Here is a 115,343-nt window from a genome sequence, read left to right on the forward strand (position 1 = left end):
CCTTGTCTTCGCTTACCATTTGGGCAGTGCTGATTAGCGTGGTCGGTTTCGGTGTCATGATGGCCGGTGGTGTCATGGCACTTCGTGCACCCGCATCCCCGTCTCGTGGCCAGCGCCCAGCGGCAGGTGGGCAGCGTCCCCGCTCTGCGCGCAGTGTGAACATGGAAGAGAATTTCCGCCGTCGCTTCCAAAACCCTGACGCATAGTCAGTAGCAGTCTTATGCGCCCTTCCGTTTTTGGGAGGGCGTTTTTTCATTCCCGGCTGTATGTCAAAAGGTGTCGCGTATTGACCGATTGGCCGCGCCGACTTCCTATGTGGCCATCTCTGGACAAATATGCAGGGGAAGATATGCAGGTCTGCAGGTCAAAGGGATTTTTCAATAAGAGGCCCGTTAATGAAAATGGGGCGCTACCTGCAGACCTGCATATCTTCCCCTGCATATCTGTTGAAGTTGGGCGCGGCGTGTTGGGCGAGGCGTGTTGGACTAGCCGGGGGTTGTTATGTCCGCACGCCCCCACCAGGGCCCCCACTTCGCCCCACTAGAAGCCCCCACTTCGCCCCACTGGAGTCTTGTTTGGGGTCGATATGCGCCCATGGTGGGGATTCAACGTGGGTTTTGTCCGGTTTGAGGGGTGGGGGAGCTGTGGGCGTCGTGAAGCAAAGTGTCCTAAATGTACGAAAGTGACACATGTGGCGGTAGGATCTCCATATATCCCCCACCGCAGTAACCTGCAGTAATAGAGATTTTTCCGTTTATTTTGCCGCGCGGTGTGGCGTTTGTGGGGCAAAGTGGGTTAAAGTGGGGCACAGCGGAGAATCGTGGTGGTCGCCTTGACTACGTGTCCACCGGGAATCGAAGCCACAGAAAACTGCATAAGCCAATGTCAGAAGGTGAAGGAAAGGTAGGTCGCCGGATGTTTCTGGGAACCTACACTCCCAAGCTCGACGACAAGGGGCGCCTGACGCTGCCCGCCAAGTTCCGTGAGGAGCTGGCGGACGGGTTGATGGTGACCAAGGGGCAGGACCACTCGCTAGCGGTCTTTCCCCGCGAGGAGTTCGCGCAACGTGCCCGCAAGGCCGCGGCGGCTTCTCGTACGAACCCGAAGGCACGCGCGTTCATCCGAAATCTGGCTGCCAGTGCGGATGAGCAAACGCTTGATGGTTCTGGTCGCATCACGTTGTCACCGGCGCACCGTGAGTACGCAGGCCTGACTAAGGAGTGCGTGGTCATTGGCTCGGTTGATTTTCTGGAGATCTGGGACGCAGAGTCCTGGGCCGCATACCAACAAGAAACTGAAGCCGCTTTCTCGGCGGCGGATGATGACGACATTCTCTCCGGTCTGCTCTAGGGACTGACTACCCCTAACACGGCAGGCACTGACTACTGACGGAGAGCGTGTACGGACTCTGTCCGGGGCGTGAGCTCCTCTGGTGTACTTCCCCGACATCAGAGCAGCCGCCCCGGACAGGGCTCTACTCGCTCCCCGCAAGGGCAACTCTTCAACACATCTACACACGCGCAGCAGGGCAAAGGGGTGGCACCCATGGATTACGCAATTGAGGCGAATCACGGTCATGTCCCTGTTATGCGTGATCGCATGGCGGAGCTTCTCGCGCCGGCGGTGGAGAAGTTCGGTTCCCAAGCGGTGATTGTGGACGGCACGTTGGGCGCCGGCGGCCACACCGAGCACTTCCTGACTGTGTTCCCGCAGGCTCGCGTTATTGGCGTTGACCGTGATCCGTTGGCGCTTGCGCAGGCCACGAAGCGCCTAGCGCCATTTGGTGATCGGTTTACCCCACTGCAGGCGCGCTTTGACCAGATCGCTGGGCCGATTGACGACGGTGAGGGCGACGCCTTCGATCTCGTACGCGAAGTCGGCGTGGCCGGTGCGCTCTATGACCTGGGTGTGTCGTCGATGCAGCTGGATCAGGAAGAGCGCGGCTTTGCCTACAAGGTGGACGCTCCGCTGGACATGCGTATGGATCCCACGCAGGGAATCACGGCGGCGGAGGTGCTCAACACCTACTCGCATGGTGACATTGCACGCATTTTGAAGACGTATGGTGATGAGCGCTTTGCGGGCAAGATCGCGTCTGCAATTGTCAAGGAGCGCGAGCGTGAGCCGTTTAGCCGCAGCGGGCGCTTAGTGGAGTTGCTGTATGCGACGATCCCGGCCGCGTCCAGGCGCACCGGCGGCCACCCGGCGAAGCGCACATTCCAGGCGCTGCGCGTTGAGGTCAACCGTGAGCTTGAAGCGGTGGAGAACGTCGTGCCGGTGATTACGGATCTGCTTGGCGTTGGCGGTCGTGTGGTGTTCATGAGCTACCAGAGCTTGGAAGACAAGATCATCAAATCCGCGTTTGCGGATCTGACCACGTCGAAGACCCCGCCGGGGTTGCCGATGGATCTTCCGGGTACCGCGCCGAAGTTCAAGCTTGTCACCCACGGAGCCGAGAAGGCGTCGCAGGCCGAGATTGATGAAAACCCACGTGCCGCCCCGGTGCGAGTGCGTGGCATTGAGAAGCTCCCGACCGATACCCCGAACGAAGGACAGTGAGACCATGGCAGTGAAAACCCGCGCAGCTGCAACTGTGTACGCGCCGGCGCCGACGCGCACGCCGCGTACCTCGCCTGACACCCGTCCGGGGTTGCGCCCGAATGTGCGCCCGCATGTGCCGCATCAGAAGTCGCGCGGTGGGCGTCTTGGCTCCCAGCAGGTGGTGTCGGTCCGTGGCCGTAGGGTGGCCACGACGGCGAAGCAGAAGACCGCATTAGGCAAGGTGGGCGGCTTGACGGTCGTGCTACTTGTCATCGGCGTGACCATTGCGATGCTGCTGTCTGGTCTGTCCACGGCGCAGACGTTTACCATCCAGCAGCTGCAGTCCCAGGAGCGCCAGCTGACCAATGAGGTTGAATCCCTCAACCGCAATCTGGAGGATCTGCGTTCTTCTGCGGAGGTCACTCAGCGCGCGGCAGAGAAGGGCATGTTGGTTGCTGGTCAGCCGGGCATTGTCGCCATGCTTGACGACGGCCGCATTGAGCACCGCCGCGACTTCAACCCAGAGTCTGTAGCCAAGTTGGTTGACGTTAATGGCGCACCGACCCGCGCCGACCGCGCAAGCAGTGATGAGAAGGCAACCGCTGAGCTTGGCGATAACTTGGCTCAGGTCCCGGGCGGCAACGTGGTGGGTGAAGCTCCCGCCGTTGAGGGCTTGGCCAACCTGGCGCCGTACCAGCCGAACGTTCCCGCCGCGTTCTAGCGCGTGGTGCGCCAACTTGCACTCGCCAGGGTGCAAGATGGATGGGAACTAGCAGCAGATAGAGGTAGGTGAGGTTTCGGCGTGGGCAAACATCCGCAGCCGGTACGGCAATCCCACATTACAAACCGCCGCGCCTCTGGGCTTGCGGTGGCGTTTCTCCTTGTAGCTGCGCTTCTAGTTGGCCGCCTGTTTTGGGTGCAGGTGGTGTGGGGCCCGGAACTTCGCGTCCAGGCTGCTGACCAGCGCACCCGCAAATACGACGATGTTGCGCGCCGCGGCGAGATCACTGACCGTGAGGGCAAGCGTTTGGCCTACACCATGCAGGCACGATCGCTAACCGTTTCGCCGATCATGCTGCGCAAGGAGATCCAGGAGCAGCAGGAGCTGAAGCTGCGTGTAGAGGGCTTGTCTAAAAAAGACATCGACGCCCAGATCGATGCTCGTGTTGAAGACGTGCTGCGCACCATGGCCAATGAGATTCCGGTCATGATTGCGGAAGGCAAGCCGGAGACGGATCAAAGCGTGGACGACGGCGGTAACCGCACCGTGGGCAACGTTTCCGCCCGCGAGATTCTGGACAAGCTGAAGGCAGATACCCACTACGAGGTGTTGGTGCGCAACGTGGACCCGGATGTGGCCGCAAAGGTTGCGAAGAGTTTCCACGGCGTGGCGGCAGACCACCAGGACATCCGCCAGTACCCGAATGGTGCGATTGGTGAAAACATTTTGGGCAAGGTTGGCATGGACGGCCACGGCCAGTTCGGCTTGGAGGCCTCCAGTGACGCGATCCTGACCGGCATTAACGGCAGTTCTACCGAGGATGTCTCCGCCGACGGCCTTGCTATTCCGGGCAGTCTTCGCGACGTTGTGCCGGCGGTTGACGGCGCGGATATCCAGCTGACCATTGACTTGGATCTGCAGACCTTTGTCCAGCAGACGCTTGAGCAGGCGAAAGCGAACTCGCTGGCCAAGAGCGGCCAGGCAGTAGTGCTGGACGCGCACACAGGTGAAGTGCTGGCAATGGCTAACACGGACACCATTGACCCGAACGGCAACTTGGAAAAGCAGCTGAAGGAGGGCCGGGACTTTGACAACACGTCTATTTCGCACCCCTTTGAGCCGGGTTCTGTGGCGAAGGTGATCACCGCCGCCGCAGCAATTGAAGAGGGCCTGACTGACCCGTATGAGGTCCACCAGGTGCCGGGCTTTATTGAGATGGCTGGTGTTCGGGTCAACGACGCCTGGTCTCACGACGTTGCGCCGTACACCACGGCAGGCATCTTTGGTAAGTCCTCCAACGTGGGCACGCTGCAGCTTGCACAGCGCCTGGGTGAGGACCGTTACTGGGATTATGTGCGCCGCTTCGGCATTGGCCAGACCACCGGCATTGAGCTGCCAAATGAGTCCGATGGTCTGTTGCCGGTGCGTGAGCAGTGGTCGGGCGGCACCTTTGCCAATCTGCCAATTGGGCAGGGCATGAGCTGGTCGGCGCTGCAGATGGCTGGCGTGTATCAGGCGTTGGCGAACGGCGGTGAGCGTATTGAGCCACGCATTATTGCCAAGGTCACTGGCCCGGATGGGGAGGAGATCCCGCAGCCGGAGCCGGAACGTGTACGTGTGGTCAGCGAGGAAACGGCACGGACCACGGTGGATATGTTCCGCTCTGTGTTCCAGTCGGACCCAACCGGGATGCAGTCCGGTACCGCTCAGAACGCAGGGCTGGAGGGTTACCAGCTTTCTGGTAAGACCGGCACGGCGCAGAAGGTGAACCCTGACACGGGCGCATATTCCAATAGCGCGTTTTGGATTACGTTTGCTGGTATCGCTCCGGCAAATGACCCGCGTTTTGTGGTTGCCGTCATGTTGGATGAACCGCAGCGTGGTCCGCTTGAAGGTGGCGCCGGCGGCCAGTCGGTTGCGCCGGTATTTACGCAGATTGCCAGCTGGCTGCTCAACCGCGAGAACATTCCGCCAAGCCCACACGCAGAGCCATTCCTGCTGCAAGCACAGTAAGAGAGGAAGGACACCATGAACGCAGTAAACGGGGCAACCATCCGCAATCTTGCCCAGCTGGCTCACGCTGAACTTGTCAACGCGCCGAGCGAAGACATGACGGTGACCTCTATCAGCCTGGACTCTTCCGCAGTAGAACCCGGGGGCATCTTCGCGGCACTTCCCGGCACCCGGGCACACGGCGCGAGCTACGCCAAAGATTCCAAGGCAAGTGCTTTGCTTACGGACGCCGACGGGCTCGCCATCATCCGCTCCACCAAGGACCCACGCCCGGTGCTTGTCGTTGACAATGTTCGCGCTGTGTTGGGGCAGGTGGCTGCTGAGGTGTACGGGTGGCCGTCGACAAGCATGAAGCTCATCGGGGTGACTGGAACTTCGGGTAAAACCACCACCACCTACATGTTGGAGCGCGGGCTGGCTGCGGCCGGCTGCAAGGTGGGGCTGATTGGTACGACCGGCACGCGTATTGCAGGCGACGATGTGCCAACGAAGCTCACCACCCCTGAGGCGCCGAAGCTGCAGGAGCTGTTTGCGCGGATGCGCGACGCTGGGGTGACCCACGTGGTGATGGAGGTCTCCTCGCACGCGCTGATGCTGGGGCGCGTTGGCGGCACGCAGTTTGATGTGGCGGGCTTTACCAACCTGTCCCAGGACCACCTGGATTTCCACTCCACCATGGAGGAGTATTTCGAGGCCAAGGCCCTGTTCTTCGATCCCGAATCGCCCTACGCGGCCGAGAAGTCCGTGATCTGTGTTGATGACCAGTGGGGCGTGAAGATGGCTGGCATTGCCAAGGATCCTGTGCTGGTGGGTACCCGCGGCCAGGACGGTGTGGACGTGTCCGCGCACCAGGAAAGCGTGGATGCCACCGGCGTGCAGCACATTTCGCTTGAGGTACGCGGTGCGCCGCACACGCTGATGCTGCCCATGCCGGGCAAGTTCAACGTGGCTAACGCGGCGCTGGCTGTGGCACTGGCAACGGAAGTTGGGGTGGACGCAGAAGCGTTCATCCAGGGCCTGTCCGGCGCGAGCGTGCCTGGGCGTATGGAGCCAATTGACTGCGGCCAGGAGTTTGTAGCCGTGGTGGACTACGCACATAAGCCTGCCGCGATTGCCGCAGTGCTTGAGACCCTGCGCGGCCAGGTTAGCGGGCGCGTAGGAATTGTGGTGGGTGCTGGTGGTGACCGTGATGCGTCGAAACGCGCGGTGATGGGCGCGGAGTCTGCCAAGGGGGCGGACTTGGTGATTGTTACTGATGACAACCCGCGCACCGAGGACCCCGCCGCGATTCGCGCTGCCGTGCTGGCGGGCGCGCGCGAGGCAGGCGGACGCGCCCAGGAGATCCGCGAGGTTGCCGGTCGTGCCGCGGCGATTGACCAGCTTGTCGCGTGGGCTAAGCCGGGCGATGCCATCATTGCCGTTGGTAAAGGCCACGAGGTGGGCCAGATCATCGGAGAGACCACCCACCATTTTGATGACCGTGAGGAAATGCGCCGCGCACTGCATGCGCGCATGGGCGCCAGTGAGGAGATGGACTAAGTGATACCGCTTACCCTGGAGCGCATCGCCGAAATCACCGGCGGTCGCTTAAGCCCCGAGGCCGATCCGAAAACCCAGGTCACAAGCTTTGTGGAGTTTGACTCCCGCAAGATCACCCCGGGTGGGTTGTTCATTGCGTTGCCGGGCTCGCGTGTAGACGGCCACGATTTCGTCCCCAAAGCCATCGAGCAGGGAGCGGCCGCAGCGCTTGTCACGCGTGAGGTGTCATCACCTGCGATCATTGTGGACAAGGCGCCGCCGAAAAAAGGCGACAACTCTGACTTGGCCGTGAACGATCCGGATGGTTCCGCCGCAGGTGTTGTGGCCGGCATGACAAAGCTTGCTGCGTATGTGGCGCGTGAGCTGAGCACGAACCACGGGCTGACCATTGTGGGCATTACGGGCTCTGCTGGCAAGACTTCTACCAAGGACCTGATTGCCGCGGTACTGTCGCGTGCGGGCGAAACGGTCGCCCCGCCGGGATCCTTTAACAACGAGATTGGCCACCCGTACACGGTGCTGCGCTGCAGTGAAGACACAGACTTTTTGGTAGCTGAGATGTCCGCACGCGGCATTGGCCACATTGCGCACCTGGCAAAGATCGCTCCGCCGAAGATTGGCGTGGTGCTCAACGTCGGCTCCGCCCACTTAGGTGAGTTCGGCTCGCGGGAAAACATCGCGCTGGCCAAAGGTGAGCTGGTGGAGGCACTGCCAAAAGCCGCAGATGGGGGAGTGGCGGTGCTCAACGCGGACGATGATCTGGTTTCCGCGATGCACACGCGAACCCAGGCTCGCGTGGTCACGTTTTCTGCCGAAGGCAAGAACAACGCGCAGTACTACGCCACAGGCGTCACGCTGGATGAGCTGGCGCGCGCAACGTTCACGCTGCATACTCCTGCAGGTGAGCCGCAGCAGGTGCGCTTGAACGTGTTCGGCGCACACCAGGTGTCCAACGCCCTTGCCGCCGCCGCAGTCGGCGTGGAGTCCGGCATGGATCCAGCCGTGGTGGCCGAGGCGTTGAGCCAGGCGCACTCTGTTTCCGTTGCGCGTATGGATGTAGGCACGCGCCCAGACGGCGTGACCGTGATCAATGACGCGTACAACGCCAACCCGGAATCCATGCGCGCGGCCATCGCTGCGCTTGGGTTTACCGCCGCGGCACGTCCCGGTGTGCGCTCCATCGCGGTGCTGGGCGAAATGGCGGAGTTGGGCGGTTCTTCCACAGAAGAACACGCTGAGCTTGCAGATGAGCTTGCCCGATACCGGGTCACGCACCTGGTCACCGTGGGGTTCAACGATGCTACGGAAGCGCTGGCAACGCGCGCAGTGGAACACGGCATTGATACCCACCAGGTGGCGGATGCGGATGGGGCGGCGGAGGTCGTCGAAAAGCTGATAGCTCAACCACCCGCCGGTGTGGAGGGCTGGGCGGAGATGCGCCACCGCGATGTTGTGCTGGTCAAGGCCTCGAATGCGCTTCGGCTATGGGCAGTGGCCGAGCGGCTGATGCCGGGCAATACCCTTATAAGTGACAAAAGTTAGGCACTGAGGAGAGTCATGATCCAACTCATCATCGCCGGGATTGTTAGCTTCCTGGTGGCGATTTTCACCACCCCAGTGCTCATCCGGTATTTCCACCGCCGTGAGATGGGCCAGGAGATTCGTGAGGACGGCCCACAGTGGCACGCCAAGAAGCGTGGCACACCAACCATGGGCGGCCTGGCCATCCTGCTGGGCATCACCGTGGGTTACGTGGTGAGCGCCCTGTATGCAATTGCTGGTGGGCATGCCGGTTTCACGGCTTCCGGTTTGATTGTGTTGGGGCTGACACTCTCGCTAGGCCTGGTGGGCTTTGCTGATGACGGCATCAAGATCTTCTTCAAACGCAACCTGGGCCTGAACAAGACCGCGAAGCTGGTGGCGCAGCTGGTCATCGCGGTCGGTTTCGGCTTGCTCATTACGCGCTTCCCTAACGACGCAGGTCTGACGCCTGGTTCCACCTTCCTGTCCCTGACCCGAGATGTTGAGACCATCGATATTGCCGTGGGCGGGGGAGTACTGGGCATCATCCTGTTTTTGGTGTTCATCTACTTGCTGCTGGCGGCCTGGTCGAACGCAGTGAACCTGACGGACGGTCTGGATGGTTTGGCCGCAGGTACCACCGCGCTGGTGATGGCGGCCTACACGTTTATTACGTTCTGGCAGTTCCGCAACTCCTGCGAGGCTGCCGCAACCGCCGGCTGCTACTCGGTGCGTGACCCGCTGGAGCTGGCTGTGCTGGCCGTGTCCGGGTTTGGCGCCTGCATGGGCTTTTTGTGGTGGAACGCGGCGCCGGCCAAGATTTTTATGGGCGATACCGGCTCGCTGGCGCTCGGTGGCCTGGTTGCCGGGCTTTCGGTGACGTCGCGCACGGAGCTGCTCATGGTGATTATCGGCGCGCTGTTTGTTATTGAGGCTGCGTCTGTTGTTATCCAGGTGGCGTCCTTTAAGACCACAGGCAAGCGCGTGTTCCGTATGAGCCCGTTCCACCACCACTTTGAGCAGGGCGGCTGGCCGGAGACCACAGTGGTGATTCGGTTCTGGCTGATCTCCGGCATGGCCGTGGCTACTGGCTTGGCGGTGTTTTACTCAGAGTGGCTGTTCCAGATTGGTGTGTCGCTGTGAGTGGCGTGAGCGTGCCGGCGCCGTTTGATCGCGGCGTGATTGTCGCTGGTGCTGGCGTGTCTGGCACAGGAATTGCCACGCTGTTTCGTGGCATTGGCGTGGATGTGCTGATTGCGGATGACCGCGCAACGGGTGAGGGCATCATCACCACTGAGGCGGCGCGCGCTCACTTCGGCGAGGTCGGTGCGGTTGTCACGTCTCCAGGTTGGCGGCCCGATTCGCCCTTGCTTGTCGACGCCGCGTTTGCGTCCCTCCCCGTCATCGGCGATGTAGAAGCCTGCTACAGGCTTGACCGCGCCGGTGTATTCGGCCCGCCTAGGGATTGGCTGGTGGTCACTGGTACAAACGGCAAGACCACCACGACCGGCATGTTGGCGGCGATGATGCAAGAAGCCGGCAAGGACACCGGCAAGCGCGCGGTGGCGTGCGGCAACATTGGCGTGGCCGTGGCTGATGCGTTGGATGCGCCGCAGCGTGTCGACGTGTTGGTGGCGGAGCTGTCCAGCTTCCAGCTTTTCTGGTCCGATCAGCTTGTGCCGGATGCAGCCGTGTTGCTGAACCTAGCGGATGACCACATTGATTGGCACGGTTCGTTTGCCCACTACGCGGAGGCGAAAGCGCGCGTTTTGCGCGCCACGCATGCGGTAGCTGGCATTGATGACCAGCATGTGCGCGAGCTCGTAGCTCGCACGGGACGCGATGACATCATTGGCTTTACGCTTGGAAAACCGCAGGCTGGCCAAGTTGGCGTTGCAGGTGGCCGGATCGTGGCCAACCTGCACGGCGAAACGGTGGATGTCGCCTCGGCGGAGGGCATTGAGCCCGCCGGCGCGGCCGGCGTGCTCGACGCCCTCGCCGCCTCAGCTGTCGCGCTGACCCAAGGTGCGCGCCCCGAACACATTCAGCGCGCTCTTGCGCAGTATCACGTGGAGGGCCACCGCGGCGCGGTTGTGCATAGCGCCAACGGCGTGAACTGGGTGGATAACTCCAAAGCGACCAACCCGCACGCCGCGGATTCTGCGCTGACTGGCGCGGGCACCGTCGTGTGGGTGGCAGGCGGCCAGCTCAAAGGTGCTGCGGTTGATGAGCTCATTGCCGCGCACGCGCACCAGTTGCGCGCGGTGGCGCTGATGGGCGTGGACCGTGAGATCGTGCGTGATGCGCTTTCTCGCCTCGCCCCGGACGTGCCCGTCTTTGTCACGGACTCCACGGACCCGGATGTTGCCATGGAACAGGTCGCAGATTTTGCGGCCGCCCAAGCCCAACCGGGCGACACGGTGCTTTTGGCGCCGGCTGCGGCAAGTTTGGATATGTATTCCGGAATGTCGGCGCGTGGTAACGCGTTTGCCGCCGCGGCAATGAGACACTGCTAGGCACTACATAACTATCCGAGCGAAAGGGCACTATTTTCCGATGACGGCCACTGGAACCCGCCAACGCTCGATGAAGCGCCCGCCGGAATCGGGGTTTGCCCGTGCACTTCGCCGGATGCGTCAATCCATGGATTCGTATCCGCAGTTGGATTACACGGTGATCCGCACTGTGGTGCTGGTGCTGACTGGCCTTGGCGTGGTCATGGTCATGAGCTCTTCAATGGCCACGTCCTTTGCCTTGTCTGAAAGCCCGTGGGCGATTGCCGTGCGCCAGGGGGCGATGGTGTGCGCGGGTTTGTTTGTGTTTTGGCTGGCGCTGAGGACGCACCCGGAGCGGCTGAGAACGTTTTCCTCGTGGTTCATGCTGGCCTCTGTCCTGCTGTTGATCGCGGTTTTGATTCCTGGCATTGGTACTGGCCGTGAAGAGGTTGGTTCCCAGTCGTGGATTGTGCTTGGTCCGTTGCGTCTCCAGCCTTCTGAGGTTGCCCGTATCGCCATTGCTATCTGGGGTGCTCAGGTGCTTGCGGGCCGTGATCCGCGCGACTGGAAGCGTGCTGGTAGCGGCTTCCCATTGTTTGTGTTGGTTGCGGGACTGTGTGCTGGTTTGATTGCCGCACAGGGCGATATTGGCATGGCCTTGTCCTTTTCCATCGTGGTTGCGTTGATTCTCTTCTTCGCTGGGGTGAGCTGGGGAATCATCGGCGTGCTTGGTGGGGTTGTTGGTTTTGTGGCTGCTGTCGCATTTTTCTCTGGTGGTTTCCGTTCTCAGCGTTTCCACGTGTACTTCGACGCGCTGTTCGGCCACTTCGAGGACACCCGCGGTGTGGCCTTCCAGTCGCACCAGGGCTTTTTGTCGCTTGCAGACGGCTCGTTGTTCGGCGTCGGACTCGGCCAATCCCGCGCCAAGTGGTTCTACCTGCCAGAGGCACGCAATGACTTCATTTTCGCGGTTATCGGTGAGGAGCTCGGCCTGTGGGGCGGCGCACTGGTTATCGGGCTGTTCGCTGCGCTTGCGTGCTTTGGCTTGCGCTGCGCGCGTCGTGCCCAGAGCCAGTTCCAGTCCTTGATGGCTGCGGCGCTGACTGCGGGTGTTGTTTCCCAGGCGTTTATCAATATCGGTTACGTGGTGGGCTTGCTGCCGGTGACCGGTATCCAGCTGCCGATGCTGTCTGCTGGTGGTACGTCCGCGATTATCACCTTGGCGGGTATGGGCGTGTTGGCGTCTATTGCACGCCATGAACCGGATGCGATTTCGTCGATGCAGAACCATGGGCGCCCAACCTTCGACCGCGTACTGGGGATCCCGGAGCCGCGCACGTTGGCGCAGCTGCGTGAGGAGTCGAAGCCGGCGCGTGGTGCGGCTGGGCGTGTGCGTCGTGAAGCAGACAAGCGCGAGGCACGCTTCGGTGCCCCGATCGCTGGTGGCCGTACCGTGCGTCCTACCGCGTCGCGTGCGCCGCGCCGTGACCAACCGCGCCGCGAAGCCACGCGCTCTCGTGGAGCCTACGGTAATCATGGCGCCCTCAATTCAGACCGCCGCGCCGGTTAGTGCAAGCAAAGGGAAGTTTCGTTGTCTTTCTCATCTTTGAGTGTTGTTGTTGCTGGTGGTGGCACTGCAGGCCATATTGAGCCGGCTTTGGCTGTGGCGGAGGTGCTGCGTGACACCTATGGTGCCGAGGTTCGCGCTTTGGGCACGGAAAAGGGTTTGGAGACCACGATCGTGCCGGCTCGTGGCTTTGAGCTGTGCTTGATTGACCCGGTGCCCATTCCGCGCGGCAAGCCGTGGAAGCTGTTCGGGGTGCCCGCGAAGCTTGCAAAGAGTGTGAACCAGACGCGCCGCGCTTTGAAAGATGCTGGCGCGCAGGTGGTGTTCGGCACTGGCGGATACGTCGCGGCCTCGGCGTACTTGGCGGCGAAGTCGCTCGGCCTGCCGTTCTTCGTGCTGGAAACCAATGCGCTTGCGGGCATGGCCAACAAGCTTGGCGTGCGCCTTGGCGGCGTAGGTCTGAATGCCGTTGCCAATTCCGGCATGCCCGGTGACGTGGTTGGCATCCCGGTCCGCCCCGGCGTGGGCGTGGACCCGGATGGCGCGAAGGCTGAGCGCGGCTACCGCATGTGGGACCTTGATCCTACTCGCCCAACCTTGCTGGTTACGGGTGGTTCCCAGGGCGCGGTGAGCATCAACACGGCGCTTGCCGGTGCGATTGAGCGTCTCACCAATGAAGGCTTCCAGGTGCTGCATGCTTATGGACGCAAAAACGACGCCCCCGCACCCCACCCCGGCTACACAGCTGTGCCATATATCGATGACATGGAAGCCGCCTACGCGGTGGCCGATGCGGTGCTATGCCGCTCTGGCGCGATGACGGTGGCAGAGAACTCCGCCGCTGGCCTGCCCGCCATTTACGTGCCGCTGCCGCACGGCAACGGTGAGCAGGGGCTCAACTCCGCCCATTTGGTTTCCGCCGGTGCCGCGCTGCGTATCGACGATTCCGCGCTCACCCCCGACACCCTCTACGAGGCAGTCAAGGATGTCCTTGGTAGCCCTGAGCGTGTGGAGGAGATGCGTCGCGCACTAGCCGAAACGGGTGCGGGTGAGGTGGCGGAAGACATTGCGCGTCGCATAGCTGGAGCCGCTGAGTCGGCCGCTGAGTCGGCCAAGTAGAAGTTACGTAGATTAAGGAACCATGATGCAACCCGCAGTTGATCTTTCTCGCGTCCACCTTATTGGCATTGGCGGCGCCGGCATGTCGGGCGTGGCCCACATCCTGCTTGACCGCGGTGCGGTTGTTACCGGCTCTGATGTGAAGGATTCGCGCCCGGTGCGCGCTCTTCGCTCCCAGGGGGCGAAGGTTGCCGTGGGCCATGCGCCGGAAAACCTTGAGCTTTCCGGCCAGCTGCCCACCGTGGTGGTGACCAGCTTTGCCGCGATCCCGAAGGACAACCCGGAGCTGGTGCGCGCGCACGAGGAGAACATTCCGGTGATTCGCCGCTCGGATCTGCTTGGTGAGCTTATGGAGGGCTACACCCAAGTCCTGCTCGCCGGCACCCACGGCAAGACGTCGACGACCTCGATGACGGTCGTTGCATTGCAGGCAGCTGGCATGGATCCGTCTTTTGCCATCGGCGGCCAGCTCAACCGTGCGGGCACGAACGCGCATCACGGCGGGGGAGAGGTTTTCGTCGCTGAGGCTGATGAGTCTGATGCGTCACTGCTGCGCTATAAGCCGGACGTTGCCGTGATCACCAACATTGAGCCGGATCACCTGGATTACTTCGGTACCCGCGAGGCCTACTTTGAGGTATTTGATGCCTTTGCGGACCGCGTCACCGACGGCGGCCACCTCGTGGTGTGCCTTGATGATGACAACGCTGCCGCCTGCGGCAAGCGCGCCGCCGCCCGCGGCATCAGCGTGTTGGGCTACGGCACTGCTGAGGCAGCCGCGCGCCATGCGGACCTGCAGCCAGGTGCGGTGATTGTTGAGGAGACGCTGGTTGACGGCGGCGTTGCCGTGACCATCGAGTTGTCTGATTCTTCGCGCGTGTCCTACCAGCTGGCCATCCCGGGTCGCCACATGGTGCTGAACTCAGCGGCAGCCCTGCTCGCCGGGGTGTTTGTTGGCGGTGAGCCCGCCCAGGTTGCCCAGGGTTTGAGTGATTTCACGGGCGTGCGTCGCCGTTTTGAGCTCAAGGGCGAGATCACCGACGGTGCGTTTAATGGCACCCGGGTTTACGACGACTACGCGCACCACCCAACCGAAGTCGCCGCCGTGCTTACCGCCGCGCGCGAAAAGGTCGCCGCGGAAGGCAGCGGCGCCCGGGTAGTTGTGTGCTTCCAGCCCCACCTGTACTCCCGCACCCAGGAGTTCGCAGCAGAGTTCGCCGAGGCACTCTCGCTTGCCGACGCCTGCGTGCTCCTCGACATCTTCGGCGCCCGCGAAGCCCCCGTCGAAGGTGTGTCTTCGCGCTTGATTGCGGACAAGATCGCCGAATCCACCACGGTTCTACTGGAGCCGGACTTCTCCGCGGCGCCCGCCACGGTGGCTTCGGTGACCAAGCCGGGCGACCTAGTATTCACCATGGGCGCCGGCAGCGTCACCCTTCTTGGCGACGAAATCCTGACCACCCTCACCCAACCCGCAGGCACCCATGTCGACGAAAATTAACTTCCCGCCACCGGAAGACGAACCCAACGACCCGGCCGAACAGCCTGAGCCTGAGGTTGAAGCGCCTGAGGTTGAGCAGCCCGAGGCTGAGGAGTTCGAGGCTGAACAGGTTGAGGTTGAAGCGCCTGAGCCCGAGGAACCTGAAGCCGAGCCCGAGCCTGCAGTTGAACAGCCCGAGGCCGAGCCTGCGGAGCTCGAAGAACCCGAGCATGATCCTGAGCCTGAGCCTGTAAAGCAACCGGCGTGGCCGGAGAATGAGAAACCGAAGATTGATCCGGTGCAACAGCGGATTCGCCGCCGTCGCGCGGCGTTGTCCATTGGTGGCTGTCTTGGCATTGTGGCAGTGCTGGCTGCGGTAGCTCCATTCACGCCAGTGGTCCCTATGCGAGGAATCAATGTCCACGGCAATCACGTGTTGACGGAAGAGTACGTCCAGCAGCTTGCGGATATTGCGCCAGATACGCCGATGGGGCGTGTGGATGTGCGTCGAGCTGCGCAGAACATAGCCGCTGATCCTTGGGTAGAGACCGTAACCGTGTCGCGTGATTGGCCGAGCAGCGTTGACGTTGAGGTCACGGAGCATGTGGCGGTGGCGTTTATTGCACAAGATGACGGAACGCATCTCATCGACAGCAATGGCGTCGACTTCCTGGTTGCCGAACCACCACCGCAAGCTATTGAACTCGTTGGGGCACCGATAGAGGATGCTGAGGCGATGGCGGCTGTGGTGGATATTGCGGCGTCGATTAGCGAGCGAGCCCGAAACGAAATTGCCGCCATCGACGTCGCACCGCTCAACCACGTGCTGCGCACCAACGACGGCCGCACCATTGTGTGGGGTGCGTCGGAGGACAACGAGAACAAGTCGTATGCCCTGGAGGCGGTGCTGCAGATGGAAGGCCGCGAGTTCAACATCACGAACCCGCAGCTTGTCACCAGCAGGTAGGGCAGACTTGGCTCGCCCTCGTGTCGGTCGCCCCTGTCTTGCGGTGTCTTCTAGGCGGTGTTTTCAGGCGGTGTTTTCCGCGAGGCGGAAAATCTGTACCCAGCAGGAGGGTTTTCCGCGAGGCGGAAAGCCTTAACTGAACCGGGCAGGAAACAACTACCTCGCGATCGAGGTGGCGGATTCGTCCGTTGATTATCCCGGACAAGCCAGTCCCTCTCATCAGATATGCAGGTCAAGATATGCAGGTGTAATGGTCAGGGCGTTTTTTCAATAAGCAAACCTTAATGAAAAAATCCGTCTACCTGCAGACCTGCATATCTACACCTGCATATTTGTGTTCAGACGGCTCTTCGTCGCATTCCGAGAGCTGCCTGAACAACGACGCCAGGCGGGAACGGGTTGGGCTCAAATGGCTGTTCCTGGTCTTGCAGTGAAATTCCAGAAGGACGTTTCCGCGCCGCGGAATACCCTCAACCTCTACGAGGCCGTTTTCCGCGCCGCGGAAAATCTGTACCGAGCCGGGCAGGACACAACCACTTTTCGATCCACGTGGCGCATTCGCCCATTGATTATCCCGGGCGAGCCAGTCCCTTTCTCAACAGATATGCAGGTCAAGATATGCAGGTGTAATGGTCAGGGCGTTTTTTCAATAAGCAAACCTTAATGAAAAAATCCGTCTACCTGCAGACCTGCATATCTACACCTGCATATTTGTGTTCAGACGGCTCTTCGTCGCATTCCGAGAGCTGCCTGAACAACGACGCCAGGCGGGAACGGTTTGGGTTTAAGTGACTGTTTCTGGTCTTGCAGTGAAATTCCAGGAGGACGTTTTCCGCGCCGCGGAAAATCTGTACCCAGCCGGAGGGTTTTCCGCGCCGCGGAAAATCTGAGCCCAATCCCAATCGGACGGGCGCTAGTCGCGCACGTTGTGTCCGATAACGCTTGGGAGGACGAGTGGGGCCTCGCCAAGCAGGGCTTTCAGATTGCCGTCGCGTTCAACAGCACTGGTGACAGCCTGCACCTTTGCGGCCTTGCGCTGCTTGCCTTGGCCTCCAGCTCCGCCGCCGGCGCCCATGGCCATAGGGCCGCCAGCGACCGTTGTCGAACGTGCCTGTGCACCAGAGTTTGCGCCGCTTGCACCGTAAGCGTTTGCACTTGGAGCAGCTCCTGTGCCGGGCGCACCCGCGCCGTTAAGTGGGGCACCGCCAGAACCCATGCCCATGCCAGCTCCCATGCCGGTACCCATACCCATGCCACTTGCGCCGATACCTGCGGCAAGGCCACCAGCCATGCCGCCCATACCGATACCGCCGGCAAGACCTTGCGCATGAGCAGCGCCACGGCCCGCGTTGCTACGGGACGAAGGCGAGCCGAGACCGTTACGACCGCCGCGATTGCCGTTTGCACCACCGAATGCACCCATGCCGCCACCGGCAAGACCACCGCCGGTGCTCGCACCTGTACCGGAGCTGACACCAGCCGCGTTGCTGCCAATCGCGCCTGGGGAAATCGAATTCATACCTGCTGCAGAACCGAGGCTGCCCGGTGCGCCGCCTGGCATACCGGCACCCGGGTTGAGCGTCGGCGGCATGGAAGGTGCCGACAGGGAAGCAGCTTGGGTTTGGGTTGCACCTGCCTTAATCGCCTCGACAACATCCGGGTTGACCTTGCCGTAAGCATTAATAACGTCATCAGGCGTAGTCGCACGAGCTAGATCACCGTGGCCGAGTGCCATGAAAGAATCGCGGATGATCTTTGGCAATGGCGAGCGATCAAACGACGGGGCAGTGGGTTGTTTCGCCTCGCGGATATCGAAAGGATTGCCCGGGACCTGGTCTAGGTCTGGCAGGAGTTTCGCAAACGTCGGGATCGTTGCCACCAGCTGAGAGCTGGCGCGTGGACCGAAGGCGGCGAGGTAGGTCGCTTCGTAAGCGGGACGGATCGTAGGCGGTAGGCCAACCGCCACGGCAGCAGCAGCTGCAGCCATCGCTGTCTCTGCCGCCGCTGACTTGGCGAGTGCGCTGGTGTGCATAGACATGGCGTCGGCACGCCGTGCGTACGCGTTGCCAGCATGCTGGATCTTGTTAATGCGCTCATCGCCGCGCTGCACCCACCTTGTTTCGAGTGAGGTGGCGAACGAGTTCTTCACACCGAAGAGTGCCGCGACGGATTCATCAATGGCCCGTGCCATAAGCGTCCAGTTCGCTGCTTCGGCTTCCGCGGCAGCGATGTTGGTAGCCATTAGGAGCTGCTCAAGCATGCGCAACGTCATCGGCGGGGCTGCTACTGGCGCTTGCGGGTGGAATGCGGTTGCCTTCGCGTTGACAACGTTCAGCGACGCTTCCATCTGCCCGAATTCCGCCATGAGCGGATTCAATGTAGCTAGGTCAATACCTTTGAACATCCCCGAAAGCGAATCATCGGAGCGCTTCATATTCTTCAGGTTGATCTCTGATACGTTCGCGGCGTCCATCAGGTGTGAGGCCAGGACTCGGTACGATTCAGGTGCATTCATCGATGAGATAAGTCCTAACGCCTGCCCCGCTTCGCGATAGCCGGTGACATTAGAAAATGATGTGAGAGCGGATTTGGTAGTACGGCTAGCAGACTTCTTAATTGAGACCGACTCATCCTTGAGCAGTCTGATACCCGCTAATAGAGATTCGGTGTCAAGGCGCACTTGCTGCGACAAAATAACCCCCCCATTTGCTTTTGAATTACGTGTTTGGGGGAGAGCTTAAAGGCTGATGGCGAAGATTGGAACCTTTTGCGTGCACACTTTAGTGGACATTGCCTGTGCCGAACTCTAGGAACAGCTGCTCGGTGGTTTCAATCGCAAGCTCGCACATCTCGCCTTGTGTCACATCTGGTGCGAGACCATCGGCAAAAGCACCGAAGCCGCCCCGCAGCGTATCGATCTGTGTGTAGCAAACGCTTGGGTTGTGATCCGTGGCAGCAAAAGCGAATAACTCGGGAACGAGCTCAGAGGTGTACTGAGGGAGCAGCAACCCCTGCATCTCGATCATTTCTCGGTTGGGTCTTCCATTGCTAAAGGATGCTGAAACATATCGAGCGAACTGTTCCTCGGTGGGCGGAATGTCGCACGCGTTGTGGTCGTGAAACGTTGCTCCATCCCCCTCAACCTCAATCCCCGGAAACCCCGCCGCCGCGTATTCTTCCAAAGTGATTTCGGTGCAGGGGTTAAAAATATCGTCGCCAAGCGCGTAGGGGTCGAAGTCCCCGAATTCGAGGAAGCCGGATTCGAAGGCGAAGCCGCGAGGTCCCACAAGATCCTCAGTAGCATCCTCAGTCTCAGCAACCGAAGAAGCACCAGCCTCAGCATCAACACCAAGCGATTCAATCTTCGCGCTCGGCACACAGGCGCTCAACGTCAGCGCAGACCCCAACAGCGCAAGCGCAGCCCCTGAAAGCGCAACAAAAGACTTCTTCAACACGATGTTTCCCCCTTCGGTTAGTTCTTTGTATGCAAAGTATTCCTGAAGTCGGACGCAACCAAGACCGGTTCTGAAGAATCCGCCACCCCCGTTGTCTACCCGCCTCTCCAGAACAGTAGTCACAGCAGTAACATCCGCAACAAAACCCCAGGTCAGAACCTTAAAGTTGAGGTTTAGGGTTGTGACACGCCGACTGAGAACACAAAAACTTCATCGTTTTCGCCGATTATGGGAACCACTGAATTGCTTCCCATCTTCAACTTTGGAAAGGCGAGATCCCCATATGACCTCTCCCGCGAACTACCTCGCCATGATCCGCGTCGTCGGTGTCGGCGGCGGCGGTGTTAACGCTGTGAACCGCATGATCGAGGAAGGCTTGAAGGGCGTCGAATTCGTCGCCATCAACACTGACTCCCAGGCGCTGCTGTTTACTGATGCGGACACCAAGCTGGACATTGGCCGTGAGGCAACCCGTGGCCTTGGTGCTGGCGCTAACCCGGAGGTGGGTCGCACTTCCGCTGAGGACCACAAGCAGGAGATTGAGGAGTCTCTGAAGGGCTCCGACATGGTCTTCGTTACCGCAGGTGAGGGCGGTGGCACCGGTACTGGTGCTGCGCCGGTTGTGGCGGGCATTGCTAAGAAGATGGGTGCGCTGACCATTGGTGTTGTGACTCGCCCGTTCTCGTTTGAGGGGAAGCGTCGTACTCGCCAGGCTCTTGAGGGCATTGAGAACCTCAAGGAGGTCTGCGACACCGTCATTGTGATCCCGAACGATCGCTTGCTGCAGCTTGGCGACGCTGAGCTGTCCATGATGGACGCCTTCCGCGCAGCGGACGAGGTGCTCTACAACGGTGTGCAGGGTATTACGAACCTGATCACCATCCCGGGCATGATCAACGTGGACTTCGCGGACGTGCGCTCCGTTATGGCTGACGCTGGTTCCGCACTCATGGGCGTTGGCTCCGCACGTGGTGACAACCGCGTGATGACCGCTACGGAGCAGGCCATTAACTCGCCGCTGCTGGAGACCACGATGGAGGGCGCGAAGGGCGTGCTTATCTCCATCGCTGGCGGCTCTGACCTGGGGCTGCAGGAGGTGCACGCCGCCGCCACCATCGTGGAGGAGAAGGCGGACGATGATGCGAACATCATCTTCGGCACCATCATTGATGACAACTTGGGTGATGAGGTCCGCGTGACCATCATCGCTACCGGTTTCGATGAGGTTGCGAACAAGCTGCAGCACGCTGAGCAGAACCCGGAGCTGCACCAGCCGGTTATCCCGGGCGAGACGCAGGAGGCGCAGGCTGAGGTTCAGCCGTCTGAGCCGGTTGAGCCGGCGCCTGCGCGCGGTTCGCTTTTCGACGATCGCGCGGCCACCACCGACGACTACCAGGCCCGTCACCGCTACGAGTCCCCGCGCTCTGGCCTGTTCACGAACTCGGATCAGGATCGTCGTGGCGGCTTTGATGATGACTTCGACGTCGACGTTCCGGACTTCATGCGCTAGTTTGTGCGCATGACTGATCTTGCTTCACGCCCCGTCCGCATGGTGTTTACTGCCAAAGCGGGCGGGGTGTCTTCGTCGCCGTATGACTCTTTTAACCTGGGCGATCACGTAGGTGACGCCCCGGAGGATGTGGCGAGCAACCGCCAGCGCCTCGCCGACGTCTTGGGGCTTGCACCCGAGCACTTTGTGTGGATGGAGCAGCTGCACACCAACACCGTGACCGTGGTTGACGGCCCACAATCCGAACCGGTGGAGGCGACCGACGCGGTGGTTACTACCCAGCCTGGCCTGGCATTGTGCGTGCTGGTTGCAGACTGCGTGCCGGTGCTGCTTTCAGACCACAATGCGGGCGTCATTGCCGCAGCACACGCGGGTCGTCTCGGTGCACGTAACGGCATTGTGAAAAAGACCGTGGAAAAAATGGTGGAGCTCGGCGCAAACCCCGCGAATATTCAGGTACTTCTGGGCCCTGCTGCGGCGGGTGCTTCCTACGAGGTGCCGCTTGAGATGGCGCGGGATGTTGAGTTGCGGCTGCCGGGGTCGATGACGAAGACGTCCAAGGGAACCACCGGCTTGGACATCCGGGCAGGTCTGGTGCGTCAGCTGCTCTCCCTTGGCGTAACCCATGTGGATGCGGATCCGCGCGATACGGTGACTGATACTGACTTTTTCTCGTACCGCCGCGAGGGCACGACGGGCCGGCAGGCGGGCGTGATTTGGCTGACGGGAGCGTAAACCATGACTATTGCAGAAAATATCAAGGCTGTACAGGAACGTATTCGCGCCGCTGAGCAGGCCGCTGGCCGTGAGTCTGGCAGTGTGCAGTTGCTTCCGGTGAGCAAGTTCCACCCGGCGTCCGCAATCCGCGAGGTCGCAGCCTGCGGTATCACGCTTGTCGGGGAGAACCGCGAGCAGGAGGCGCGCGATAAGGCCGCTGAGCTGGGAGACGAATGCGGCATCGCCATGATCGGTCAGATCCAGACAAAGAAAGCCAACGCGGTGGCGCGCTGGGCTGCGGAAGTGCATTCGCTGGACTCGGTCAGGCTGGCTGACGGTTTGAACCGCGGGATGGCGCTTGCACTTGAGCGTGGTGATCGCACAAGCGAGATCCTGCCGTGCATGATCCAGGTGTCCTTCGATGGCGACACTGCGCGTGGCGGGGTTGCCTTGGATGGGGTGGGGGAGTTGGCGGAGGTCGTCGAAAAGCATGAGCACCTGGAGCTCAAGGGGTTTATGGTTGTGCCGCCGCTTGACGCCGAGCCGGCCAAGGTGTTTGAGGAGCTTCGTTTGCTTACCGACGCCTACGCGAGCCAACTTGACCGCCCCCTCCAGCTTTCTGCCGGGATGAGTGGGGATTTTGAGGAGGCAATTGCCTGTGGTTCGGACATCGTGCGTGTCGGAACCGCAGTGTTTGGCCCGCGACCCGTAGGCTAATTTCCATATCTTCCCACCACCCGCAAACATGCGAGGAGCAGCACTAATGTCCTTTATCGGCACCGCCAAAGAATTCTTCGGTTTCGGCCCGTACGACGACGCCGAGGACGCCTACTACGACGATCAGCAGTACCGCGAAACGCGTGAAGCGCGCGAGCATGCCGCACCGCAGCGTGCTCAGCACGTTGAGCGCGCTCCGCGTGAGCCGATCGCCCGCTCGTTCACCCCGGAGATCATCTCCACCGCCCCGCGTTCCTACAACGACGCGAAGGAGATTGGCGAGCCGTTCCGTGACGGTGACGCCGTGATTATGGACCTGACCGATCTGGACGCAGCGGACGCAAAGCGTGTTGTGGATTTTGCCGCTGGCCTGTGCTTTGCCCTTCGTGGCAGCATGCTGAACCTGGCTCGCAACACGGGCTCTCGTCGTCGCGTGTTTGCCATCGTTCCGGAAAACGCGCGCATCTCCACCGATGAGCTCAAGCGCGTCGCCCGCCTGTAGCGGGGGATTGCTTCGTGGTTTATTTCGGCGCAATTCTTTACGCCCTCGTTGGGCTGTATATGCTTGCGGTGATCATCCGCATCATCATTGAGATGGTGCAGGCGTTCTCCAAGCACTTCGATCCGCCAACGTGGTTCACCCTTGCGGCGGAGCCGGTGTTCGTGGTTACGGATCCGCCGGTCAAAGCCCTGCGCAAGCTGATTCCGCCGCTGCGCATGGGCGGTGGCGTGGGCCTTGATGTGAGCGTTTTGGTCCTGTTTTTTGCGCTGGCAATTGTGCAGTCGCTGATTCAGGGAGTGCTCATTCGACCGGCTTTGCATGTCTAACGTTTAACGTTGGGTTAAACTATCCGTGTTTAACTCTTTCCAACATCGAAGGGACCGCTCATGCCGCTGACACCAGCAGACGTGCACAACGTAGCCTTTAGCAAGCCACCGATTGGCAAGCGGGGCTACAACGAGGACGAGGTTGATCAGTTCCTTGACCTCGTCGAGGACACACTCGCCCAGCTGCAGGATGAAAACGATGACCTGCGTGCACGCGTTGAGGAGCTTTCCAGTGGCCAGAGTGCCCCGGCAGCTCCTGTTGCGAAGGGCGGTGACGTTGATGAGGCGGCGGTGCGTCGTCAAGTAGAGGCGAAGCTGCGTGATGAGTATGAGGAGCGCCTGAACAAGGCAACCGAGGCTCAGGAGAAGGCGCAGGCTGAGCTGGCCGCTGCTCGCGAGGAAGCGAAGAAGGCGCGCGAGGACGCTGAGAAGGCTGCGAAGAACGCATCCGCTCCGGCGGCTGCGGCGGCATCGGCCCGCCCGGCAGAGCAGAAGGCGCCGGCTGGTGTGGCAACCGCTGACACCCACGTGCAGGCAGCCAAGGTGCTTGGCCTGGCGCAGGAGATGGCAGAGCGTCTGACCTCGGACGCACAGAACGAGGCACAGACCATGCTCCAGGAGGCAAAGACCGCTGCACAGCGCCAGCTGGCAGACGCAGATGCTTCCTCCAAGAAGCAGGTGCAGGAAGCGCAGGCAAAGGCTGAGCGTACGACCCGTGACGCTGAGCAGCAGGCAACGCAGCTTGTCGCTGAGGCTGAGAAGAAGGCCAAGGAGACCACCGCTGACGCAACCTCGCGTGCAGAGGCACAGGTTCGCCAGGCTGAGGAGAAGGCGAAGCAGCTGCAGGCTGACGCTGAGCGTAAGCACACCGAGATTATGAACACGGTGAAGCAGCAGCAGTCCGCTCTGGAGGCTCGCATTGCTGAGCTGCGCACCTTCGAGCGTGAGTACCGCACTCGCCTGAAGACGCTGCTGACGTCCCAGCTGGAAGAGCTGGAGTCTCGCGGCAGCTTCGCGCCGAACGGCGACAAGTAACTCAACGTGGGCTAGTATGTAGCCCACATACGCATTGATCCGGCAATCACCGGGGAGCGTTCCGGAAGAACGGCCCGTTTAGGCTCAGTAGAACCGGACGTACATGGAAGGCGTCACTTCCTCCACAACGAAGCGGGGTCCCAGGAAACTGGGGCTCAAGCAGGGTGGTACCGCGTGGCCTTTGTGGCTGCGTCCCTGCGGTGAATGAAACGTAGTGGAGGAGAACAACTCATGACAGTTGGCGGCGTTTACCCCAAGGCCGACATGACGGCTGGCAGCACCAAGTTCCCTGATATGGAACGCGAGGTGCTGGATTATTGGAAGAAGGATGACACCTTCCAGGCCTCGCTGAAGAACCGCGAAGGCTGCGAAGAATACGTGTTCAATGACGGCCCGCCGTTTGCTAACGGCCTGCCGCACTATGGCCACCTGCTTACTGGCTATGTCAAGGACATCGTGCCGCGTTACCGCACGCAGGCTGGCTTCCACGTCCCGCGCGTGTTCGGCTGGGACTGCCATGGCCTGCCCGCGGAGCTTGAAGCGGAGAAGCAGCTTGGCATCACTGATAAGGCTCAGATCGAGGACATGGGCCTTGAGGCTTTCAATGAGTACTGCGCGAAGTCTGTGATGCACTACGCGGGTGAGTGGGAGGACTACGTCACCCGCCAGGCGCGTTGGGTGGACTTTGAGAACGGCTACAAAACGATGGACCCGGAGTACATGGAGTCCGTCATGTGGGCGTTTAAAGAGCTCTATGACAAGGGCTTGATCTACCAGGGCTTCCGCGTTTTGCCGTACTCCTGGGCGGAGCACACCCCGCTGTCTAACCAGGAGACTCGTCTGGATGACTCCTACCGTGAGCGTCAGGACCCGACGGTGACGGTGACTATGCCGTTTACCGGTGCGCGCGCTGGCTTTGCCGCGGAGAAGACCTGGGCGGAGCACCCGGAGCTGCATGACGCAGCTGCGATCGCCTGGACCACGACGCCGTGGACCCTGCCGTCCAACCTGGCGCTTGCCGTACACCCGGAGGTGGAGTACAGCCTGGTTGAGGTTGGCCAGGATGGGGTTGAGGGCTTTGCTGGCAGCAAGCTGTTGTTGGCCTCTGGCCTGACCGGTGCGTACGCGAAGGAGCTGGGCGAGTTCACCACCGTTGCCACCTTCACCGGCGCACAGCTGGAAGGCTTGGAGTACGAGCCGGTCTTTGACTACTTCCGTGACCAGGAAAACGCCTTCATGGTGCTTAACGCTGACTACGTCACCACTGAGGACGGCACCGGCGTTGTCCACCAGGCTCCTGCCTTTGGTGAGGACGATATGTTCACCTGTGAGGACTACGGCATCGGTCTGGTCATCCCGGTGGATGCGGACGGCAAGTTCACCTCGCTGGTTCCGGACTACCAGGGCCAGCTGGTCTTTGACGCGAACCGTGACATCATCCGTGACCTGCGCGCCAAGGGCCGTGTTGTGCGTGATCAGACGATCATGCACTCCTACCCGCACTCCTGGCGCTCGGGTGAGCCGCTGATCTACATGGCGCTGCCGGCATGGTTTGTGAAGGTGACGGACATCCGTGATCGCATGGTGGAGCTCAACCAGCAGATTGACTGGATCCCGTCGCACATGCGTGATGGCCAGTTTGGCAAGTGGCTGGAGGGCGCGCGTGATTGGAACATCTCGCGTACTCGCTACTGGGGTTCGCCGGTGCCGGTATGGGTTTCGGATAATCCGGAGTACCCGCGTGTAGACGTCTACGGGTCCCTGGACGAGTTGGAGCGTGACTTTGGTACGCGTCCGAAGTCGCTGCACCGGCCGCACATTGATGAGCTGGTGCGTCCGAACCCGGATGACCCGACTGGTAAGTCCATGATGCGCCGCGTGCCGGACGTCCTGGACTGCTGGTTCGAGTCGGGCTCTATGCCGTTTGCGCAGTACCACTACCCGTTCGAGAACGTTGAAGAACACGATGTTCGCCAGCCGGCAGACTTCATTGTGGAGTACTCGGGTCAGTCCCGTGGCTGGTTCTATGTGCAGCACGTGCTTTCCACGGCACTGTTTGATCGCCCGGCGTTTAAGAAGGTTGTCGCCCACGGCATTGTGCTGGGCAATGACGGGCTGAAGATGTCCAAGTCGAAGGGCAACTACCCGGACGTCAACGAGGTGTTTGACCGTGATGGTTCTGACGCAATGCGTTGGTTCCTCATGTCGAGCCCGATTCTGCGTGGCGGAAACCTGATCGTCACCGAGCAGGGCATTCGCGAGGGTGTGCGCCAAGCCATCCTGCCCATCTGGAATGCCTACACGTTCTTGCAGCTGTACTCCTCGGAAGACGCCAAGTGGTCGGTGGATTCCACGGATGTGCTGGATCGCTACATCTTGGCTAAGACGCATGACATGGTTGCGGCCGTTGGCGCCGCGTTGGAAGACACCCGGATTGCGGACGCGTGTGATGAGCTGCGTCGCTTCGCGGACACGTTGACCAACTGGTACGTGCGTCGTTCTCGTGATCGTTTCTGGGCTGGCCAGGAGGAGCATCCGGAGGCGTTTAACACGCTGTACACGGTGCTGGAGGCTACGTGCCGTGCGGCTGCACCGCTGTTGCCGTACATCACTGAGGTGATCTGGCGTGGTCTGACCGGTGAGCGTTCGGTGCACCTGACGGATTACCCGAAGGCTGAGCAATTCCCGGCGGATGCTGACCTGGTGGCTTCGATGGATGCAACGCGTGCGGTGTGCTCCGCGGCGTCGTCGGTACGCAAGGCCCGTAAGCTGCGCAACCGTCTGCCGCTGCCGAAGCTGACTGTAGCGATGACGAATGCGCAGGTGCTTGAGCCGTTTGCGGGTGTCATCCGCGATGAGGTCAATGTCAAGGAGCTTCTGCTTAGCGACGATGTGGATGCCGCCGGCACCTTCGAAGTCGTGGTCAACGCCAAGGTCGCTGGCCCGACGTTGGGCAAGGACGTGCAGCGCGCGATCAAGAACGTCAAGGCGGGCAACTACGTGCGCGAGGGCGACAACGTGGTGGTTGACGGTGACATTGTGCTGACCCCGGAGCTCTACACGGAGCGCCTGGTTGCTGAGGATCCGGATTCCACCACCCGCGTTGAGTCCACCGACGGCACTGTTGGCCTGGTCGTGCTTGACACCGAGGTCACTGAGGAGCTTGAGGCTGAGGGCTGGGCTGCGGACGTGATCCGTGGCCTGCAGGACGCGCGTAAGCACGCTGGCCTGGCGGTCTCTGACCGCATTGCGGTTGTGCTGTCTGTGCCTGCGGAACGTGAAGAGTGGGCGCAGCGCCACGCTGAGCACATCGCCGCCGAGACCCTGGCCACCAGCTTTGAGGTGACTACCGAGGCGCTTGAGTCGGGTGTTGAGGTGGTTGATGGGGTGCGTGCGAGCGTCGTGAAGCAATAGCTCACACGTTCGAGCGCTGAGGCTGGTGTGTGGGGTGTGTGTTATAGGGTTGTTGCATGACGATGACCTTAGAAAACACCCTCGCTACCAGCCTAAATACCGGTGAAGATGCGGCGTATGAGCACGCGTTACGTATCTATCTGGTTAGCCACCATTCCAACACCTCGCGCGCGCGGCTGATTTATGAAATCGCGCAGTTCGACTCATTTGGCCGCGCTCAAGAGCTCGGCGCGGCCAGCACCGGCGCGTGGCTTGTGCGCAACCTTGGCATGAAAACGTCAACGGCGTATGAGTACGTTGCGGTTGGCCGGAAACTCTTGCTTTTCGACGCTTTAATGCTCTCCTTCCTCAACGGCGAAGTGGACTACACCGTAGTCAGATTGTTGCTGCGGTACATGACGTTAGAAAATGAGCTTGAGCTGCTCGAATTGGCGCGAGGCATGTGCTATTCCGAGCTGGAAAAAGCACTTGCTGGCGGCGAGCAGGACCAGGAGAAGCCCGAGGCGCCGTTTTTCAAAACGTGGGTGCGCGAAGATGGGATGGTGGTGGGGGAGTTCCTGCTGCCTCCGGTAGAAGGCCAGGAGCTGATGGCGGCGCTGAAGATCGCGCAGCTTGCCGCTGCTGGCGACGGTGGTGAGGACGCCGCGGAAGCGTGCCCCGCTGAGCAGGTGGAGGACGCAAAACCGGAACGCCGCATGACTGCGGACAGCATTCTCGGTGTGCCCTCGCGCTACGGCCCGCCGGTGAAAGCGGATTTGTACGCCGCGCTGGTGACCATGGTGCAGATGGTGCGAAGCAACCCGCAGGCCCCGGTGCGCGCACCGGGCGCCCAGGTCACGATCATGTTGACTGAGGACGGCAAGGCGTGGATGCCCACAAACCCGCAGGCGCCGTCGAGCACGCTGCGTCATTACGTGAAGGACGCGGTGACACGGGTGCATATGTTGGATTCGAAGGGGTTGACCATGCATTTCGGCAAGAAGCGCAGGCTAGCAAGCGACGGCCAAGTGGAAGCTTTGCTTGACGTGTGGGGCCACCAGTGCGCCATGCCGGGGTGTACCCACTCGCGGTTTATTGAAATCCACCACATCACGGATTGGTCCGATGGTGGCACGACTGACATTGGCAATCTGATCCCGCTGTGTTCGAGCTGCCACTCGCTAGTCAGCCACGGTGTTGCCGAAGTAGTGACGCACGGTCCGAATGTGGAGTTCCGTTTTAGGGACGGCTCCAAGTTCATCTCGAGGAGCCGTGGTTTGCCGGTGCGTGCGGGAGGTGTCGAGGAGGTGCGAACCGATACGAGTTTCGCCTGATATTCCGCGGCGCGGAAAATTGCGGGCGGTACGGTAAGGGCTATGCCTCGCCTAGATCGAAGGCATCTACGCCGGAGAGACTTCCTGGATCGAGGCGGGTGGTGATGCCGATTCGGTTCCAAGCGTTGATGGTGACAATTGCCATGAGCAAGTTGCGTGCATCTTTTTCACCGTGCAGAGTCTCAACGCGGTTCCAAAGCTGGTCCGGCACGGATTCTTCGCCGTTGATGCGGGTTACTGCGTCGGTGAGTTCAAGTGCCGCAATTTCAGTGTCACTAAATGCTTCACGGTGTTCTGTCCAATCTTCAACATGGGCAATGCGCTCTTTAGACCATCCATCCTTGCGAGCGTCGCGACGATGCATAGCCAGGCAGTAGACGCACTGGTTTAACGCTGAAGCACGCAGTTGCACGAGATGTGAGTAATCCTTATTTACTCGTGCTCGGACGAATGCTTCGAGACCAAGCATGGGTGCATAGGCAACTTTCGGAAGTGGTTTGCGATTGGTCATGGGAGACAACCCTACCTGTGTGAGTTTCCGCGGCGCGGAAAATTGCGGGCGGTACGGTAGGGGCTATGCCTCGCTGGGTGCTGCACATAGATATGGACGCGTTTTATGCCTCCGTCGAGCAGCTGACCCGACCCACACTGAAGGGCAGGCCCGTGTTGGTGGCGGGCGTAAGTGGTCGCGGCGTGGTCGCGGGCGCGAGCTATGAGGCGCGCAAGTATGGTGCTCGTTCCGCCATGCCCACGCATCGGGCGGCGCGGCTGGTGGGCAATCAAGCGGTGCTCGTCGCCCCGCGCAGGGCGGTGTACCAGGCGGCATCACGGCGCGTGTTTGAGATCATTGGCAGGCATGCGGAGGTGGTGGAGCAACTGTCTATTGATGAGGCGTTTATGGAGCCACAGCAGCTTATCGACGCCACACCGAACGACGTCCTCACCTGGGCCAACAATCTCCGAGCTGAGATTAAACGCGAAACGGGCCTTCCAAGTTCTATCGGCGCTGGCTCTGGCAAGCAGTACGCGAAAATCGGCTCCGGGCTGGCGAAGCCGGACGGGGTGTTTCTCATCCCGCACGCCGAGCAGCTGGAGATTTTGCACCCGCTGCCTGTAGACGAGTTGTGGGGTGTGGGGCCGGTGACGGCCGCGAAGCTGTCAGCGGCGGGGATTGAAACGATCGGTGACTTGGCCGCGTTGAGCGAAAAGGAAGTGGAGATCGCCCTTGGCGGGGTGGTGGGGCAACAGCTGTGGCAGTTGGCGCGAGGGGTAGATGATCGCCCGGTGGCGCCGCGCGCGGAGTCGAAGCAGATTTCCTCGGAACACACCTACCCGCAGGATCTGACTACTGTGCCCGAGGTCGATGCAGCGTTGCGACGCGCCGCCGCAGAGTCCCATCGCCGGTTACTGAAGGACGGCCGCGGCGCCCGCACAGTCACCGTGAAGCTGAAGATGGCGGACTTTCGGATTGAGTCACGCTCTGCGACGCTGCCGTACGCCACCGATGACGCTGACACGCTGTTGGCCACCGCGTTCAAGATCGTGCGCTACCCGGACGAGGTGGGCCCCATCAGGCTGGTGGGCGTGTCTTACTCCGGTTTGGAGGACACGCTGCAGGACGTGCTGTTTCCGGAGCTTGACCAGGTGATCGTGCAGCCGTCGCGGACGTCCAGTGATTATGAAAGCGGCGTGAGCGACCATGTTGGCACACCACACGTGGAGGTGGTGAGCGAAACTGCGCCGAAGGCGGGGCAGTGGCAGGCCACCCAAGACGTACGCCACGCCGAGTACGGCCACGGCTGGGTGCAGGGCACAGGTAAGGGCTGGGTGACGGTTCGCTTTGAAACCCGTGCGTCCGGCCCGGGCAGGATGCGCAGTTTGCGTGTGGACGACCCGTTGCTCACCCCAGCCGACCCCCTGGACTCCCTGGACTGGGGTGACTGGCTAGCGCAGCACTAGAGGACGAGGCGTGGGTCCGTGCCGCTGGCCAGGGCGGTAGCCAAGGAGATCCGTGCCTGGCCGGCGCTTAAGGGGCCAGCGGGAAGGGCGCCGACGGTCCCCAGCGTGGCACCACCGCCGGCGCCGCCGTATGCAAACTCCACGCCACCGTGGGGGACAGAGGTTGCAATGACTACGGGGATGCCGCGCTCGCAGGCGCGGGCGATCGCTGCGCCCATTGGGTCGGATACGTTGCCGGAGCCGAGAGCTTCGATCACGATGCCGTCGACGCCGCTGTTAGCCACGTGGTCCACAAGAGAGGCGTCCGCGCCGGGCCACGCGCGCAGGATCGGCACCTTCAGATCAGCGAGGGGAGCGCGGGGAACAGGCGCAGGGCGCGCAGCAGGCGTATCCGTGGTCAAAGCGAAGGCGCGAAGTGACTGGGTGGAGCACTTGTACAGCCCGCGGGCTGGCAGCGTGTCGCCGCCAAAGTGCACAAATACGCCGGGGCCAGGGGGATTGGCGGCAATATCGATGGCGCCGCGGAGGTTGGCGGGGCCGTCGGCATTCGGGTGGTCGTCAGGCAGCTGGGCGCCGGTGAGTACCACGGTACGGCCGGCAGGCAAGACGAGGTCGATGGCGAGTGCGGTCTCGGCGAGAGAATCGGTGCCGTGGGTGAGCACGATGGGGGAGGTGGACGTGGCGTCGGCAAGCAAAAGCTCTAAAAGCAGGTCCAAGTCAGCAAACGTGATGGCTGAGGAGTCAAGGCTGATTGCATCGTAGGGCTCGGCGCTGCGGCCGGAGCGGGCGATCAGGTCGGCGGCGGTGAGGGTGGGCACGCGCGCGCCGTCGGCGTTGGTGGTGCATGCGATGGTGCCGCCGGTGGCAATGACGAGAACGGAGTTGCTCATGTGAATGATGGTGCCAGATGGGAAGTGGGTTACGCTAGAAACTATGCATGCACCGAAGATTGCCGCCACCATCGCGGCTGTAACACTGAGCTTTTCGCTTGCCGCCTGCTCGGGCGACGCGGAGACGGACACGACCCCGACCACCACTGCGGAACAGGAAACCTCGCAGGAAGCCGCACCCGCGGCACCGGCGGCGGAACTGCCGAGTGCTGAGGAACTCAACGGCGTACTCCAGCGCGCAGCTGACCCGAACCTGCCGATTGAAGAGCGCATGCTCACCGTCCAGGGCGGCGAAACCGTGCCGGAACTGTTCGACGTGATGTCGCAGTCCCAGCTCGAATCCGGTGCTCAGTTCCAGGTAGTGGACCCGGTGCTGGCGGACTTTGAGCCGAATCAGGTGCTCGCACCGGTCAACCTCACCGCGCCGGACACGGAGCCGACGCTGATTAATGACGTGATGTTTGTCCACGAAGACGGCCATTGGAAGCTGTCCCAGCAGTGGGCCTGCAACCTGATCTCCTCGACGCTATCACCAGACCAGGTGCCTGAAATGTGCGCCGCTGGCGCACCTGTAGCACCGGCGCCGGTCGACCCGAGCTAACCGTGGAGGGTTAAACCCCAGTACTCCATGGCGCTGGCGATTTCCATACCGCCAGCGAGCGTCTTGTTAAAGTCGCTCACATTTGAGGTCACGCCAAGTGCGTAAGCGCCGTCGTCGTCCAATGCGAAAATGGCACCGCCGGAATCACCACGGTCCACGATGTTGCGGAAGTAGAACTGACCGTCGCTTCCGATATCTTCAAAAACGCCGCATGCGTATCCGGTGGTGGAACCAATACGGCAGATCAACATGCCCTGCTGCTGCGCGTACTGGGGAGTGATGTAGCCCTTCAGCTGCTGCCCAGGAGGCAGCGACGAGTCGACGTATTGCTTCGCCTCATCATAAATCTCAATCAGCCCGATATCGGCGCCAAGAATGCTGCCATCACTTTCATAGTCAACGAAGGACTCCACCATCTCGCCGATCACAAGCGTGTTGCCCTGACGGTCTTCGACGAGGAATTGATCACCCACATCACCGCAGTGACCAGCGGTAACGATGAACGCGCGGTCACCCAGCGACGCAATGAAGCCCGTGGAGCAGAAACTCGAAGTGCCAACCTTGTAAATGCGAGCACCCGGCGTGATTTTGCCCGGGGCTTTGAGAAACTCCCAGTCCACAGAGTTGTGGTATCTAATGCCGCCGTCGTTATCGCGCGCGCTGCGGCCCGAGTCGTAGTTCTGCGGGTCAATCTGCTTCGGTGCGACAGGCGCCGCAGTCTGTGTGGGTGCGGCCTGGGTGGTCACCTGCGTAGTTTCGCGTGGGTCTGGAAGCTCAATCTGGTCTACATCGGTAGTGTAGCCGTCAGTCGAGCACTCAAAGCTAAACGTGCCTGAATATGCCGGGCTGCTAATAGAAGCACTCACCGGACCGTCATAGCTTGAAGTGTTCACTACAGACATCGGCAGCGACAACGGGTCTGCAGAGAGGTAATCAAACTCGTAGCCTGTGGTGTCCAAGAAGTAGGCCAGCTCGTCCTCGCAAGCCAACGCAATCTCGTTGCGCTTCAGAGCGCCAGTGGTCTGCTCATCGGTGGGCTCCACCCACTGCGTACTGGTCTCGTACACAATGTCTGTGTCACCAGAGTTGCTGCAGCCAGTAAGAGCCAATGTTGAAACTGTCAGAATACTGACGAGGGCCTTGCAGGAATTCACAGCAAACAGTATGCCATTTAGTCGCGGTCCTCACGCCACAGCTCCTGCGTCCACATCGTGGCCAACGCCAGCACGCGTGCGCGGGAGTCGCCCTGCTCGCTCCGGCGGCGCCACTGGCGGCGCACCCAACGGTCATGGCTGGTGATCACGACGGTGCCAGCGAAGTCCACCAAGGCAGCTTCGAGCTCCTCGGCTAGGGCGAGGGAGAGGTGGTTCGTTGGCTCGTCGAGAAGCAACAAGTCCGGCGGGGAGGCCAAGATGATGCCAAGGGAGACGCGGCGGCGCTGGCCAAGCGACAAATCCTCAAGCTTCTTCGCAGTCTGCTCCTCATTCATCAGCCCCATCTCCACCAGGTCAGGGGAGCCGGCGGGGGTGTGTGCGGCAAACATTTCCGCGGCAGTGATCTCCAGATTCTCCCAGTCATCGTCCTGCGCCAGGCGCGCGACGGTGAGCTCCTCGGGGATGATGAGCTCACCCTCATAGTCCTGCAGAGTGCCATCCAAAATCTTCAACAGCGTGGACTTGCCGGAGCCATTCGGGCCCTCCACAAGCAGCTGCTGGCCCGGCTGCACCTTGATGGAAAGCGGCGAGAGGCGCTCAGGCACACGCAGGTTGATGGCGTGAATAGCCGGCACACCAATAGACGTTGCGGCATGCGGCGGAAGCCCACGGAACTTCAGTGCGGTCGGCGGGGCCGGAATGGCCTCGCGCTCCAGTGCCTCCAAACGCTGCTCCGCCGCACGACGCCGCCCGGTCACCGTCTTCGCAGCGCGGTCCGCGTAGAACTTCGCTGCCTTGCGGGTCTCCGTCTTGTTTTCGTGTGAGTGAAAAACATCCTCGGCGGTCTGGTTGCTGGCTTTCTCTAAACGCTCGCGCTCATGTTCCTGGGCGGCGTAGTCAGTTTCCCAGCGCGCGCGGCGAGCCTCACGCGCTTTCAGATAATCACTAAACGCACCCGTAAAGCGCGCGCCTTGGCGGGTTTCCTCGCCATAACCGCCCTCCGGGCCCAGACCAGGATCCAGATCCACAATGCCGTCACAGGCCGTGTCCAGGAAGTAGCGGTCATGCGACGCGGCGAGCACCGGGCCCTTAAACGCCTCCAGCTCGCCGATGAGGAAGTCCACCGCCTCATCATCCAGGTGGTTCGTCGGCTCATCGAGCACCATGGCGTCCACCGGGCGCAGCAGCAGCGTCGCCAGCGCGAAGCGACGGCGCTGGCCACCGCTCATCTCGCCCAGCGGGGTGGAAAGCGGAACGTTCGCCAACCCTAAACCAGCGAGCACCGTGGCAATACGCGCATCCAGCTCCCACAGGCCCGAGTTCTCCGCGCGCGCCAACGCGCGGTCAAACTCCTCGGCCACCTCGGTGTTCTCCGGCTCGGTGGCCATACGCTCGCTCAAGGTGGTGATCTCGGATTCGATGGCGCGGAGTTCGGCCACGGCAGCGTCGATAAGCATCTGTGCTGGCTCGGAAAACGGCAGCGACGTCTCCTGGGCAATGAACCCGGTCACCTCAGGGGTGATCAGCACCCCCGCATCCGGAGTCAGCTCGCCGGAGATCACCCCAAGCAGGGTGGATTTGCCCGCGCCGTTTTCACCAATCAATCCCGTGACGGAGCCGGACGGCACGGCAAAGGAAATGTCCGTGAGCACCCGGTGGCCACCAGGGTAAGAAAACGAAATGCCATCAAGGCCAATGTGTAAAGGGGCAACCATGGAGAAATCCTACTTTCCGTACGTCACAGCGTTAGTAACGTCTTGGACAATGCGGAACTGCGTGTCCTCACCGGCGTACACCAAACGCGTGGTGGCGGCGATCCGGCCGCCTGTGGGCAGTGGCTTGGTCAGGTCCACCGTCAGCTCGCCGGTAGAGGTTGTGGAAGTGGACTCCACGCTGAGCATTGCGCCGTCCAAATCACCGGCAACCTCATTGTCAATGCGCAGTTCCTTCTGGGTGGGGGACTCTTCAATATCCACATCCAGGTGGACGTCGCTGCCGTTGATCTCACGAACGGTGTAGGTGGTGGTGCGCACCATCGCGGCGTCACCCGTCACGCGCGTGGTCACCGTCCACTGGCCGCCAACACCAACGGGCTCTTTAGGGAAGACCACGGTGGAATTCATCACGCTCAGCAGCGCGCGCTCCACAACCTCGCGGCCAGCCTCCGGCGAATCCACCGGCGGCAGCATCTTCACCGACTGCACCGCACCGGATTCCGCTGCGCGCCAACGCATGGTGAAGCCGTCATTGCCCGCCACTTGCAGCCCAAGGTCCAGATCAGTGTGGCCGCCGCCGCGGGTGATCAGTTCCACCTCGCGCGCGGCGTCTTCCTCACCATCCTGCGGCGCGCGGGCCGGCCCCGACGTCACCGTCAGAGTGAGATCCGTTTCCATCACGTCGCCGCCTGCAGGCGCGGTGGCGTCAAAGTTTGCATCATCCTTCGGGGCCGCAGCTTGCGCCACACCGCCGGAGACCACCACGTTGGCCTCCCACGGCTCCTCGGCGTCCTGGTAGGCCAACACCTGCGGGTTGTCACCCGGGATGACTAGGTCCACCTGTGGGGCATCAACAGGGAAGGCCGGAACGCCCTCCAACAGGTCATTCGTACCTCCACAGGCGGTGAGAGCAAGAACAAGGACAGCGGCGGCACAAGCGCGAAGACGGTTTTTCAGCACATTCTGAACCTACCCCACACCGCCCACAGATCTTGCGGCTACAGTGATTCGGTGATGAAAGGACGTAACTTCCTCGGGCTAGTCGCGGTGATCATGGTCGTGGCCGCCGCCATAGATCAAGTGGTTAAACAGGTGATGCTGTCTTGGCTGGAGCCGGGACAAGCCGTCAACGTAATTGGGGATTGGTTCCGGTTCTACCTGCTGTTTAATCCAGGTGCCGCGTTCTCCATGGGGGAGAACATGACGTGGCTGTTTACCGCCATTCAGCTTGTCTTCGTGGTTGGCGCCCTACTGTACGCGCCGAAGCTGACCAACAAGTGGGAAGCCATTGGCATCGGCCTGATCGCCGGTGGCGCGCTAGGGAACCTCTGCGACCGCCTGTTTCGTGAGCCCGGCTTCTGGTTTGGGCACGTGGTGGACTACATCTCTGTGGGCAGTTTCGCCGTGTTCAACATTGCAGATGCCTGCATTACCGTCGGCGTGGTGGTGTTTGTTGTGGCCATGTTTGTCACGGAGTTCCGTGCATCGAGCAAGGAGCGTACGAAATGAGCGGAGATTTTCGTTCGCTGCCCGTGCCTGAAGGCTTAAGCGGCATGCGTGTAGACGCCGCGCTGAGCAAACTCTTCGGCGTCTCTCGCACCGTGGCTGCGGAAATGGTGGAAGCGGGCAACGTGCTTATTGACTCGCGCCCGGTTGCCAAATCCCACCGCGTTGATGCCGGTGTGATGCTGGAGGCGACCCTGCCAGAACCGAAAACCACCCCCATGCCGAAGGCAGAGCCCGTCGATGGGCTGACCATCTTGTACCAGGATGATGACGTAATTGCGGTGGACAAGCCGGTTGGTGTGGCCGCGCACCCCACGTTGGGCTGGGAGGGGCCCACTGTTGTCGGTGGTCTGCAGGCGATGGGCTTTACGCTTCCAGACGCTGGCCCGCCGGAGCGCAAAGGCATCGTCCAGCGCCTGGATGTGGGTACTTCGGGCGTGATGGTGGTGGCCAACAGCATTTCCGGATATTCGGTGCTCAAGCGTGCGTTTAAAGAGCGTACGGTGGACAAGACCTACCACGCGCTGGTGCAGGGGTTGCCGGATCCGATTGTGGGCACGATCGATGCGCCGATTGGCCGCCACCCGTCGTCTGGCTGGAAGTTCGCAGTGGTGGACGACGGTCGCCCGAGCGTGACCCACTACGAAGTTATCGAGGCTTTCCGCCACGCAAGCCTTTTGGAAGTCCACCTGGAAACTGGCCGCACGCACCAGATTCGCGTCCACATGTCCGCCGTTGGGCACCCGTGCGCGGGCGATCCGATGTACGGCTGCGACCCGAATCTGGCTAAAACTCTGGGGCTGAAGCGCCAGTGGTTGCACGCCACAAAGCTTGGTTTCACCCACCCGCGCACTGGCGATTACATGGTGGTTGAGTCCCCGTACCCGGATGATCTGCAGCATGCGCTGGATACCATTCGCGATTTGTAGCGCGCTTGTCGCCGCCGGCATCTACGCCGTTGGCCTTGCCACCCCCGCCACACCACCCACCATCCAAGGCGACACGCTTGGCATCGAGCCGGGGGAAGGGTGGTCGGAGTATGAGGTGCGCGCGGGGGCGTCGATAAGCGAAGGCTCCGAACCTTCCTTTGGTCTAGTCACGTTTGCCCGCCCGCTGAGTCCGAGCGAGGCGGCGGCGGCAGTGGCCAGTCTGCAGCGCGTCAATGGGCTTTTGCTTATCGACGCCCCGTTGACCCCCACCCCCGAACCCCCACCGGGCCAAACCCGAGCCGATGTGTTTGCGCGAATCACGGACCAACGCATCGTGGCAGTAGTGGCGTATGACACACCAGATACCTTCAAAAACGTGGCGCATGGGACTGATGTGGCTGTTGTGGAAATGCTGCCGCCCGATGCTGTGTGGGGCAGCTTCGCCGTCCTTCCTTGGCATGGGGATCACCCCGCCACCGGTGTATAGTCTCCCAGAGTTGAATGCAGCCTGTTTGTGAGGAGACACCTTGGCGAAGCGGCAACACATTAAGCGCACCACCGCAGCAATCATCGTGGCAGGAAGCCTCCTTGCTGCCTCCTGCGGTGTCGGCGGTGGCGAAAACGGGGCAGCCGGAGATGGCCTTGCCCCAGGTGACTACACCATCGCTAGCGCAGAAGGCGTAACCGACAGTGTGGTAGTCAACGGCACGATCGCGCCTGTACGCGCCGTGTCCATCACCACACCACTGCAGTCTGAGGTGCGCACCATCGCCGTCGCGCCGGGTGACCGCGTTCAGGTGGAACAGTTCCTGGCCGCCATGGACACCGAGCAGCTGGAGCGCCAGCTGGCAGTCCAGGAACGCCAGCAGGCGAACGCACAGGCTGAAGCCCAGGCGGGCGTTGAACAGGCGCAGGCCCAGCTCAACGCGCTGAACCAGAGTCTTAACGACGGTACAAATCCCACCATCCGCCAAGCCCAAGCACAGGTGGACCAGGCGCAGGCTGCATATGACGCAGCCGTAGCCGCCAACGGTGGCCCGCGCCTTGTGCGCATCTCCTCGCGCATCGGCGACATGTTTGGCGCCTACCTCTACCCAGAGCAAGTGCCGCCACCATTCCAGCTGCCGGGCGTTGAATCCGCGCCAGCACCGGCACCCGCGCCGGCACCGGCCGCGCCAAACGTACCTGCCGTAGGTGCAGCAGTGGGCGTTGAAGAAGCCTACGCCGCACTGCAGGATGCAAAGGCGAACCTGGCGGCTGCGCGTGCGCAGGTCGAGCAAGAGCGCAGCCAGCTCCAGGCGCAGGTCAACTCCGCCTCCCGCCAGGCAGAGATGGCACAGCTGGAGGCCGGTGACGGCACCCTGGAGTACCAGGTGAAGGAAGCCACCATCTACTCGCCGATTAACGGCGTAGTCACCAGCGTGGACGTCCAGGAAGGCGACATCCCACAGGGGCGCGTACTCAGCCTTGCAGATGACTCTCGTTTGCTGATTCGCGCTGAGCTGCGCGAAGCGGACGTGCCGAACGTGGCAAAGGGGAACCGCGTGGTGTTCACCTCCACGGCCACGGGCAAGAAGGAGTTCGCAGGTCGCGTCACCCGCATCTCCCCGGCAGCAGCTACCCCGAGCGACCCGAAGAACGCTATGCAGGGCGGCGGCGATGCCGCAGTGGTCTTCCCCGTGGAAATCGAGGTCACCGGTGACACCGAGGGCCTGCTCTTGGGCGGCACGGCACGCGCTGAGATCATCACCGCGGAATCCGACAATGCGCTGAACGTGCCTGCGGACGCCGTGTTTGAAGAAGACGGCAAGAAGCAAATTCTTGTCCTTGCCACCGACTCTGAGGATGCCCGCTCAGGCAAGGTCGAAGTCCGCACCGTTGAAACCGGCGCCTCCAACGACATCGACATTGCCATCACCGGCGGCGAGCTCAAGGCTGGCGACATCGTGATCAACTGGCCGGAAGACTACAAGGACCGCGTCGGCGAGACCGTAGAAATCACCGACGACGGTTTTGATCCTGCCGACGTTGCTGCCGCTCGTGACGGCATCGACAAGGCCGAGGCTGATAAGGCCGAGGAAGCTGGCAAGGCCGATAAAGCCGACGCCGCAGCGAACTAAGGGAGGCGCCCATGGACGCAGAGGAAAAAGATCCGTTCTTCTTTGGGGAAGAAGCCGAAGAGACTGAAGACGTTGAACAGGTTGTAGAGGCTGAAGGGGTTGACGCTGACGTCGATAAGCCTGAAGCTCTTGCGGATACTGGCCTGCTCATTGACATGCGCAGTGTGGTCAAAACCTACAACGTGGGTGAGCCAAGTGAGCTGACTGTGCTGCACGGGGTGGATTTCCACGCCAAGCAGCATGAGTTCGTCTCTATTGTGGGTCCCTCCGGTGGCGGCAAGTCGACGCTGATGAACATCATTGGCATGCTTGACCGGCCAACCAGCGGCGCATACGCGTTCAACGGGGAGCCGGTGTACGCGAAAAGCGATAAAGAACTGGCCAGCTACCGCAGCAAAAATATTGGCTTTATCTTCCAGAACTTCAACTTGATCGGCCGTATCGATGCGTTGCAAAACGTGGCAATGCCGATGATGTACGCAGGTGTTGACCGTAAAACACGTGAGGCACGTGCAGAAGAGCTGCTGGCCATGATGGGTATGGGGGATCGTATCCACCACAACCCGAACGAGCTTTCCGGTGGTCAGAAGCAGCGCGTGGCTATTGCGCGTGCACTGGCCAATGACCCGGACTTGCTGCTTGCAGACGAGCCGACCGGCGCTCTCGATTCCAAAACCGGCCGGTTGGTAATGGACCTGTTCCACAAGCTGAACCAGGAGATGGGTAAAGCGATTGTGTTCATTACCCACAACCCGGAGCTTGCGGAGGAAACGCAGCGCATTGTGGAGATTAAAGACGGCCGCATCTCCGGCGAACGCACCCCAACCGGTGTGCAGGGAAGTGCGGGATAAGCCGTGGATGTGAGGGAGTCCATCAGGCTTGCTGCATCGAGTCTGAATACCAACAAGCTGCGCTCGCTGCTGACGCTTTTGGGCATCATCATCGGCATCATGGCCGTGATCATCATCATGACGCTTGGCCGTGGTCTTGAAAACCAGGTGTTGCGCGGCCTGGAGGGCGTGGGCACCACCACGCACCCAGTGGTCGTGCACGAGCGGCCAGATGAGGAAGCGGCGGATGATGACCCGTTTGCCGCGCTGTCTTACATGCCGCCGACCGAAGAGCGTGACGGTGTGACCCTGGATCAGCTCGCGGATCTTCAGGCCAGCTTTGGTGACCGGGTGCGTGCCGTGGACATTGAAGTCGGCAGCGAGGGCGAAGTGGCTAACGGTGATGTCACCGCTAGCTCCAGCGTGACCGCGGTACTTCCGGGGTCATTGGACATGCGTGGGCAAACCGTGCAGTACGGCCGCGGAATCACCAGTGCGGATTTGGATAGCCAGCGCCCAGTTGCGGTTGTGTCCTCTGAGTTCGTTGAAGCGCTGTTCAAGGGTGATCCGAAGGAAGCTCTGGGCAAGCGTTTTGACGTTACGGTGGGTTCCACTACCGCAGTCTTCACTGTGGTCGGTGTACTTGAGCCGTTTAACTCTGGCGGCATGCTGGCGGGTCCGCAGTCCTATGCGTCGATCTTCGTTCCGGCTACCGCGATGGACCGCGTTGGCGTGGACGCAAGCTGGGTGTCTTCCTTTAGCGTGCAGTCTTCCCCGGATGAGGACAGTGCCGTGTTCCAGGCAGACCTGCAGCAGTACTTGGACCGTATCTACGCCAAGAACGAGACCTATGAGGCCGAGGTGGTGGACTTGTCGTCCTCACTGGAGGAGCTCACCGGTATCTTCCGCATTATGTCCTCGGTGCTGTCCGCCATTGGTGGTATCTCGCTTCTGGTTGGTGGTATCGGCGTGATGAACATTATGTTGATCACCGTCACCGAACGCACCCGCGAGATTGGTGTACGTAAGGCGCTGGGCGCTACCCAAAATGACATCCGCGTGCAGTTCATTGTGGAAGCGATGATGGTCTGTTTGATCGGCGGCATCATTGGCGTGGTCTTTGGTGGCGCGATTGGCATGATTGCCACAGCGGCATTTGATGCGTTTACGTGGCCGCCGGTTAGTGCGGTGGTGTTCGCGCTGTTGTTCTCTTTGGGAACGGGTGTGTTCTTCGGCGCGTATCCGGCGGCGAAGGCGGCAAAGATGCAGCCTATTGACGCGTTGCGTTACGAATAACACCTGTGTCATGGCGCGGATATGATAGTCCGCATGGCCAAGCAATCTTCCTTCGTTCACCTGCATAACCACACGGAGTTTTCCATGCTTGACGGCATGGCAAAGGTGGATCTGTTGGCAGACGAAGTTGCCCGCCAGGGCATGCCCGCGGTGGGTATGACAGACCACGGGAACATGTTCGGGTCGAACGCGTTCTACCGCCGCATGGTGGACGCTGGCATCAAGCCGATCATTGGCATTGAGGCTTACATGGCGCCGGAGTCACGCTTTAACAAGAAGCGTGTGCTGTGGGGCACCCCCGACCAGAAGTCGGATGACGTTTCCGCCTCTGGCGCGTACCTGCACCAGACCATGCTGGCGGAGAACGCGACTGGTCTACGCAACTTGTTCAAGTTGTCCTCGCTGGCGTCCTATGAGGGGCAGCTTGGTAAGTGGCCGCGTATGGACGCAGAGCTGATCGCCGAACATGCCGACGGCATTATCGCCACCACGGGCTGCCCGTCCGGTGACGTGCAGACGCGTCTGCGCCTGGGCCAGTATGACGCAGCGCTGGAAGCCGCGGCGATGTGGCAGGACATCTACGGCAAGGACAACTACTTCCTGGAGTTGATGGACCACGGGCTGCACATTGAGCGTCGCGTGAGGGAAGACCTGCTGCGCATTGGCCAGGCGTTGGACCTGCCGCCGCTGGTAACCAATGACTGTCACTACGTGCTGGAGTCCCAGGCACCGGCGCACGAGGCGATGCTGTGCGTGCAAACAGGTAAGACGCTGATGGACCCGGACCGTTTCAAGTTTGACGGCACGGGCTACTACATCAAGTCCGCTGAACAGATGCGTGAGCTCTGGGACACGGATGTGCCGGACGGCTGTGACAATACGCTGTGGATTGCAGAGCGCGTGGGGGATTACTCGGAGCTGTGGGAGGAGCACCCGCATGATCGCATGCCGATTGCAGACGTGCCGGAGGGCCACACGCCGACGTCCTGGCTGATGGAAGAAGTCATGCGCGGTTTGCAGGATCGTTTCCCGGGGCAGGAGGTACCGCAGAGCTACATCGAGCGTGCGCGCTACGAAGTGGAAGTTATTGATATGAAGGGCTACCCGTCCTACTTCCTCATCGTTGCAGAGCTGATTAAGCACGCCCGCGAGATTGGTATTCGTGTGGGGCCGGGCCGTGGTTCGGCTGCGGGCGCGCTGGTGGCGTACGCGCTGACCATTACCAACATTGACCCCATGGAGCATGGCCTGCTCTTTGAGCGATTCTTGAACCCGGAGCGTCCGTCCGCACCGGATATTGATATTGACTTTGATGATCGCCGCCGTGGAGAGATGATCACCTACGCCGCTGAGCGTTGGGGCGAAGACAAGATTGCCCAAGTGATCACCTTTGGCACGGTGAAGACCAAGCAGGCTATTAAGGACGCGGCGAAGGTGAACTTCGGCCAGCCCGGCTTCCAAATGGCGGACCGTATTAACGCGGCGCTGCCGCCGGCGATCATGGCGAAGGACATTCCGCTGGCCGGTATTACGGACCCGGACCACCCGCGTTTCGCAGAGGCTGCTGAGGTGCGCTCGCTCATTGAAACCGACCCGGATGTGGCGAAGATCTATGAGACGGCCCGCGGTCTTGAAGGCGTGGTGCGTCAGGCTGGTGTGCACGCCTGTGCGGTGATTATGGCGTCTGTGCCGCTGATGGAGCACATTCCGATGTGGAAGCGTCCGGCGGACGGTGCGATTATCACCGGCTGGGACTACCCGGCGTGTGAGGCCATTGGCCTTCTGAAGATGGATTTCCTGGGCCTTCGAAATTTGACGGTGCTGGGTGATGCGCTGGAAAACGTCGAAAAGAACCGCGGCGAAACCCTCGACCTGGAGGGCCTGGATACTGACAACGAGGCGGTGTACGAGCTACTCGGCCGCGGTGACACCCTCGGTGTGTTCCAGCTGGACTCCGGCGGCATGCAGGAGCTGCTCAAGCGCATGAAGCCGACGGGCTTTAACGATATTGTGGCATCTTTGGCGCTGTACCGTCCGGGCCCGATGGGTGTGAACGCACACTGGGATTACGCGGACCGTAAGAATGGGCGCAAGCCGATCACCCCGATTCACCCGGAGCTGGAAGAGCCGCTGCGGGAGATTCTGGATGAGACCTACGGCCTGATCGTCTACCAAGAGCAGATCATGAACATCTCCCAGAAGGTGGCCAACTACACCGCTGGCCAAGCAGATGGCTTCCGTAAAGCCATGGGCAAGAAGAAGCCTGAGGTGCTGGCCAAGGAGTACGAGACGTTCTCCCAGGGCATGTTTGATAACGGCTACTCCAAGGCGGCGGTGGACGCGCTGTGGGGCACGATTGAGCCGTTCGCTTCCTACGCGTTTAACAAGTCGCACGCTGCGGGCTACGCACTCGTGTCGTACTGGACTGCCTACATGAAGGCGAACTACACCGCCGAGTACATGGCGGCACTTTTGACCTCTGTGGGTGACAAGAAGGACAAGTCAGCCATCTACCTTGCAGATTGTCGCCACATGGGTATCTCGGTGCTGCAGCCAGATATTAATGAGTCTGAAGAAAACTTCATGGCTGTGGGCAAAGACGTCCGCTACGGCCTTGCCGCTATCCGCAACGTTGGTGCGGAAGTGGTGGAATCTATCAAGGAGACTCGCCACGCTAAGGGCGCGTTTACAAGCTTCTCTGATTACCTGGACAAGATTGATCTGCTGCCGTGCAACAAGCGAATCACAGAATCCTTGATTAAGGCCGGCGCATTTGACTCACTTGGGCACCCGCGCAAGGGCCTGATGCTGATCCAAGAAGACGCCGTGGATTCCGTGCTTGCCACGAAGAAGGCCGCGGATAAGGGGCAGTTTGACCTGTTCGCCTCATTCGGCGGGGACGATGAGGCCACGGCCAACGCGTTTGCCATCGAGGTTCCTGATGATGAGTGGGAAAAGAAGCACGCCCTAGCCTTGGAGCGTGAAATGTTGGGCCTGTACGTTTCGGGCCATCCGCTGGATGGCTTTGAAGAGGCCATTGATGCCCAGACTGATACGCAGCTGACCACGATTTTGGCGGGCGAGCTGCGCCACGGCGCCGAGGTGACCATCGGCGGGTTGATTTCCTCGGTGGACCGTAGGTTTTCCAAGAAGGACGGCTCCTCGTGGGCCATTGTCACGATTGAAGACCACCACGGTGCCCAGGTTGAGGTGCTGCTGTTTAACAAGGTCTACGCGCTTGTGGCGCCGCAGATTGTTGAAGACAACATCATCCTGGTCAAGGCACACGTTTCCATCCGTGATGAGCGCATGAGCCTGTTTGGTGACGACGTCAAGGTGCCGGAGCTCGGCCCCGGCGGCGGCGCTGGCCTGCCGCTGCGCCTGACTATGCGCACCGACCAATGCACGGTGGACAACATCAGCAGGCTGAAGTCGGTGCTGCTGAATAATCCGGGTGACACGGACGTGTACCTGAACCTTGTCAACGGTGAGCACTCCCAGCTGCTCGTGTTGGGAGACCATCTGCGGGTGGATCGCTCCGCATCGCTGATGGGGGACCTGAAAGCCTCGATGGGACCGGGCATTTTGGGGTAGTAGTGTTCCGCGAAGCGGAAAGCTTTTCCGTAGCGCGGAACATTTTATGCAACGACGCGCAGTGTTGTTTTCCGCCGCGCGGAACACCCTGAAGCACAGGTTGAGCGTGTTCCGCGGCGCGGAAACCTATGCTGACCCGCGCAGTGAAGACATCGTCTGAGGTGGATAAACAAGCGGGCTGGCGTACGCTCTGGTTCAGGTAGTTTTAAAAATTCTGAGTACCCGCAAAGGAGCGTTCATTGGCTACTAACAAGATCCGGACAACTCACGTAGGTTCGCTGCCGCGCACGAAGGCGCTGCTTGAGGCAAACCAACGCCGCACCGAAGGCACCATCGAGGACAGCGAGTTCTTTGAAATTCTGCAGACTTCCATCGATGAGGTTGTGCAGAAGCAGGTTGATCTGGGCATCGACATCATCAATGAGGGCGAGTACGGCCACATCACCTCTGGTGCCGTGGACTACGGCGCCTGGTGGAACTACTCGTTCACCCGCCTTGGTGGCCTGACCATGACTGATGAGGACCGTTGGGCGAACCAGGCAATCAAGCGTTCCACCCCGGGTAACATTCAGCTGACCAGTTTCCCGGATCGTCGTGACCGTGCGATGTTCTCGGAAGCATACGAGGATCCGACCTCGGGTATTTTCACTGGCCGTGCAAAGGTGGGCAATCCGAAGTTCACCGGTCCGGTCACCTACATCGGCCAGGACCAAGTTGAGACGGACGTCAAGCTCATGCGCGCCGCCATGGACAAGGCCGGTGCAACGGAGGGCTTCGTTGCAGCTCTGTCGCCGGGGTCTGCGGCACGTCTGACGGATGAGTACTACGGCAATGACGCTGAGCTGGTCCAGGCGTGTGCTGACGCGATGCACCACGAGTACAAGGCGATCACTGACGCTGGTTTTACCGTCCAGTTGGACGCCCCTGACCTGGCTGAGTCTTGGGATCAGATCAAACCGGAGCCAAGCCTGGAGGACTACCTTGCGTGGTTGCGCATCCGTGTGGACGCGATCAACGCTGCACTCAAGGGCCTGCCGAAGGAGCAGACCCGTCTGCACATTTGCTGGGGTTCCTGGCACGGCCCGCACGTGACCGACATTCCGTTCGAGGACATCGTTGATGAGATCCTGCGCGTTGAGGTTGGCGGTTACTCCTTCGAGGGCGCTTCCCCGCGCCACGCTCATGAGTGGCGCGTGTGGCAAAACCGTGAGCTGCCGGAGAACACCCTGATCTACCCGGGTGTGATCTCCCACAGCACGAATGCGGTTGAGCACCCCCGCCTGGTTGCGGACCGTATCATCCAGTTCGCTGAGGTTGTCGGCCCGGAGCGTGTGGTTGCCTCCTCTGACTGCGGCCTGGGCGGCCGTCTGCACCACCAGATCGCTTGGGCCAAGCTCGAGTCCTTGGTAGAGGGTGCGGCCATCGCTTCCAAGGAGCTTTTCTAGGCTTATCTGCGCCTACGTGAAACAAAAACCGCCACCCCCAACACAACGGGGATGGTGGTTTTTTGTGGTTAGTTCTAGTCCTCAGGCACGACGCCAAGGGCGTGGCGTACCTGGGCAAGCAACTCCGGATTGGTGGCTAGTACAAATGTTGCCACCTGGGTCAGAATACCCAGCGAGGTAATAATTGCGCCGATCACGGCGAAGGCTACCTCAGCTTCCTCAGACAGGCTGCTGGCCTCCATCAGACGGGAACTTGCATCCGTCGGCTTCGGCGGCGTAAACGTCACCGTCGTCGGCTCCTCGATGACAGACTCCACCACAGTGGTAACCCCATCCGTGCCAGTCACCGTCGTGGTCGTAGTGACCGGGTACGAGACCGTGGTGGTCGGGGTAGCGGTGGCGGTGGTCGTCGCGGTCACCGTCGACTTCGTCTGGGTACCGGAAGAACCATTGCTCGAGCTGCTCGAAGCGTTAGCGGTAGCCACACCAGTCAGAGCCAGCCCTGCAGCAGTAATAAGTGCGAGCGCGGTACGGGAATTCATCAGCGTGCCTGAAACCCTTCGGAGGAGTTAATTAGAAACCGAACTTCTGCAGACCCAGGCCGAAGTTAGCGTTGAGCAGGTCAATAGCCTTGTCAATGCCCTTCGGGTTAGAGAAGATCACGATCGCAGCGGTCAGGATTGCGGACAGGATGCCCACAACGGAGCCAACAGCGGAACCGGTGGTTACGCCGCTCTTCTTCTTGTTGTTGCCCGGCGTCTGGTCGTCCTTGCCCGGCTGCTCCGGGTTCTCCTTGCCGTTGCCCGGCTGCTCCGGGTTCTCCTTGCCGTTGCCCGGGGTTTCGGCGCCCTCGTTCTCGGTGCCCTCAACCGGAGCGGTGGTGTTCTCGTCCTTAACCGGAGCGTCCTCGGCAACAGCCGGGGTGATAGCCAGGCCGGTTGCAACAGCGGCAGCAACAAGAGCAGTGGAAATGCGCTTCATAGCAGTTCTCCTCAAAAGAATGGATTGATTGCAATGGGGCATGATTCACAGCCCTCGCAATTCGGACGGGTAGAAATCTATCAGGTTTGGAGCCAAAACACAGCCTTGGCTTACAAATGTCTACCTACCAAGCTGGCCAAGCAGGTTATTCAAACCTGGAAACAGTGCTGCCAAACCGCTAATGACAAAGATTCCACCAATAATCGCGCTCAACGCTACAGCCAGAGCGTTGCCCTTGCTTGAACCCGCCGGCTGTGGGGCAGGGGCAGGGGCTGGATCAGCGTCAGAGGTTGGCAGCAACGAGTCCACCTGGAAGATCGTGGTGGTACCGGAGACCTCGTTGCCAACAATCAACAGGTTTTCACCGTTGGGGGAGTCCTTCGCCGGAACAAAGGTCAGGCCTTCGGCGCCGAGGTCGCCGACCTTGGACAGCCCCTGGGCAATCGCCTCGTCCCCCTCAAGCTCATCCATGTTGACGGAGAAGTCACGGTTGTTGATGTAGGCCTGGTAGCTCGCCTTGGCCGGGTCAGTGACGTCGTAGACCATCACGCCGCCAAGACGCTCAAGGCCGATGAATGCATAGGTGCGGCCGTTGATCTCACCCAGGGTCACACCCTCCGGCTCCGGGCCCTTGTCATCAGAGCGGGTTTCAAAGGAGGTCTCGGTGTGGTTGGAGTTGAAGTTCTCCGGCAGGATGCGTGCGGTGATCTGCTCGAAGTCGGCGCCGGAGTCGAAGACGCGAGTGCCGTCCGCAGTAAAGATGGAGAAGCCACGGCCGCCGAAATTGTACAGGTCGTCGTAGCAGCCCTTCTCCTCATTCAGGCCAAACGCCGTGGTCATGTTCAGTCGGCCCAGCTGCTCGTCGGACTGCAGTTCTTTGAGCTGATCGGCGGAAAGGCCCGCGTAGCCCTCGCAGATCGGGGCGATGCCCTTCTTGCCAAAGTTCTTCAGGCGGGCTTCTTCGGAGTAGCCGTCCCAGTCGCGGGCGTCGCCCTCGTTAGCAAGTACCAGGTAAGTCGTGCCGCCAACGTTGTAGGCGGCGATGGCATCCGGCTGCAGGATGGACTTGACCGGCCAGGTGGTGATGTTGATCGTTTTGTCCTTATCGGAGGCGTCGAAAGGCACCTTGCGGCGGTCGATGTAGCCGAGCGGCCAGACGTGCTCAACCTTGGCGGAGGCGATATCTACTACGGCGATGGCGTTGTTCTCCTGCAGCGTGACATACGCCTTGGCCCCGTCAACCGCGATGTATTCCGGCTCAAGGTTCTGCGCCTCGGTGGTGGACGCGCCTACCTGGCCGAAGATGTGTACGCCCTTGGCGGCCAAGGTGCCCTCAAACGCGCGGAAGTCGGCGGTGCGCACGTCTGCCTGCGTAGCGGCGGCAACACCAGCCGGCAAAGCGATCACGGAGACCGTGCCCTCCGGATCCACAGAGTAGTCCTCGGCAGGCTCGCCCTCGTTGGCTACCAGCGCGTAGTCGCCAGCGGGGGTCATGGCCACCATGTCCGGCAGGGCGCCAACGCCGACGCGGCCAAGGACCTCGCCAGGCGTCTCGGCGCCGGCGTCGAAGAAGATTAGCTCACCGTTGTCGGTTTTGTTCTCCGGCTCGACGGTGGCTACGGCCAAGCCGTCGGCACGCACGGCTACAGAGTTGATGGTGGTGTTCTCGCCGCCGGAGACCTCACCGATCTTCGTCGGGTTGCTCAGATCAGACGCGTCCAACACGTCGATCTTGCCGCTTGTCGCGTTCACCGTCAGGATGCGCTTGCTAGCTGCGTGGAAGGCAACGATCTCAGCGGCGGACTTATCAAACACGCCCGCACCGTAGGAACCGAGCGTGGACACCTTCACGCCGGAGTTCGGGTCCTGGTCATAGACCGGCTGCTCCACAACAACGGCGTGTGCCGGGGTGATCATGCCGACGCTGAGCGCGGCGGCGGTGGACAAAGCAAGTGCGGTACGAGGAGCAAACATGTGGCAACTTTCTAGGGATAACAGGACAAGACCTACCTAGATGTATCCCGTCCACGTTGCTTACAGGTTGCTTCAATCTGAACATTGAGTGACAAGGGGTTACTATTACCCACCATGACTTCGTTCCAGCCAGTGCACGCAGCGGACATTCAAGCGGCGCAGGCGCGCATCTCATCGGTAATTGAACCGACACCCTTGCAGTACTGCCCACGCCTTTCGGAGCAGTACGGCGCAAACATTTACCTCAAACGTGAGGACTTGCAGGATGTGCGCTCCTACAAGATTCGCGGTGCGTACTACGGCATTTCCCGGTTGAGTGAGCAGGATCGCGCGGCGGGGGTGGTCGCGGCGTCGGCAGGCAACCATGCCCAAGGCGTGGCCTATGCGTGTCGCGCGCTGGGGATCCAGGGCAAGATTTTCGTGCCTAAGCCCACGCCGAAGCAGAAGCGTGACCGCATCCTGGTCCACGGCGGGGACAACATCGAGCTGGTAGTGACCGGTAACACGTTTGATGAGGCAGCCCAGGCCGCGCGTGAGGACGCTGAGGCGCGCGGCGCAACCATGATTGAGCCATTCGACTCGCGCGACACCGTGGTGGGCCAGGGCACGGTGGCTGCGGAGATCCTTGCTCAGCTGACCGGCCAGGGCAGCGAGCTTGACACCATCGTCGTACCTGTTGGTGGCGGCGGCCTGCTCGCAGGAGTGACCTCGTATCTGGCGGACATGTCCCCACGCACCGCAATTGTTGGCGTGGAGCCGCGCGGTGCGGCCTCGCTGCATGCCGCGATGGAGGCGGGGGAGCCAGTCACCTTGGCCGATATTGACCCGTTTGTAGACGGCGCGGCAGTCAAACGCATCGGTGACTTCCCGTACCAAGTCATCGAGGAAAACCAGGGGCGTACCCACCTGATGATCGCGGACGAGGGCGCGGTGTGTACTGAAATGCTCGCCCTGTACCAAAACGAGGGCATCATCGCCGAACCTGCGGGTGCGCTGGCCGTGACTGGCCTGGCAAACCTGAAGATCCAGCCCGGATCCACCGTGGTGTGCATCATCTCCGGCGGCAACAATGACGTGCTGCGCTACGCCGAGGTCATGGAGCGCTCCCTGGTGCACCGCGGCCTGCGCCACTACTTCCTGGTGAACTTCCCGCAGGAGCCGGGCCAGCTGCGCTCCTTCCTTACGGACATTCTGGGCCCGGACGATGACATCGTGCTGTTTGAGTACCTGAAGAAGAACAACCGTGAAACCGGCGCCGCGCTCGCCGGTTTGGAGCTGAGCCGCGCAAGTGACTTAGACCCGCTGCTTGAGCGCATGGCGGCGTCCCCAATTGAGTGCCGGCGCCTCGAGCCCGGCACCCCGGAGTACGAGTACATCGTCTCCGGCTAGTCTCCGGCTAGTTAGCCCTCAATCAGCGCGAATTCCCACGGGCCCAGCACGGTGCGGCTTGGGCCCACCTGCGGGTTGCTGAAGGAATACACCAATTCGCCGCCCACGGGCACGGTGACTGTGTTGGGGGAGTAGTTGCCTACAAACGCCGTGTTGCCTTCGCGCAGGCACAGCCAGCCGGCCTCATCGTGGGAAACCTCCAGCGTGCGCAGGTCATCGCGGTTGAACCCGTGGGAGTGGCGCAGGCGGATGAGGGTGCGGTAGGCGTTAAGAAGCTTCTGCTGCTGCTCATCAAACTCCCAGTCCAGCTTGGCGGAATCGAAGGTTGCCGGATCCGCCGGGTCGGGCACGTCCGCCTCGTTCCAGCCTTCGCGAGCGAAATCGTGGCGGCGGCCCTCGCGCGTCAGTCGCACCAGCTCCGGGTCGGTGTGCGAGACAAAGAACGGAAACGGCGTGCGCGCACCAAACTCCTCACCCATAAACAGCATGGGGGTAAAGGGGGAGAGCAGCACCGTTGCGGCCCGCAGCATGAGTTGCTCAGGGCTTTCGCTTTGCGACGGCCTATCGCCCCCCGCACGATTACCCACCTGATCATGATTCGTGGTGTAGGTCACCATGCGCCACGGCGCAACATGCGACAGATCCAAGGCACGGCCGTGGGTGCGGCCGCGGTAGGCGGACCACGTGTCGCGGAAGCGGTACGCATTCGCCATGGTCTCTGCCAACACTTCGATCGTGCCGTAGTCGCAGTAGTAGCCCTGGCGCTCGTCGGCGATCAGGGAGTGGAAGGCGTGGTGCACGTCGTCACACCACTGGGCGGAAAGGCCGTAGCCGCCGCGGGACTCGTCGTTGACAATGCGCGGGTCATTCTGGTCCGTTTCGCCGATGATGGTGCGCGGGATGCCGGTGGCTTCGGCGGTGGCATCTGCAACCTGGCGGATCTCCTCCATAATCGAGTATGCGCGGCGGTCATCGTAGGCTTGGACCGCATCCAGGCGAAGGCCGTCCACGTGGAACTCGTCCAGCCACTGACGCACCGCATCCAGGATGTAGGCGCGCACCTCATCCGATCCAGGGCCGGAAATGTTGACCACATCACCCCAAGCCGTGTGCCCTGCGGTGGTGTAGGGGCCGAAAAGTCCCTTGTAGTTGCCTTCGGGGCCGAAGTGATTATACACCACGTCCATAATCACGGCGATGCCGCGCGCGTGCGCCGCATCCACCAGGCGCTTGAGCCCCTCCGGGCCGCCGTAGGAATGCTGCACGGCGAACCAATCCACGCCGTCATAGCCCCAGTTGCGTTCACCAGCAAACGGCTGCACCGGCAACAACTCAATCGCGTTGACGCCAAGGTCAGCCAGGTAATCCAGCTTCCCAATCACGCCATCAAACGTGCCCTCGGGACTAAACGTGCCCACATGTAGCTCGTAGAGCACCTGATCTTTGAGCTCAATGCCGCCCCACGCGTCATCCGTCCAGGCAAAGTCCGTGGTAACGACCTCGGAAGGGCCGTGGACGCCCTCAGGTTGGTAGCGGGTACGAGGGTCGGGCAGTGGTGTGGACCAGGACGTGCCGTCGAAAAGCAAAAAAGCATATCGCTGACCGGGGGACGGGACCTCGTCGCAGGTAAACCACCCACCGTTGGTGGCACGCATGTCGTGCTCCGTGCCGTCGATGATGATGCGGGCGCTATGCGCCACCGGTGCCCAAATGTTGAATCGCGGTGTAGTCACAAAAACCCACCGTACTAGTCTGAAAGCAATGCTCACTTCCTATCAACGCCCCGCCGCCCAGCTTGTCACCCATGAGCTGGAGATCAAGCGCTCCCGTTTTATCACCTGGGTGGACCGCGCGACCACCGAAGAAGAGGCGCGCGACTTGATCCACCGGGCGCGCGAAGCGTTCCCGGATGCACGGCACCACTGCTCCGCATTCATCGTGCACGTGGACGGCGCGCTGCCGATCGAGCGCTCCTCTGATGACGGGGAGCCCTCAGGTACCGCCGGCAAACCCATGCTGGAGGTACTCAAAGGCTCCGACATGCTGGACGTGGCGGCCGTGGTGATCCGTTACTTCGGCGGCATCAAACTTGGCACAGGCGGTCTGGTCAGCGCCTATACCGACGCGGTGAGTGAGGCGCTGGCAAAAACCACTCGCGTTACCCGCGCGATGAAAGACCTGGTTACCGTTGACCTGCCGCACGCGGACGCCGGGCGTATTGAAGCGGAACTACGTGTGCGCGGCGTGGACGTGATCGGTGTGGAATACGGCAGGCTTGCCCGCTACACCCTGGCCTACGAACCAGGGGAGCGCGAGGTGATCGACGCCCACATTGCCGCACTCACCCAAGGCAACGCCACGACGCGCTCCGGCGGGCACCAATGGGTGGAACGCTAAGAGGTACAATCACCGCCATGACGCTGCAGCCACGACCGAACAACCCCATCGAAGCACGCAAGCAAGCCGTGCGTACCTACTCCCGCAACGCAGTCCTCTGGGCCGGCGGCGGTGTCGCAGGCGGCATTGTGCTTGGCCTGCTTGCAGGAAGCTGGACCGTGCTTGTGCTCGGCTTCGTCGTTGCCGTTGTTGGCGGCTACGTGAACTGGAACAAGGTCCAGCAGATTGTTAACACAAAGGATCACTACTAAGCAGTGACTCAGCCTGCAAGCTCCGCCGTGCGTATCGACGTCTGGCTGTGGGCCGTACGCATCTTCAAAACCCGCAGCCAAGCAGCCGAGGCTGTGCGCGCCGGGCACGTGAAACTCAACGGGGAGGCGGTGAAAGCCGCAGCACAAGTAGTGCCGGGCGATCACGTGCGCGTGTGGAAAGACCACCGCTACATGGAGTTCGACGTCACCGCCACCGTGCGAAAACGCGTCGGCGCCCCGATTGCGCGCCAATGCTACGTGGACGTGTCCCCGCCGCCACCGCCGATGGATATTTTTGCCTCCATGCCGAAGCGCGACCGTGGCGCGGGGAGGCCAACCAAGAAGGAACGCCGCGAAACCGACAGGCTGCTTGGCCGCGGACGCTAACTGTGGCCGCTAGCTGCGCAGCTTGGCCAGACGTCGTGTCAGTCGAAGCTTGCGCTCCCGCGGGCGGTTGCCAGCATCCCACGTGCGCTCGATGTGCTCGGTACCGAAGCGGTTGAGCAACACGTCATCCACAATGCGCACCTGGCCCGGGGTAAACGGGCTTTTGATGGAGTGCAAGACCGCCTCAACGTCAGCGGGGTTGAGCAGCTCCGCCAGCTGGTCAGCACGCTCAATACCGTGGGTGCGCAGTAGCTCATTGAGGAAGCGGTACGTGTTGGCGCGCGAGAGCGGGTACTGCGAGCCCAGGTAGATCGTGAGAATTCCGGGCAGGGTTTCCGGGGTGAGTTCTGCAGTGGTGTCGGATGCATCTGCCGGGGTTGTTTGCTCCTGGTTGCCGGAGATGCTGGCGATCTGGTCAAACTGCTGATCAGCCAGCTCAATAAGCCCCGCAGCAAGGGTAAAGGCGCGGTCCACCTGTGGATCCGTGCGTGCCTCCGCCGCGCGCTTGTAGCGAATGTCATGCTCAAACTCCGCCCAAGCGTGCTGCAGCACGGTGCGGATCTGAACCTCAAAGACGGTGCCGATGTAATCCTCAAGGCCTTCCGAGGCTTCCGTAACGCGCACCTGCAGGTGGTGCGAACCGTAGCCGAAGCCGCCAGAGACGCGCGTTTCCTCCGCCTTGTTTACGCTGCGTAATACCTCAAACTGGTCGGCCAACAGGCGCTGCACAGCCGGGATCTCAGTTGAGTGCAGGACTGTCACGCGCGCCCCGATGATGTCCTTGATGTCATTCCACGGGTCCGGGTAGACAAACTCGCCCTTGTCGTTTTTCTTGCGGGCTTTTTCTTTGAGCGACGGCCACGTTTTCACCCGCACGTCCACCCGGTCAAAGGTGATGCCGGCATCAGACATGAGCTCATGCAGCGCGTCGCGAAAGTGGGTGGCAATCTCCGGGTTGGCCTTGACCCACTCCGCGTATGTGGAGCCGAGCCGGGCAATGGTGTTGTCTTGTTTAGGCACGGCTATACACGTCCCGTCTGGGTGAGCTGGGAAGAAACCAACAGGGCAGTAGGCAAGACTTCAAACAGGTCTGCAACGTCCGTGCAGCCCGTATAGACCTTGCCGGTGAAACGATCCGTCCACTCGCCTTCGGGCAGCCGAACCGTGGTATTACCCCAGCCGCCGCGAGCCTCAAGGCCAAGCGGGGTGCGGGTGGCAAGGGCGATGACACTTGGGCCAGCGGCGTCCCCACGCGCAAGGCCGATCAGGCAATCGTGGGCCTCACCGACTGCAAAAACTGCCTGGTGGTCACCTGCCGTAAACAGCGCCGGGTACTCCAGTCGCAGGTGCAGGCCTTCGGTGGTGGTGAGCAATTTCGCGCGGTCGGCACCTTCGGGGCTGGTCACATCACCGATAAACGCTGCTGCATCAAAGTCATCGTCTGCGCGGGCTTCGCGGTAGCTAGCCAGTATGTGCGCCCGTTCGCTGTAATCCACAAACCGCCTGTTATCCGGATCAACCAGGGAGTAGTCGAAGAGCTCCTGGCCCTGGTACGTATCGGCCACGCCGGCGCCTGCTAGCTGCAGCGCCTTGCGGCCAAGCGAGACCACCACACCACCGCGGTGGAGATCGCGAGCAACGCGTGCGATGTCTGCAGTCGCAGGACCATCAATCAGCGCATCGATCCAGGCGACGATGGCGCTCTCATAATCATCCTCACGATCCAGCCAGGTGGTGTTGACCCCGGCCTCACGTATCGCCTTCAGTGCGTACTCATGCAGACGTGAGCGCAAGGAATCGCTGAAGTTGCCGTCTGCCGGCCAGATGCCCAACACGTTCTGCAGCAAGAAATGACCGGTGAACGTATCCGGCGGGGGCACCAGCGCAAACACGCTTCGGGTGAGCTCGCCAAAGGCTGCGTCAACCTCGGAAATCTCCAGCATGCGGGCGCGGGTGTCCTCGCTGCGTTTGGTGTCGTGCGTGGTCAGCGAGGTCATCGCCTTCGGCCACAAGTGTGCGCGCTCCTGCTGCAGCAGGTGGAACTCCGCCGCGCTCACCCCGAAACGCCCCGGTGCGCCGCCGACCTCTTGGAGGGCTACAAGGCGGCTTGCGCGGTAGTACAAGGTGTCTTCCACGCCCTTGGCCATCACGGCGCCGCTGACTTGGGCGAAGCGGGTTTCTGCCTCACCTCTGGCCAGCATGGCGGCAGAGATCAAGTTCAGTGCGTCCACGCGGTCAGGCTGGGCTACAGCCATCTCTGCGATCACGGTGGACAGGATGCGCGACAAGGAGCGGTAGTCCGCGCGGTAGACAGGGATGGCGGACATCAGTTCCACCACGGTGTCTATGAGGTCCTCGTCGCTGACGTCATTGCCGGCGGTGGAGAAGTTGTCACGGCGGATCGCGCGCGCCAGCCTGCGTACCTCTGCGGCAAGCTCGTAGGTGGCCACCCTGCGCTTGAGTTGTGGCTCCGCGGCGTGCAGGGCTGCCTCATCCCACGTGGACCCGGTGTGCTGCATGGCCAAGACGGAAAGTGCGTCCTCGGCGGACTGGTTCACAAACACGCCGTCGAGCTCACGCATGGCGTCATAACCCGTGGTGCCGTCCACCTGCAGACGGGGATCTAGCGGTTCGGTGACCTCCAGGATTTTCTCCACCACCAGCCAGCGGTCCGGGCCGATCAAATCACGCAGGCGGGTGAGGTAATCAAAGGGATCTGCAAGACCATCCGGGTGGTCCACGCGCACGCCGTCGATGAGGTCTTCCGCGATCAGCTGGCGAAGTAAACGGTGCGTGCGCTCAAAGACCAGCGGGTCCTCCTGGCGCACACCCGCCAGTCCGTTGACGGAAAAGAAGCGGCGGTACGAGATCACGCCGTCGCGCCAGTACATGAGTTTGTAGGGTTGGCGCTGGTAGACGTCCAACACATCGTCGTCAAGCGAAGCAAAGCTCCCTGGCATAACGGGGAAGTAGGAGTCGAAGTACTTCAGCACCACCTCGCCATCGGGCGCGGCACCTTCGGGAAACGCCTCGGCGGGCAGGTGGACCAGCTCAAGCTTGTCCTCATCGCCCTCCTTGGCCAGAACCGGCATGCCCATCTTGCCGCCGGCGCCGTTGTCCTCATGCCAATCAATGTCGAAGTAGCACTCAAACTCAGAATCCCGGCCGTGCTTCAGCACATCCCAGAACCACCGGTTCATCCTCGGGTTTTCCACACCCAGGTGGTTCGGCACGATGTCCAGGATCAGGCCAAGGCCGCTCTCGTGGGCGACGCGAGCTAACTCACGTAACCCCTCAATGCCACCGAGCTCCGGGTTGATCGTGGTGGGGTCAACCACGTCGTAGTTGTGGTTGGAGTCGGGCACCGCGGTGAAAATGGGGGACAGGTAGAGGTGCGACACTCCAAGGTCACGAAGATATGGCACCTCACGGGCGGCTTCGGCAAAACCAAACGCCCTGCCATCCGGGTCCGCATGGGGACCACGAAGCTGCAAACGGTACGTAGAAGTAATAGGCCGGCGCATGCAGACAACCCTAGCGCCGCACAGCCCATCGGCTACGCCAACGAAACGCGAGTGCGGGCAAGCAGCGGAAACCCGAGCGAGAATAACAGCACACCCTCGTGCCCCAAGGCGCGAGCGACATCAAATTGATCCGCATCAAAGACAAACAGCTCACGCTGATCTCGTGAGAAGAACACCAGATCCCGCGTTGGGCTCAATACCGAAGAAAAGTGCGCGTGCAACATGCCAAACGTCAACGGGTGCGCACACCAGGCAGCCGCGGTGTGCAGATCACCGCGGACCTCCACGCCGCGCGGAGCATGCGCACCAAGCGTGACGGACGCAGGGCGGGAGAAAAACTGCACACCGGAAGCCGTAATCGCCGTTGCCCGCAACGACTGGGCCGCAGCATTCCACGCCTGGTGCGGGCTGAAACCCAGCTCACCGACCTCCTGGTGGGTGAGTACATCACCATTGGGCCCCTCGAAGGCGCACACCAGGCCAGGCGACAGGCTCACAAACGCGGTCGACGCGCCAAAGCCGGGCGTCATCCACGCCTTGGCGCTACTTGTCTCATGCGGGTCGCGCCGGGCAAGCCGGGGAAAGAGTTGGTGGTTGATAGGGGATACGGAACGGTGGCCTAAAAGTGTTGTCTGCATATGTATTAGACCGCGAAACACCCGCCCCGGTTCCCTTACGCCGGGAAAAACTTTTGCTACTCGTCGTAACCAAGCGCCTCCAAGAGCTGAGCCGCAGTCCAGATTTGGATCTCCTGGCCCTTTTCCTGCAGCTCACGGGCACGCTTTTCCTTCGACGTCATCGTCGCCCACTCGCCAGCAACCAAGATCGTGGTCTTCTTGGTTACGTTCTTGCCCACCTGGCCGCCGTGCGCGGCGATGCCGGCCCACAACTCACCCTTGTCAAAGGGCTCGAAGTCACCCGTCAGGGTGACGTTCTCCCCATAGAGCGGGGAGTTCGGGTCCGCCTTCGCATCCGGCTCCGGGATCGTATCCGGGGTAGCCACCGCATCCCACGGAGCAGGCCGGCGCTTACGCTTCGGGGCATCATCCACATTCTGGTTGTTGCCCTCAGGCTCAACTACAGCATCCACCACCGCGGCCATCGAACCTTCCTCGGCAGCCTTAGCCTGAAGCGCCCTCGTTGCCCCAGAGCGGTCCCTGAGCACCGGGGTCACCCGGTCCTGATCAATCGAACCCAACGCAAACCCAGCGCCGTGGACAAAGCCCATGAGACTGCCCTCGTATCCAGCACCCCGGGCAAGCCCGTTCAGAATGCCCGCGCAGGCGGCGGCGTCAGCTGCCGCGTCGTGGTGATTATCCAGCGCAACGTTGAAATGCTCTGCCAGGGTTGGCAGGCGGTGGTTTTGCACATCAAGCTTGGTGGCGCGCGCAAGCGCCAGCGTGCAGGCAAACATCACCCGCGGCACCGGCACATCCGAGGCCAAGCAGGCGTAGCGCAGCGCCGAGGCGTCAAACTGGGCGTTGTGCGCCACCATGGGAAGCTCCCCAATAAACGCGGCGACATCTTCCATCATGTCCCCAACAGCCGGGCAGTCAGCGACATCTTCAGCCGTAATGCCGTGGATGGACACGTTGAACGGGTCAAACGTGTCAAGGCCTTTGGGCGGGCAGCACTTCCACGACACGCGGTCAACTTCCTCACCGTCAATGACCTTCACCATGCCGATCTGGCAGATGGAACCCCATTGCTGGTTCGCGGTTTCCACATCCAGGGCCACAAAACTTAGGCCCGGGATGCCAGCTGCGCCATCAACTGCCGCAGCCTCTGGCGCCTCGCCGCGACGAGCGGCCTCAATCAGCGCAACCAAAGCCTTCGGGCCGTCAGGCTCGGTGGGGTAGAAGTGAAGGGTCAGCGCGCCGCTACCAAGCAAAAGCTCCAAAGAGCTAGGCGACCACGCATCGCCTTCAAACGCGGTCATGCCCGTGATCTCTGCAAGCGGGATCACACGATCCGCGGAGTTACCGCGCAGGGACGCTTCAAGCACTGTCGGCGAAATCACCACCTCACGGTTAGTTACCGTCACCCGAGCACCGTGGACTGCAAACATGTTGTATCTACCTCACCGGGGATTCGACCTGTTTAAGCACCAGCGTGGCACGCGCCGGAACCACTACCGTATCGCCTGCCGCAACCACCGTTTTCTCCTCGGGGTATCCAAGCGGCTCAGTGGTATCAATCAACATCTCCCACTTGGCGCCGAACTGCTGCGGCGGCACCGTGAACTCAATGTCCTCAAAGTGGGCATTAAACAGCAGGGCAAACGAATCATCGTTGACCTTGCGGCCGCGACGATCCGCCTCAGTAATGGCATCACCGTTGAGGTAGACCATCAGCGCCTTGCCAAATGCGAAGTCCCAGTCGCTTTGCTCCATCAGCTGACCATCCGGGGTCAGCCAGGCAATCTCACGATCCGGCACGTCCTCGCCCAAGGCGCCACCGCTGAGGAAGCGGCGACGGCGAAACACCGGGTGGGCCTTACGGATGGCAATGAGGCGTTTGGTGAAATCGTGCAGCTCCTTGGATTCCTCCAGCAGCTCCCAGTTCATCCACGCAATCTCATTGTCCTGGCAGTAGACGTTGTTGTTGCCGTTCTGAGTGCGCGCGAACTCATCGCCGTGCGCAATCATCGGTGTGCCTTGGGATAACAGCAGCGTGGTTAGGAAATTGCGGCGCTGCTGTGCACGCAGCTGCAGCACCTCCGGGTCATCCGTGGGGCCCTCAACACCACAGTTCCAGGAGCGGTTGTGGCTTTCACCATCACGGTTGTCCTCACCGTTGGCCGCGTTGTGCTTCTCGTTGTAGCTGACCAAGTCATTGAGCGTGAAGCCGTCGTGTGCGGTGATGAAGTTAATGGAGTGCGTTGGGCGGCGCCCGTTGTGCTGGTACAGGTCAGACGAACCAGTCAGGCGGGAAGCGAACTCGCCCAACGTGGATGCCTCACCGCGCCAGAAGTCACGCATAGTGTCGCGGTATTTGCCGTTCCACTCGCTCCACAACGCGGGGAAGTTGCCAACCTGGTAGCCGTTTTCACCCACATCCCAGGGTTCTGCGATCAGCTTGACCTGGCTGACAATCGGATCCTGCTGCACAAGGTCAAAAAACGTGGCTAGGCGGTCCACGTCAGAAAACTCACGCGCCAGGGTGGAAGCCAGGTCAAAGCGGAACCCGTCCACGTGCATCTCAGTGACCCAGTAGCGCAGCGAATCCATGATCAGCTGCAGCGAGTGCGGGTCGCGCACATTCAGCGAGTTACCGGTGCCGGTGTAGTCCATGTAGTGGAAGCGATCCCCGTCCACCAGGCGGTAGTAGGCCTCATTATCAATGCCGCGAAACGCGATGGTCGGGCCCATGTGGTTGCCCTCAGCGGTGTGGTTGTACACCACATCCAGGATCACCTCAATGCCCGCCTCGTGGTAGGCACGCACCATCTGCTTGAACTCAGCTACCGCATCGCCCGGCTTGTCGGAGGAGGCGTAATGGTTTTCAGGCGCGAAGAAGCCAAACGTGTTGTAGCCCCAGTAGTTGCGCAGTCCCAGGTCGCGCAAGCGATCGTCCTGAAGAAACTGGTGCACTGGCAGCAACTCGATGGCGGTTACGCCAAGGTCCGTGAGGTATTCCACCATCGCCGGGTGTGCCATGCCGGCATAGGTGCCGCGCAGGTTTTCCGGAATCTCCGGGTGCAGCTGTGTCATGCCCTTGACATGGCACTCATAAATCACGCTTTCCTCATCCGGGATGTTGGGGGAGCGGTCATCGCCCCAATCAAAAAATGGGTTGATCACCACAGAAAGCATGGTGTGGCCGAGCGAGTCTTCCTCGTTGCGGCCAGTGCCCGGGTTGTCTGCGTGTACGTCGTAGGAAAACAGGGCGGAGTGCTGGTCAAACTCCCCGTCAAACGCGCGCGCATACGGGTCGACCAACAGCTTGTTCGGGTCGCAGCGTTTGCCGTTTTCCGGGTCCCATGGGCCGTGGACGCGGTAGCCGTAGCGCTGGCCCGGGGAAACGCCGGGGAGATAGGCGTGCCAGACGTGGTTATCTACCTCTTCCAGCGGGACCCGGGTTTCCTGCATGTCCTGGTCAATCAGACAAAGCTCAACCTTGGTGGCAACACTGGAGAAAAGTGCAAAGTTGGTGCCCGCCCCGTCATACGTCGAGCCCAGCGGGTACGCGGACCCTGGCCAGGTCTCCGGTGTCTCGGGGGTGCCGGAGGGCTGGTTGATGGTTTCAGTCATGTCGGTCGATCATACGCGCGGCGTACACAAGCCGTTGAGCAGCAGTCGAACAGCCGTTGCATGATCGTGCTCGCTGCGTGTGGCTGACTCACCCGTTAGCTGTGCAAGCTGGGCCCCTGCCTGTTCCACGGCGGCTGCCCCCAGAGTCATGTGCAGCAGTCCGCTCGCTGCAGCGCGCTTGTTGCTTATCGACGCCACGTTGCCCACCCTCGCCTCAACCACCTCTTCAAAGCGCTGTGTCAGTGCTGTGCCAAGGGACGCATGCGGGTAACCGAGGGCAGTGACAACAACCTCAGCACCGTCCCGAATATCCAGCGCGCATGAATAAAGTAGGGCGCACAATGCTTCAGGATCGTCCGTTCCGGGGGCCAAAACTGGGGCAACAATCGCTTCTGCCAAGGATGCGATGAGCGCCTGTTTGTTGGCAATGTGCCAGTACAACGCGCCAGGGGCGACGCCGAGAGAGGTGGCAACGCGGCGCATGGTGACATCCGCCAGCCCGTATTGGCGCAGAATGTCAAGCGCCGCCTCGGTGATTGATGCGCCGGTGAGTTGCATAGTTGTCCACTGTACTCACAGAAAGGATTCAGAGGGCTTACAAGGCTGTTGGACAATAAGCCCAGCTTGACGCTGTTAGAATAGTCCGAAGTATTTTCAACTGGATGTAGTCCAAATTTGAGGAGAGATTAGTTCCGTGACGCTTCCCTTTGCTTCGAAGAAGTCTGTCGCAGTGGCCGCCGCAGCAGTCGTAATGTCCTGCACGCTCACCGCGTGCGGCTCTGATTCTGAAACCACCGCTGGTGGCGGTCTTTCCACTGCGGCGACTGCGCAGGGCGCTGCCAATGAGGCGGGGGAGAACACTGTCGCTGAAGAACCTTCCGCCGAAGGCGGAGAGTCGAAGGCGTCTGAGTCGAAGCCGACCACCAGCGCGGAGAAGAAGAACAACGGGGGAGAGAAGAAGGACGAAGGCAGGCAGGAAGATCAGGCGATTCCAACCCTGATCAACCCGCTTGAGGACGGGCTGGAGTCACCAGAATTTGAACCGCTGGCAGGTGGCCGTGAGGGCACCGAGGCGGAGCGCAAGGAAATGGAAGAGGTTGTGACCAAGATCAGCAACCCTGAGTCCTTTGCCAAGTGGACTCGCGTGATCTTGGACAACTCTTGCGCTGACGTTCGTGAGCCTGCGATGGAGCAGTTTGAAAGCCAGGGTCTGACGCTTGAGATGGTTGAGCAGATCATGGAGCAGCAGGAAGCCCAGGGCGGCGCCTTTGATATTCCGCGCTCTGAAATCACCGTCTCTGACGTCCGCGTCGATGGTGACCGCGCTTCCGCCACCGTGCACAGCAAGTCCAACGCCGGTGAGAATGAGAGCGTGCAGCTCTTTGCTAAGGAAGACGGCAAGTGGAAGGTGTGCAAGAACTAAGCAAGCCGCAGCGCCGCAGTAGCAGCAGTATGCCGCGTATTTCCCCAGCCATTGGTAGTGCCGCCGGGCTGTTGCTTGCCGGGCTGGGGTTTGGCATTGTCGGTGGGGTGGCGTGGGGGCTGCTGCGCCCCGCCTTGGTGATTGACGCTTCGGGGGTGGTTGATCAGGTTGCCAGTGATCCGAACGCTTTCTTTGGCACGGTTGGCTGGCTCAGCGTCATCACCGCCGTCATTGGCGTATTGCTGTCTACGCTTGCGTGGCACCAGCACAAACGCGTCGGCTACCTGGTGTGGCTGATCGTAGTTGCCGTGGCGGCGACGTTTGCGGTGATCGCGGTGGGTGACGTGATGTCCATGATGCTGCATCGCAGTGATGCCACCCGTATTGCGCCGCCGCTGACTACGCCTGCGGTGTGGGTTGTCGCGCCGACTGTTGCGGCAATCATCTACTGGCTGCGCAACGTTATTGCGTACTTGGCGGCCACTGAACATGCGTAGCCCCAGAAATAATCACGCTCGCACGATCGATTGCGCCCAGGCAGGACAGGATTGCGGTGATGACAAAGTTGTCGCGCTGCTGATCACTTAAGCCATCCTCTATAAGCAACGATGCCTCAGCTTGCACGTGGAGCGTGTCTAAATCTTCGTGCAGGTACACGCTGATGCCCAATGCTCGCTCGGCGACATCGTTGCAGGCAAGCCACGTGCTGAAGAAGTCAGAATCCTCACTCAGCCCGGTATCCCACATGGACGCCACGCGGATGTGTGTGCCCGCGTCCACCATCAGCGCAAATGTCACCCCGTTCACCCCGGTTGCGATCACTCCGTCGGTCACCGCATAAGAAAAATCAAGCGCCTCCAGCGATTCTTTGAGCGCCACCAAGTCCACAGGCTGGGCAAACACGGGTGTGGGGGTGGCGGTGTAGATGTCGGGGGCGTGCAATGGGGCGTCGATAAGCAAAGGCTCCCTGACCAACGCCTGGTGATCCTGCGCACGCATCAGTGCCGGCGGCAAGGGGGTATCAAAACCAATGGGCAAGGTGTGGGCTCGCAGCTGCGTGGAAAACGACTGCAGCTGGCCGTAGTAATGGGCGAGGAAGGTCAGTAACTGCGAATCACTCAGTCCGTAACGGGTGGGGATTGCGCCGCGTAGACGGACCCGGAAATCACCAGCATCTGTGAGCCGGCACGACGCAACCGGCCCCAACTGATCGCGGTTCCACTGGTTACACCACCGGGAAAGGGCAGGTGCAGCCTCAAAAGCTGTAGGAATGCGATCTACCGCATCAACCACCAGCGTCTGCGGCCGCTGATAGGAGATCCACACCGTTATTGTTGCTGCGGGTAGACCGACCACCGCCCGATCGGGGCGAGACAGCGCTTCCAACCCCAGACTGGAAAACGCTTCGGCGACGCGTTCGAGGGTGACTTCTGCCAGCGGCTCATCAATTCGGCCGTCCTCTAATCGCCCTCGCGCTCGCCTATGCCTACCCATGTGGGTGAGTTTAGGCCCGCGGCGCTGCTGACAGGGATAGACTTAGACAAATGCTGCACGTGACCGATCTCCGGGACCAAACTCCAACTACTTCTCAGCTGCGCCGCCTCATGCCGCGCGGTGGCGTTGATGTTGCCTCTGTGCTGCCAACGGTGGCGCCGATTGTTGAGGCCGTTCGTGAAGAAGGCGCTGAGCGCGCGCTTGCCTATGGCGAGCAGTTTGACCATGTGCGCCCAACATCCGTGCGGGTGCCGGCCGATGTCATCGACGCGGCCGAGGCTGGTCTGACGCCTGAGCTGCGCGCCGCCTTGAAGGAAGCGATCGGGCGCATTCGCAAGGTACACGCGGAGCAAAAGCCTGCCGCGCACACCACCACGCTGGCAGATGGTGCGACGGTGACGGAGACGTTCCTGCCGGTTGCACGTGTGGGCCTGTACGTGCCGGGTGGCAAGGCGGTCTATCCATCCAGCGTGTTGATGAACGTGATCCCTGCCCAGGAAGCCGGCGCGGAGTCCATGGTGGTGTGCACCCCGCCGCAGGCAGACTTTGGTGGTTGGCCGCATCCGACGATCCTGGCTGCCTGCAAGCTGCTGGGCGTAGACGAGGTCTGGGCAGTCGGCGGCGCGCAGGCGGTGGCCCTGATGGCCTATGGCGATGACGCATATGAGCTTGAGCCGGTAGACATGATTACCGGCCCGGGCAACATCTTTGTTGCGGCGGCCAAGCGCCTGGTCAATGGCGTTGTTGGTATTGATGCCGAGGCTGGCCCGAGTGAGATCGCGGTGCTTGCAGACGCTGGTGCGAACTCCACCTACGTCGCCTTAGACCTGATTTCGCAGGCTGAGCACGACGAGAACGCTGCGAGCGTGCTGATCACGGATTCCGAAACCTTTGCGCAAGAAGTTGTGGACAAGGTGGAACGCTTCAGCGCACAGACCCTCAACGCGGATCGCGCGGCCTCCGCACTTGGGGGCAAGCAGTCTGGTGTGGTGCTGGTGCGTGACATGGAGCAGGGCATTGCCGTAGCCAACGCGTACGCCGCTGAGCACCTGGAGATCCACACCGCAAACGCACGTGAGGTGGCGCAGCGCATCACCAACGCAGGCGCAATCTTCATCGGCCCCTACTCGCCAGTACCGCTGGGCGACTATGCTGCAGGCTCCAACCACGTCCTGCCAACCTCTGGTACCGCACGCTTCAACGCTGGGTTGAGCACGCACACATTCTTGCGCCCAGTCAACCTGATTGAGTACGACAAGGCAGCCATGCAGGACATTGGCCACCACATCATTGCGCTGGCCAAAGACGAGCAGCTGCCCGCACACGGCGAAGCAATCGCCGCAAGGATGGAGGACTAAAACACATGGCGTCTCTAGACAAGCTCCCGCTGCGCGAGGAGCTGCGTGGCAAACATGCCTACGGCGCACCGCAACTGGATGTTGCCGTAGCCCTCAACACCAACGAGAACCCCTACCCGCCATCAGATGCGCTGATTGCGGATCTGGTTGCAGAGGTACAAAAGGTGGCACGTGGGCTCAACCGCTACCCGGAGCGCGACGCGGTCGTGCTGCGCGACGCACTAGCGGCATACGTGACCACGCAGACCGGGGTAGCAGTTACCCGCGAGCACGTTTGGGCAGCAAACGGCTCCAACGAGGTGCTCCAGCAACTTCTGCAAGCCTTCGGCGGACCGGGCCGCAGCGCCATGGGCTTTGTTCCCAGCTACTCCATGCACCCAATCCTGTGCGCTGGCACCCAGACGGAATTTATCGGCGTGCCTCGTGGTGAAGACTTCCGCATTGACATGGATGGGGCCCTTGCCGCAATCGCTGAACACCAGCCGGACGTTGTCTTTGTCACCACCCCGAACAACCCGACCGGTGACGTCACGGATATCGCAGACATCGAGCGCATCATCCAGGCCGCGCCGGGCATTGTGATTGTGGACGAAGCGTATGCAGAGTTTTCGCCTTCCCCATCCGCGTGTACGCTGCTGGCTGCGTACCCGGAGAAGCTTGTAGTCAGCCGCACGATGAGCAAGGCGTTCGACTTTGCTGGTGGCCGTCTGGGCTACTTCGTGGCGGACCCCGCATTTGTGGAGGCCGTGATGCTGGTGCGTTTGCCCTACCACCTCTCGGTGCTGTCCCAGGCTGCGGCGACGGTGGCGCTGAAGCATGCCGACGACACGTTGGCAACAGTGGAGAAGCTGTCGCGTGAGCGCGAGCGAGTGCAGGCGGAGCTTCTTGCTATGGGCTATGACGTGGTGCCGAGCGAGTCGAACTTCGTTTTCTTCGGCCACTTCGAGGACGCTGCTTCTGCGTGGCAGCAGTTCTTGGACCGCGGGGTGCTGATTCGAGACGTTGGTGTGCCGCACCGTCTGCGTGTCACCATTGGTCTGGACACGGAAAATGACGCATTTTTGCAGGCAGCGAAGGAGATTATCAATGGCTGATGGGGGAGTGAACGCGCCGCGTATCGGGCGCGCAACGCGTACGACAAGTGAGTCGGACATCACGGTAGAGATCAACCTGGACGGCACCGGCAAGTGCAATGTAGATACCGGTCTGCCGTTTTTTGACCATATGTTGAACGCCTTTGGCACCCACGGCGCGTTTGACTTGACCGTGACTGCGAAGGGTGACACCCACATTGACGCGCACCACACAGTGGAAGACACCGCCATTGTGCTGGGCCGCGCGCTTGCAGAGGCGATTGGGAACAAGGCAGGCATTCGCCGCTTCGGCTCGATGCTGCTTCCTATGGACGAAACGCTGGTCGAGGCAGTCGTGGATTTCTCCGGCAGGCCCTACTTTGTCATGAATGGTGAGCCGGAAAACATGGACTGGCAGATCATCGGCGGCCACTATGCCACCGTGATCAACCGGCACTTTTTTGAAACGCTGGCGTTGAACTCCGCGGTCACCCTGCATGTAAACGTGCGCTACGGTCGGGACCCCCACCACATCACGGAAGCTGAGTACAAAGCGGTGGCCCGCGCTATCCGTCAGGCGGCCGAAGCGGACCCGAAGATTAGCGGTATCCCTTCCACAAAAGGTGCCCTCTAGGGCCCACCTCTAGAATCCAACATGTAACTGAAAAGCGAACAACCAGAAGGGCAACCAGAAGGGAGCGGGGTAGTGGCGTTGATGGGCGCTTTCGCAAGGGCGCGCAGGCCGTTAACACCAGAGGAAGTAAGTGGTGTGACATCGGTGTGGCGAGCCCGAGGCATGCTAGCCGTCCTGGTTGCCGTCGCCGCTGCCTTTGGCGCGTGGTCGCTGCTGCTGCCCGTCGTTCCCACGGCAGTACTTGATGCTGGTGGGGCGGAATCGCTGGCGGGGTTGAGTACCGGCGTGTTCATGCTCTTTACCGTGATCACGCAGATCTTCACACCATGGCTGTTGCGGAAGTTTGGGTTCCGCGTGGTCATGGTGGTTTCCGCCTTCCTGCTTGGCGGCCCAGCGTTTGGCTACATGCTGGGCATGGAGCCCGGCGTGTTGCTGACAGTCAGTGCAATCCGTGGTGTCGGCTTCGGCGCACTGTCTGTGGCAGAGGCTGCGATTATTGCAGAGCTTGTGCCACTGCGCTTGCTTGGGCGTGCGACGGGAACGTTGGGGCTGTTCGTCGGGGCGTCGCAAATGGTAGCTCTGCCGCTGGGCCTGGGGCTGGTGGACGTGGTTGGCTACAACGGTGTGTTTGCCATCGGGGCCTCCGTTGGTTTGGTTGCACTGTTTTCTGCAGTACTGATCCCAACCATTCCGCCGAGTGTGGAAGAACACATCACCCCCAACGTGATCCGCGTGCCAACCTGGCACCTCGTGCTGGTGCCTGCCCTGGCGCTGATGTTTATCACCACCGCCTACGGCGCGATTACAAACTTCCTGCCAGCTGCAATGCGTGATCTGGACGCCGCCCGCGGCGCAGCTCTTGGCGGAGTAATGCTGGGTCTGCTCAATCTGGCGGCGATGGGCTCCCGCTACTACGCCGGACGAGTCACGGACCGTACCGGCCAACCCGGCAGTGTGCTCATCCCGTTCCAGGTTTGTGCCGCACTTGGCGTGTTTATGACCGCGGTGATCTTGGTCATGGGTCTGCCAGTGTGGACGGTGGCGTTCGCGGTGATCTTCTACGGCCTTGGCTTCGGTGCCGCCCAGAATGAGGCATTGACCATGATGTTCTACCGTCTGCCGCGCTCCAAGGCATCCCAAGCGTCTGCCATCTGGAATATCTCCTTTGACAGCGGTACAGGCATTGGCTCCACCGTCTACGGCATGATGCTGGTGGGCATGAGCTTTGCACCGATGTTTGGCATCGCTGCAGGGGTGATCCTGGTGGGCCTCGCTGTGACCCTGCTGGATAGGCAGCTGGGCCGCTACCGTGTGGTGGAAGTGAACAACCTTGCGGTTCGCCTCAAATCCGTACAGGTACCGAGGCGCAGAAGGCCGAAGCGTTAAGGCTGTGTTGGGCCGACGCGCTAAAATCAACGCCCATGTCTGCACACCAACCCACCGTGGCGCTTCTAGATTATGGCGCCGGAAACCTGCGTTCCGCCCAGCGTGCCCTTGAACACGTCGGCGCACGCGTCAACGTCACCCGCGACCCCAAAGAGGCAGTCGAGGCCACGGGCCTTGTCGTACCAGGCGTTGGTGCGTTCGCGGCCTGTATGCAGGGACTGAACGCGGTAGGTGGGCCGCGCATTGTTGGCCAGCGCCTGGCAGGTTCGCGCCCAGTGTTGGGTATCTGCGTTGGCATGCAGGTCATGTTTGAAACAGGTGTGGAACACGGGGTTGAGGCGAAAGGCCTGGGGGAGTGGCCTGGCAGCGTGGATAAGCTTGAGGCCCCAGTGCTGCCTCACATGGGGTGGAACACTGTGGAGCAGCCCGAGGACACCGCCATGTTTGCTGGCATTGACCCAGATGCGCGCTTCTACTTCGTGCACTCGTATGCCGCGCAGGAATTCCCACTACAAGAAGACGACTTCATTGCATACCCCAAGGTGGCGTGGGCGCAGCACGCCCAGTCCCGGTTTGTGGCAGCTGTGGAAAACGGCCCGTTGTGGGCAACCCAGTTCCACCCGGAAAAGTCTGGGGATGCGGGCCTTGCGCTACTGCGCAACTGGGTGAAACAGCTGAGTTAGACTAGCCGCTATGACATTTACTCTGCTGCCAGCTGTTGATGTGGTTAATGGCCAGGCTGTTCGCCTGGACCAGGGGGAAGCCGGAACTGAAAAAGTCTACGGGAACCCCCTTTCTGCTGCGAAGCGGTGGCAGGAAGAAGGTGCGACTTGGCTGCACTTTGTGGACCTAGATGCGGCCTTTGGGCGCGGCTCCAACCATGAGCTGATGGCGGACATCACCCGCCAGTTGGATATCAATGTGGAGCTGACCGGCGGCATTCGGGATGACGCAAGCCTGGAGCGAGCACTGGCAACCGGCGCGAAGCGCGTCAACATTGGCACGGCGGCGCTGCAGAACCCGGAGTGGATGGAATCCGTCATTGCGCGCTACGGCGACAAGGTTGCCATTGACCTTGCGGTGCGTGAAGAAAACGGGCAGTGGCAGACGAAGGGGAATGGTTGGACCTCTGACGGTGGGGACCTGTGGGAGGTGCTCGAGCGTTTTGATGCGGCGGGCTGCACCCGATTCGTGGTCACTGACGTGAGCAAGGACGGCACGCTGGCAGGCCCGAACGTGGAGCTGCTGCGTGAGGTCTCTGCCGCCACGGACGCATTTGTTACGGCCTCTGGTGGTATTGCCACGATTGAGGACGTGGTGCAGGTTGCCTCCTACGTAGACGAGGGCATTGACTCTGTCATCATTGGCAAGGCGCTGTATGAGAAGCGCTTTACGCTGCGTGAGGCGCTTACTGCAGTAGGTGCCCGCTAGCCGTGACAGCGGATATGCAGCGCTATTTGGATGTTGCGCTTGAGGCTGTGGCCCAGGCGCGTGAGGTATTGCTGGCTCACCGGGGTGCGGCGCCTGCCCTGTTCAAGGGGAAGGGCGATTTTGCTACCGAGGCTGATTTGGCAATTGAGGCGCTGCTGCGTGAACACCTGCGCAGGGAAACCGGCATCAACGTCTTTGGGGAAGAAAACGGCGGGGAGTTCACCCCGGAGGCCTGCTGGGTGCTCGATCCTATAGACGGCACGTCGAACTACTCCGCCGGCAACCCGAACTGTGCGATTTTGGTTTCCCTTGTGTTGGAAGGCCAGCCGGTTGTGGCAGTGGTGGACATGCCGCTTTTGGGCTTGCACGTTTCTGCCTGCGCAGGCGGCCCGGTGGTGTGTAACGGTGAAGTACTGCCGCCGCTGGAGGACACCGGTGGGCAGGGGCGTGCCGCACAGGTAGGCGTGGGCTCGGTTGGCTCGGATGACCGGGTACGCTTCCCGGCGCCGCTTCGCCTCGCCTTGATTGGCTTGCTTGCAGACGGTCCGTTGCGCCCACGCATTTCCGGATCCGTTGGCGTGGACCTGGCCTTCGTGGCGCTTGGTATTTACCGGGCGGCAGTGAGTTTTTCCCCGTACGTGTGGGACAACGCCGCAGGTGTCCTGCTTGCGCGGTGCGCAGGAGCGATAGTTACGGACGTGGACGGTGGGCCGTGGACGCCGGAGAGCGTAGGGGCGATCGTTGGTGCGCCGTCAGCACATGAGACGGTGCTCAGTAGCATGTTGCACATATCCGCAAACACATAACTAAGCACATACATAAGGAGCAGCCATGACCGTAGCTGTGCGAGTGATTCCCTGCCTGGACGTGGATAACGGCCGCGTGGTCAAGGGTGTGAATTTTGAAAACCTTAAAGACGCAGGTGACCCGGTGGAGTTGGCCAAGCGCTACGGCGAAGAGGGTGCAGATGAGTTGACGTTTTTGGACGTCACTGCATCTAAAGAGGGCCGCGGCACGATGCTTGAGGTTGTGCGCCGGACCGCGGACCAGGTCTTTATCCCATTGACCGTGGGTGGCGGTGTGCGCAGTGCCGATGATGTGCGCGAGCTTCTGCGCGCTGGTGCGGACAAAGTCAGCGTGAACACTGCGGCGATTGCGCGCCCGGAGCTACTGCGTGAGCTGGCGCAGGAGTTTGGCTCCCAGTGCATTGTGCTTTCCGTTGATGCGCGACGTTGCCCTGCCAATTCCGGCGAAGAGCCCACGCCTTCCGGTTTTGAGGTGACCACGCACGGCGGCACTCGCTCCGCTGGGCTGGACGCCATTGAGTGGGCGCGCACCGGCGAGCAGCTGGGTGTTGGTGAAATCCTGCTGAACTCCATGGATGGTGACGGCACGAAGGAAGGCTTCGACCTTGAGCTGTTGCGCGAGGTCCGCGCGGCGGTGAACATTCCGGTGATCGCGTCTGGTGGTGCGGGTAGCGCCGCGCACTTCCCGCCGGCGGTGGAGGCGGGTGCGGATGCGGTGCTCGCAGCGTCGATCTTCCACTTCGGCGAGGTGTCTATCGCTGAGGTGAAAAAGGCGCTGGCTGATGCGGGTTATGAGGTGCGCTAGATGTCTGAAGAGATGTCTCAGGAGCTGACCGATCCGGCAGATTTTGCGCTGGACCCGGACATTGCTGCGCGGCTGAAGCGCAACGCGGATGGCTTGGTGCCTGCGATTGTGCAGGCGGCTGACACGCGCGAGGTGTTGATGATGGCGTGGATGGATGACCACGCTTTGGCCCACACGTTGGCTACGCGCCGCGGTACGTACTACTCGCGTTCGCGCAAGGAGTACTGGATTAAGGGCTTGACTTCCGGCAACGTGCAGGCGGTGGAGTCGGTGGCGCTGGATTGTGATGGCGACACGATTTTGGTGACCGTGCAGCAAACGGGTGGTGCGTGCCATACGGGTGATCGCACGTGTTTTGATGCGGATGTGTTGCTGTGATGGCCCCGCACAAAGTTGGAGCGATCCTGATCGCGCTCGGTGCCACGTTGTTGGCCGTGTTCTCGCGCGTGCCATGGATTACCGCCACCTATGAGGATTCCCTCTCTGGCGGTGGTGTTGCGCAGATCCGTGGCGCGGATTGGTCTACGGAGACTACTGCCGTTGCGCTGTTGCTGTTTGTCGGCGCTTTGGGGGCTTTTGCTTTACGACGCTTAGGCAGACGCACCACAGCGATCATCTCCGCCATTGCCGCTGTCGGTGCAGCGGTGGCACCTGTGATGCTGCTTGCGCGAGGAGCGGACGCGGAGCGTGTGCACGCACTGTTGACCACAGGTGCGGATGCGGCGCAGACCACGGCGTCGAAAACGGAGCTGATCTCGGAGTGGGCGGAGATCACCGCCACGGACATCTCCACTGCGTTTCCGCTGCTGACTCTGCTTGGTGCGGTGCTTGCCGTGGTGGGTGCGGTGGTTGTTGCGCTGCGCCCAGGCCAGGACGCGCCGAAGCTGAGCAAGTACGAAAAAGAAGCGGTGCGGCGCAAACATTTGGAAGAAGACATGGAGGCGCGCCCCGATTCGGGCCGCGTTATGTGGGACGCGCTGGACGCGGATATTGATCCCACCGATTTCTCCACAGGACGCTAGAGCCACTACCCTTATGCACATGCTGGCGTCGAGCGTGGTCAATCCGGTGGTGGATGGGGTGCTGCGTGACGTCGAAAAGCGGGAAGCCCAAGTGCCCTTCAAGGAGATCAAGGCGCGCTCCCGCGACATGGAACCCACGCGTGATGCCCGTGCCGCGCTTCTGCGGCCCGGCTGCAGTGTGATTGCAGAAATCAAGCTGAATTCGCCCGTCTTCGGCCCGACCAGGGTTGATCGACGGGCGATTGCTGATGTGTCGAAGGCTATTGAAGACGGTGGGGCGCACCTGATCGCATGTCAGACGGAGCGCCTACGTTTCGACGGCTCCCTGCACGACATGGCCGCCGCCCGGGCTGCGGTGAGTCTGCCAATGGTGTGTCGTGACGTGATTGTGGATCCGTATCAGATCCATGAGGCGCGCTGCTACGGTGCGGATGTGCTGCCGCTGCAGGTGGGGATTTTGGAGGAGGCCAGGCTGGCGGCGCTGCTAGACCGCGCGGAGTCACTCGGCATGGTGGTGATGGCGGAGGTGCGTACCCCGCAGGAGGCGGATCTGGCGCTGCGGGTGGGGGCGAGCGTGATTGCGGTGAACTCCTGGACCTTTGACACCAATGATCTGCGCCATGGCGTGTTCGCCGAGATCGTGCCGGGCCTGCCCAGTGAGGTGATCAAGATTTCGCTGGGTGGCGTGACGTCTGTGCGTGACCTGTTGGATGCGGCTGCAAGTGGTGCGGATGCCGTGTTGGCGGCCGAGGCGATCATGAGCGGCGACGATATTTTTGCTGCTACGCGCAAGCTCGCCGCAGCTGGCCAACACCCCTCCTGCCCGAGACGGTAGTGTGCTGGGGGTGCAAACCATGATCTTGGCTAACATCCCTTCGCCGCCACAGGGCGTGTGGCACCTTGGCCCGGTGCCTATCCGTGCGTATGCGCTGTGCATTATGACCGGCATAATCGTGGCTACGTTTATTGGCATCCGCCGCTACCAGGCGCGCGGGGGCAGCGCGGACACGGTGTGGGATGCGCTGATTGTTGTCATCCCGGCCGGCATTATCGGCGGGCGTCTCTACCACGTGATTACGGATTACGATAAGTACTTCGGACCCGGCAAGGATCCCTGGCAGGCATTCAATATCACCGCCGGCGGCCTTGGCATTTGGGGTGCGGTGGCACTGGGCGCTGTGGCGCTGATGGTGATGATGCGGGTGAAAAAGCTGCCGTTTTTGCCGCTCGCGGATGCGCTTGCCCCGGGCGTGATCTTGGCCCAGGGCATTGGGCGTTTGGGTAATTGGTTTAACCAAGAGCTCTACGGCGCGGAAACAGACGTGCCCTGGGCGCTGGATATTTACTACCGCGTAGATGAAGCGGGCAACTACTCGCCGCTCAATGGCCACTCCACGGGTGAGGTCATTGCAAGCGTGCACCCGACTTTTTTGTACGAGCTGATCTGGAACGTGCTCATTTTCGCTCTGTTGATCTGGGCGGATCGCAGGTTCAAGCTTGGCCACGGGCGTGTGCTGTGGCTCTACGTTGCCGGCTACACGTTCGGAAGGTTCTTCATTGAGCTGATGCGCACTGATGCGGCGACGATGATTTTGGGCCAGCGTGTGAACACGTGGGTGTCTGGGATCTTGTTCATCGTGGCGCTGGTGTTGTTCCTGCGTGCTGAGCGTGGACGTGAAACCCCGCAGGAGGTGGATCCCGCGAACGCGCATGAGCGCGAAAACTGAGTAAGGTTGTGCGCGTGGATAGAAGAACAAAGATTGTATGTACCTTGGGGCCCGCAGTGGCAAGCAAAGATGCCATTGTGGGTCTTGTCCGCGAGGGCATGGATGTCGCTCGTCTGAACTTCTCCCACGGCGACTACCCGGATCATGAGCAGAATTACCGCTGGGTCCGTGAGGCCACGGATGAGACTGGCCACGCCGTGGGCATCCTGGCTGACTTGCAGGGCCCGAAGATTCGCCTGGGCCGCTTTGAGGGGGATGGCAAAACCTACTGGGAGACCGGTGAGATTGTCCGCATCACCGTTGATGATGTTGTGGGCACGCACGATAGGGTTTCCACCACCTACAAGCAGTTGGCGCTGGATGCGAAACCGGGGGACAGGTTGCTTGTAGACGATGGCAAGGTCGGCCTCGTCTGCCTCGAAGTTGATGGCAACGATGTGGTGTGCAAGGTCACCGAGGGTGGCCCCGTGTCCAACAACAAGGGTGTGTCTCTTCCTGGCATGGCTATCTCCGTGCCGGCGTTGAGCGAGAAGGACAAGGAAGACCTGCGTTTTGCGCTGCGTATGGGCGTGGACATGATCGCGCTTTCTTTCGTTCGTTCGCCGTCTGATGTGGACTTGGTGCACGAGATCATGGATGAGGTTGGCCGCCGCGTCCCGGTGATTGCGAAGCTGGAGAAGCCAGAGGCGGTTGACGCGTTGGAGTCCATCATTTTGGCGTTTGATGCCGTGATGGTGGCTCGTGGTGATCTTGGTGTGGAGATCCCGCTCGAGCAGGTGCCGTTGGTGCAAAAGCGCGTGATCCAGATTGCGCGTGAGAACGCCAAGCCGGTGATCGTGGCAACGCAGATGCTGGATTCCATGATTGATAACTCGCGCCCAACGCGTGCTGAGGCCTCCGATGTGGCTAACGCGGTGCTGGATGGTGCGGATGCGGTGATGCTTTCCGGCGAGACGTCGGTGGGTGTTGACCCGCACAATGTGGTGCGCACCATGAGCAGGATCGTGCGTTCTGCTGAGACCATGGGCACGGTGCCGCCGCTCAATCACATTCCGCGAACCAAGCGTGGCGTGGTGTCGTATTCTGCAAATGACATTGCTAGCCGCCTGAACGCGCGCGCGATTGTCACGTTTACTACTTCTGGTGACACGGCTCGCCGCGTGGCACGCCTGCACCCGGAGCTGCCGCTTTTGGTGTTCACCCCTGTGCAGCAGGTTCGTTCCCAGCTGGCGGTCACGTGGGGTGTGGAGACCTTCCTGTGCCCGGACGTGTACTCCACGGATGACATGATCCGCACGGTGGATGACATCTTGCTTGCGCTGGATGACTACAAGAAGGGCGAGACCATGGTGGTTGTGGCCGGTATCCCACCGGGGGTTGCTGGCACCACGAATACGATTCACGTGCACCAGCTGGGCGAGGACACCCGTAACCCCTAAGTAGTTACCCTGGATGCCATGACTGTTTCTGATGGCATCCAGGTACGTGACGCTCACCTGCACAATCTGCGCAACGTGGATGTGGACATCCCGCGCGGGACGCTGGTGGCGGTAACGGGGGTTTCGGGCTCTGGGAAGTCATCGCTGGCCTTTGGCACTATCCACGGGGAGGGGCAACGGCGCTACCTGGAGTCGGTGGCGCCGTTTGCGCGTCGTCTGATCGGTTCTGCCGTTGACCCGCAGGTGGGTTCAGTGGAGGGCCTTCCGCCAACTGTGGCGCTGGAGCAGTCCACCTCCGGCGGTGGGGCGCGCTCGACGGTGGGGACGGTTTCCGCGCTGTCCAACAGCATCCGTTTGCTGTATTCGCGCGCCGGGGATAACCCGAAGGGTCTTTATTCGGATTCTTTCTCACCCAACACACCTGAGGGCATGTGTCCGACGTGTCAGGGCACGGGTGTGGTGCATGAGCCGACTGAGGCTTCGATGGTGCCGGACCCAACGCTGTCGATTGAAAATGGCGCAATTCAAGCCTGGCCCGGTGCCTGGGCGGGCAAGAACTTTCACGACATTTTGCAAACCCTAGGCTATGACCTTGATAGCCCGTGGCAGGACCTGTCGAAGAAGGACAGGGACTGGATCTTGTTTACTGATGAGCGCCCTGTGGTAACCGTGAAGCCGGTTCGCGGCGCGGATCAGATTCAGCGAAATTACAAGGGGACGTGGCGTTCCGTGGCCTCCTATCTGACTACCACGTTGGCGGAGACACAGTCGGATACGCTGCGCAAACGCGTGCTGTCCTACATGGAGTCGCGCGTGTGTGAGACTTGCGGTGGGCGGCGCCTAAACCCTGAGGCGCTCAAGGTTACTTACGCGGGCATGCCTATTGATCAGCTTGGCGCGTTGCCGCTTGACCGCGTCTATGAGGTGTTGGATGCGCAAACGCCGAAGGCAGGCTCGGCGGAGGATTTGCTGCTGAAGCAGATTCTGCCGGCGTTGCAGTCCGCGCTGGATTTGGGGCTTGCGCACTTGAGTCTGGACCGGCCTGCACGCACGTTGTCTGCTGGCGAGCTACAGCGCATTCGTTTGTCAGCGCAGCTGCGCAGCGGCCTGTTCGGTGTGGCGTATGTATTGGACGAGCCGTCCGCGGGACTACACCCTGCAGAGCGCGATGCGGTGCTCAACATTTGCCGCCGCTTCATTGCCGCTGGCAATTCGGTGCTGCTTGTAGAGCACGACATGAACCTCGTGGCCCAAACCGACTGGTTGGTCGATGTCGGCCCGCTCGCCGGTGAACGTGGCGGGGAGGTGGTCTACTCCGGTCCCACCAGCGACTACAGCGGCGATGCCCCCACCGCCCGTGCTCTTGCTAACAGGAGCCTTTTGCTTAACGACGCCCCACGTAACCCGCAAGGCACCCTCTCCCTGGAAGGGATCCGCGCACGCTCCATTGACGGCCTGGATGTTGACTTCGGCTTGGGCCAATTCACCGCGGTAGCTGGTGTGTCTGGCTCTGGTAAGTCCACGCTGGTCTCCACCGTGCTCGCAGGTGTGCTTCGCGCAGCGACCAACACAGCAAACTCGGCCACGGATGAAGATGGGGAAGGGGTGGATGAGGGTACGTGGGGCGTCGATAAGCAAGAAGGCACCGACGCTGTCAACCGAATCGTGCAGATCACCCAAAAGCCGATTGGGCGCACGCCGCGCTCAACGCTGGCCACATACACCAGTCTTTTCGACGCAGTACGCAAACTCTTCGCCGACACCGACGAAGCCAAGCGACGCGGATGGAGCGTGTCACGATTTTCCTACAACGTCAAGCAAGGCCAATGCCCAACCTGCGGGGGTGCGGGCAAGATCGAGGTGGAGTTGGTGTTCCTACCGGGTTCCTACACCACGTGCCCGGACTGCGGCGGCGCTCGCTACAACGATGCGACGCTTGAGGTGACCTGGCAGGGGATGACCATCGCCCAGGTGCTGGACCTGACCGTTGATGAGGCGGCCGAGGTATTTGCAGACGAGCCGAAGATCCTGCGTGCAGTAGAAACACTGCAGGCAGTGGGGCTGGGTTATCTTCGCTTGGGGCAAGGTGCACCGGAGCTTTCCGGTGGTGAGGCGCAACGCATCAAGCTGGCAACGGAGCTGCAGCGTGCGAGAAACTCGCGGCGCGGCCACACCGTGTACCTGCTGGATGAGCCGACCACGGGCCTGCACCCGGCTGATGTTGCGTTGCTTGTGGCAGAGCTCAACAGTCTGGTCGATGCGGGACAGACGGTCATCGTGGTCGAACATGATCTGTCAGTGATCGCGCAGGCAGACCGCGTGATTGAAATGGGCCCAGGTGCGGGTGCCGAAGGCGGTCGAGTGATTGCGGACGGCACGCCGGCTGAGCTTGCGTTATGCGACACCGCGACGGGGCGGGTGCTTGCGCAGCGCATGGGGTAGTTGCGTAAAAAATTCTGCGAAATACGTGAAATGTTGCGTAGCTCACTGTACGGTGCGAGTTGTTATTGTCCCATCAACCAAAGGAACTTCGAATGCGTACTCGCACTCTCGCCGCGACCTTCCTGGCCGCTTCCCTCATTCTGACTGGCTGCTCTGACACCGGCAGCAGCACTGGCGGTTCCGCAGACTCGACCGCAGCGGGCGAAGCCAACGTTGACTTCGTAACCATCGCAACCGGCGGCACCTCCGGCCCGTACTACCAGATCGGCGCGACCATGTCGCAGATTCTGAACCGCGAGCTGGGCGCTGACTCTTCCGTTCAGGCCACCGGTGCGTCGGTAGAGAATGTGCAGCTGCTGTTGGACGGCAACGCTGAGGTTGCCTTCGCCATGGGCGACGCAACCCGTCAGGCTATCGAGGGCACGGGCCCGTTCGAGGGCAAAGGTGGTGCGTCTGAGCTGAAGGCCATTACCGCTCTGTACCCGAACTACGTGCAGATTGTGACCACCGCGGGCTCCGGCATCCAGTCCGTGGAAGATCTGAAGGGCAAGCGTGTTGGCGTGGGCGACAAGAACTCCGGTGTGGAGCTCAATGCCCAGATGATCTTGGAGGCCCATGGCATGAGCTACGAGGACATCAGCGAGGACTTCCTGTCCTATGCAGACTCCATCGACCAGATGAAGAACGGCCAGATTGACGCAGCGTTTGTTACCTCCGGTTTGCCGAACTCCTCCGTGATGGACCTGGCAACCACCGCTGACGTGGTTGTTGTCCCGATCGAGGGCGCGGGCTTTGAGGCGCTGCAGGCAAAGTACCCGTTCTTTGACAATGAGCCGATTCCTGGCGGCACCTACGACCAGGAAGAGGACGTTTTGACCGCGACGATCACCAACCAGCTGCTGGTGTCCCCGCACCTGTCCGATGATGAGGTGTACGCGATCACCAAGGCACTGTTTGAGAATCTCGATGAGATTCAGGGTGCGCACAACGCTGCCAAGAAGATCACCCTTGACTCTGTCGAGGATGGTCTGGCAACTGAGCTGCACCCGGGTGCGCGCCGTTACTTCGAGGAGGTTGGCGCACTCTAAGTAGTGTGTCCTGCTTGTGGCCAGTTTTCGGCGTAGCGTTTTTGCCGCAGTTACCGCACTCGTTGTGGTGATTGCGGCGCTCGCTTTCCTTGGGACGCAACTGCGTGAGCCCCACTTGGTTGTCTCTGACCAGAAAAGTGGGGCGACGTTGTTCGACGCTCCCGTTGCTGAGGTTTCCTCAATGGAACTGGCGTGGATCCACTCCATTGAGAAAACGCCGTGGCGGGAACGTTACGAGATTGGCCGCGATGGTCTGCAGCTGACAGATGTGTATTTGAAGTCTTACGGCGCAGGCGCCCCGACGGATATCGGTGGAACCACCACTGTTGAAAACGGCGAGGTTCACATTGCTGATCTTCACCACCAATACAAGGAAGTGACCTGGGTGCACTCCCAGGCAACGCACCACACCTTGACCGTGTCATACACAGATGCACGAGCCCCGTTTGTTCTTACAGATGACCTCCCGGAGCGGGTGTTTCTCAAGGCAACGGTTGAGCGACGTTAACAATTCAATGAAAAGGCAATTCCATGTCAACGAAGATCACTAATCCCAACGATGGGAAAAATACTGACACTGTTGATGTGAAGCCGGATGCTCAGGCGATTCTGGAAGAGTTTGACCGTGAGTCACGCCAACGCAGCTTCACGTCCCGCCCGCTAGCTATCGGGCTGACCATCTTCGCAGTGGTTGTGTCGCTGTACCACATGTACACGGCATACTTTGGCACCCCTCCGGTACTGATCCACCGCTCAATACACGTTGCCATGATCCTGGCGCTTGCGTTCGCAATGTACCCGCCGGTGAAGAAGGCATCTCGAACCAAGATCCCGTTCTATGACGTGATCTTGATCCTGCTGTCTATCTCCACCGCGGTGTATGTGTACTTGAACTATGACGACATTGTGCGCCGCGCGGGTGTTGCCACCATGTGGGACGTCATCATGGCGGCAGTGTTGGTGCTGCTTGTGCTTGAGGCAGCACGGCGTATCTCTGGGTGGGCGCTACCGATCCTGGGCGTGCTGTTCGTGCTCTATGCGGTGTTCGGCCGCGAGATCCCCGGCATGTTCCGCCACCGCGGGTACAGCTGGGATGCCACGTTTAACTTCCTCTACCTGACCACCGAGGGCATTTACGGCACCGCTATCGGTGTGGCTGCGTCCTACATCTTCCTGTTCGTCCTGTTCGGTGCGGTGCTGCAGAAGTCGGGCATGGGCCAGTTCTTCAACGACATCGCGCTAGCGCTGGCAGGCCAGTCTCGTGGCGGCCCGGCAAAGGTGGCGGTTGTTGCCTCCGGCTTCCTTGGCTCCATCAACGGTGCTGCGGTTGCAAACGTTGTGACCACCGGCGCGTTTACCATTCCGCTGATGAAGCGTGTTGGCTACAAGCCAGTGTTTGCCGGTGCGGTTGAGGCTTCTGCGTCCGTGGGTGGTCAGATCCTGCCGCCGATTATGGGTGCGGCGGCCTTCATCATGGCGGAAACCCTTGGCATGCCGTACCGCGACATTGCTATCGCGGCACTGATTCCGGCGCTGTTGTACTACCTCGGCGTGATCGCCCAGGTGCACTTGCGCGCCACCCGCGATGGCCTGAAAGGTATTTCTCGTGAGAACCTGCCAGCCGTTGGCGAGGTGCTCAAAGAGCGCGGCCACCTGATGATTCCGCTGCTGTTTTTGATCTACATGCTGTTCTTCACCGGCCGCACTATCTTGCTGTCCGCGCTGCTGACCATCTTGGTCACGGCCGTGGTTGCGCAGCTGCGCAAGACCACCCGCATGAGCATCCAGGACATGATTGACGCACTTGCAGACGGTGCGAAGACCTCCGTGTCTGTGTCCATCGCCTGTGCGGCTGTCGGCGTGATCGTGGGTGTGGTGACGCTCACCGGCTTCGGCGTGAAGCTGGCAAACGCCATTGTGACCATTGGTGCAGGCAACCTGCTGTTCTCTCTGATCCTGACCATGATCGCCTGCATCATCCTCGGCATGGGCCTGCCGTCCATTCCGACCTACATCATCACCGCCACCATGGCGGCACCGGCTCTGGGTCAGCTGGGTGTGGAGCCGCTGGTTGCGCACCTGTTCGTGTTCTACTTCGGCCTGTTTGCAAACATCACCCCGCCGGTGGCGCTTGCATCCTTTGCCGCAGCAGGCCTGTCGGGTGCGGATCCGGTCAAGACTGGTTTCCAGTCCATGCGACTGTCACTTGCCGGCTACATCATTCCGTTCATCTTCGTGTTCAACCCGGCGATGCTGCTGCAAGACGTCACCGCTGGCCAGGCAATCCTGGTTGCGATTACCGGCACCGTTGGCGTGCTTCTGCTTTCGGTTGCCGTTGAGGGCCATTTCATGGTCAACGCCAACCCGATTGTGCGTGTTTTGTTCGCCGCGGCGGCGCTGACGATGATGGCGCCCGACCTGATGACCGACGCAATCGGCCTTGGCATTGCAGTCGTTGCCATTGCTATTCAGTGTGTCGCTGCGAAGAAGCAGGACATGCTTTCCATCAGGAATATTTAGCGGAACTGATTCCACCACCACGCCTGCCACTCGGCCACATCCGGGTGTGCCGGTGGGGTGGTGGTTGTCGTTTCGGTGCATAGTTGGTCAACCGGGCTGATTCCGTGCAGTGAATTACAAAACCACAGGGGGTGGGTGGTTGCGTGCTCCAGCGTCAACGGCCGACTGATCACTCGCTTCCCAAGCTGCTTTGCACGGGTAGTGATCTGATGCAGAGTCACGCTGGGAAGTTTGGTTCCCTCCGGCACCACCAGCGCATCTCCGTCGAAGGAAAGCAGCGCGCCGGTTGTGGTTTCAAGCAGAGCACCTTGCGTATCCACGATCACCACATCATCCGTCCCCGCAACCCCAAAGCGGCTGCGGTGGGTGCGAAACGCACTGAAGTCGGGGCCTTTGACTTCAGGCTGGGTGCGTGGGTCGGGAGCTTGCACATACGTAAGGCTTGTGGTGGGGCGTGGGGGTGGGGCAACGCGGACGTCCAGAAGCAAAAGACCCTGAGAAAGAGCAATGCGGGGGAAAAGCTCGCCGTGGGCGAGAAGCGGAAGCATCGCGTCAACAAAGCCTGCCGGTAGTGAGCCAGCGGCTTGGCTGAAGCGCGCGAGATGCAGGTCCAGGCCGTTGGTGCGGCCGTTGATGTGCCGCCAGGAATCCGCAACGTCGATGGGGCCGTCGGGGAAGTCACGGGGGATAAAATCGCCGTGCCAGGCGTACTTGGAAGGGTAGCTAGTCATTCCACGCCCCCAACACAGCGTGGGCTTTCAGGTTGCGCTCTGCCAGCTCGGCTTTCGGGTCTGAGTCCAGCACGATCGCCCCGCCGGCGCCCACCGTCAGCTCGGTGCCTTGGCGGACCGCGGTGCGTATGACCACCGAGAGGTCCGCCTGGCCGTCGTATCCCAGATAGCCCAGCACACCTGAGTAGACGCCGCGCGGCCCGGCCTCCAACTGGTCGATGATTTCGCATGTGCGAAGCTTCGGCGCTCCGGTCATGGAGCCGGGTGGGAAGGTGGCCCGGATAGCGTCTATAAGCGAAGCACTTGGCTCCAACTGGCCAGTGATGGTGGAGACAAGCTGGTGCACTGTGGCATAGCTTTCCACCTGCATGAGTTTGGGCACGGCGACGGTGCCTGGGGAGCACACGCGCGAGAGGTCATTGCGTAGCAAGTCTACGATCATGAGGTTTTCTGCACGCGTCTTCGGGTCCCCGGTTAGCTGCGCAGGATGCTGATCAGCGGCGATCGTGCCCTTGATCGGTTTGGCCTCAACGGTGTTACCTCGCACGGTGAGGAAACGCTCAGGCGACGCGCTGCAAACCTCCACGCCGTCGAAGCACAGATGCGCGGCGTAGGGCGCCGGGTTGTGCGCCCGCAAATCTGCGTAGATATCGCCTTCGGCGTGCGCCGTGATGGTGTCCGTCAGGCACACCTCGTAGCTCTCGCCGGCGTGGAGAAGCTCCTGAGCTCGGGTGATGCGCGCTTTGTAGTCATCCGTGCGCCACGTGCCGGTACTGACGTGGGCTGGGGGTTCTTCCGGGGGAGTGGCAGTAAGCGCGTCCTGGAGACGGCTTAAGAGGCTGTCCGTCTCAGGGCCCTCAAGGCCACACAGGTGCGCGGTTTCCTCCTGGTGGTCGTACACAATGAAGGACTGCGGCCGTACAAAGAACGCATCCGGGTACGGGGAGCGGTGACGCAGCGTGATCGGCATGGTCAGCTGCGCACACTCGTACCCCAGATAGCCGATCATGCCGCCGGTAAACGGGAGGTCTGGGGCGTTGACAATCGGCGTGGCCAGTTCACGCTCCAGGGTCTCCAGGATGTCCGGGCCTTCGGCGTCGCCTACGGAATAGGTAAAGGTGCGCGAGAGCGGACCTTTGGCGTCTCCAATGATGCTGTAGCGTCCGCGTGGGTCGGCGGAGTCGAGGAAGAAGGCGTTATGGGTGCCGCAGTTACGAAGAGCCCGAAACACCCGCTGACAGTCAATCTTTCCGGGCACCGTTTTGTGCACCAAGCGCCAACCACCAAGGAAGTTTCGCATGAGCTGGTGGCCATGCTGCGACAACACCGACTCCGGGTGAAACTGCACGCCCCAATGCTCAAGACCGTCAACCTTCAGCGCCTGCACAACGCCATCTTCACTCCGCGCATGAACAGTGACACCCTGGGGGTTTTCTACATGCAGCGAGTGGTACCGCACCGCCTGGAAATCCTGCGGGATCCCTTTGAAAATGCCCTCGCCCGAGTGGTGAATCGTGGAGACGAAACCATGACGAGGCTCCGGCGCACGGGTCACAGAAGAACCAGCGAGCAGAGCCAACCCCTGATGGCCCAAACAGACACCGATCAGAGGGACATTGGCGTGCGCGGCGGCCTCGATGACGCGCCGGGAAGCTCCGAAGTCCTCCTCTTTGCTCGGAGTACCTGGTCCCGGGGAGATAACCACATGGCTGAACTCGCCCGCGCGGATACGATCCGGCAGATCATGCGCCTCACCAGCGGGCACAACCTCAGGCGCAAACCCGGCTACCTCCGCAATCAGGTGTGCGAGGTTAAACGTGTAGGAATCGTAGTTATCAACCAGCAGAATCATCGCAAGGGAATGCTACCCCCACAAAACACCAAACCCCGGACAGCACCGGAAGCGTCGTGCTCCGTGGTGCTGCCCGGGGTGTTGGGAAACCCGTGTTAGGAAACCCGGCTACTTAGCAATCGGGGTGGGGGAGATGTCCCAGACTTCCTCCGCGTAGTCGCGGATGGTGCGGTCCGAGGAGAAGCGGCCGGATTCACAAATGTTGATCCAGCACTTGCGTGCCCAATCCTCAGGGTCTGCGTAGTAGTCAGCAGCCATGCGGTCGCGGGTCTCGCGGTAAGAGGCGTAGTCACCGAGGACGTAGTAAACATCCGGGTCGTCGAAACCATAGCCGTCCAGAAGCGACTGCTTCAGATCGTGGAACAAGCCGGTGCCCTGGTCATCCAACGTGCCGTTGGTCAGTGCGTCCAGCACGCGCATCAGCCCCGGGGTCTCCTGTGCTGCCTGGCGCGGGTCGTAGGTGCGCTTGAGCTCCGGCAGCTCTTCTTCCAGAGCGCCGAAGATGTAGGCGTTTTCCTGACCAACCGCATCCACAATCTCAACGTTGGCGCCGTCCATGGTGCCAAGCGTGAGCGCGCCGTTCATCATGAACTTCATGTTGGACGTACCGGAAGCTTCCTTGCCGGCCATGGAGATCTGCTCGGAAACATCCGAAGCCGGGATGATGCGCTCTGCCGGGGAAACGTTGTAGTTTTCCACGAACACCACGCGGATGATCTTGGATACCTCAGGGTCATTGTTCACCAGCTCACCGATGGTGTTGATGAGCTTGATAATGCCCTTGGCCAGCACATAGCCTGGTGCAGCCTTCGCGCCGAAGATGAAGGTGCGCTTCGGAATGTCGCGCTCACCGTCTTCCTTGATGCGGAAGTACAGGTCCAGCACGTACAAAGCGTTCATCAGCTGACGCTTGTACTCGTGCAGACGCTTGATCTGGGTGTCAAAGACGGAATCCGGATCAATCTCAACACCCTGGCGGTCCATGATCCAGGCGGCGAAGTCCTGCTTGTTGGCAGCCTTGATCTCACGAAGCTCGCGCAGCACCTTCGGATCATCCGCGTAAGTGCGCAGCTCCTTGAGCTTGGACAGGTCGGTTACCCAGTCATCATTACCAGCCAGGCGATCAAGCAGGGCAGACAAGCGCGGGTTGCACATGCGCAGCCAGCGACGCGGGGTCACGCCGTTGGTCTTGTTGTTGAAGCGCTCCGGGTACAGGTCGTGCCAGTAGCCCAGGGTGTCGCGCTTAATAATTTCGGTGTGGATCGCAGCCACGCCGTTGACAGAGTAGGAGGCGTAGCAGGCAATCCACGCCATGTGCACCATGCCGTCGTGCACCGGGGAGTAGCGGTGTGCCAGCTCCGGGCCGATGCCCTTTTCCTCCATGTCGAGGCGGTAGCGGCGGTCAATCTCCTGCACAATCTCCCAGATGCGCCAGAACAGCTGCTTGAAGATGGACTCTTCCCAGGTCTCCAGCGCTTCCTGCAGCACCGTGTGGTTGGTGTAGGCGAATGTCTTGGTGGTGACCTCCCAGGCGTCCTCCCAAGACATATCGTGCTCGTCCAAAAGCAGGCGCATCAGCTCAGGGATAGCCAACACCGGGTGAGTGTCATTGAGCTGAATCGAGTTGTACTTGTGGAAGTCACGCAGGTCATCACCGTGGTGGGCAACGTAATTGTCCACCAGCTCCTGCAGGGATGCGGAGCAGAAGAAGTACTGCTGGCGTACGCGCAGCAGCTTGCCCGCGTAGGAGGAGTCGTTCGGGTACAGCACACGCGTGATGTCATGAACAGCCTCGCGCTCCAAGATGGCGTCGGTGAAACGCTGGGAGGAAAACGCGTCGTAGTCGAACTCGTGCATCGGTGCAGCGTCCCAAAGCCGCAGGGTGCCCACGTTGTCCGTGCCGTAGCCGGTGATCGGCATGTCATAGGGGATGGCACGAACCTGCATGTCATCAAACTTCACAAAACGCTGCTGCGTTCCGCGCTGGATGATGAACGGGTAGAAGGACTCCTTCCAAGCATCCGGGTGTTCCTTCTGGAAACCGTCCACGAACTCCTGGCGGAACAGGCCGTAGCGGTAGAGCAGGCCGTAGCCGGTCAGCGGGTAGTCCTGCGTCACCGCGGAATCCAGGAAGCAGGCCGCCAATCGTCCCAGGCCACCGTTACCAAGCGCTGCGTCGTGCTCGGCCTCCAATACGTCTGAAAGCTCGTGGCCCATGGAACGGGTCAGCTCCTGGGCTTCCTCAACAAGACCCAGGTTGGTCAGGTTGTTCAGCAGAGCGCGGCCCTGCAGAAACTCTGCAGAGAAGTACGAGGCCTGACGGCCTGCGGCGTAGGTTTCGCGCGTGGCCTCCCAGTTCTCTGCAATCTGCTCCACCACGGCGGCGGAAAGACCAGTCCAGAACTTCTTCACCGTCGAGGTCTCCGGCGCGCGGCCGGAGAAGCTCTTAACGTGGCCCGCGAGAGAATCTTGAAGCGCAGGCTGAGATGCGTGCGTATTCGCTTGAGTGCTCATGGCTCCCAAGCCTACCGGCGTCACACGATTTACTCAGCGTTGCTCCGCGCCGGTACCCAGAACGCTCAACACAGCGACCAAACCAGCCTCCGTGGCGGAGCGGATTGTTGGCTCGTAATCCGGCAAAAACGTCGGCATGTGATTGACCGGAATGTTGCCTCGGCGGAAGTCTGCTTCAGGCGTGCAGCCGACCAGCCAGAAGAAGTAAGGCACATCAAACGCGGCGGGGATCGCTGGGAAATCCTCCGACACGGTCTTCGGGTCCGCGGTCACAGAGCGCGGTCCGAAGTGGGCATCTAGGAGGGGGCGAATGGAGGAGAACACCGTGGCGTCATTAGTCAACAGCTCCCCATGGGCGAAATAGGAGATCGTCGGCTGTGCATCAATACCGGAGGCAATCACTTCGGCGCGCACCACGCGCTCAATTGCGGCGTAGACGCGGGCCTTGACCTCGTCGGAATAGAAGCGGCAGTTCAGCACCAGCTCCGCGGAGCCCGGGATGATGTTGTTCGTGCTGCCGGCGTGCATGGATGCGACGGTGACCACGGCGAAATCAGCCGGGTTTACCTCCCGGCCAACGATGGCCTGCAGGCGGGTGATGATCATCGCGGCGGTAAACGTCGGGTCGATCGACTCGTGCGGCATGGAGCCGTGCGCGCTGCGGCCAGGGATGGTGATGCGGATGGAGTCACACGCGGCGAACTGTGGGCCGGGTTTGCTCATCACCTCGCCGGCCAACCCTGGCATGACGTGCTGGGCAAAGCAGATGTCAGGGGCAGGGATTTTCTCGCGCAGTCCGTCAGCCACCATCGCTGCGGCACCCTCACCGGTTTCCTCCGCCGGCTGGAACAGGGCGATAAATGTGCCGGACCAGTGCTCCCGAGCCCGGTCCAGCACGTCGCACATGCTCAAAAGCGCAGTGGTGTGAATGTCGTGGCCGCAGGCGTGCATCGCGCCGTTGGTGGAGGCGTACGGCACGCCGGTTTCCTCCACAACCGGAAGCGCATCAAAATCCGCGCGGTGCAACACCACCTTGCCTGGCCCGTTTTCAAACACGGCGCAAATGCCGGTGCCGCCGATGGGAGTGATCACGCGGCAGTCGAAGCGCGTAAGCTCCTCTACTATTCGACGTTGCGTTTCCACCTCCCGCATCGCAAGTTCCGGGTGCATGTGCATCCACTCGTAGACATCGCGCTGCCAGGCAGCGTCTATGGGGTACTCACGGATCAGGTTGGAAACGGTGCGGGCAAAATCGGCCACTTGTTATTCACTCCCTTTCAGCATTGGGTTGTATTTCAGCACGTTGCGCTCCACCCCGCACTCAGCGGCTATGCGGATGCCCGGCGCGATCGCGCCTTGATCACGCAGGCGGTACAGGTTGGTCACCAGCCGGTCGCGCACGTCAAAGGGTGAAAGCGTGTTGACGTAGATCTTTGTCCCGCCCTCAAAACCTGCCACTGTGGACAGGCGCCACTTCAGGTTCACGCGCCACGGCATGGGCACATCTAGGTCCACTGGGCGGTAGTGCCACTCCTCGTTGCAGGCAACATCCGGGCCGGTTGCGGCGTGGATTGCGTGGAGAAGATCAGAAAAGCCACGCACTTCCTCCTCGCTTTGCAGCCAGGGCTCGCACGTTGCGGACTTGGAGTACACGCTGGCGGTGGGGTAGCGGTGGCCAATACCGGCGACAACAACGGCGTAATCATTTTCCGCAATCACCAGGTTGTGCTGTTGGGCGAAGTTCACGCCAACCTCGTTGTATAGGTTCAGGTTCTGGCGCAGTTTCGCAATCTCCAGATCGGCGTTCACGCCGCGCTCATCGATTGCCACCAGCTGCTTGTGCAGGTGTTCAAAGCTTGCGCCGGCGGCGGCTAGCCAGTTCTGGAACACCACTACGTATGGGCTGTAGGGGTTGGATTCAAGGAGGTTACGCAAAGCGTCGATAGTGAAAGCGATAAACGCGTGGTGCTCCTTAGGCGTGAGGGTGCCGGAGCTAGCGAGTTGGGAGTCATCGCTGGCGTCGTCGATGAAGTGCCTTCGGGCAATGATCACGTCATGGCCGCCGCCGAAGTAGGCGGGAACAATGGCCTGAAGCTCCTCCTCAGTTGGGTCGGTGCTCATGCCGGAGGCAGCTAGGCGAGTGCGAGCGATGGCGTACACGTGCTCACGGCCTGCATGGTCCGCCAGGTAGGCCTCCATGTGGGCGCGGCGATCCGCGGCCATTTCGTAGCCATAGTTTTGTGCCCAGTAGTCATAGGAGACGATCTCAAAGAGGTTGGGCACACGGCGAAACTCCGCCTGCGTTGTCTCCAGCTGATCCGGGAACTGATCCCGAAGAATCTCCCAGCCACCCGCTGTGCGTACCATCCGTGACTTCTCCGGCGGGGTAGCCAGCAGACGCGCCTGGCAGAAATTACAGGTATCCACATGCGCGTCCGGACCCAACGGCTCCGGGTCCGTCTTACGCGCACTCAGCGGCCGGTTGCCGCGCCCAGGCACTGTCCACACCTGCGTGCCGGTAAACGGGCTGAACTGTTTCACCGTGCCGTCAGCCATGGTGGACAACGCGGATCTGGCTGAAGAGAGAGGGAAAGGCATGCCTTGCACACTACTCGCGCTAGCCTTGGCTCCATGCCGAAGATTCGTTTCGATGTCCTCGTTCCGCCCGCATACGCCCCCGAAATCGGAGCAGCATTCAGCCGAGCACTCGACATCCTGGTGCGCCGGGAGATGCTCACCGCCGCCACAGTGGTTGAAGAGGGCATCGTGCTTATCGACGCCGCGTTGCACACCCAGCTGTCCACCACCTACGAAACCGACCGTGGCGTAAGCGCCGAAGAGGACGGCGCCGAGGTACACCGCTACATCATCGACGCCGAAGGTGCCGATAGCTACAACCGCCTTGCTATGGGGCTTTCACGCATCCTGACGCCGAAGGCCACGCTGCCGGATGACCCGGCAACACTCGAACAGCAAGACCAGTTCGAAGTACCCGCTATCTACCCCTGGATGGTGGAGATATTGAGGTAAGCCACGGCGATCTCACGGCCAGCCTGGATCAGCTGCTCGCGCACATCAGTGCTGTCTGACAGTGTGACCGCGATCGGATCTACGCCCGCCATCTTCGGCACTTCGGCGTTAAATGCTCCCGCAGCAATGGCAACAACCGCTTGCGGATTGTGCTCCGCCACCAAATCACACAGCGTGGCAACCACCTTGCCAGTGGCGGTCTGGGAATCAAACGCGCCCTCGCCCGTAATCACCAACGAAGCGTCCTGCAACGCATCCACCACACCATTGGCTTGCGCAACTACGCGCGCGCCGGGCTGGATGCTCACGTGCTCAGCATTGCCGTGCAGGAGTGTGGACAGCCAGGTAATGCCAATGCCCACGCCACCAGCTGCACCAAGGCCCGGGGTGTTGGGGTCAATACCCGCAACGTCACACAGGGTGGCAAGACCTTCGTCCAACACGGCGACGTCTGCAGGCGAAGCTCCCTTCTGCGGGCCGAACACTGCTGCGGCGCCGTCGGCACCGCACGCAGGTGCCGACGTATCGGTCAGCAGCACCCAGTCCACCGCACCAGCGGGGATATTCACCTTGGCAGTATCCAGGTCAGCGATCTCACGCAGGTGCCCGCCACCCGGGGTGAGCTGGTAGCCAGCGGCGTTTAACGGGTTCGCTCCGAGTGCGACCAGGATGCCGGTGCCACCGTCGACAGTGGCGGAACCACCCAGGCCCAGCACGATGCGGGTGGCGCCGCGCGTCTGGGCGTCTGCAATCAGCACGCCAGTGCCATAGGTATCTCCAGTCATCACCACCGGGGAATCAGCCACGGCCGGCAGTCCGGAGGCGGCAGCGATATCAATAAACGCGGTAGTCGTTGCAGCATCGTACGTGTAGGACGCCTCAGTGAGACGGCCCGCGGCATCAGTTGTGGGTAACGTGATGCGCTCGCCTTCAAACAGGGAAGAAGTACCTTCACCGCCATCTGCCATAGGTGCCAGTAACACCTCGGCGTCTCGGATAATTTCGCGGACGCCTTCGCCCAGCCACTGTGCGGCATCTTCCGCGCTTGCAGTGCCTTTAAACGCATCGGGAGCGATGACAACGCGGGCGCTGCGCTCCTCCTCAATAGGAGCGCTTGGGCGGGAAGAAGTGGTGAAGCTCATATTCCTTGTAACCTCAAAAATGAAAAAAATGTGTGTGAGTGAACAATATAGGGCTAAAGTTTATCGCGGCACGGTGTAAAGACATCCCGGCTTGAGGTACAACCCGCCGCCGTATGAGCCTGCTGCAAAGTTGAGAACTGAGATTATGGAGGTTGCCCGAAATGAGTGCAATTGATCAAGAGGTAGCTGGCTATTACGACAAACTGCTGAAGCGCAACGCAGGTGAACCGGAGTTTCACCAGGCTGTTGCAGAGGTGCTGGACTCGTTGAAGATTGTCCTGGAGAAGGACCCGCACTACGCAGATTATGGCCTGATCGAGCGCCTGTGTGAGCCAGAGCGCCAGATTATCTTCCGCGTTCCGTGGATGGATGACAACAACAACATTCGCGTCAACCGCGGTTTCCGCGTCCAGTTCAACTCCGCACTGGGCCCGTACAAGGGTGGCCTTCGCTTCCACCCAAGCGTGAACCTGGGCGTGATTAAGTTCCTGGGCTTCGAGCAGATCTTTAAAAACTCCCTGACCGGCCTGCCAATTGGTGGCGGCAAGGGTGGCTCGGACTTTGACCCGAAGGGTAAGTCTGAGGGCGAGATCATGCGTTTCTGCCAGTCCTTTATGACGGAGTTGTGGCGCCACATCGGTGAGTACCGCGACGTACCGGCAGGCGATATCGGTGTTGGCGGCCGTGAGATCGGCTTCCTGTTTGGTCAGTACCGTCGCCTGGTCAACCAGCACGAGTCTGGTGTGCTCACCGGCAAGGGCTTGACCTGGGGTGGTTCCCTGGCACGTACGGAGGCAACCGGCTACGGCACGGTGTACTTCACCAACGAAATGCTCAAGGCTAAGGGCGAGTCGCTCGACGGTGCGCGCGTGATCGTGTCCGGCTCCGGCAACGTGGCTATCTACGCCATTGCTAAGGCCCAGGAGCTGGGCGCAACCGTGGTTGGTTTCTCTGACTCCTCCGGTTGGGTAGAAACCCCGAACGGTGTGGACGTTGAGCTGCTGCGTGACGTCAAGGAACGCCGCCGCGAGCGCGTTACCTCCTACGTTGAGGACGCAACGGGTGCCACCTACCACGAGGACGGTTCCATCTGGGACCTCAAGGCAGATGTGGCACTGCCGTGTGCGACGCAGAACGAGCTGAATGCTGATCACGCACGCACCCTGATCGCCAACGGTGTGCGCTACGTGGCGGAAGGTGCAAACATGCCGTCCACCGCGGATGCTGTTGAGGTCTTCCGTGAGGCAAAGATCAGCTTCGGACCAGGCAAGGCAGCCAACGCCGGTGGTGTGGCTACCTCCGCACTGGAGATGCAGCAGAACGCATCGCGCGATTCCTGGAGCTTCGATTACACGGATGAGCGCCTGCACAAGATCATGTCCAACATTTTCAAGGTGGCAAAGAACACCGCTGCTGAATATGGCCGTGAGGGCGACTACGTTGTGGGCGCCAACATTGCGGGCTTTACCAAGGTGGCTGACGCCATGTTGGCGCAGGGCGTGATCTAGCGCCTGATCTAGTGCCTGATCGAGGGCGGTTTGTGGGGTTAACGGAGCGTCGTAAAGCAAAATGCTCCGTTTGCGCCGTAGTGTTTGAGGCATGTACCGCGTTTTTGAAGCTCTCGATGAACTTGTCCAAACGGTGGAGCAAGCCTACGGCGTGCCCATGACGTCGAACTGCATGGTGCCGCGCAACGAGATGCTGGCACTTCTGGATGATTTGCGCAACGCGCTACCGGAAGAGCTAGATGATGCTCAGGACGTACTGGACAAGCAGGACGAGATCCTGCGCGGCGCTCAAGAGCGCGCTGATGACCTGGTCTACGGGGCAGAAGATGAGGCGCGCAGGCTTGTAGACGATGCGCATGCAAAGTATGACTCCATGCTGGCTGATGCGCAGGAGCAGGCCACTATGCTGGTGTCCAACGCGGAAAATGACGCTAACGCGCTGGTAGGGCGGGCTCGTGAGGAGGCGGATACCACCGTCGGCCGTGCGCGCGAGGAAGCCGATCGCTTGGTTGAGTCCGGTAACCAGGAATACCAGCGCAGCGTTGATGAAGGCCTCGCCCAGCAGCAGCGTCTGGTCTCTGAGTCTGAGGTGATGCACCGTGCGGACGAGGAAGCTCGCCGCCTAGTGGAGCAGGCCAATGTCGAGTCTTCCCGCCTGCGCTCTGAGTGCGACAGCTACGTGGATGCGAAGTTGGCGGAGTTTGAAGAGTCCCTGTCTTCGGTACTGCGAACGGTCAGCTCGGATCGTTCCGCATTGCGTCGCGGCGCTGGAGTGTCTGGTGCGCAGCGAGTTGATGCTGGTCACGAGCAGCCTGAGCGTTACCCAGCGCGTGAGAGGACGCGTCGCCCGCGCACCAACTAGTGTGTAAGGCGTTATGTCTGAAAATCCCTTCATCATTAATGTTGCTGACGCCCTGTATGGCGACGGCATGCCGGTTACGGTGACCCAGACTGGGCCGTCGCCGTCGCGTATTGGTCCGGAAATGATTGCTATCCCCGAAGGGGAAACCGTCACGGTGGAGGCCACGGTAATTCCGCTCGGCTCGGGCGTGATGGTTGATGCCACCGCTACCGCAACCTTGACAGGGCAGTGCGTGCGTTGCTTGAAAACGCTGAACCCGACGGAAAGCATCCGGATTGAGCAGGTGTTTTCTACCAGCGATGCGTTCATTACTGGAGACGCAGAGGTGGATGAAGACACGGGCTCTGGCGATGAAATCAAGTCTGTTGTGGACGACAACGTCGATCTGGAGCAGGCCTTTATCGATGAGGCCGGGTTGAGCTGGCCGTTTAACCCGACGTGTGAGCCGCAGTGTGAAGACGACTCTGATGTCCCCTCACCGGATGGTGTCTCTGGCGAGGAGCAGGAGCGGGTGGATCCGCGCTGGGCTGGTTTGGAGAAGTTCCTGTGAGTCGCTCTCGCAAGAAGCGGGTAAGCGGTGAGGAAGCGTGGCAGCTGGCGTATGAGTCGGTGGATCACGCACCCTTGATCGAGGCGCTTGGTTTGCCGCTGTCGGATGAAAAGCTGAAGCTGGCGCTGACGCACCGTTCCTTTGCCAATGAAAATGATCACTTGCCAAACAATGAGCGTTTGGAGTTCTTAGGTGATGCGGTACTAGGCCTGTCGGTGGCCACCAAGCTGTTTGAGCTGTATCCGACGCGTCCGGAGTCTGAGCTTTCACCGATGCGTGCCGCGATCGTGTCGCGTTACGGCCTTGCGGATGTGGCGCGTGAGATGAACCTTGGCCCGCACGTGATCATTGGCAAGGGCGAGGAGGTCACCGGCGGCCGGGAGAAGGAATCCATCCTGGCGGATACCACCGAGGCGCTCTTTGGTGCGCTGTACCTGGAGCACGGCTTTGAGCCGGCGCGCGATGTTGTGCTGCGTCTGTTTGAGAGGAAGCTGCGCACAGCTACGGCTACCAGCCGCCACCATGACTGGAAGACTGAGCTGCAGGTGCGCTTGGCCGAGCTGAAGCTGCCGGTAGCTGAGTACTCGGCAGAGTCCGAGGGCCCTGAGCATGATCAGGTGTTTACCGCGCAGGTGCTTGTGGACGGTGAGGTGCGCGGAACTGGCCAGGGGCCGAATAAGAAGCTGGCGGAGCAGGAGGCCGCTCACCAGGCTGTGCTGTACCTGCGCGATCACGTGTTTGAGGTCTAGCGTGCCGGAGTTGCCTGAGGTTGAGGTAGTTCGCCGCGGTTTAGATGAGCTGGTGGTTGGCCGCACCTTTGGCCGCGTTGAGGTGCTGCACCCGCGTGCGGTGCGCGGCAACACCGTGGATCTCACCCAGGTCCTGCCGGGGCTAAGCATCACTGTTACCGGCAGGCGGGGGAAGTTTTTGTGGCTCTTGCTTAGCGACGCCCACGTGCTCCTCACCCACCTGCGCATGAGCGGACAGATGCTGGTGGGGGCTCCTGGATTTACGCAAAGCCCCCACGTGCGTATTCGAGCAGAGCTGCTTGCGGCTGGTGAGGGGCCGCTGGAGCTTGCGTTTGTAGATCAGCGCACGTTTGGGTTCTGGCAGTACGCCGAGCTGGTTGACGGCATTCCGCAACCTGCGCTGCATGTTGCGCCGGATCCGTTTGATTCTGCGTTTGATCTGCGCTCAGCGGGGCGCGCGGTGCGGCGGAAGAATTCACCAGTGAAGTCGGTGTTGCTTAACCAAGAGGTGGTCAGCGGCATTGGCTCGATCTATGCGGATGAGGCGATGTGGGCGGCGCGGATTAAACCGTGGCGCACCGCGCGCACCATGCGCCAGCGCGACGCAGAAGCCGTGCTTGCAGCGTCGCGTGAGGTGATGGCGCAGTCGCTCGCCCGTGGCGGGACCAGTTTTGATGCGTTGTATGTCAACGTCAACGGGGAGTCCGGAAACTTCATGCAGTCCCTGAACGCCTATGGGCGCGCGGGGGAGCCGTGTGCCCGTTGCGGCACCCCAATTGAGAGGGTAGTTGTGGGGCAGCGCTCCAGCTATTTCTGCCCGAGTTGCCAAGTGCTGTAGATCACTCGCTAGACTTCCGCCCATGGATTCCGCCTTTTCTTTTGTAGACGGCACATTAAACGGCTTCATCTGGAGCCTGGTGCCATGGTTCCTTGTTGCCGCCGGTGTGTACTTCGGTCTGCGCACCCTGTTTGTGCAGATCCGCCTGTTCCCGGCGATGCTTAAGGCCGTAGCCGAAACCCCGAAGGGCAAAGACCGTGAGGGGCGTGACCTGGATGAGGAATACGGCGGGCTGTCCGCGTTCAAAGCGTTCACTATTTCTGCCGCCTCCCGCGTAGGCACCGGCAACATTGCGGGTGTGGCGCTGGCTATCTCTATCGGTGGCCCAGGTGCGGTGTTCTGGATGTGGATGCTGGCGTTGCTTGGTGGCGCGACCGCGTTTGTGGAGTCGACTCTGGCGCAGCTGTGGAAGACCAAGGATGCAGACGGCAACTACCACGGTGGCCCGGCGTATTACATGACGCGAGGGCTTGGTTGGCGCCCACTGGCCGTGCTGTTCTCCGTCTTCTTGGCCTTTACCTACGGCTTTGTCTACAACGCGATTCAGACCAACTCCATCGTGGAGGCTGTCGGCGGTTCCTTGAACAGTGACTCGATGCAGCTAAAGGCAATCGTTGCTGCCGTGATCGCAGTCTTGACCGCGTTGGTGATTTTCGGCGGTGTCACCCGTATTGCGTCGTGGACGCAGGTCATCGTGCCGTTCATGGCTGGTGCCTACATCTTGATGGGTGTTTGGGTGCTTGTGGTCAACATTACTGAGATCCCCGACATGTTTGCCATGATCGTGGGCCACGCGTTGGGTATCCGCCAGGTTGCTGGTGCTGGCGTGTGGTTGGCGTTTACGCAGGGTATGCGCCGTGGTTTGTTCTCTAACGAAGCCGGTATGGGGTCCGCGCCGAACGCTGCGGCAACGGCAACCGTGTCCCACCCGGTAAAGCAGGGCTTGGTGCAGACCCTCGGTGTGTACTTTGACACCCTGCTGGTCTGCTCCATTACCGCCTTTGTTGTGCTGCTCGGCCCAGCCGTGGACTACGGCATGGACGATATCCAGGGTGCTGCACTGACACAGTCCGCACTCGCCGACTCCGTGGGCGCGTGGGGCGCGCACGCTATCACGTTCATTCTGTTCTTCCTGGCGTTTAGCTCCGTGATTGGAAACTACTACCTTGCGCAGGCAAACCTGGAGTACCTCACCTCCTCCAAGACTGCGATGACGGTGTTTCGTCTCGTGGTCATCGGCTTTGTCATCTTCGGTGCGTTTGGCTCTGTGCCGCTGGTGTGGGCGCTGGGCGACACCATGGCAGGTCTGCTCGCGCTGTTTAACATCATCGCGATCATCCCGCTGGGTGGTGTGGCCATCAAGCTGCTGAAGAACTTCAACGAGCAGCGCTCCAAGGGTGTGGACCCGGTATTCCACCGTGACATGCTGCCGGAGATCAAAAATGTTGAGTACTGGGACGGTTCTGACCCGGTGACCCGCCGTAGCGCTGAGGACCGCGTTGCCTTGCGCAAGGAAGGCAAGGATGCCTAAGACCCGCATGACGGCCCACGTCCGCGGACATGTCCAAGGCGTGGGTTTTCGCTGGTGGACGCGCTCGCGTGCGCTAGAGCTCGGCCTAGCTGGCTACGCCAAGAATCTTGTGGACGGACGTGTGGAGGTTGTGGCTGAGGGGGATGCGTTGGGCGTCGATAAGCTAAAAGCCCTGCTAGAGGAGCAACCGAGCACGGCAAACCGACCGGGACGCGTGGATGGGGTGCAGGCTCAGTACAGTGAGCCGAAGGGGGCCACCGGATTCGAGGAGCGTTGATGGAAGCACAACAGTTCAAAGATGCGATGAGCCAGCTTGCGGCGGCGGTGACCATTGTGACCACCGGAACCGAAGAAGCACCACACGGCACGACGGTGAGCGCGTTTATGTCGCTGTCGCTGGATCCGCCGATGGTGCTGGTGAGCCTGGATCAACGCTCTTCACTGTTGCAGCAGCTGACGGTGGGTGCACCGATTGGCATCAACGTCCTGTCCACGGAACAGGGCGATCTGGCTCGCCGCTTTGCGGACAAGAGCGTGGACAGGTTTGAAGGTGTGAGCTTTTCGGTTGTGGACGCCGCGCCGAAGCTTCCCTGCAACCACACCTGGGTCGCAGGTACCGTTAACCAACTGATCGCGGTCGGGGATCACGTGCTGGTTGTGGTGGACGTGGAAAACGCTGAAGTGAACTCCAACCAGCCGCTGCTGTACTGGCAGCGTGAGTTTGGCACGCACGGCACCATCGAGCCGGGAGACGTGCGCGCCCAGGCGGTCGAGCCGTAACCGACTGCTTGGCTACGGGTTTTAGGCCTGTTGGTTGTGCTGGGTGGCGGTGTTTGCTGGAGTGGCTTGTGCAAAGCTTAGGAAGACCTTTAGATGTGCGCCGGTAGCTCGGGCATAGCGCTGCAGCGTTGACAGCTGCGGGTCAGTTTCGCCGCGCTCCAGGTCAGAGATAGCTGACTGGGTTGTTCCCATAACTTCGGCGACGTCGCGCTGGGACATGCCGGCTTGTTTTCTGCCAGCTCGCAATGCGTCAGCAAGGCGCATCCGAGTTTCTGCGTCTTCCGCTGCCTCAGTGATGTCTGGGTCAGTGAATAATTCCTCGAAGTCGAATTCTTCGGAGTTGGAATCGCGGTATTGAGTGGTGTTCATAGTCGCCCCCTTGCAGCGTATCTGTCATAGCCGATATTACAGTAATGATCGGCGTGGGCCGATATCTGACCGTGATTAGTTTCTATTCCGCCAGTTTTTAAGTCGCTGCTCAGCCTTCTGGAGTTCGGTCTTAGGTGTCTTTCTTTGGTTTTTGAAAAAGCATGACAGGATGATGTAGTGCACTGGAGAGTCCTGAATAAGCATCGCCCGGTAATGGTTGCCTCCAACCTGGACTCTGACTTCATAGATTTCGCCGCGAATGTGTCGCAGATCTTGTAAACCGATTTCTGCCTTGGCTAAGCGCTTGAGCTTGGCGCCTAGCGCACCCTGGCCCTCTTTGGACAAGGCTTTGAATTCACGCTTGCTTACAGGATCGCTTTCTCCCCCTGGTGCGTACCATCGAATCTGGTTTCTATACATAAATCCCCCCGCCATCTACGTGAAGCCCCCTGAATTGGATATGGAGTTTAGCGGATCGGTAGCCGATTCGGTGCACAAGGTCCGCATGAGGGTGGGAGTGGTGGCCTGCCTGTAAAATCCACAGAATGCATTTGAAATCGCTGACGCTGAAGGGCTTTAAGTCCTTCGCTTCAGCGACCACAATGAAGTTTGAGCCTGGCATTTGTGCCGTGGTGGGCCCGAATGGTTCGGGCAAGTCTAATGTGGTGGACGCGCTTGCCTGGGTGATGGGGGAGCAGGGCGCGAAGAATCTGCGCGGCGGCAAGATGCAGGACGTGATCTTCGCGGGCGCGGGTGAGCGTAAACCTTTGGGGCGAGCGGAAGTCACGCTGACGTTTGATAACAGTGACAAGCGCCTGCCGATTGATTTCACCGAGGTGGCGATTACGCGGCGCATGTTCCGCGATGGCGCCAGCGAATATGAGATCAACGGGGCGAAAGCGCGTCTGATGGACGTGCAGGAGCTGTTGAGCGACTCCGGTATTGGCCGTGAAATGCACATCATCGTGGGCCAGGGCAAGCTTGCGGAAATCCTGGAGTCGCGCCCTGAGGAGCGCCGCGCCTTCATTGAAGAAGCCGCAGGTGTGCTCAAGCACCGTCGCAGGAAGGAAAAGGCGCAGCGCAAGCTTAACGGCATGCAGGCCAACCTGGACCGTCTGACGGACTTGACGGAAGAGTTGGGCAAGCAGTTAAAGCCCTTGGCCCGTCAGGCAGAGGCTGCCAAGCGTGCGGCGACGGTGCAATCTACGCTTCGCGACGCACGCCTGCGCATCGCTGGCCACCAAATCGTCACCCTTCGCACCGCCTATAACCAGGCGGTGGAGGAAGCGGAACTCCGCAAAGCTGGCGCGGAGGCAGCTGCAGAAGCGCTAGAGGAAGCCGTAGCCATCCAAGAGACGATCGAGGCGGAGCAGGCGGACGCCCAGCCTGCTGCCGAGGCTGCCCAGCGCACTTGGTTCAGCCTGTCCACGCTGGCGGAACGAGCCAATGCCACAGGGCGTATTGCAGCAGAGCGCACCCGAAGCGCCTCGATGCCGGTGCCGTACGCGGGGCAGGATCCTGAGGAACTTGAAGCCCGGGCGAAGGCTGCGGACCAGCGTGAGGCGGAGACGCTTGAGGCAGCGGAGGAGGCTGCGGAGCGTCTAGCTGAGGTCCACGAGCTGGTCGAAGAGGCCCAGGAGGAGTTTGACGCCGCTGAGCGCGAGCACTTGGCGCGCTTGCGTGCGATCGCGGACCGTAGGGAAGGCGTGGTGCGCCTGCTAGCGCAGGAAGAATCCTTGGTGCAGGCGGTGGAGTCGGCGGAAGACGAGGTGCGTCGTTTAGAAGAAACGCTCACTGAAACTCGCGCGCGTGCGAGAGCCGCACAAGATGAGGCGGCAGAGGTAGCCCAGCGGTTGCAGGTCATTGAGTCTGAGCGTGGGCCGTTGGACGCGGCGTATGAGCGTGCTCGCGCTGAGGCCCAGTCTGCCGAATCCAGGTTGGCGCAGTTGCAGGATGCGCGCCGTGAGCGTGAGCGCGCGGTGTTTGCGCTGGAGGCGCGTATTGCGGCGCTTAATGAGCAAGCACCGAAGTCGCCAGCAGCCGAGGTGCTTGAAGGCTTTGGTCCCTTGGCGGTGCAGGTCAGTGCGGAGTCTGGCTATGACGTTGCGCTTGCCGCGGCTCTCGGTGCGGCGGCAGAGGCTCTTGTGGGTGAGGTGACTCCGGGTGCGATTGAGGCTTTGGGTGGCGCCTCGCGCGGGATCATCATTGATGCTGTTGGTGGCCAGTCCTGGCGTTTGGAGACGGACGTTCAGGTGGACTGGTTGCTCGATCACGTGGTTCTGACTCCTGAGGTACAAGGACCGTTGACGCGTCTGTTGGTGGATGTTGCGCTGGCGGACAATGTGGAGCAGGCACGCGAGATTGTGGATGCGGATCCGCGCCTGCGGGCAGTTACCCCTGACGGCGTGCTGGTTGGCGAGGGCTGGGTAGCCGCTGGCAGCGCACAAACCACCACGGTTGAGGTCACCGCCCAGATTGACGCTGCGCAGAAAGAGCTGGAAACCGCGAGTGAGAACCTGGCACAGCTCGCTGGCACCTTGGAGGGCGCAACCCTTGCGGCGGAGGACGCACGCGTCGCTGCGGCTGCGGCGAAAGCGGCGCTGAATGAGCATGACACGCAGGTCGCCTCGTGGCGCCGCGACCTGTCTCGTCTGCAGCAGCAGGCGAGCGCGAGCGAGGAGACGCACGCGAAGGCCGCAGGCCGCGTCAACGAGGCAGAGCTGCGTGCCCGTAAGCAGCAGCAGGCGTTGGAAGAAACGCGGGATCGCCTCAGCCGCGTTGAGGAGCCGGAGACTGAGGAACCATCAACGGCGGAGCGTGACCGAGCCCAGGCAAAGCTCACCCAGGTTAAAGCCGCTGAGATGGAGGCCACCATGGCGTTTCGCTCGGCGCGCCAGGCTGCGGAGGCGAACGCGGGACGCTCTGCCGCGCTGCGCAAGCAGGCGGAGCACGAGCGTCAGGCGAAAGCACGCCACGATGAGGCGCAAAAGCGCAGGCAGACTGAGGCTGAGCTGGCCCGTGCGGTGGCAGCCATGTCGGAGGAGCTTGTTGTGCGTATCGACGCAGCGCTTATCCGCGCAGCGTCCCAACGCGACGAGCGTGGTGCTCACGTCAGCGCACTTCGAGCACGCCAGCAGGAGGCGAAAAACGCAGTCGCAGCAGCGCGTCAAACTGCAACCCGTGCCCAGGAATCGGCGCATGCGGCTGAGATTGCCCGCTCGCAGGCACAGGTGCGTATGGACGAAGCGGAGGCTCAAGCCACCTCCTCGCTAGGCATCGCCGTGGATGACTTAGTTGCGGGCTACACGCCAGACGACAACTTTGACCTGGATGCTGAGCAGCAGCGTCTGCGCCAAGCGGAGAAGGACCTGCGCGCGCTGGGCAAGGTCAACCCACTGGCCCTGGAGGAGTTCAAGGCACTGGAAGAGCGCTACGGGTTCTTGTCCACGCAGCTGTCAGACGTGATCCAGGCACGCAAGGACCTTGAGGGTGTGATTGAGGACGTTGACGCGCAGATCCTCACCTTGTTCACCGACGCCTGGCGCGATGTGGAGGCGGAGTTCCCGCGCGTGTTTGCCACGCTGTTCCCGGGTGGCGAAGCGCGCCTGATCCTGACTGATCCCACCGACATGCTCACTACGGGCCTTGAGATTGAGGCGCGCCCACCGGGGAAGAAGGTCAAGCGCCTATCTTTGCTCTCCGGCGGGGAGAAGTCCTTGACGGCACTGGCGTTTCTGGTTGCTATCTTCCGCGCACGCCCCAGCCCGTTTTATGTGCTCGATGAGGTTGAGGCCGCCCTTGACGACGTCAACCTGCGCCGCCTCATCGCCCTGCTTGAGGAACTGCGTGAGGATTCCCAGCTGATTGTGATCACGCACCAAAAGCCCACCATGGATGTGGCGAACGTGCTCTATGGCGTGACCATGCGTGGCGACGGTGTTACCCGCGTCATCTCCCAGCGCATGCAGCCCACGCCGAAGTAGCCGCTACTATTGCCAACTATGGATTCAAACTTTCGATGGATAAAGCTTATGGTTGCTGGTTCGGCCCTGTCCGTGTTGCTTACTGCCTGCGCATCTGCCGGTGCACTTGATGGCACCTATGTTCAGGCCGAGACAAACCCAGCCGCTAACGACCCCTCGTCGATGATAACTACGTTGACTATCGACGGTGAGAATTGCGAGCTGAGCGCTGAGACCATGCCCGACACCCAGGACGCGATGGTGCAGACATGTTCGGTGAAGGACGGGGCGCTTGTATTTTCTGCCGGTAACGCAGAAGCGGCTGTTCCTTTTGAACAGATTGCAGGAGGCGATATCCGTCTTGGGGATCACGGAGAAACCCTCTTAGTAAAACAATAACCCCCAGCCTTGGCAGGGGTGTGGCCAAGGCTGGCACTATAGAGTGCATGACAAACATGACAGTTCTGTGGGTAGTCGTTGGCGTAGTCGTACTACTGCTGATCATTCTGGGCATCATCATTGCCGGAAAGCAGCGCAAGAAGGCGAAGACCGTCTCCTTTGAAAAGCAGGTGGAATCTGCCGAGCCGAAGCAGCTCACCCGCGAGGAGAAGTCTGGCAACTACCAGGCCAAGGGCGGATTTAACTTCGCGCAGGCCGACGCCGCTCCGAAGCAGCCGGAGCCAGTACGGCGCGAGCCCGCAGCTGCGCCTGCTGCCCCTGCCGAGCCAGTGGCGCCGGTAGAACCCCCGGTAGAACCCCAAGCGTCGGGCCTTGCGCCGCACCTAGAAGAGCAGCTCGCCGCCGAGCAGGAGAAGCAGGCTGAACAGGTCGAGCAGGTTAATCAGCCAGAAGAGGCTGTAGTTGATGCACAGGCTGCGGTTGAGCAGGAAGAGCCGAAGCCCTTCCCGGAGCCGGAGTCTCAGGCGGTTGTCGCGCCTGAGCCAGTTTCCGAGCCTGAGGCGGTTGTCGAGCCCGAGCCGGTTGTTGAGGAAGATCCGGTTGTGGAATCGGAGCCGGTGGACGTCGAAAAGCATGAGGCTCTCGCTGCTGAAGCTGCGGCTGCCGCGGCGGTTGCGGCTGACAGTGCGGAGGAGGCACTGGCGGCTGAGGACGTCGAGGTGTCCGAGGATGCAGTAGTCACCCCGGCGCCGGCTGCTGAGGCGCAGATTGACCAGATCGAGCCTGCGGCTGGCCGAATTGGCAAGTTGCGTGGGCGCCTGTCGCGCTCCCAGAACGCGATTGGTCAGGGCCTGCTGGGCATTCTGACCGCGGGTGATTTGGATGAAGACGCGTGGGAGGAAATCGAAGACACGCTCATCATGGCGGATCTTGGTGCGCAGCTGACCATGAAGGTTGTGGACTCGCTGCGTGAGAAGATTGCACAGCGCGGTGTCTCCAGCGAGGCTGAGGCCCGCGCGATGCTGCGCGAGACCCTGATCGAGGCAGCGCGTCCAGACATGGATCGTTCGATTAAGGCCATGCCGAACGAGGGCAAGCCTGCCGTCATCCTGGTTGTGGGTGTCAACGGGACGGGCAAGACCACCACCACCGGCAAGCTTGCGCGTGTGCTGGTGTCCATGGGTCACACTGTGGTGCTTGGCGCAGCGGATACGTTCCGTGCGGCGGCGGCAGACCAGCTTGAGACCTGGGGTCGCCGTGTTGGTGCATCCACCGTGCGCGGCAAGGAGGGGGCGGACCCGGCTTCCGTTGCCTTCGACGCTGTGACTACGGGCGTGGACCAGGGCGCAGACGTTGTGGTGGTGGACACCGCAGGACGCCTGCACACCGCAACTGGTCTGATGGATCAGCTGGGCAAGGTCAAGCGCGTAGTAGAAAAGAAGTCCAACGTGGACGAGGTACTGCTGGTACTGGATGCCACGGTTGGCCAAAACGGTATCGCGCAGGCGCGCGTGTTCCGTGAGGTTGTAGACATCACCGGTGTGGTGCTGACCAAGCTGGATGGCACCGCCAAGGGCGGCATCGTCTTCCAGGTACAGGAGGAGCTCGGTGTACCGGTGAAGCTGGTCGGCCTGGGCGAGGGCGCTGATGATTTGGCGCCGTTTGAGGTGGAAAGCTTCGTCGACGCGCTTTTGGGTTAGTTGCTCGGCCAACAGACGGGTTTCGGCCTCAACGTGCGCAGGCGCTAGGCTGGTTGGAGTTATTTTTACGTATCCGCGATTAGTTCACAGGAGTACGCGACGTGTTTGAGTCATTGTCCGATCGCTTGCAATCGGCCCTTGGTGGCCTGCGCGGGAAAGGAAAGCTCACCGAGGATGACATCAACGCCACCGCGCGCGAGATCCGCATCGCGCTGCTGGAGGCGGATGTCTCGCTGCCTGTGGTCAAGACCTTTATTAAGCGCGTCAAGGAACGTGCACTCGGCGCAGACGTATCCGCGGCGCTGAACCCTGCACAGCAGGTAATCAAGATTGTTGATGAGGAGCTGACGAACATCCTCGGCGGCGAAACTCGCCGTCTGCAGTTGGCGAAGAACCCGCCGACTGTGATCATGCTTGCAGGTCTGCAGGGTGCTGGTAAGACCACACTCGCCGGAAAGCTGGCAAAGCACCTGTCCAAGCAGGGGCACACCCCGCTGTTGGTGGCGTGTGATCTGCAGCGCCCGGGCGCGGTGCAGCAGCTGCAGATTGTCGGTGAGCGCGCAGGCGTGCCTACCTTCGCGCCGGACCCGGGTACCTCCACCGACTCGTATGCACACGAGATGGGCACCTCCCATGGTGACCCGGTGGCGGTGGCTACCCAGGGTGTGGAGTACGCACGTCAGAATAAGAATGACGTGGTCATCATCGATACCGCGGGTCGCCTCGGTATTGATGAAGAGCTGATGACCCAGGCCCGCAACATTCGTAATGCGGTGAACCCGGATGAAGTCCTGTTTGTCATTGACGCGATGATTGGTCAGGACGCGGTGTCCACCGCCGAGGCGTTTGCCGCCGGTGTGGACTTCACTGGCGTGGTGCTGACCAAGCTTGATGGTGACGCCCGTGGTGGTGCTGCGCTGTCTATCCGTGAGGTGACGGGTAAGCCGATCCTGTTTGCGTCGACAGGCGAAAAGCTCGATGACTTCGATGTCTTCCACCCGGACCGCATGTCCAGCCGAATCCTTGGCATGGGTGACCTGCTTTCCCTGATTGAGCAGGCAGAGCAGACCTACAACGAGAAGGATGCAGAAGCTGCGGCGACCAAGCTTGCCTCCGGTGAGCTAACCCTGGAGGACTTCCTGGATCAGCTGCTGATGATCCGCCGCATGGGCCCGATTGGCAACTTGCTGAAGATGATGCCGGGCGGCAAGCAAATGAACCAGATGGCGGACATGGTGGATGAGAAGCAGCTGGATCGCATCCAGGCCATCATCCGCGGCATGACCCCGCAGGAGCGCCAGGATCCGAAGATCCTTAATGCTTCAAGGCGGAAGCGTATTGCCGCCGGTTCCGGCGTCACCGTCGCTGACGTGAATCAGCTTGTAGAGCGCTTTTTTGAAGCGAAGAAGATGATGGGCCGTATGGCCGGTCAGTTTGGCTTCCCAGGCGCACCGGGAATGGGTGGACGTTCCGCCACGAAGAAGAAGCCGAAGGGCCGCAAGGGGAAAAATGGCAAGCGCAAGCCGGTGAAGCGTTCCGGTGGCGGCATGCCGGGTGGATTCCCGGGTATGGGCGGCGGTATGCCGGACCCGAAGGAGCTTGAGGCACTGCAGAAGCAGCTTCCGGCTGGGATGCAGGGTATGGACCTGAGCAACCTTGACTTCAACGAAGCGATGAAGCGTATGGGCAAGGGGAAGTTCTTCTAGGTTCCCGGGTTGCCCGGGCGGGCTAACTGCCCAGGCTAGTTTCCGGAGTGGGGGATGTTGAGGGCGTCGAAGATTGGCGCCATCTCCTCCCACAACAGGGGGGTCAGTGAACGCGCGTAGGCGTTCGAGATGTGGTTTTGGTCGCGGTAGATGTAGACGTTGCCAATCTGTGGTGGGCAGGTGGTTTCGCTGCAGTACCAGATGGACGTATCCACGCTGTAGAGGTGATTCGTGCCGTCTAAGTAGCCTGCGGCCGGGTCGGACTCTGGGTAGACCTCACGTGTTTGCATTGAGCAATCGGCCTCGGTGCCGCCTGCGACGATGCAGAAGTTCGGGTCCATGGGGTTGCCAAACTGGTCGAAGAACCAGGGATTATCGCGCAGCCCCAGAAACGGGATCTCGTTCTGCGCGAGGTTGTACCAGAGGTTGGCGTAGGCGTCCGGCACGGTATCTGCTGCCGTATCCACGGCACCGGCACGACCGCCGGGGCGGGTGGAGTTGGAAATCACAAGATCCGGGTCCAGCGCCACGATCTCCGCGAAGGCATGTTCGCCCCACTCGGCGCAGACCTCAGAGACGATGTCGAGGCGATCCTCGCCGCCAACCACCAGCGGGCACTCTTGACGGACGTAAGGCACGACCTTGAACCCGTGCTCCCTGCCCAGGATGTCCAGTGGGATGACGAATGGCTCGATGTGTGAACCACCCGTCATGACAACGGTGACGTCTGCCTCGGTGTCACCCCAGACGCAGTCCGGTCCTGGCATTTCGTCGGCAGGTGCCGGCAGGAAGATCATGCAGTCCTGGTGGCCAATCGGCGGATAGATACCGGCAACCAGGGATGGATCCGGCTTCGCGGCGATGCTGGGCACGTCCACACCCGTGATCGCAAGCGCTCCCGGGTACCTGGTGGGATCCAACGGTCGGTCTTCCATATCCACGCGTGCGTTCCACAGTGGCTGCACGGTCAGCGCCCCGACGAACAGCGCGGCGATCAGCACACCACCGGCAGCGCGCCCAGCGCCGGCGGGGGTGCGAAGCGTCTTGCGGGCATCCGCCACAGGGTGCTCGCCTGCTAATGGACGCTTGCGATGCTGACGAAGCGGCGCCTCCAACAGTGCGTGCGTGACGTGTGCCAACGCAAGCGAAGCCACAATGACGGCCACGCCAACCAGCGGCGGCGGGCTGTCAAAGCCGCCGGAGGCAGTCACAATGATCAACAGTGGCCAGTGCCAGAGATACAGCGAGTAGGCGATGTTGCCCAGCCACGTCATCGGCTTTGAAGCAAGCACGTTGGACACCGGGTTGGCATTGCCGCTGACAATGATCAGTGCGGCGCCTGCCAGCGGCAGCAGCGCTAGCGGGCCGGGGAACGCAAGCGAGCTAGGAATGACTAGGCCTGTAATGGTGATCAGTACTACGCCAAGTCCCGCCGTAAACGTGCTCGCGGGCGCGGGAACGAAGTAGCGGGCCGGCACAAAAGACAACAGCGCTCCGAGAGAAAGCTCCCACGCGCGGGAGAACGTGGAGTAGTAGTTCGCGGGCGTGCCGAAAAGACCGTAGCGGCAGGCGTACGCAAAAGATGCGATGGTGACCACAGCCAGCACGATGATGGCTACACGCTGGCCTGCCTCGCGGTTGAACTGTGTCTTTGTTGCCAGCCATGCCAGCACAGTCCCGAAGAGGATGCCAAAGAGATAAAACTGGCCCTGCACTGACATGGACCACAGATGCTGCAAGGGAGACGTGGTGTCGCTCGCCGCAGCGTACGCCGCATCTTGCGCAGTGAGCTGCCAGTTTTGGTAGTAGAGCAGAGAGGCGGTGAATTGGGCGGCAAGATCATCGCCCATCAATTCCGGAGCAAGCAGCAGCACGCCCGCTAGCGAGGCAAGCAGTACGACGACAAGCGCCGGGACCAGCCTTCGCACCGTGCGCCAGAATGGCCACCACGGATTCAGATTCGGGTTGGGGCGCAGTGCGTAACGCAATTGTCCGCCTAGGAAGAAGTATCCAGACAGGAATAGGAAGACGTCCACGCCGCCGGAGACTTTGCCAACAAAAACGTGGAAGAAAACAACAAGGGCAATCGCGTAACCGCGCAGGCCGTCGAGATCAACGCGGTACGCGCGCGATCCGGAGGTACCGGGATTGGTTGCGCCCCGGTTTGGCCCTTGTATGGTCATTTCTGCAACACTACCTCGCCGCCACAGGGGGAACGGAAACCAACCCGCGGGGTATGCGCGGTTTGGGATTGTGGGTGTGCTGCTATTACAATCTTTCAAGTCCTGCGTCAGAGCCGTGATCCGGATACGTCCGCCCGGCCAGTCACGCGCAGGGAAAACCAGGGGCTGAACCGGCTCGTCGAAAAGCGGCGAGTGCCTGCACTGCCCAGTGACCTTGAAGGAAGAATCATGGCTGTAAAGATCAAGCTGCAGCGTATGGGTAAGATCCGTAACCCGCAGTACCGCGTTGTTATCGCTGATGCACGTACCCGCCGCGATGGCCGTTACATCGAGAACATCGGCATCTACCACCCGAAGGAAGAGCCGTCGCTCATCCGCATTGACTCTGAGCGTGCACAGTACTGGCTGGGCGTTGGCGCACAGCCGACCGAGCCGGTTCTGCAGCTGCTGAAGGTCACCGGTGACTGGCAGAAGTTCAAGGGCCTTGAGGGTGCAGAGGGCACCCTGAAGGTTGCTGAGGAGAAGCCGTCCAAGCTCGACCTGTTCAACAAGGCGCTCGAGGAGGCCAACAACGGCCCGACCGCTGAGGCCATCACCGAGAAGCGCAAGAAGGCTAAGGAAGACGCAGAGGCAAAGGCTGCTGCTGAGGCCGAGGCTGCCGCCGCCGCTGAGGCTGCTGAGGCTGAGGCTGAGGCTGAGGAGTCCGCTGAAGAGGCTCCGGCTGAGGAGAGCGCGGAGTAGAACTATCTCTCCACACTAAGAGCCCGTGCACCCATGTGGTGTGCGGGCTTTCCTGCTTTTCTAAGGCTTCCCGCACGCTATCCCGAACGCCCGCGCGGCCAGCACGGCGGAGACCAAGTCCGCGTCATCGGCTGCGTGCTCCCGCGCGGATGACTGTGGCTGGGACGATGCGGAAGTGTCGGCGCTGATGCGCTGCGATTCGGCAAGGCCTTTAACCCACCGCAGCGGGAGTTTCCCACGGTGTAGCTCGCAGTTGGAGAAAAACCGCCGCGCATTTCCAATTGCCCCCAGGCCTCGAACTAGTCAGTTGCGGGAACCTGGAAAGATAATTCGGCTCATGGACAGTGCCATTATTACTTCACTAATCGCGCGTATCTCTTCTCGCCTTGACATTTCTACCGTGTCGAGCCGAGATAAATGCAACAACTCCTGATACGGTAGCGACGATTAGGAATTCGACAACTCCTACATTCGCTGTGGCTAGAGCTATTAGCGTAACTAGAAGGAAGCCGGTTAGAACGAAAACGCCGATGAAGATAGCGGCGAAAACTAGCTTGTTAGACATAATTTATTCTCCGTTCCCGTATGCCGATCTAGCGTTTGTGTAGACAGTGAAGTTGTTGAATGGGTACTTCACTTATCAGCTTCTCCGCGATAGTCGGATGTGACAGCTGCGAGCTGGTGGGGGGGATTGCATTGACTAATTTAATGGCAAGTGTAATCTTGCCCACCATTGGAACCAAGGGGGTATGAACCGCTCATTCGCCCAGTAGGCGAAATGATGGTGGGAGAGGACGGGGCCGCGAGAGAGTTCCCTCAGATAGTTGGTCAAGGGGACATCCTGGAAGTTGGACGCAGGCTGGGGTAGTAGCCGCATCTGTCGCTGGTAGCCTTATCCCCCATGGAAATGCTTATCGGCAGGGTGGTGAAATCCCACGGGGTTCGTGGCGAGGTTGCCGTTGAGTTGCTGGCAGACGAATCCGAGGACCACATTGTGGTTGGGGAAGTGCTCACGGGTCGGCAGACAGGCAAAGAAATACAGCTGACAGTGAAGACGGTTCGCCCGCACCAGCGGCGTCTTTTGGTCAGCTTCGAGGAAGTCCCGGACCGTACCTTGGCAGATAGTTTGCGGGGTATGAAGTTCTTCGCGAAGCCGCTTGAGCGCGAAGAAGACTCTGATGAGTACTACAACCATGAGCTCATCGGGCTGAAGGTTCACCACGACGGCAACGAGGTCGGCGAAGTTACCGGCGTTATGGATGCGCCGAATCGCAAGATTCTGGAGATTGATTACAAAGGCAAGGAAGTGCTCGTGCCGTTTGTGATGGAGTTCGTGCCAGTGATCGACCTGGATGAGGGGTATCTGGAGATCACCCCGCCCGAGGGCTTGCTTGATGTCTAATCAGGATCACAAGCTGCGTTTAGACGTCATCACGATTTTCCCCGAGTATCTCGAACCTTTGCGCCATGCACTGTTGGGCAAGGCGATTGAGCAGGGGATTTTGACTGTTGGCGTGCACGATCTACGTGACTGGGCTACGGGAAACCACAAGTCTGTAGATTCGCCGCCACTTGGTGGTGGCCCCGGCATGGTGATGAAGCCGCAGGTGTGGGGGCCCGCACTCGACAGCGTTGCGCAGGGCCGCGTCGGTGCTGACTTGGAGACGGCGGTCCAACACCGAAATGACAAGCTTCGCCATGATGACGTGGCGGAGGTAGCGCCGCGTCCATACGCAAAGGCCGAAGACGCCTCGGAAGAGGACGCGACGAAGCCGTTGCTCTTGGTTCCCACCCCTGCCGGCACACCGTTTACCCAGGCGGACGCACAGGCCTGGTCGCGCGAAAAACATATCGTGTTTGCCTGCGGGCGCTACGAAGGCATTGATCAGCGCGTGTTTGAAGACGCAGCGAAGCGCTACCGCGTACGCGAAGTGTCTATTGGGGATTACGTACTTATCGGCGGGGAAGTGGCCGTGTTGGTGATTGCAGAGGCGGTCACCCGCCTGATCCCCGGCGTGCTGGGCAATACCGAAAGCCATGAAGATGACAGCTTTTCTGACGGCTTGTTGGAAGGGCCTAGCTACACCAAACCGCGGGTGTGGCGTGGCATTGAAGCGCCGGCGGTGTTGACTTCAGGCGATCACGCCAAGGTGGAGCAGTGGCGCCGCGAGCAGTCGCTGAAACGCACGAGTGCGGTACGCCCGGAATTGCTTGAGACTGCGCGGTTGAGCGATGAAGATCGTTTCATGCTTTACGCCCAGGACGTGGTGACGGAGTTGGATGTGTTGGGGTGGCGGCGTGGCGTTGAAAAGCACATGCGCCGAGCGCTGAAGAAGGCAGGCTACCGGGTGGAATCCATTAAGGCTGTGGAGCGAGGTACGGATGTGTGCTTCGGGCCGTCCATGCTGGAGACCGAGTATGAGCGCCGTGAGGGCAGGCCGTGTCTGGAGCCGTTGGTGAAACTGACGGTTCGTGGGCGCACGGCGCTTGAGCCGGTGGAGGCGACCAAAGCTGTGGTAGCAGCGCTGCCCAGGGGAGCGGACTGGTACGGCTCGACGCGCGTGGTATAAATCACGACCGCAGTGTTCGAGCACAGTGTTCACCTCGTGTGTTGTCGGCTCCCTGTTGGCCCAGGCGTTGCTGTAAAAGGGGTCACGCTAAACTTCGGCGAATGACTATCGCAGCAACAATCGCGACAGAAATTCACGTGCGCCCCTCCCAAGTGGAGGCGGCGCTTCGCCTTTTGACGGAGGGCAACACGGTTCCGTTTATTTCGCGCTACCGCAAGGAAGTCACCGGCGGTTTGGATGATGCGCAGTTGCGCCACATCGAGGAGCGCAACACGTACCTGGTGGAGTTGGCCGAGCGCAAAGAGGCAGTGCTGGCCAGTATTGATGAGCAGGGCAAGCTGGCCGATGAGCTCAAGCGCGACATCCTTGCGGCCGATACGAAGGCGCGCGTGGAGGACTTGTACCTGCCGTACAAGAAGCGCCGCAAGACCAAAGCGGACATCGCGCGCGAGGCAGGGCTTGAGCCGCTTGCACAATTACTTATCGACGAGCCAACGACCAACCCCGAAACCGCCTCCGAAGGGTTCCTCTGCGAAGGCTTCCCGGATGCAAAGTCCGCGCTTGACGGCGCACGTGCGATCTTGGTGGACCGCTTCGCCACCGACGCTGACCTGGTAGGTGCGGTGCGTGACCGCGTCTACGCCGAGGGCACCATGCGCGCAACTGTTGTGGAAGGCAAAGAACAGGAAGGCGCGAAGTTTGCGGACTACTTCGACTTTTCTGAAGACTTTGCCAAGCTGCCTAGCCACCGAATTCTGGCGCTGTTGCGCGGGGAGAACGAAGGCGTGCTCACCCTGGATCTCGACCCCGGCGATGAGTCCGTCTACGAGGGCATGATCGCGCAGCGTTTCAACCTGCCGGTGAAGGACTCCGAGTGGTTGGCCAAGGCCGTGCGTTGGGGGTGGCGCACCAAGTTGCAGATTTCGGCGAATGTGGATGCGCGTATGCGTCTCAAAGAAAAAGCCGAAGAGGGCGCACTGGAGGTGTTCAAGACGAACCTGCGTGACGTACTGCTGGCGGCTCCTGCCGGCCAGCGCGTCACCTTGGCGCTGGACCCGGGGTACCGCAACGGCGTGAAGTGCGCGGTTGTGGACGGCACCGGCAAGGTACTGGCAACCACGATTGTCTACCCGCACCAGCCGCAGAACCGTTGGGATGCTTCGCGCGCAGAGCTCGCGTCCCTGGCCGCAGAGCACGGTGTGGAGCTGATCGCCGTGGGCAACGGCACCGCCTCGCGTGAGTCGGAGAAACTTGCCGGCGAGGTGGCGGACATGATTGCCAAGGCCGGCGGCACACGCCCAACGCCTGTGGTGGTCAGTGAGTCTGGCGCCTCTGTCTACTCCGCAAGCGAGATCGCAGCAGAGGAGTTCCCGGAGATGGACGTCTCGCTGCGCTCCGCGGTCTCCATCGGGCGCCGCTTGCAGGACCCGCTGGCGGAACTGGTGAAGGTGGATCCGAAGTCTATCGGCGTTGGCCAGTACCAGCACGACGTGAACCAGACCGCCCTGGCCCAAATGCTGGACGCGGTGGTGGAGGATGCGGTGAACTCCGTCGGTGTGGACGTCAACACTGCCTCCGCGCCGCTGCTTGAGCGCGTTGCAGGTCTTTCGGGCACGGTGGCGAAGAACATCGTGGCCTACCGCGACGAGCACGGCAGCTTCACCACCCGCAAGGAGTTGGGCAAGGTGCCACGTCTGGGGCCGAAGGCGTTTGAGCAGGCTGCGGGCTTCCTGCGCATCCAAGGCGGGACGGACCCTCTGGACGCCTCCGCCGTGCACCCGGAGGCCTACCCGGTGGTTGAGCGCATCGCGTCTGTAACCGGCCTGGACACCACACAGCTGATTGGCAACACCGCAGTGCTGACCAAGCTTGCCCCGGCAGACTTCGCCGATGACACCTTTGGCGTGCCAACGGTGACCGACATCATCGCCGAGCTGGACAAACCCGGCCGCGACCCACGCCCGGAGTTCAAGACCGCCACCTTCAAAGAAGGCGTCAACGAAGTCAAAGACCTCAAACCCGGCATGATCCTAGAGGGCACCGTGACCAACGTCGCTGCCTTCGGCGCGTTTGTGGATGTCGGCGTTCACCAAGACGGCCTCGTGCACGTCTCCGCGATGAGCGACCGCTTCGTTTCTGACCCGCACGACGTTGTCCGCTCCGGCCAGGTAGTCAAAGTCAAGGTCATGGATGTAGACGTTGCTCGCAACCGCATCGGCCTTTCGCTTCGGCTTAACGACGACCCCGCCAACCCCTCCACCGCCAAACCCGGCAAGCAAGCGCGCCAGCAGGCAGGTAAGAACTCTGGCAAGGGCGGTCATGGTGGTCAGGGCGGTCGGGGTGGGGGACGTGGGCGTCGACAAGCAAAGGGAGCTCAAGGCGGGTCGATGGCCGATGCCCTCAAGCGTGCCGGATTTGGTAACTGACCGGGCGATATGTAACATGTTTCGAGTTGTTGTACACGATACGAACCGGTCGAGCCTTCGTGGCCGCTAGGTTCCTCTGTCCGTAAAAGTAAAGGAATGCTGCCATGAGCAACGGCATCATCGATCTGGTCGACGCAGGTCAGCTGCGCGACGACATCCCGAACTTCCGCCCCGGCGACACCCTTGACGTGCACGTCAAGGTTATCGAGGGCAACGTAACCCGTACCCAGGTCTTCACCGGTTTTGTGGTGCGTCGCCAGGGTGGCGGCATCCGCGAGACCTTCACCGTCCGCAAGATTTCCTTCGGTATCGGCGTTGAGCGTACCTTCCCGGTTCACTCCCCGAACATTGAGAAGATCGAGGTCGTTCGCCGCGGCAAGGTTCGCCGCGCGAAGCTGTACTACA

General features: G+C 61.0%; 99 protein-coding genes (2 of these 99 running past the window's edge). 72 read left to right on the plus strand and 27 right to left on the minus strand.

Features of this window, described 5'->3' with window-relative positions:
• The 13 genes from AK829_RS01515 to AK829_RS01575 form a co-directional block, all read left to right on the plus strand.
• Positions 1–206, plus strand: partial view of a DUF3040 domain-containing protein gene (locus tag AK829_RS01515; RefSeq protein ID WP_052203623.1) — the 3' portion only. 190 nt of this gene lie to the left of the window's left edge; the window shows 206 of its 396 coding nt (coding positions 191–396); the start codon falls outside the window, past its left edge; the stop codon is at positions 204–206.
• A 709-nt stretch (positions 207–915) separates the two neighbouring features.
• Entirely contained in the window at positions 916–1,350 is a 435-nt protein-coding gene (gene mraZ / locus AK829_RS01520) for a division/cell wall cluster transcriptional repressor MraZ (protein ID WP_052203625.1), read from the plus strand.
• A gap of 195 nt (positions 1,351–1,545) precedes the next feature.
• On the plus strand, positions 1,546–2,559 hold the full coding sequence (gene rsmH / locus AK829_RS01525; protein WP_052203627.1) for a 16S rRNA (cytosine(1402)-N(4))-methyltransferase RsmH: 1,014 nt from the start codon (positions 1,546–1,548) through the stop codon (positions 2,557–2,559).
• A 4-nt stretch (positions 2,560–2,563) separates the two neighbouring features.
• Entirely contained in the window at positions 2,564–3,262 is a 699-nt protein-coding gene (locus AK829_RS01530) for a hypothetical protein (RefSeq protein ID WP_052203629.1), read from the plus strand.
• An 81-nt stretch (positions 3,263–3,343) separates the two neighbouring features.
• The gene (locus tag AK829_RS01535; protein ID WP_083279105.1) at positions 3,344–5,275 is read left to right on the plus strand and encodes a peptidoglycan D,D-transpeptidase FtsI family protein; all 1,932 of its coding nucleotides are present in this window, start codon (positions 3,344–3,346) and stop codon (positions 5,273–5,275) included.
• Between the two features lie 15 nt (positions 5,276–5,290).
• On the plus strand, positions 5,291–6,814 hold the full coding sequence (locus tag AK829_RS01540; RefSeq protein ID WP_052203631.1) for a UDP-N-acetylmuramoyl-L-alanyl-D-glutamate--2,6-diaminopimelate ligase: 1,524 nt from the start codon (positions 5,291–5,293) through the stop codon (positions 6,812–6,814).
• The gene (locus AK829_RS01545) at positions 6,815–8,356 is read left to right on the plus strand and encodes a UDP-N-acetylmuramoyl-tripeptide--D-alanyl-D-alanine ligase (RefSeq protein ID WP_052203632.1); all 1,542 of its coding nucleotides are present in this window, start codon (positions 6,815–6,817) and stop codon (positions 8,354–8,356) included. It abuts the gene before it with no gap.
• Between the two features lie 15 nt (positions 8,357–8,371).
• Positions 8,372–9,478, plus strand: a complete 1,107-nt coding sequence (mraY, locus tag AK829_RS01550; protein WP_052203634.1) for a phospho-N-acetylmuramoyl-pentapeptide-transferase — start codon at positions 8,372–8,374, stop codon at positions 9,476–9,478.
• The gene (gene murD / locus AK829_RS01555; RefSeq protein ID WP_052203636.1) at positions 9,475–10,851 is read left to right on the plus strand and encodes a UDP-N-acetylmuramoyl-L-alanine--D-glutamate ligase; all 1,377 of its coding nucleotides are present in this window, start codon (positions 9,475–9,477) and stop codon (positions 10,849–10,851) included. Before mraY ends, murD begins: the two co-directional genes overlap by 4 nt.
• Positions 10,852–10,891: 40 nt before the next feature.
• Entirely contained in the window at positions 10,892–12,400 is a 1,509-nt protein-coding gene (locus AK829_RS01560; protein ID WP_083439707.1) for an FtsW/RodA/SpoVE family cell cycle protein, read from the plus strand.
• Positions 12,401–12,421: 21 nt separating this feature from the next.
• Positions 12,422–13,516 (plus strand): UDP-N-acetylglucosamine--N-acetylmuramyl-(pentapeptide) pyrophosphoryl-undecaprenol N-acetylglucosamine transferase, encoded by a 1,095-nt coding sequence (locus AK829_RS01565; RefSeq protein WP_052203638.1) that lies wholly within the window; start codon positions 12,422–12,424, stop codon positions 13,514–13,516.
• Between the two features lie 22 nt (positions 13,517–13,538).
• Positions 13,539–15,017, plus strand: coding sequence for a UDP-N-acetylmuramate--L-alanine ligase (gene murC / locus AK829_RS01570; RefSeq protein WP_052203640.1), 1,479 nt, complete (start codon positions 13,539–13,541; stop codon positions 15,015–15,017).
• Entirely contained in the window at positions 15,001–15,963 is a 963-nt protein-coding gene (locus AK829_RS01575; RefSeq protein WP_052203643.1) for a cell division protein FtsQ/DivIB, read from the plus strand. The genes murC and AK829_RS01575 overlap by 17 nt, the downstream gene beginning before the upstream one ends.
• A 913-nt stretch (positions 15,964–16,876) precedes the next feature.
• Here the strand turns inward: AK829_RS01575 and AK829_RS01580 are convergent.
• Together AK829_RS01580 and AK829_RS01585 are read right to left on the minus strand one after the other, a co-directional pair.
• Complete coding sequence (locus tag AK829_RS01580; RefSeq protein WP_052203644.1) at positions 16,877–18,478, minus strand: hypothetical protein; 1,602 nt, start codon at positions 18,476–18,478, stop codon at positions 16,877–16,879.
• Positions 18,479–18,743: 265 nt separating this feature from the next.
• Positions 18,744–19,541: a DUF3558 domain-containing protein gene (locus AK829_RS01585; RefSeq protein ID WP_157045272.1), complete on the minus strand. Its 798-nt coding sequence runs from the start codon at positions 19,539–19,541 to the stop codon at positions 18,744–18,746.
• A 160-nt stretch (positions 19,542–19,701) separates the two neighbouring features.
• Here AK829_RS01585 and ftsZ point away from each other — a divergent pair, with 160 nt between their 5' ends.
• The 8 genes from ftsZ (at position 19,702) to AK829_RS01625 (ending at position 28,952) form a co-directional block, all read left to right on the plus strand.
• Entirely contained in the window at positions 19,702–20,928 is a 1,227-nt protein-coding gene (ftsZ, locus tag AK829_RS01590) for a cell division protein FtsZ (RefSeq protein ID WP_052203648.1), read from the plus strand.
• Positions 20,929–20,937: 9 nt separating this feature from the next.
• Complete coding sequence (gene pgeF, locus AK829_RS01595) at positions 20,938–21,663, plus strand: peptidoglycan editing factor PgeF (RefSeq protein WP_052203650.1); 726 nt, start codon at positions 20,938–20,940, stop codon at positions 21,661–21,663.
• Between the two features lie 3 nt (positions 21,664–21,666).
• Positions 21,667–22,362: a YggS family pyridoxal phosphate-dependent enzyme gene (locus tag AK829_RS01600; protein WP_052203652.1), complete on the plus strand. Its 696-nt coding sequence runs from the start codon at positions 21,667–21,669 to the stop codon at positions 22,360–22,362.
• A 46-nt stretch (positions 22,363–22,408) separates the two neighbouring features.
• Positions 22,409–22,864 carry a cell division protein SepF gene (locus tag AK829_RS01605; RefSeq protein WP_052203654.1) on the plus strand — a complete coding sequence of 152 codons (456 nt, stop codon included), beginning with the start codon at positions 22,409–22,411 and terminating at the stop codon, positions 22,862–22,864.
• A 14-nt stretch (positions 22,865–22,878) separates the two neighbouring features.
• Complete coding sequence (locus AK829_RS01610) at positions 22,879–23,190, plus strand: YggT family protein (protein WP_219619651.1); 312 nt, start codon at positions 22,879–22,881, stop codon at positions 23,188–23,190.
• A gap of 60 nt (positions 23,191–23,250) precedes the next feature.
• Entirely contained in the window at positions 23,251–24,225 is a 975-nt protein-coding gene (locus tag AK829_RS01615; RefSeq protein ID WP_052203656.1) for a DivIVA domain-containing protein, read from the plus strand.
• A gap of 231 nt (positions 24,226–24,456) precedes the next feature.
• Positions 24,457–27,639 carry an isoleucine--tRNA ligase gene (gene ileS / locus AK829_RS01620; protein WP_052203657.1) on the plus strand — a complete coding sequence of 1,061 codons (3,183 nt, stop codon included), beginning with the start codon at positions 24,457–24,459 and terminating at the stop codon, positions 27,637–27,639.
• 56 nt (positions 27,640–27,695) lie between these two features.
• Positions 27,696–28,952: an HNH endonuclease signature motif containing protein gene (locus AK829_RS01625; protein ID WP_052203659.1), complete on the plus strand. Its 1,257-nt coding sequence runs from the start codon at positions 27,696–27,698 to the stop codon at positions 28,950–28,952.
• A 40-nt stretch (positions 28,953–28,992) separates the two neighbouring features.
• On the opposite strand, the gene AK829_RS01630 is transcribed toward AK829_RS01625, so the two are convergent.
• On the minus strand, positions 28,993–29,463 hold the full coding sequence (locus AK829_RS01630; RefSeq protein ID WP_052203661.1) for a carboxymuconolactone decarboxylase family protein: 471 nt from the start codon (positions 29,461–29,463) through the stop codon (positions 28,993–28,995).
• Between the two features lie 65 nt (positions 29,464–29,528).
• Between AK829_RS01630 and AK829_RS01635 the strand changes: the two genes are divergently transcribed.
• On the plus strand, positions 29,529–30,911 hold the full coding sequence (locus AK829_RS01635) for a DNA polymerase IV (RefSeq protein WP_052203663.1): 1,383 nt from the start codon (positions 29,529–29,531) through the stop codon (positions 30,909–30,911).
• Here AK829_RS01635 and AK829_RS01640 read toward each other — a convergent pair.
• The gene (locus tag AK829_RS01640) at positions 30,908–31,801 is read right to left on the minus strand and encodes an asparaginase domain-containing protein (RefSeq protein ID WP_052203665.1); all 894 of its coding nucleotides are present in this window, start codon (positions 31,799–31,801) and stop codon (positions 30,908–30,910) included. The two genes, AK829_RS01635 and AK829_RS01640, sit on opposite strands and share 4 nt — an antisense overlap.
• A gap of 43 nt (positions 31,802–31,844) precedes the next feature.
• Between AK829_RS01640 and AK829_RS01645 the strand changes: the two genes are divergently transcribed.
• Entirely contained in the window at positions 31,845–32,402 is a 558-nt protein-coding gene (locus tag AK829_RS01645; protein WP_052206320.1) for a hypothetical protein, read from the plus strand.
• Here AK829_RS01645 and AK829_RS01650 read toward each other — a convergent pair.
• From AK829_RS01650 to AK829_RS01660, 3 genes are all read right to left on the minus strand, one after another.
• Positions 32,399–33,511 (minus strand): chymotrypsin family serine protease, encoded by a 1,113-nt coding sequence (locus AK829_RS01650; RefSeq protein WP_052203667.1) that lies wholly within the window; start codon positions 33,509–33,511, stop codon positions 32,399–32,401. The two genes, AK829_RS01645 and AK829_RS01650, sit on opposite strands and share 4 nt — an antisense overlap.
• 62 nt (positions 33,512–33,573) lie before the next feature.
• Positions 33,574–35,271: an ABC-F family ATP-binding cassette domain-containing protein gene (locus tag AK829_RS01655; protein WP_052203668.1), complete on the minus strand. Its 1,698-nt coding sequence runs from the start codon at positions 35,269–35,271 to the stop codon at positions 33,574–33,576.
• 9 nt (positions 35,272–35,280) lie between these two features.
• Positions 35,281–36,231 carry a DUF6263 family protein gene (locus AK829_RS01660; protein ID WP_052203670.1) on the minus strand — a complete coding sequence of 317 codons (951 nt, stop codon included), beginning with the start codon at positions 36,229–36,231 and terminating at the stop codon, positions 35,281–35,283.
• Between the two features lie 54 nt (positions 36,232–36,285).
• Here AK829_RS01660 and lspA point away from each other — a divergent pair, with 54 nt between their 5' ends.
• The 8 genes from lspA (at position 36,286) to AK829_RS01700 (ending at position 46,991) form a co-directional block, all read left to right on the plus strand.
• Entirely contained in the window at positions 36,286–36,780 is a 495-nt protein-coding gene (gene lspA / locus AK829_RS01665) for a signal peptidase II (RefSeq protein WP_052203672.1), read from the plus strand.
• Entirely contained in the window at positions 36,777–37,706 is a 930-nt protein-coding gene (locus tag AK829_RS01670) for an RluA family pseudouridine synthase (protein ID WP_052203674.1), read from the plus strand. Before lspA ends, AK829_RS01670 begins: the two co-directional genes overlap by 4 nt.
• Complete coding sequence (locus tag AK829_RS01675; RefSeq protein ID WP_052203676.1) at positions 37,678–38,193, plus strand: hypothetical protein; 516 nt, start codon at positions 37,678–37,680, stop codon at positions 38,191–38,193. Before AK829_RS01670 ends, AK829_RS01675 begins: the two co-directional genes overlap by 29 nt.
• 40 nt (positions 38,194–38,233) lie before the next feature.
• Complete coding sequence (locus AK829_RS01680; protein WP_052203678.1) at positions 38,234–39,826, plus strand: efflux RND transporter periplasmic adaptor subunit; 1,593 nt, start codon at positions 38,234–38,236, stop codon at positions 39,824–39,826.
• A gap of 155 nt (positions 39,827–39,981) precedes the next feature.
• Complete coding sequence (locus AK829_RS01685; protein ID WP_052206321.1) at positions 39,982–40,677, plus strand: ABC transporter ATP-binding protein; 696 nt, start codon at positions 39,982–39,984, stop codon at positions 40,675–40,677.
• A gap of 9 nt (positions 40,678–40,686) precedes the next feature.
• Positions 40,687–41,952: an ABC transporter permease gene (locus AK829_RS01690; RefSeq protein ID WP_232305763.1), complete on the plus strand. Its 1,266-nt coding sequence runs from the start codon at positions 40,687–40,689 to the stop codon at positions 41,950–41,952.
• A 33-nt stretch (positions 41,953–41,985) separates the two neighbouring features.
• Positions 41,986–45,546, plus strand: coding sequence for a DNA polymerase III subunit alpha (dnaE, locus tag AK829_RS01695; protein ID WP_052203683.1), 3,561 nt, complete (start codon positions 41,986–41,988; stop codon positions 45,544–45,546).
• Positions 45,547–45,785: 239 nt separating this feature from the next.
• Complete coding sequence (locus AK829_RS01700) at positions 45,786–46,991, plus strand: cobalamin-independent methionine synthase II family protein (RefSeq protein ID WP_052203687.1); 1,206 nt, start codon at positions 45,786–45,788, stop codon at positions 46,989–46,991.
• Between the two features lie 74 nt (positions 46,992–47,065).
• Here the strand turns inward: AK829_RS01700 and AK829_RS01705 are convergent, their stop codons facing one another.
• From AK829_RS01705 to AK829_RS01715, 3 genes are all read right to left on the minus strand, one after another.
• Complete coding sequence (locus AK829_RS01705; protein ID WP_052203689.1) at positions 47,066–47,533, minus strand: hypothetical protein; 468 nt, start codon at positions 47,531–47,533, stop codon at positions 47,066–47,068.
• A 31-nt stretch (positions 47,534–47,564) separates the two neighbouring features.
• Positions 47,565–47,972, minus strand: coding sequence for a hypothetical protein (locus AK829_RS01710; RefSeq protein ID WP_052203691.1), 408 nt, complete (start codon positions 47,970–47,972; stop codon positions 47,565–47,567).
• A gap of 120 nt (positions 47,973–48,092) precedes the next feature.
• Positions 48,093–49,946, minus strand: coding sequence for a choice-of-anchor I family protein (locus AK829_RS01715; protein ID WP_052203693.1), 1,854 nt, complete (start codon positions 49,944–49,946; stop codon positions 48,093–48,095).
• Positions 49,947–50,060: 114 nt separating this feature from the next.
• Between AK829_RS01715 and ilvA the strand changes: the two genes are divergently transcribed.
• The gene (gene ilvA, locus AK829_RS01720) at positions 50,061–51,335 is read left to right on the plus strand and encodes a threonine ammonia-lyase IlvA (RefSeq protein WP_052203695.1); all 1,275 of its coding nucleotides are present in this window, start codon (positions 50,061–50,063) and stop codon (positions 51,333–51,335) included.
• A gap of 11 nt (positions 51,336–51,346) precedes the next feature.
• Here the strand turns inward: ilvA and treZ are convergent, their stop codons facing one another.
• Positions 51,347–53,068, minus strand: a complete 1,722-nt coding sequence (gene treZ / locus AK829_RS01725) for a malto-oligosyltrehalose trehalohydrolase (protein WP_052203697.1) — start codon at positions 53,066–53,068, stop codon at positions 51,347–51,349.
• A 28-nt stretch (positions 53,069–53,096) separates the two neighbouring features.
• Here treZ and AK829_RS01730 point away from each other — a divergent pair, with 28 nt between their 5' ends.
• From AK829_RS01730 to AK829_RS01740, 3 genes are read left to right on the plus strand one after another with little or no spacing between them, the layout of a single operon-like run.
• Positions 53,097–53,732 (plus strand): IMPACT family protein, encoded by a 636-nt coding sequence (locus AK829_RS01730; protein ID WP_052203699.1) that lies wholly within the window; start codon positions 53,097–53,099, stop codon positions 53,730–53,732.
• 17 nt (positions 53,733–53,749) lie between these two features.
• The gene (locus AK829_RS01735; RefSeq protein ID WP_052203701.1) at positions 53,750–53,983 is read left to right on the plus strand and encodes a hypothetical protein; all 234 of its coding nucleotides are present in this window, start codon (positions 53,750–53,752) and stop codon (positions 53,981–53,983) included.
• 3 nt (positions 53,984–53,986) lie between these two features.
• Positions 53,987–54,370: an RNA-binding S4 domain-containing protein gene (locus AK829_RS01740; RefSeq protein ID WP_052203702.1), complete on the plus strand. Its 384-nt coding sequence runs from the start codon at positions 53,987–53,989 to the stop codon at positions 54,368–54,370.
• Between the two features lie 9 nt (positions 54,371–54,379).
• Here AK829_RS01740 and AK829_RS01745 read toward each other — a convergent pair whose 3' ends face one another.
• The 6 genes from AK829_RS01745 to AK829_RS01770 are packed head-to-tail and all read right to left on the minus strand — an operon-like array spanning position 54,380 to position 62,705.
• On the minus strand, positions 54,380–55,390 hold the full coding sequence (locus AK829_RS01745; protein ID WP_052203704.1) for a GTP pyrophosphokinase: 1,011 nt from the start codon (positions 55,388–55,390) through the stop codon (positions 54,380–54,382).
• 2 nt (positions 55,391–55,392) lie between these two features.
• On the minus strand, positions 55,393–57,894 hold the full coding sequence (gene treY, locus AK829_RS01750; protein WP_052203706.1) for a malto-oligosyltrehalose synthase: 2,502 nt from the start codon (positions 57,892–57,894) through the stop codon (positions 55,393–55,395).
• A gap of 32 nt (positions 57,895–57,926) precedes the next feature.
• The gene (locus AK829_RS01755; protein WP_141738227.1) at positions 57,927–58,532 is read right to left on the minus strand and encodes a hypothetical protein; all 606 of its coding nucleotides are present in this window, start codon (positions 58,530–58,532) and stop codon (positions 57,927–57,929) included.
• 56 nt (positions 58,533–58,588) lie between these two features.
• A complete protein-coding gene (locus tag AK829_RS01760) occupies positions 58,589–59,962 on the minus strand; it encodes an exonuclease domain-containing protein (protein ID WP_052203710.1) in 1,374 nt (457 codons plus the stop codon).
• Positions 59,963–59,969: 7 nt separating this feature from the next.
• Complete coding sequence (gene glgX / locus AK829_RS01765; RefSeq protein WP_052203712.1) at positions 59,970–62,147, minus strand: glycogen debranching protein GlgX; 2,178 nt, start codon at positions 62,145–62,147, stop codon at positions 59,970–59,972.
• Between the two features lie 9 nt (positions 62,148–62,156).
• Complete coding sequence (locus AK829_RS01770) at positions 62,157–62,705, minus strand: TetR family transcriptional regulator (protein WP_052203714.1); 549 nt, start codon at positions 62,703–62,705, stop codon at positions 62,157–62,159.
• A gap of 136 nt (positions 62,706–62,841) precedes the next feature.
• Between AK829_RS01770 and AK829_RS01775 the strand changes: the two genes are divergently transcribed.
• Together AK829_RS01775 and AK829_RS01780 are read left to right on the plus strand one after the other, a co-directional pair.
• The gene (locus AK829_RS01775) at positions 62,842–63,570 is read left to right on the plus strand and encodes a hypothetical protein (RefSeq protein WP_157045273.1); all 729 of its coding nucleotides are present in this window, start codon (positions 62,842–62,844) and stop codon (positions 63,568–63,570) included.
• Positions 63,549–64,067 (plus strand): hypothetical protein, encoded by a 519-nt coding sequence (locus tag AK829_RS01780; RefSeq protein WP_157045274.1) that lies wholly within the window; start codon positions 63,549–63,551, stop codon positions 64,065–64,067. Before AK829_RS01775 ends, AK829_RS01780 begins: the two co-directional genes overlap by 22 nt.
• Here the strand turns inward: AK829_RS01780 and AK829_RS01785 are convergent.
• Complete coding sequence (locus AK829_RS01785) at positions 64,033–65,064, minus strand: YbjN domain-containing protein (protein WP_083439708.1); 1,032 nt, start codon at positions 65,062–65,064, stop codon at positions 64,033–64,035. The two genes, AK829_RS01780 and AK829_RS01785, sit on opposite strands and share 35 nt — an antisense overlap.
• 50 nt (positions 65,065–65,114) lie before the next feature.
• Between AK829_RS01785 and hisD the strand changes: the two genes are divergently transcribed.
• From hisD to AK829_RS01870, 17 genes are all read left to right on the plus strand, one after another.
• The gene (hisD, locus tag AK829_RS01790) at positions 65,115–66,422 is read left to right on the plus strand and encodes a histidinol dehydrogenase (RefSeq protein WP_052203722.1); all 1,308 of its coding nucleotides are present in this window, start codon (positions 65,115–65,117) and stop codon (positions 66,420–66,422) included.
• A 5-nt stretch (positions 66,423–66,427) separates the two neighbouring features.
• A complete protein-coding gene (locus tag AK829_RS01795) occupies positions 66,428–67,516 on the plus strand; it encodes a histidinol-phosphate transaminase (protein ID WP_052203724.1) in 1,089 nt (362 codons plus the stop codon).
• Entirely contained in the window at positions 67,509–68,129 is a 621-nt protein-coding gene (gene hisB, locus AK829_RS01800; RefSeq protein ID WP_052203726.1) for an imidazoleglycerol-phosphate dehydratase HisB, read from the plus strand. Before AK829_RS01795 ends, hisB begins: the two co-directional genes overlap by 8 nt.
• A gap of 162 nt (positions 68,130–68,291) precedes the next feature.
• Entirely contained in the window at positions 68,292–69,515 is a 1,224-nt protein-coding gene (locus tag AK829_RS01805; protein ID WP_232305764.1) for an MFS transporter, read from the plus strand.
• 35 nt (positions 69,516–69,550) lie between these two features.
• A complete protein-coding gene (gene hisH / locus AK829_RS01810) occupies positions 69,551–70,198 on the plus strand; it encodes an imidazole glycerol phosphate synthase subunit HisH (protein ID WP_052203728.1) in 648 nt (215 codons plus the stop codon).
• 10 nt (positions 70,199–70,208) lie between these two features.
• Positions 70,209–70,946 (plus strand): bifunctional 1-(5-phosphoribosyl)-5-((5-phosphoribosylamino)methylideneamino)imidazole-4-carboxamide isomerase/phosphoribosylanthranilate isomerase PriA, encoded by a 738-nt coding sequence (gene priA / locus AK829_RS01815; RefSeq protein WP_052203730.1) that lies wholly within the window; start codon positions 70,209–70,211, stop codon positions 70,944–70,946.
• A gap of 2 nt (positions 70,947–70,948) precedes the next feature.
• The gene (locus tag AK829_RS01820; RefSeq protein WP_232305765.1) at positions 70,949–71,752 is read left to right on the plus strand and encodes an inositol monophosphatase family protein; all 804 of its coding nucleotides are present in this window, start codon (positions 70,949–70,951) and stop codon (positions 71,750–71,752) included.
• A gap of 25 nt (positions 71,753–71,777) precedes the next feature.
• Entirely contained in the window at positions 71,778–72,557 is a 780-nt protein-coding gene (hisF, locus tag AK829_RS01825) for an imidazole glycerol phosphate synthase subunit HisF (RefSeq protein ID WP_052203732.1), read from the plus strand.
• A complete protein-coding gene (gene hisI / locus AK829_RS01830) occupies positions 72,558–72,935 on the plus strand; it encodes a phosphoribosyl-AMP cyclohydrolase (protein ID WP_052203734.1) in 378 nt (125 codons plus the stop codon).
• Positions 72,935–73,579, plus strand: coding sequence for a TIGR02234 family membrane protein (locus AK829_RS01835; protein ID WP_052203736.1), 645 nt, complete (start codon positions 72,935–72,937; stop codon positions 73,577–73,579). Before hisI ends, AK829_RS01835 begins: the two co-directional genes overlap by 1 nt.
• A gap of 19 nt (positions 73,580–73,598) precedes the next feature.
• A complete protein-coding gene (locus AK829_RS01840) occupies positions 73,599–74,414 on the plus strand; it encodes an indole-3-glycerol phosphate synthase TrpC (protein ID WP_052206324.1) in 816 nt (271 codons plus the stop codon).
• A gap of 10 nt (positions 74,415–74,424) precedes the next feature.
• Positions 74,425–75,306 (plus strand): prolipoprotein diacylglyceryl transferase, encoded by an 882-nt coding sequence (gene lgt / locus AK829_RS01845; RefSeq protein ID WP_052206325.1) that lies wholly within the window; start codon positions 74,425–74,427, stop codon positions 75,304–75,306.
• Positions 75,307–75,320: 14 nt separating this feature from the next.
• Positions 75,321–76,745, plus strand: coding sequence for a pyruvate kinase (gene pyk, locus AK829_RS01850; RefSeq protein WP_052203738.1), 1,425 nt, complete (start codon positions 75,321–75,323; stop codon positions 76,743–76,745).
• 18 nt (positions 76,746–76,763) lie between these two features.
• The gene (locus AK829_RS01855; RefSeq protein ID WP_052203741.1) at positions 76,764–79,187 is read left to right on the plus strand and encodes an excinuclease ABC subunit UvrA; all 2,424 of its coding nucleotides are present in this window, start codon (positions 76,764–76,766) and stop codon (positions 79,185–79,187) included.
• Between the two features lie 92 nt (positions 79,188–79,279).
• Entirely contained in the window at positions 79,280–80,275 is a 996-nt protein-coding gene (locus AK829_RS01860) for a TAXI family TRAP transporter solute-binding subunit (RefSeq protein ID WP_052203743.1), read from the plus strand.
• A gap of 16 nt (positions 80,276–80,291) precedes the next feature.
• Complete coding sequence (locus AK829_RS01865; protein ID WP_052203745.1) at positions 80,292–80,783, plus strand: DUF1850 domain-containing protein; 492 nt, start codon at positions 80,292–80,294, stop codon at positions 80,781–80,783.
• A gap of 23 nt (positions 80,784–80,806) precedes the next feature.
• Positions 80,807–82,795 carry a TRAP transporter permease gene (locus tag AK829_RS01870; RefSeq protein ID WP_052203747.1) on the plus strand — a complete coding sequence of 663 codons (1,989 nt, stop codon included), beginning with the start codon at positions 80,807–80,809 and terminating at the stop codon, positions 82,793–82,795.
• Here AK829_RS01870 and AK829_RS01875 read toward each other — a convergent pair.
• The 5 genes from AK829_RS01875 to AK829_RS01895 all read right to left on the minus strand — a co-directional run bounded on the left by AK829_RS01875 (position 82,792) and on the right by AK829_RS01895 (position 90,490).
• Positions 82,792–83,526, minus strand: coding sequence for an aminotransferase class IV (locus AK829_RS01875; protein ID WP_052203749.1), 735 nt, complete (start codon positions 83,524–83,526; stop codon positions 82,792–82,794). The genes AK829_RS01870 and AK829_RS01875 overlap by 4 nt on opposite strands.
• Positions 83,519–85,378 (minus strand): chorismate-binding protein, encoded by a 1,860-nt coding sequence (locus tag AK829_RS01880; protein ID WP_052203751.1) that lies wholly within the window; start codon positions 85,376–85,378, stop codon positions 83,519–83,521. Before AK829_RS01880 ends, AK829_RS01875 begins: the two co-directional genes overlap by 8 nt.
• A gap of 108 nt (positions 85,379–85,486) precedes the next feature.
• The gene (locus tag AK829_RS01885; RefSeq protein WP_052203753.1) at positions 85,487–87,892 is read right to left on the minus strand and encodes a glycogen/starch/alpha-glucan phosphorylase; all 2,406 of its coding nucleotides are present in this window, start codon (positions 87,890–87,892) and stop codon (positions 85,487–85,489) included.
• Positions 87,893–87,925: 33 nt separating this feature from the next.
• Positions 87,926–89,152, minus strand: coding sequence for an amidohydrolase (locus tag AK829_RS01890; protein ID WP_052203755.1), 1,227 nt, complete (start codon positions 89,150–89,152; stop codon positions 87,926–87,928).
• Between the two features lie 3 nt (positions 89,153–89,155).
• Positions 89,156–90,490 (minus strand): DUF4921 family protein, encoded by a 1,335-nt coding sequence (locus AK829_RS01895; protein ID WP_052203758.1) that lies wholly within the window; start codon positions 90,488–90,490, stop codon positions 89,156–89,158.
• Between the two features lie 33 nt (positions 90,491–90,523).
• Between AK829_RS01895 and AK829_RS01900 the strand changes: the two genes are divergently transcribed.
• Positions 90,524–90,922 (plus strand): hypothetical protein, encoded by a 399-nt coding sequence (locus AK829_RS01900; protein ID WP_052203760.1) that lies wholly within the window; start codon positions 90,524–90,526, stop codon positions 90,920–90,922.
• Here AK829_RS01900 and AK829_RS01905 read toward each other — a convergent pair.
• Positions 90,892–92,064 carry a glycerate kinase gene (locus AK829_RS01905; RefSeq protein WP_052203762.1) on the minus strand — a complete coding sequence of 391 codons (1,173 nt, stop codon included), beginning with the start codon at positions 92,062–92,064 and terminating at the stop codon, positions 90,892–90,894. The two genes, AK829_RS01900 and AK829_RS01905, sit on opposite strands and share 31 nt — an antisense overlap.
• 161 nt (positions 92,065–92,225) lie before the next feature.
• Here AK829_RS01905 and gdhA point away from each other — a divergent pair, with 161 nt between their 5' ends.
• The 8 genes from gdhA to AK829_RS01945 all read left to right on the plus strand — a co-directional run bounded on the left by gdhA (position 92,226) and on the right by AK829_RS01945 (position 98,882).
• Positions 92,226–93,572, plus strand: coding sequence for an NADP-specific glutamate dehydrogenase (gdhA, locus tag AK829_RS01910; RefSeq protein WP_052203764.1), 1,347 nt, complete (start codon positions 92,226–92,228; stop codon positions 93,570–93,572).
• 91 nt (positions 93,573–93,663) lie between these two features.
• Positions 93,664–94,434 (plus strand): DivIVA domain-containing protein, encoded by a 771-nt coding sequence (locus AK829_RS01915; RefSeq protein WP_052203766.1) that lies wholly within the window; start codon positions 93,664–93,666, stop codon positions 94,432–94,434.
• Positions 94,435–94,447: 13 nt separating this feature from the next.
• Positions 94,448–94,984, plus strand: coding sequence for a YceD family protein (locus AK829_RS01920; RefSeq protein ID WP_052203769.1), 537 nt, complete (start codon positions 94,448–94,450; stop codon positions 94,982–94,984).
• On the plus strand, positions 94,981–95,733 hold the full coding sequence (gene rnc, locus AK829_RS01925) for a ribonuclease III (RefSeq protein WP_052203770.1): 753 nt from the start codon (positions 94,981–94,983) through the stop codon (positions 95,731–95,733). The genes AK829_RS01920 and rnc overlap by 4 nt, the downstream gene beginning before the upstream one ends.
• Position 95,734: 1 nt before the next feature.
• Positions 95,735–96,571, plus strand: a complete 837-nt coding sequence (gene mutM / locus AK829_RS01930; protein WP_052203772.1) for a bifunctional DNA-formamidopyrimidine glycosylase/DNA-(apurinic or apyrimidinic site) lyase — start codon at positions 95,735–95,737, stop codon at positions 96,569–96,571.
• A 22-nt stretch (positions 96,572–96,593) separates the two neighbouring features.
• A complete protein-coding gene (locus tag AK829_RS01935) occupies positions 96,594–98,102 on the plus strand; it encodes an alanine/glycine:cation symporter family protein (protein ID WP_052203775.1) in 1,509 nt (502 codons plus the stop codon).
• Positions 98,095–98,379 carry an acylphosphatase gene (locus AK829_RS01940; RefSeq protein ID WP_052203777.1) on the plus strand — a complete coding sequence of 95 codons (285 nt, stop codon included), beginning with the start codon at positions 98,095–98,097 and terminating at the stop codon, positions 98,377–98,379. The genes AK829_RS01935 and AK829_RS01940 overlap by 8 nt, the downstream gene beginning before the upstream one ends.
• A complete protein-coding gene (locus AK829_RS01945; RefSeq protein WP_052203779.1) occupies positions 98,379–98,882 on the plus strand; it encodes a flavin reductase family protein in 504 nt (167 codons plus the stop codon). The genes AK829_RS01940 and AK829_RS01945 overlap by 1 nt, the downstream gene beginning before the upstream one ends.
• Before the next feature lie 21 nt (positions 98,883–98,903).
• Here AK829_RS01945 and AK829_RS01950 read toward each other — a convergent pair whose 3' ends face one another.
• Together AK829_RS01950 and AK829_RS01955 are read right to left on the minus strand one after the other, a co-directional pair.
• Positions 98,904–99,251 (minus strand): helix-turn-helix domain-containing protein, encoded by a 348-nt coding sequence (locus AK829_RS01950; protein ID WP_052203780.1) that lies wholly within the window; start codon positions 99,249–99,251, stop codon positions 98,904–98,906.
• A gap of 75 nt (positions 99,252–99,326) precedes the next feature.
• Positions 99,327–99,686 carry a type II toxin-antitoxin system RelE/ParE family toxin gene (locus tag AK829_RS01955; RefSeq protein ID WP_052203782.1) on the minus strand — a complete coding sequence of 120 codons (360 nt, stop codon included), beginning with the start codon at positions 99,684–99,686 and terminating at the stop codon, positions 99,327–99,329.
• 110 nt (positions 99,687–99,796) lie between these two features.
• Here AK829_RS01955 and smc point away from each other — a divergent pair, with 110 nt between their 5' ends.
• From smc to ffh, 4 genes are all read left to right on the plus strand, one after another.
• Positions 99,797–103,234 carry a chromosome segregation protein SMC gene (gene smc, locus AK829_RS01960; RefSeq protein ID WP_052203783.1) on the plus strand — a complete coding sequence of 1,146 codons (3,438 nt, stop codon included), beginning with the start codon at positions 99,797–99,799 and terminating at the stop codon, positions 103,232–103,234.
• An 18-nt stretch (positions 103,235–103,252) separates the two neighbouring features.
• Positions 103,253–103,612, plus strand: coding sequence for a hypothetical protein (locus AK829_RS01965; RefSeq protein ID WP_141738231.1), 360 nt, complete (start codon positions 103,253–103,255; stop codon positions 103,610–103,612).
• Between the two features lie 47 nt (positions 103,613–103,659).
• Complete coding sequence (ftsY, locus tag AK829_RS01970; RefSeq protein WP_083439709.1) at positions 103,660–105,312, plus strand: signal recognition particle-docking protein FtsY; 1,653 nt, start codon at positions 103,660–103,662, stop codon at positions 105,310–105,312.
• Positions 105,313–105,413: 101 nt separating this feature from the next.
• A complete protein-coding gene (gene ffh / locus AK829_RS01975) occupies positions 105,414–107,018 on the plus strand; it encodes a signal recognition particle protein (protein WP_052203786.1) in 1,605 nt (534 codons plus the stop codon).
• A 35-nt stretch (positions 107,019–107,053) separates the two neighbouring features.
• Here ffh and AK829_RS01980 read toward each other — a convergent pair whose 3' ends face one another.
• Positions 107,054–109,201 carry an acyltransferase family protein gene (locus tag AK829_RS01980; protein WP_052203788.1) on the minus strand — a complete coding sequence of 716 codons (2,148 nt, stop codon included), beginning with the start codon at positions 109,199–109,201 and terminating at the stop codon, positions 107,054–107,056.
• Positions 109,202–109,429: 228 nt separating this feature from the next.
• On the opposite strand from AK829_RS01980, the gene rpsP reads away from it, so the two are divergent.
• The 5 genes from rpsP to rplS all read left to right on the plus strand — a co-directional run.
• Positions 109,430–109,942: a 30S ribosomal protein S16 gene (rpsP, locus tag AK829_RS01985; protein WP_052203790.1), complete on the plus strand. Its 513-nt coding sequence runs from the start codon at positions 109,430–109,432 to the stop codon at positions 109,940–109,942.
• A 901-nt stretch (positions 109,943–110,843) separates the two neighbouring features.
• Positions 110,844–111,344, plus strand: a complete 501-nt coding sequence (gene rimM / locus AK829_RS01990; RefSeq protein WP_052203792.1) for a ribosome maturation factor RimM — start codon at positions 110,844–110,846, stop codon at positions 111,342–111,344.
• Positions 111,337–112,512, plus strand: coding sequence for a tRNA (guanosine(37)-N1)-methyltransferase TrmD (gene trmD / locus AK829_RS01995; RefSeq protein ID WP_052203795.1), 1,176 nt, complete (start codon positions 111,337–111,339; stop codon positions 112,510–112,512). The genes rimM and trmD overlap by 8 nt, the downstream gene beginning before the upstream one ends.
• Before the next feature lie 101 nt (positions 112,513–112,613).
• Positions 112,614–114,938, plus strand: a complete 2,325-nt coding sequence (locus AK829_RS02000; protein WP_052203796.1) for a Tex family protein — start codon at positions 112,614–112,616, stop codon at positions 114,936–114,938.
• 104 nt (positions 114,939–115,042) lie between these two features.
• A protein-coding gene (rplS, locus tag AK829_RS02005) for a 50S ribosomal protein L19 (RefSeq protein WP_052203798.1) crosses the window boundary here: on the plus strand, positions 115,043–115,343 show its 5' portion. Its footprint extends 47 nt past the window's final position; the window shows 301 of its 348 coding nt (coding positions 1–301); the start codon lies at positions 115,043–115,045; the stop codon falls past the right edge of the window.

The sequence above is a fragment of the Corynebacterium riegelii genome (genome assembly GCF_001263755.1).
GTDB lineage: Bacteria > Actinomycetota > Actinomycetes > Mycobacteriales > Mycobacteriaceae > Corynebacterium > Corynebacterium riegelii.

Coding starts and splice junctions, on each gene's coding strand:
- hisF (WP_052203732.1), top strand. CDS start 71,778: ATGACCGTAGCTGTGCGAGTGATTCCCTGCCTGGACGTGGATAACGGC.
- trmD (WP_052203795.1), top strand. CDS start 111,337: ATGTCTAATCAGGATCACAAGCTGCGTTTAGACGTCATCACGATTTTC.
- priA (WP_052203730.1), top strand. CDS start 70,209: ATGACATTTACTCTGCTGCCAGCTGTTGATGTGGTTAATGGCCAGGCT.
- AK829_RS01795 (WP_052203724.1), top strand. CDS start 66,428: ATGGCGTCTCTAGACAAGCTCCCGCTGCGCGAGGAGCTGCGTGGCAAA.
- AK829_RS01965 (WP_141738231.1), top strand. CDS start 103,253: ATGGATTCAAACTTTCGATGGATAAAGCTTATGGTTGCTGGTTCGGCC.
- AK829_RS01935 (WP_052203775.1), top strand. CDS start 96,594: ATGGATTCCGCCTTTTCTTTTGTAGACGGCACATTAAACGGCTTCATC.
- AK829_RS01945 (WP_052203779.1), top strand. CDS start 98,379: ATGGAAGCACAACAGTTCAAAGATGCGATGAGCCAGCTTGCGGCGGCG.
- AK829_RS01710 (WP_052203691.1), bottom strand. CDS start 47,972: ATGAAGCGCATTTCCACTGCTCTTGTTGCTGCCGCTGTTGCAACCGGC.
- hisI (WP_052203734.1), top strand. CDS start 72,558: ATGTCTGAAGAGATGTCTCAGGAGCTGACCGATCCGGCAGATTTTGCG.
- AK829_RS01900 (WP_052203760.1), top strand. CDS start 90,524: ATGCCGAAGATTCGTTTCGATGTCCTCGTTCCGCCCGCATACGCCCCC.
- AK829_RS01770 (WP_052203714.1), bottom strand. CDS start 62,705: ATGCAACTCACCGGCGCATCAATCACCGAGGCGGCGCTTGACATTCTG.
- pgeF (WP_052203650.1), top strand. CDS start 20,938: ATGACTGATCTTGCTTCACGCCCCGTCCGCATGGTGTTTACTGCCAAA.
- AK829_RS01560 (WP_083439707.1), top strand. CDS start 10,892: ATGACGGCCACTGGAACCCGCCAACGCTCGATGAAGCGCCCGCCGGAA.
- AK829_RS01915 (WP_052203766.1), top strand. CDS start 93,664: ATGTACCGCGTTTTTGAAGCTCTCGATGAACTTGTCCAAACGGTGGAG.
- glgX (WP_052203712.1), bottom strand. CDS start 62,147: ATGACTGAAACCATCAACCAGCCCTCCGGCACCCCCGAGACACCGGAG.
- AK829_RS02000 (WP_052203796.1), top strand. CDS start 112,614: ATGACTATCGCAGCAACAATCGCGACAGAAATTCACGTGCGCCCCTCC.
- smc (WP_052203783.1), top strand. CDS start 99,797: ATGCATTTGAAATCGCTGACGCTGAAGGGCTTTAAGTCCTTCGCTTCA.
- AK829_RS01855 (WP_052203741.1), top strand. CDS start 76,764: ATGACTGTTTCTGATGGCATCCAGGTACGTGACGCTCACCTGCACAAT.
- AK829_RS01605 (WP_052203654.1), top strand. CDS start 22,409: ATGTCCTTTATCGGCACCGCCAAAGAATTCTTCGGTTTCGGCCCGTAC.
- AK829_RS01675 (WP_052203676.1), top strand. CDS start 37,678: ATGCGCTGGATACCATTCGCGATTTGTAGCGCGCTTGTCGCCGCCGGC.
- rpsP (WP_052203790.1), top strand. CDS start 109,430: ATGGCTGTAAAGATCAAGCTGCAGCGTATGGGTAAGATCCGTAACCCG.
- rsmH (WP_052203627.1), top strand. CDS start 1,546: ATGGATTACGCAATTGAGGCGAATCACGGTCATGTCCCTGTTATGCGT.
- AK829_RS01755 (WP_141738227.1), bottom strand. CDS start 58,532: ATGCAGACAACACTTTTAGGCCACCGTTCCGTATCCCCTATCAACCAC.
- hisD (WP_052203722.1), top strand. CDS start 65,115: ATGCTGCACGTGACCGATCTCCGGGACCAAACTCCAACTACTTCTCAG.
- treY (WP_052203706.1), bottom strand. CDS start 57,894: ATGCGCCGGCCTATTACTTCTACGTACCGTTTGCAGCTTCGTGGTCCC.
- ilvA (WP_052203695.1), top strand. CDS start 50,061: ATGACTTCGTTCCAGCCAGTGCACGCAGCGGACATTCAAGCGGCGCAG.
- AK829_RS01670 (WP_052203674.1), top strand. CDS start 36,777: ATGAGCGGAGATTTTCGTTCGCTGCCCGTGCCTGAAGGCTTAAGCGGC.
- lspA (WP_052203672.1), top strand. CDS start 36,286: ATGAAAGGACGTAACTTCCTCGGGCTAGTCGCGGTGATCATGGTCGTG.
- AK829_RS01980 (WP_052203788.1), bottom strand. CDS start 109,201: ATGACCATACAAGGGCCAAACCGGGGCGCAACCAATCCCGGTACCTCC.
- AK829_RS01735 (WP_052203701.1), top strand. CDS start 53,750: ATGACGCTGCAGCCACGACCGAACAACCCCATCGAAGCACGCAAGCAA.
- AK829_RS01575 (WP_052203643.1), top strand. CDS start 15,001: ATGTCGACGAAAATTAACTTCCCGCCACCGGAAGACGAACCCAACGAC.
- AK829_RS01645 (WP_052206320.1), top strand. CDS start 31,845: ATGCATGCACCGAAGATTGCCGCCACCATCGCGGCTGTAACACTGAGC.
- AK829_RS01730 (WP_052203699.1), top strand. CDS start 53,097: ATGCTCACTTCCTATCAACGCCCCGCCGCCCAGCTTGTCACCCATGAG.
- AK829_RS01580 (WP_052203644.1), bottom strand. CDS start 18,478: ATGAATGCACCTGAATCGTACCGAGTCCTGGCCTCACACCTGATGGAC.
- ftsZ (WP_052203648.1), top strand. CDS start 19,702: ATGACCTCTCCCGCGAACTACCTCGCCATGATCCGCGTCGTCGGTGTC.
- hisB (WP_052203726.1), top strand. CDS start 67,509: ATGGCTGATGGGGGAGTGAACGCGCCGCGTATCGGGCGCGCAACGCGT.
- AK829_RS01955 (WP_052203782.1), bottom strand. CDS start 99,686: ATGGCGGGGGGATTTATGTATAGAAACCAGATTCGATGGTACGCACCA.
- AK829_RS01635 (WP_052203663.1), top strand. CDS start 29,529: ATGCCTCGCTGGGTGCTGCACATAGATATGGACGCGTTTTATGCCTCC.
- AK829_RS01705 (WP_052203689.1), bottom strand. CDS start 47,533: ATGAATTCCCGTACCGCGCTCGCACTTATTACTGCTGCAGGGCTGGCT.
- AK829_RS01530 (WP_052203629.1), top strand. CDS start 2,564: ATGGCAGTGAAAACCCGCGCAGCTGCAACTGTGTACGCGCCGGCGCCG.
- AK829_RS01640 (WP_052203665.1), bottom strand. CDS start 31,801: ATGAGCAACTCCGTTCTCGTCATTGCCACCGGCGGCACCATCGCATGC.
- AK829_RS01805 (WP_232305764.1), top strand. CDS start 68,292: ATGCTAGCCGTCCTGGTTGCCGTCGCCGCTGCCTTTGGCGCGTGGTCG.
- ftsY (WP_083439709.1), top strand. CDS start 103,660: ATGACAAACATGACAGTTCTGTGGGTAGTCGTTGGCGTAGTCGTACTA.
- murC (WP_052203640.1), top strand. CDS start 13,539: ATGATGCAACCCGCAGTTGATCTTTCTCGCGTCCACCTTATTGGCATT.
- AK829_RS01940 (WP_052203777.1), top strand. CDS start 98,095: ATGCCTAAGACCCGCATGACGGCCCACGTCCGCGGACATGTCCAAGGC.
- rimM (WP_052203792.1), top strand. CDS start 110,844: ATGGAAATGCTTATCGGCAGGGTGGTGAAATCCCACGGGGTTCGTGGC.
- dnaE (WP_052203683.1), top strand. CDS start 41,986: ATGGCCAAGCAATCTTCCTTCGTTCACCTGCATAACCACACGGAGTTT.
- AK829_RS01950 (WP_052203780.1), bottom strand. CDS start 99,251: ATGAACACCACTCAATACCGCGATTCCAACTCCGAAGAATTCGACTTC.
- mraY (WP_052203634.1), top strand. CDS start 8,372: ATGATCCAACTCATCATCGCCGGGATTGTTAGCTTCCTGGTGGCGATT.
- AK829_RS01860 (WP_052203743.1), top strand. CDS start 79,280: ATGCGTACTCGCACTCTCGCCGCGACCTTCCTGGCCGCTTCCCTCATT.
- ileS (WP_052203657.1), top strand. CDS start 24,457: ATGACAGTTGGCGGCGTTTACCCCAAGGCCGACATGACGGCTGGCAGC.
- hisH (WP_052203728.1), top strand. CDS start 69,551: ATGTCTGCACACCAACCCACCGTGGCGCTTCTAGATTATGGCGCCGGA.
- AK829_RS01905 (WP_052203762.1), bottom strand. CDS start 92,064: ATGAGCTTCACCACTTCTTCCCGCCCAAGCGCTCCTATTGAGGAGGAG.
- AK829_RS01920 (WP_052203769.1), top strand. CDS start 94,448: ATGTCTGAAAATCCCTTCATCATTAATGTTGCTGACGCCCTGTATGGC.
- AK829_RS01785 (WP_083439708.1), bottom strand. CDS start 65,064: ATGGGTAGGCATAGGCGAGCGCGAGGGCGATTAGAGGACGGCCGAATT.
- AK829_RS01880 (WP_052203751.1), bottom strand. CDS start 85,378: ATGATTCTGCTGGTTGATAACTACGATTCCTACACGTTTAACCTCGCA.
- AK829_RS01630 (WP_052203661.1), bottom strand. CDS start 29,463: ATGACCAATCGCAAACCACTTCCGAAAGTTGCCTATGCACCCATGCTT.
- AK829_RS01885 (WP_052203753.1), bottom strand. CDS start 87,892: ATGAGCACTCAAGCGAATACGCACGCATCTCAGCCTGCGCTTCAAGAT.
- AK829_RS01685 (WP_052206321.1), top strand. CDS start 39,982: ATGCGCAGTGTGGTCAAAACCTACAACGTGGGTGAGCCAAGTGAGCTG.
- AK829_RS01600 (WP_052203652.1), top strand. CDS start 21,667: ATGACTATTGCAGAAAATATCAAGGCTGTACAGGAACGTATTCGCGCC.
- AK829_RS01655 (WP_052203668.1), bottom strand. CDS start 35,271: ATGGTTGCCCCTTTACACATTGGCCTTGATGGCATTTCGTTTTCTTAC.
- AK829_RS01625 (WP_052203659.1), top strand. CDS start 27,696: ATGACGATGACCTTAGAAAACACCCTCGCTACCAGCCTAAATACCGGT.
- AK829_RS01760 (WP_052203710.1), bottom strand. CDS start 59,962: ATGTTTGCAGTCCACGGTGCTCGGGTGACGGTAACTAACCGTGAGGTG.
- AK829_RS01715 (WP_052203693.1), bottom strand. CDS start 49,946: ATGTTTGCTCCTCGTACCGCACTTGCTTTGTCCACCGCCGCCGCGCTC.
- AK829_RS01895 (WP_052203758.1), bottom strand. CDS start 90,490: ATGCCTTTCCCTCTCTCTTCAGCCAGATCCGCGTTGTCCACCATGGCT.
- AK829_RS01540 (WP_052203631.1), top strand. CDS start 5,291: ATGAACGCAGTAAACGGGGCAACCATCCGCAATCTTGCCCAGCTGGCT.
- mraZ (WP_052203625.1), top strand. CDS start 916: ATGTTTCTGGGAACCTACACTCCCAAGCTCGACGACAAGGGGCGCCTG.
- gdhA (WP_052203764.1), top strand. CDS start 92,226: ATGAGTGCAATTGATCAAGAGGTAGCTGGCTATTACGACAAACTGCTG.
- AK829_RS01875 (WP_052203749.1), bottom strand. CDS start 83,526: ATGACTAGCTACCCTTCCAAGTACGCCTGGCACGGCGATTTTATCCCC.
- AK829_RS01835 (WP_052203736.1), top strand. CDS start 72,935: ATGGCCCCGCACAAAGTTGGAGCGATCCTGATCGCGCTCGGTGCCACG.
- AK829_RS01870 (WP_052203747.1), top strand. CDS start 80,807: ATGTCAACGAAGATCACTAATCCCAACGATGGGAAAAATACTGACACT.
- AK829_RS01615 (WP_052203656.1), top strand. CDS start 23,251: ATGCCGCTGACACCAGCAGACGTGCACAACGTAGCCTTTAGCAAGCCA.
- AK829_RS01840 (WP_052206324.1), top strand. CDS start 73,599: ATGCTGGCGTCGAGCGTGGTCAATCCGGTGGTGGATGGGGTGCTGCGT.